At 73.8% G+C, this 115067-nt stretch carries 103 protein-coding genes, 1 pseudogene and 1 riboswitch (2 of these 105 cut by a window edge); of the genes and pseudogenes, 46 read left to right on the top strand and 58 right to left on the bottom strand.

The window, feature by feature from the left end:
- The 3 genes from rsmG to BGO37_RS08250 all read left to right on the top strand — a co-directional run.
- Positions 1-222 carry the 3' portion of a 16S rRNA (guanine(527)-N(7))-methyltransferase RsmG gene (rsmG, locus tag BGO37_RS08260; protein ID WP_291753852.1) on the top strand. 477 nt of this gene lie to the left of the window's left edge, so the window shows 222 of its 699 coding nt (coding positions 478-699); the start codon falls outside the window, past its left edge; its stop codon occupies positions 220-222.
- Between the two features lie 511 nt (positions 223-733).
- Positions 734-1894, top strand: a complete 1161-nt coding sequence (locus tag BGO37_RS08255) for a ParA family protein (RefSeq protein ID WP_291754559.1) — start codon at positions 734-736, stop codon at positions 1892-1894.
- Positions 1891-3192: a ParB/RepB/Spo0J family partition protein gene (locus BGO37_RS08250; protein ID WP_291753850.1), complete on the top strand. Its 1302-nt coding sequence runs from the start codon at positions 1891-1893 to the stop codon at positions 3190-3192. The genes BGO37_RS08255 and BGO37_RS08250 overlap by 4 nt, the downstream gene beginning before the upstream one ends.
- 355 nt (positions 3193-3547) lie before the next feature.
- On the opposite strand, the gene BGO37_RS08245 is transcribed toward BGO37_RS08250, so the two are convergent.
- The 7 genes from BGO37_RS08245 to BGO37_RS08215 form a co-directional block, all read right to left on the bottom strand.
- A complete protein-coding gene (locus BGO37_RS08245; protein WP_291753848.1) occupies positions 3548-4501 on the bottom strand; it encodes a D-alanine--D-alanine ligase in 954 nt (317 codons plus the stop codon).
- A 133-nt stretch (positions 4502-4634) separates the two neighbouring features.
- Positions 4635-5975, bottom strand: coding sequence for a PLP-dependent aminotransferase family protein (locus tag BGO37_RS08240; protein ID WP_291753846.1), 1341 nt, complete (start codon positions 5973-5975; stop codon positions 4635-4637).
- 162 nt (positions 5976-6137) lie between these two features.
- Positions 6138-6461, bottom strand: a complete 324-nt coding sequence (gene trxA, locus BGO37_RS08235) for a thioredoxin (protein WP_367188093.1) — start codon at positions 6459-6461, stop codon at positions 6138-6140.
- A 2-nt stretch (positions 6462-6463) separates the two neighbouring features.
- Entirely contained in the window at positions 6464-7501 is a 1038-nt protein-coding gene (gene trxB, locus BGO37_RS08230) for a thioredoxin-disulfide reductase (RefSeq protein WP_291753844.1), read from the bottom strand.
- 95 nt (positions 7502-7596) lie between these two features.
- Positions 7597-9798 carry a hypothetical protein gene (locus BGO37_RS08225; protein WP_291753841.1) on the bottom strand — a complete coding sequence of 734 codons (2202 nt, stop codon included), beginning with the start codon at positions 9796-9798 and terminating at the stop codon, positions 7597-7599.
- Positions 9799-9891: 93 nt separating this feature from the next.
- The gene (locus BGO37_RS08220; RefSeq protein WP_291753838.1) at positions 9892-12189 is read right to left on the bottom strand and encodes a DUF6049 family protein; all 2298 of its coding nucleotides are present in this window, start codon (positions 12187-12189) and stop codon (positions 9892-9894) included.
- Entirely contained in the window at positions 12186-12728 is a 543-nt protein-coding gene (locus tag BGO37_RS08215) for an NUDIX hydrolase (RefSeq protein ID WP_291753836.1), read from the bottom strand. Before BGO37_RS08215 ends, BGO37_RS08220 begins: the two co-directional genes overlap by 4 nt.
- Before the next feature lie 63 nt (positions 12729-12791).
- On the opposite strand from BGO37_RS08215, the gene BGO37_RS08210 reads away from it, so the two are divergent.
- Positions 12792-14285 carry a CCA tRNA nucleotidyltransferase gene (locus BGO37_RS08210; protein WP_291753834.1) on the top strand — a complete coding sequence of 498 codons (1494 nt, stop codon included), beginning with the start codon at positions 12792-12794 and terminating at the stop codon, positions 14283-14285.
- Here BGO37_RS08210 and BGO37_RS08205 read toward each other — a convergent pair.
- Both BGO37_RS08205 and BGO37_RS08200 read right to left on the bottom strand, forming a co-directional pair.
- On the bottom strand, positions 14204-15532 hold the full coding sequence (locus BGO37_RS08205; RefSeq protein WP_291753833.1) for an MFS transporter: 1329 nt from the start codon (positions 15530-15532) through the stop codon (positions 14204-14206). The genes BGO37_RS08210 and BGO37_RS08205 overlap by 82 nt on opposite strands.
- A gap of 34 nt (positions 15533-15566) precedes the next feature.
- The gene (locus tag BGO37_RS08200) at positions 15567-16043 is read right to left on the bottom strand and encodes a YbaK/EbsC family protein (RefSeq protein WP_291753832.1); all 477 of its coding nucleotides are present in this window, start codon (positions 16041-16043) and stop codon (positions 15567-15569) included.
- A 101-nt stretch (positions 16044-16144) separates the two neighbouring features.
- On the opposite strand from BGO37_RS08200, the gene BGO37_RS08195 reads away from it, so the two are divergent.
- The gene (locus tag BGO37_RS08195; RefSeq protein WP_291753829.1) at positions 16145-16684 is read left to right on the top strand and encodes a sigma factor-like helix-turn-helix DNA-binding protein; all 540 of its coding nucleotides are present in this window, start codon (positions 16145-16147) and stop codon (positions 16682-16684) included.
- A complete protein-coding gene (locus tag BGO37_RS08190) occupies positions 16674-18113 on the top strand; it encodes a hypothetical protein (protein ID WP_291753828.1) in 1440 nt (479 codons plus the stop codon). The genes BGO37_RS08195 and BGO37_RS08190 overlap by 11 nt, the downstream gene beginning before the upstream one ends.
- A gap of 343 nt (positions 18114-18456) precedes the next feature.
- Here the strand turns inward: BGO37_RS08190 and BGO37_RS08185 are convergent, their stop codons facing one another.
- The 3 genes and pseudogenes from BGO37_RS08185 to BGO37_RS08175 all read right to left on the bottom strand — a co-directional run bounded on the left by BGO37_RS08185 (position 18457) and on the right by BGO37_RS08175 (position 21555).
- Positions 18457-19431, bottom strand: coding sequence for a hypothetical protein (locus BGO37_RS08185; protein ID WP_291753825.1), 975 nt, complete (start codon positions 19429-19431; stop codon positions 18457-18459).
- Positions 19432-19875: 444 nt separating this feature from the next.
- Positions 19876-20908, bottom strand: a pseudogene (locus tag BGO37_RS08180) (inositol-3-phosphate synthase).
- Positions 20905-21555: a PadR family transcriptional regulator gene (locus BGO37_RS08175; protein ID WP_291753824.1), complete on the bottom strand. Its 651-nt coding sequence runs from the start codon at positions 21553-21555 to the stop codon at positions 20905-20907. The pseudogene BGO37_RS08180 and the gene BGO37_RS08175 overlap by 4 nt, the downstream one beginning before the upstream one ends.
- A gap of 332 nt (positions 21556-21887) precedes the next feature.
- Here BGO37_RS08175 and BGO37_RS08170 point away from each other — a divergent pair, with 332 nt between their 5' ends.
- From BGO37_RS08170 to rplI, 5 genes are all read left to right on the top strand, one after another.
- The gene (locus BGO37_RS08170) at positions 21888-24389 is read left to right on the top strand and encodes a transglycosylase domain-containing protein (RefSeq protein ID WP_291753821.1); all 2502 of its coding nucleotides are present in this window, start codon (positions 21888-21890) and stop codon (positions 24387-24389) included.
- Between the two features lie 165 nt (positions 24390-24554).
- On the top strand, positions 24555-24848 hold the full coding sequence (gene rpsF, locus BGO37_RS08165) for a 30S ribosomal protein S6 (protein WP_291753819.1): 294 nt from the start codon (positions 24555-24557) through the stop codon (positions 24846-24848).
- Between the two features lie 58 nt (positions 24849-24906).
- Positions 24907-25416 (top strand): single-stranded DNA-binding protein, encoded by a 510-nt coding sequence (locus BGO37_RS08160; protein ID WP_291753817.1) that lies wholly within the window; start codon positions 24907-24909, stop codon positions 25414-25416.
- A gap of 66 nt (positions 25417-25482) precedes the next feature.
- Positions 25483-25719 carry a 30S ribosomal protein S18 gene (rpsR, locus tag BGO37_RS08155; RefSeq protein ID WP_291753814.1) on the top strand — a complete coding sequence of 79 codons (237 nt, stop codon included), beginning with the start codon at positions 25483-25485 and terminating at the stop codon, positions 25717-25719.
- A gap of 14 nt (positions 25720-25733) precedes the next feature.
- The gene (gene rplI, locus BGO37_RS08150; protein WP_291753812.1) at positions 25734-26183 is read left to right on the top strand and encodes a 50S ribosomal protein L9; all 450 of its coding nucleotides are present in this window, start codon (positions 25734-25736) and stop codon (positions 26181-26183) included.
- A gap of 138 nt (positions 26184-26321) precedes the next feature.
- Here the strand turns inward: rplI and BGO37_RS08145 are convergent, their stop codons facing one another.
- The 6 genes from BGO37_RS08145 to BGO37_RS08120 all read right to left on the bottom strand — a co-directional run bounded on the left by BGO37_RS08145 (position 26322) and on the right by BGO37_RS08120 (position 33089).
- Positions 26322-27041, bottom strand: coding sequence for an ABC transporter ATP-binding protein (locus tag BGO37_RS08145; protein WP_291753809.1), 720 nt, complete (start codon positions 27039-27041; stop codon positions 26322-26324).
- The gene (locus BGO37_RS08140; protein ID WP_291753808.1) at positions 27028-28026 is read right to left on the bottom strand and encodes an ABC transporter ATP-binding protein; all 999 of its coding nucleotides are present in this window, start codon (positions 28024-28026) and stop codon (positions 27028-27030) included. Before BGO37_RS08140 ends, BGO37_RS08145 begins: the two co-directional genes overlap by 14 nt.
- Positions 28023-29270, bottom strand: a complete 1248-nt coding sequence (locus BGO37_RS08135; protein ID WP_291753805.1) for a branched-chain amino acid ABC transporter permease — start codon at positions 29268-29270, stop codon at positions 28023-28025. Before BGO37_RS08135 ends, BGO37_RS08140 begins: the two co-directional genes overlap by 4 nt.
- Positions 29267-30265, bottom strand: coding sequence for a branched-chain amino acid ABC transporter permease (locus BGO37_RS08130; protein ID WP_291753802.1), 999 nt, complete (start codon positions 30263-30265; stop codon positions 29267-29269). The genes BGO37_RS08135 and BGO37_RS08130 overlap by 4 nt, the downstream gene beginning before the upstream one ends.
- 85 nt (positions 30266-30350) lie before the next feature.
- Complete coding sequence (locus BGO37_RS08125; protein WP_291753800.1) at positions 30351-31568, bottom strand: branched-chain amino acid ABC transporter substrate-binding protein; 1218 nt, start codon at positions 31566-31568, stop codon at positions 30351-30353.
- Between the two features lie 168 nt (positions 31569-31736).
- Positions 31737-33089, bottom strand: coding sequence for an MATE family efflux transporter (locus BGO37_RS08120; RefSeq protein ID WP_291754557.1), 1353 nt, complete (start codon positions 33087-33089; stop codon positions 31737-31739).
- 284 nt (positions 33090-33373) lie between these two features.
- Here BGO37_RS08120 and dnaB point away from each other — a divergent pair, with 284 nt between their 5' ends.
- From dnaB to BGO37_RS08105, 3 genes are all read left to right on the top strand, one after another.
- The gene (dnaB, locus tag BGO37_RS08115; RefSeq protein ID WP_291754555.1) at positions 33374-34738 is read left to right on the top strand and encodes a replicative DNA helicase; all 1365 of its coding nucleotides are present in this window, start codon (positions 33374-33376) and stop codon (positions 34736-34738) included.
- Between the two features lie 92 nt (positions 34739-34830).
- Positions 34831-36579 (top strand): lipase family protein, encoded by a 1749-nt coding sequence (locus tag BGO37_RS08110; protein WP_291753798.1) that lies wholly within the window; start codon positions 34831-34833, stop codon positions 36577-36579.
- Between the two features lie 109 nt (positions 36580-36688).
- The gene (locus tag BGO37_RS08105) at positions 36689-37459 is read left to right on the top strand and encodes a DNA alkylation repair protein (RefSeq protein ID WP_291753795.1); all 771 of its coding nucleotides are present in this window, start codon (positions 36689-36691) and stop codon (positions 37457-37459) included.
- Here BGO37_RS08105 and BGO37_RS08100 read toward each other — a convergent pair.
- Positions 37450-38733: an ArsB/NhaD family transporter gene (locus BGO37_RS08100; RefSeq protein WP_291753793.1), complete on the bottom strand. Its 1284-nt coding sequence runs from the start codon at positions 38731-38733 to the stop codon at positions 37450-37452. The genes BGO37_RS08105 and BGO37_RS08100 overlap by 10 nt on opposite strands.
- Positions 38730-39203 carry a CBS domain-containing protein gene (locus BGO37_RS08095; protein ID WP_291753791.1) on the bottom strand — a complete coding sequence of 158 codons (474 nt, stop codon included), beginning with the start codon at positions 39201-39203 and terminating at the stop codon, positions 38730-38732. The genes BGO37_RS08100 and BGO37_RS08095 overlap by 4 nt, the downstream gene beginning before the upstream one ends.
- 227 nt (positions 39204-39430) lie before the next feature.
- On the opposite strand from BGO37_RS08095, the gene nhaA reads away from it, so the two are divergent.
- A complete protein-coding gene (nhaA, locus tag BGO37_RS08090) occupies positions 39431-40693 on the top strand; it encodes a Na+/H+ antiporter NhaA (RefSeq protein WP_291753788.1) in 1263 nt (420 codons plus the stop codon).
- A gap of 24 nt (positions 40694-40717) precedes the next feature.
- Here nhaA and BGO37_RS08085 read toward each other — a convergent pair whose 3' ends face one another.
- Both BGO37_RS08085 and BGO37_RS08080 read right to left on the bottom strand, forming a co-directional pair.
- Positions 40718-41854, bottom strand: coding sequence for a 6-phosphofructokinase (locus BGO37_RS08085; protein ID WP_291753785.1), 1137 nt, complete (start codon positions 41852-41854; stop codon positions 40718-40720).
- A 36-nt stretch (positions 41855-41890) separates the two neighbouring features.
- On the bottom strand, positions 41891-43696 hold the full coding sequence (locus BGO37_RS08080; protein ID WP_291753782.1) for a cation:proton antiporter: 1806 nt from the start codon (positions 43694-43696) through the stop codon (positions 41891-41893).
- 103 nt (positions 43697-43799) lie between these two features.
- On the opposite strand from BGO37_RS08080, the gene BGO37_RS08075 reads away from it, so the two are divergent.
- Positions 43800-44228, top strand: coding sequence for an ATP-binding protein (locus tag BGO37_RS08075; protein ID WP_291753780.1), 429 nt, complete (start codon positions 43800-43802; stop codon positions 44226-44228).
- Between the two features lie 3 nt (positions 44229-44231).
- On the opposite strand, the gene BGO37_RS08070 is transcribed toward BGO37_RS08075, so the two are convergent.
- The 3 genes from BGO37_RS08070 to BGO37_RS08060 all read right to left on the bottom strand — a co-directional run bounded on the left by BGO37_RS08070 (position 44232) and on the right by BGO37_RS08060 (position 46019).
- Complete coding sequence (locus BGO37_RS08070) at positions 44232-44447, bottom strand: helix-turn-helix domain-containing protein (RefSeq protein WP_291753779.1); 216 nt, start codon at positions 44445-44447, stop codon at positions 44232-44234.
- Between the two features lie 2 nt (positions 44448-44449).
- Positions 44450-45103: a hypothetical protein gene (locus BGO37_RS08065; RefSeq protein ID WP_291753778.1), complete on the bottom strand. Its 654-nt coding sequence runs from the start codon at positions 45101-45103 to the stop codon at positions 44450-44452.
- A 130-nt stretch (positions 45104-45233) separates the two neighbouring features.
- The gene (locus BGO37_RS08060; RefSeq protein WP_291753776.1) at positions 45234-46019 is read right to left on the bottom strand and encodes a hypothetical protein; all 786 of its coding nucleotides are present in this window, start codon (positions 46017-46019) and stop codon (positions 45234-45236) included.
- Positions 46020-46231: 212 nt separating this feature from the next.
- On the opposite strand from BGO37_RS08060, the gene BGO37_RS08055 reads away from it, so the two are divergent.
- A complete protein-coding gene (locus tag BGO37_RS08055) occupies positions 46232-47071 on the top strand; it encodes an SDR family NAD(P)-dependent oxidoreductase (protein WP_291753775.1) in 840 nt (279 codons plus the stop codon).
- Between the two features lie 70 nt (positions 47072-47141).
- Here the strand turns inward: BGO37_RS08055 and BGO37_RS08050 are convergent, their stop codons facing one another.
- Positions 47142-48047, bottom strand: coding sequence for an NAD(P)-dependent oxidoreductase (locus BGO37_RS08050; protein WP_291753774.1), 906 nt, complete (start codon positions 48045-48047; stop codon positions 47142-47144).
- A 153-nt stretch (positions 48048-48200) separates the two neighbouring features.
- Between BGO37_RS08050 and BGO37_RS08045 the strand changes: the two genes are divergently transcribed.
- Entirely contained in the window at positions 48201-49217 is a 1017-nt protein-coding gene (locus BGO37_RS08045; protein WP_291753773.1) for a LacI family DNA-binding transcriptional regulator, read from the top strand.
- Between the two features lie 71 nt (positions 49218-49288).
- Here BGO37_RS08045 and BGO37_RS08040 read toward each other — a convergent pair whose 3' ends face one another.
- Positions 49289-50242: a hypothetical protein gene (locus tag BGO37_RS08040; protein ID WP_291753771.1), complete on the bottom strand. Its 954-nt coding sequence runs from the start codon at positions 50240-50242 to the stop codon at positions 49289-49291.
- Between the two features lie 393 nt (positions 50243-50635).
- Here BGO37_RS08040 and BGO37_RS08035 point away from each other — a divergent pair, with 393 nt between their 5' ends.
- The 9 genes from BGO37_RS08035 to BGO37_RS07995 all read left to right on the top strand — a co-directional run bounded on the left by BGO37_RS08035 (position 50636) and on the right by BGO37_RS07995 (position 60916).
- A complete protein-coding gene (locus BGO37_RS08035) occupies positions 50636-51043 on the top strand; it encodes an RbsD/FucU domain-containing protein (RefSeq protein WP_291753769.1) in 408 nt (135 codons plus the stop codon).
- Entirely contained in the window at positions 51040-51660 is a 621-nt protein-coding gene (locus BGO37_RS08030; RefSeq protein ID WP_291753768.1) for an SIS domain-containing protein, read from the top strand. Before BGO37_RS08035 ends, BGO37_RS08030 begins: the two co-directional genes overlap by 4 nt.
- The gene (locus BGO37_RS08025; RefSeq protein WP_291753766.1) at positions 51657-52592 is read left to right on the top strand and encodes a ribokinase; all 936 of its coding nucleotides are present in this window, start codon (positions 51657-51659) and stop codon (positions 52590-52592) included. The genes BGO37_RS08030 and BGO37_RS08025 overlap by 4 nt, the downstream gene beginning before the upstream one ends.
- A gap of 36 nt (positions 52593-52628) precedes the next feature.
- Positions 52629-53789, top strand: coding sequence for a DUF4185 domain-containing protein (locus BGO37_RS08020; RefSeq protein WP_291753765.1), 1161 nt, complete (start codon positions 52629-52631; stop codon positions 53787-53789).
- A gap of 51 nt (positions 53790-53840) precedes the next feature.
- Positions 53841-55220, top strand: coding sequence for an ABC transporter substrate-binding protein (locus tag BGO37_RS08015; protein WP_291753763.1), 1380 nt, complete (start codon positions 53841-53843; stop codon positions 55218-55220).
- Positions 55221-55462: 242 nt separating this feature from the next.
- The gene (locus BGO37_RS08010) at positions 55463-56308 is read left to right on the top strand and encodes a carbohydrate ABC transporter permease (protein WP_291753762.1); all 846 of its coding nucleotides are present in this window, start codon (positions 55463-55465) and stop codon (positions 56306-56308) included.
- Position 56309: 1 nt separating this feature from the next.
- Positions 56310-57131, top strand: a complete 822-nt coding sequence (locus BGO37_RS08005; protein ID WP_291753761.1) for a carbohydrate ABC transporter permease — start codon at positions 56310-56312, stop codon at positions 57129-57131.
- 21 nt (positions 57132-57152) lie between these two features.
- Positions 57153-58268, top strand: a complete 1116-nt coding sequence (locus tag BGO37_RS08000; RefSeq protein WP_291753759.1) for a glycoside hydrolase family 172 protein — start codon at positions 57153-57155, stop codon at positions 58266-58268.
- A complete protein-coding gene (locus BGO37_RS07995) occupies positions 58265-60916 on the top strand; it encodes a GH116 family glycosyl-hydrolase (RefSeq protein WP_291753758.1) in 2652 nt (883 codons plus the stop codon). The genes BGO37_RS08000 and BGO37_RS07995 overlap by 4 nt, the downstream gene beginning before the upstream one ends.
- 36 nt (positions 60917-60952) lie before the next feature.
- Here the strand turns inward: BGO37_RS07995 and BGO37_RS07990 are convergent, their stop codons facing one another.
- Entirely contained in the window at positions 60953-61597 is a 645-nt protein-coding gene (locus BGO37_RS07990) for a GNAT family N-acetyltransferase (protein ID WP_291753756.1), read from the bottom strand.
- Between the two features lie 175 nt (positions 61598-61772).
- On the opposite strand from BGO37_RS07990, the gene BGO37_RS07985 reads away from it, so the two are divergent.
- The 3 genes from BGO37_RS07985 (at position 61773) to BGO37_RS07975 (ending at position 65133) form a co-directional block, all read left to right on the top strand.
- The gene (locus BGO37_RS07985; RefSeq protein WP_291753754.1) at positions 61773-63704 is read left to right on the top strand and encodes a penicillin-binding transpeptidase domain-containing protein; all 1932 of its coding nucleotides are present in this window, start codon (positions 61773-61775) and stop codon (positions 63702-63704) included.
- Positions 63705-63712: 8 nt separating this feature from the next.
- Positions 63713-64693 carry an aldo/keto reductase gene (locus tag BGO37_RS07980; RefSeq protein WP_291753753.1) on the top strand — a complete coding sequence of 327 codons (981 nt, stop codon included), beginning with the start codon at positions 63713-63715 and terminating at the stop codon, positions 64691-64693.
- Between the two features lie 199 nt (positions 64694-64892).
- Positions 64893-64968, top strand: a riboswitch (cyclic di-GMP riboswitch).
- A 15-nt stretch (positions 64969-64983) separates the two neighbouring features.
- Entirely contained in the window at positions 64984-65133 is a 150-nt protein-coding gene (locus BGO37_RS07975; protein ID WP_291753751.1) for a hypothetical protein, read from the top strand.
- A gap of 4 nt (positions 65134-65137) precedes the next feature.
- Here BGO37_RS07975 and BGO37_RS07970 read toward each other — a convergent pair whose 3' ends face one another.
- From BGO37_RS07970 to purB, 9 genes are all read right to left on the bottom strand, one after another.
- Positions 65138-67648 carry a lysylphosphatidylglycerol synthase transmembrane domain-containing protein gene (locus tag BGO37_RS07970; protein WP_291753749.1) on the bottom strand — a complete coding sequence of 837 codons (2511 nt, stop codon included), beginning with the start codon at positions 67646-67648 and terminating at the stop codon, positions 65138-65140.
- Positions 67649-67709: 61 nt separating this feature from the next.
- Positions 67710-68534 carry a CPBP family intramembrane glutamic endopeptidase gene (locus BGO37_RS07965; protein WP_291753748.1) on the bottom strand — a complete coding sequence of 275 codons (825 nt, stop codon included), beginning with the start codon at positions 68532-68534 and terminating at the stop codon, positions 67710-67712.
- A 107-nt stretch (positions 68535-68641) separates the two neighbouring features.
- Positions 68642-68869, bottom strand: coding sequence for a hypothetical protein (locus tag BGO37_RS07960; protein WP_291753745.1), 228 nt, complete (start codon positions 68867-68869; stop codon positions 68642-68644).
- Complete coding sequence (locus BGO37_RS07955; RefSeq protein WP_291753743.1) at positions 68866-69801, bottom strand: SPFH domain-containing protein; 936 nt, start codon at positions 69799-69801, stop codon at positions 68866-68868. Before BGO37_RS07955 ends, BGO37_RS07960 begins: the two co-directional genes overlap by 4 nt.
- Before the next feature lie 176 nt (positions 69802-69977).
- On the bottom strand, positions 69978-72527 hold the full coding sequence (locus BGO37_RS07950; protein WP_291753740.1) for a cation-translocating P-type ATPase: 2550 nt from the start codon (positions 72525-72527) through the stop codon (positions 69978-69980).
- Between the two features lie 93 nt (positions 72528-72620).
- A complete protein-coding gene (locus BGO37_RS07945; RefSeq protein ID WP_291753737.1) occupies positions 72621-72851 on the bottom strand; it encodes a heavy-metal-associated domain-containing protein in 231 nt (76 codons plus the stop codon).
- Positions 72852-72867: 16 nt separating this feature from the next.
- Positions 72868-73149, bottom strand: a complete 282-nt coding sequence (locus BGO37_RS07940; protein ID WP_291753734.1) for a metal-sensitive transcriptional regulator — start codon at positions 73147-73149, stop codon at positions 72868-72870.
- 158 nt (positions 73150-73307) lie between these two features.
- Positions 73308-74186 carry a hypothetical protein gene (locus BGO37_RS07935; RefSeq protein WP_291754554.1) on the bottom strand — a complete coding sequence of 293 codons (879 nt, stop codon included), beginning with the start codon at positions 74184-74186 and terminating at the stop codon, positions 73308-73310.
- 370 nt (positions 74187-74556) lie between these two features.
- Positions 74557-75969, bottom strand: coding sequence for an adenylosuccinate lyase (gene purB, locus BGO37_RS07930; protein ID WP_291753731.1), 1413 nt, complete (start codon positions 75967-75969; stop codon positions 74557-74559).
- Positions 75970-76067: 98 nt separating this feature from the next.
- Between purB and BGO37_RS07925 the strand changes: the two genes are divergently transcribed.
- Positions 76068-76559, top strand: coding sequence for a hypothetical protein (locus tag BGO37_RS07925; RefSeq protein ID WP_291753729.1), 492 nt, complete (start codon positions 76068-76070; stop codon positions 76557-76559).
- Between the two features lie 219 nt (positions 76560-76778).
- Positions 76779-78572 carry a hypothetical protein gene (locus BGO37_RS07920; protein WP_291753727.1) on the top strand — a complete coding sequence of 598 codons (1794 nt, stop codon included), beginning with the start codon at positions 76779-76781 and terminating at the stop codon, positions 78570-78572.
- Positions 78573-78575: 3 nt separating this feature from the next.
- On the opposite strand, the gene BGO37_RS07915 is transcribed toward BGO37_RS07920, so the two are convergent.
- Positions 78576-78977, bottom strand: a complete 402-nt coding sequence (locus BGO37_RS07915; RefSeq protein ID WP_291753725.1) for a phage holin family protein — start codon at positions 78975-78977, stop codon at positions 78576-78578.
- A 130-nt stretch (positions 78978-79107) separates the two neighbouring features.
- On the opposite strand from BGO37_RS07915, the gene hisC reads away from it, so the two are divergent.
- A complete protein-coding gene (hisC, locus tag BGO37_RS07910) occupies positions 79108-80184 on the top strand; it encodes a histidinol-phosphate transaminase (protein WP_291753723.1) in 1077 nt (358 codons plus the stop codon).
- Positions 80185-80196: 12 nt separating this feature from the next.
- On the opposite strand, the gene BGO37_RS07905 is transcribed toward hisC, so the two are convergent.
- Positions 80197-81024, bottom strand: coding sequence for a GyrI-like domain-containing protein (locus BGO37_RS07905; protein ID WP_291753720.1), 828 nt, complete (start codon positions 81022-81024; stop codon positions 80197-80199).
- A 222-nt stretch (positions 81025-81246) separates the two neighbouring features.
- On the opposite strand from BGO37_RS07905, the gene pdhA reads away from it, so the two are divergent.
- The 3 genes from pdhA to BGO37_RS07890 are packed head-to-tail and all read left to right on the top strand — an operon-like array spanning position 81247 to position 84926.
- Positions 81247-82377, top strand: a complete 1131-nt coding sequence (gene pdhA / locus BGO37_RS07900) for a pyruvate dehydrogenase (acetyl-transferring) E1 component subunit alpha (protein ID WP_291753718.1) — start codon at positions 81247-81249, stop codon at positions 82375-82377.
- Entirely contained in the window at positions 82374-83423 is a 1050-nt protein-coding gene (locus tag BGO37_RS07895) for an alpha-ketoacid dehydrogenase subunit beta (protein ID WP_291753716.1), read from the top strand. The genes pdhA and BGO37_RS07895 overlap by 4 nt, the downstream gene beginning before the upstream one ends.
- Before the next feature lie 3 nt (positions 83424-83426).
- A complete protein-coding gene (locus BGO37_RS07890) occupies positions 83427-84926 on the top strand; it encodes a dihydrolipoamide acetyltransferase family protein (protein ID WP_291753713.1) in 1500 nt (499 codons plus the stop codon).
- On the opposite strand, the gene BGO37_RS07885 is transcribed toward BGO37_RS07890, so the two are convergent.
- From BGO37_RS07885 to BGO37_RS07870, 4 genes are read right to left on the bottom strand one after another with little or no spacing between them, the layout of a single operon-like run.
- The gene (locus BGO37_RS07885; protein WP_291753711.1) at positions 84923-85984 is read right to left on the bottom strand and encodes a hypothetical protein; all 1062 of its coding nucleotides are present in this window, start codon (positions 85982-85984) and stop codon (positions 84923-84925) included. The genes BGO37_RS07890 and BGO37_RS07885 overlap by 4 nt on opposite strands.
- The gene (locus BGO37_RS07880; protein WP_291753709.1) at positions 85981-87165 is read right to left on the bottom strand and encodes a hypothetical protein; all 1185 of its coding nucleotides are present in this window, start codon (positions 87163-87165) and stop codon (positions 85981-85983) included. The genes BGO37_RS07885 and BGO37_RS07880 overlap by 4 nt, the downstream gene beginning before the upstream one ends.
- Before the next feature lie 51 nt (positions 87166-87216).
- The gene (locus tag BGO37_RS07875; protein WP_291753708.1) at positions 87217-87612 is read right to left on the bottom strand and encodes a hypothetical protein; all 396 of its coding nucleotides are present in this window, start codon (positions 87610-87612) and stop codon (positions 87217-87219) included.
- 3 nt (positions 87613-87615) lie between these two features.
- A complete protein-coding gene (locus BGO37_RS07870) occupies positions 87616-88032 on the bottom strand; it encodes a Rieske (2Fe-2S) protein (protein WP_291753707.1) in 417 nt (138 codons plus the stop codon).
- Between the two features lie 119 nt (positions 88033-88151).
- Between BGO37_RS07870 and BGO37_RS07865 the strand changes: the two genes are divergently transcribed.
- Together BGO37_RS07865 and BGO37_RS07860 are read left to right on the top strand one after the other, a co-directional pair.
- On the top strand, positions 88152-88811 hold the full coding sequence (locus BGO37_RS07865; RefSeq protein WP_291753706.1) for a copper resistance CopC family protein: 660 nt from the start codon (positions 88152-88154) through the stop codon (positions 88809-88811).
- Positions 88812-88820: 9 nt separating this feature from the next.
- Complete coding sequence (locus BGO37_RS07860) at positions 88821-90869, top strand: bifunctional copper resistance protein CopD/cytochrome c oxidase assembly protein (protein WP_291753704.1); 2049 nt, start codon at positions 88821-88823, stop codon at positions 90867-90869.
- Between the two features lie 33 nt (positions 90870-90902).
- Here the strand turns inward: BGO37_RS07860 and BGO37_RS07855 are convergent, their stop codons facing one another.
- Both BGO37_RS07855 and BGO37_RS07850 read right to left on the bottom strand, forming a co-directional pair.
- Positions 90903-91334, bottom strand: a complete 432-nt coding sequence (locus BGO37_RS07855; RefSeq protein WP_291753703.1) for a glyoxalase — start codon at positions 91332-91334, stop codon at positions 90903-90905.
- Between the two features lie 11 nt (positions 91335-91345).
- Complete coding sequence (locus tag BGO37_RS07850) at positions 91346-91720, bottom strand: DUF2200 domain-containing protein (protein WP_291753701.1); 375 nt, start codon at positions 91718-91720, stop codon at positions 91346-91348.
- Between the two features lie 41 nt (positions 91721-91761).
- On the opposite strand from BGO37_RS07850, the gene BGO37_RS07845 reads away from it, so the two are divergent.
- Positions 91762-93801 carry an alpha/beta fold hydrolase gene (locus BGO37_RS07845; protein WP_291753700.1) on the top strand — a complete coding sequence of 680 codons (2040 nt, stop codon included), beginning with the start codon at positions 91762-91764 and terminating at the stop codon, positions 93799-93801.
- Positions 93802-93864: 63 nt separating this feature from the next.
- Positions 93865-95247 carry a diguanylate cyclase gene (locus BGO37_RS07840; protein WP_291753699.1) on the top strand — a complete coding sequence of 461 codons (1383 nt, stop codon included), beginning with the start codon at positions 93865-93867 and terminating at the stop codon, positions 95245-95247.
- Positions 95248-95424: 177 nt separating this feature from the next.
- On the opposite strand, the gene BGO37_RS07835 is transcribed toward BGO37_RS07840, so the two are convergent.
- The 4 genes from BGO37_RS07835 to BGO37_RS07820 form a co-directional block, all read right to left on the bottom strand.
- On the bottom strand, positions 95425-97752 hold the full coding sequence (locus BGO37_RS07835; protein ID WP_291753698.1) for a redoxin domain-containing protein: 2328 nt from the start codon (positions 97750-97752) through the stop codon (positions 95425-95427).
- Positions 97753-97946: 194 nt separating this feature from the next.
- Positions 97947-98999: a DUF4190 domain-containing protein gene (locus tag BGO37_RS07830; RefSeq protein WP_291753695.1), complete on the bottom strand. Its 1053-nt coding sequence runs from the start codon at positions 98997-98999 to the stop codon at positions 97947-97949.
- Positions 99000-99116: 117 nt separating this feature from the next.
- Positions 99117-100397, bottom strand: a complete 1281-nt coding sequence (locus BGO37_RS07825; RefSeq protein ID WP_291753694.1) for an RNA methyltransferase — start codon at positions 100395-100397, stop codon at positions 99117-99119.
- Between the two features lie 385 nt (positions 100398-100782).
- Positions 100783-101385, bottom strand: coding sequence for a TetR/AcrR family transcriptional regulator (locus tag BGO37_RS07820; protein WP_291753691.1), 603 nt, complete (start codon positions 101383-101385; stop codon positions 100783-100785).
- Positions 101386-101468: 83 nt separating this feature from the next.
- On the opposite strand from BGO37_RS07820, the gene BGO37_RS07815 reads away from it, so the two are divergent.
- Positions 101469-102341: a hypothetical protein gene (locus BGO37_RS07815; protein WP_291753690.1), complete on the top strand. Its 873-nt coding sequence runs from the start codon at positions 101469-101471 to the stop codon at positions 102339-102341.
- Positions 102338-102871 carry a DinB family protein gene (locus BGO37_RS07810; RefSeq protein WP_291753688.1) on the top strand — a complete coding sequence of 178 codons (534 nt, stop codon included), beginning with the start codon at positions 102338-102340 and terminating at the stop codon, positions 102869-102871. The genes BGO37_RS07815 and BGO37_RS07810 overlap by 4 nt, the downstream gene beginning before the upstream one ends.
- On the opposite strand, the gene BGO37_RS07805 is transcribed toward BGO37_RS07810, so the two are convergent.
- The 4 genes from BGO37_RS07805 to BGO37_RS07790 all read right to left on the bottom strand — a co-directional run bounded on the left by BGO37_RS07805 (position 102872) and on the right by BGO37_RS07790 (position 106048).
- Positions 102872-103285, bottom strand: a complete 414-nt coding sequence (locus BGO37_RS07805) for a hypothetical protein (RefSeq protein ID WP_291753686.1) — start codon at positions 103283-103285, stop codon at positions 102872-102874.
- A gap of 83 nt (positions 103286-103368) precedes the next feature.
- Positions 103369-104256: an aminotransferase class IV gene (locus tag BGO37_RS07800; RefSeq protein WP_291753684.1), complete on the bottom strand. Its 888-nt coding sequence runs from the start codon at positions 104254-104256 to the stop codon at positions 103369-103371.
- 208 nt (positions 104257-104464) lie between these two features.
- Positions 104465-105583, bottom strand: a complete 1119-nt coding sequence (locus tag BGO37_RS07795; RefSeq protein WP_291753683.1) for an NADH:flavin oxidoreductase/NADH oxidase — start codon at positions 105581-105583, stop codon at positions 104465-104467.
- A gap of 42 nt (positions 105584-105625) precedes the next feature.
- Positions 105626-106048 carry a VOC family protein gene (locus BGO37_RS07790; RefSeq protein ID WP_291753681.1) on the bottom strand — a complete coding sequence of 141 codons (423 nt, stop codon included), beginning with the start codon at positions 106046-106048 and terminating at the stop codon, positions 105626-105628.
- A gap of 378 nt (positions 106049-106426) precedes the next feature.
- Here BGO37_RS07790 and BGO37_RS07785 point away from each other — a divergent pair, with 378 nt between their 5' ends.
- Positions 106427-107152, top strand: a complete 726-nt coding sequence (locus tag BGO37_RS07785) for an HAD family phosphatase (RefSeq protein WP_291753680.1) — start codon at positions 106427-106429, stop codon at positions 107150-107152.
- 93 nt (positions 107153-107245) lie between these two features.
- Here BGO37_RS07785 and BGO37_RS07780 read toward each other — a convergent pair whose 3' ends face one another.
- The 4 genes from BGO37_RS07780 to BGO37_RS07765 all read right to left on the bottom strand — a co-directional run bounded on the left by BGO37_RS07780 (position 107246) and on the right by BGO37_RS07765 (position 111648).
- Positions 107246-107731 (bottom strand): TIGR00725 family protein, encoded by a 486-nt coding sequence (locus tag BGO37_RS07780; RefSeq protein WP_291753679.1) that lies wholly within the window; start codon positions 107729-107731, stop codon positions 107246-107248.
- The gene (locus BGO37_RS07775) at positions 107728-108348 is read right to left on the bottom strand and encodes an L-threonylcarbamoyladenylate synthase (protein WP_291753676.1); all 621 of its coding nucleotides are present in this window, start codon (positions 108346-108348) and stop codon (positions 107728-107730) included. Before BGO37_RS07775 ends, BGO37_RS07780 begins: the two co-directional genes overlap by 4 nt.
- A gap of 82 nt (positions 108349-108430) precedes the next feature.
- Positions 108431-110491, bottom strand: a complete 2061-nt coding sequence (locus tag BGO37_RS07770) for an elongation factor G (RefSeq protein ID WP_291753674.1) — start codon at positions 110489-110491, stop codon at positions 108431-108433.
- Between the two features lie 164 nt (positions 110492-110655).
- On the bottom strand, positions 110656-111648 hold the full coding sequence (locus BGO37_RS07765; protein ID WP_291753673.1) for an FKBP-type peptidyl-prolyl cis-trans isomerase: 993 nt from the start codon (positions 111646-111648) through the stop codon (positions 110656-110658).
- Between the two features lie 175 nt (positions 111649-111823).
- Between BGO37_RS07765 and BGO37_RS07760 the strand changes: the two genes are divergently transcribed.
- Positions 111824-112897 carry a Gfo/Idh/MocA family oxidoreductase gene (locus tag BGO37_RS07760; RefSeq protein WP_291753672.1) on the top strand — a complete coding sequence of 358 codons (1074 nt, stop codon included), beginning with the start codon at positions 111824-111826 and terminating at the stop codon, positions 112895-112897.
- Positions 112898-112946: 49 nt separating this feature from the next.
- Positions 112947-113444, top strand: coding sequence for a flavodoxin domain-containing protein (locus tag BGO37_RS07755; RefSeq protein WP_291753670.1), 498 nt, complete (start codon positions 112947-112949; stop codon positions 113442-113444).
- A gap of 111 nt (positions 113445-113555) precedes the next feature.
- Here BGO37_RS07755 and BGO37_RS07750 read toward each other — a convergent pair whose 3' ends face one another.
- Complete coding sequence (locus tag BGO37_RS07750) at positions 113556-114710, bottom strand: VIT1/CCC1 family protein (protein WP_291753668.1); 1155 nt, start codon at positions 114708-114710, stop codon at positions 113556-113558.
- 149 nt (positions 114711-114859) lie between these two features.
- Between BGO37_RS07750 and BGO37_RS07745 the strand changes: the two genes are divergently transcribed.
- On the top strand, positions 114860-115067 hold the 5' portion of the coding sequence (locus tag BGO37_RS07745) for an MFS transporter (RefSeq protein ID WP_291753666.1). It continues 1070 nt past the right edge of the window; only the first 208 of its 1278 coding nucleotides appear in the window; it begins with the start codon at positions 114860-114862; its stop codon lies beyond the right edge, outside the window.

Here is a 115067-nt window from a genome sequence, read left to right as displayed (position 1 = left end):
GACAACCTGTATCGGTGGGCGGTGCCCCTCGTGCACCCCGGGGGAGGCCTGTTCGCGATCAAGGGCGCTCGGGCGAGCGACGAGGTGGCGGCAGCGGCGTCCGCGGCTCGACGCCGCGGGTGGGTCGACGTCGAGGTCAGGGAGATCCAGACCGTCGCAGGCGTCGAGCCGACACGGGTCGTGCGTGCGGTGCGGGTCGGGGGTGCGGCCGGTGTTCGGTAGAGGGAAGCGACGTGCGGCTCCGGTGCCCGCGGCCGTGTCGACGCTCAGCGTCACGGTCCCGAGCGACAGGGCGCCCGTGGAGGCGACCACCACGATCCCGACGCAGCTCGGCGAAGGCTCCGGCCAGGCGACCGACGTCCGGATCGAGGTGGGTGACGGCGAGCACCTTCGCGAGGGGGGCGTCGCGGTGCCGGCTCTGGGCAACCGCGACGTTTCACGTGAAACGTCGCCCGCGGTCCACGTCGCGGGAACCTCCCACACCGCAGCGCCCCGCCGCGGAGAAGAGATCCCGGCCGCTTCGGACGACAGCGACACTGACGGTCAAAGGGTGACAAATCGCCCGGCGCGGCTTACCGCAGCCGGCGTTTCACGTGAAACGCTTGCGCCGTCGATCGGAGACCCGGTCGACGTCACGTCAGCACCCGCGGCAGGGCCGGATGAGCCCGCCGCCAGCCGTCAGGCCGAAGGCGCCGGGCCGGACGTGGGACGAGCAGAGGGAACGGAAGCCGGCATGGGCATGGACGACACCGCCGTGGAACAGTCCGCGGGGTCGCCGAGCTGGGCGCGCGTCGACGCACCCGGCGATCCCGAGGAGCGGCGCCGCGCGGCGCTCGTGCAGAGCCTGCCGTCGGCGTCGGATGACACGCCCGTCCTGGCTGAGCTCCATCAGGATGCTCGCCGCCGCATCGAGCTCCGCGGTCGACGCTTTCCCAGGCCCGAGGTCACCAGGATCATCACCGTCGCGAACCAGAAGGGTGGCGTCGGCAAGACCACCACGACGGTCAACCTTGCGGCGGCACTCGCTCAGTCGGGTCTGACGGTGCTGGTGGTCGACAGCGACCCGCAGGGTAACGCGTCGACCGCGCTCGGCGTCGAGCATCGCGCGGGGACTCCCTCGATCTACGAGGTCCTCGTGGACAGCACGCCGCTGCACGGCGCGGTCCAGCAGAGCCCCGATGTGCCCGGCCTCTTCTGCGTACCCGCGACGATCGACCTGTCGGGCGCCGAGATCGAGCTCGTCTCGATGGTGGCGCGCGAGACACGCCTTCGCCACGCCCTCGAGCAGTACATGACATGGCGGTCGGAGCACGGGCTCGAACGCATCGACTACGTCCTCGTCGACTGCCCACCCAGCCTCGGCCTGCTCACCGTCAACGCGTTCGCCGCGGGGCGGGAGGTCTTCATCCCGATCCAGTGCGAGTACTACGCGCTTGAGGGGCTCAGCCAGCTCCTCAAGACGATCGAGCTGATCCAGGCCCACCTCAACCCCGGGCTTCACGTCTCCACGATCCTGCTGACGATGTACGACGGCCGGACGAACCTCGCGCAACAGGTGGCCGACGAGGTGCGCACCCACTTCCCGGACACCACCCTGCGCACCACGGTCCCACGGTCCGTGCGGATCTCGGAGGCACCGAGCTACGGGCAGACGGTCATGACGTACGACCCCGGCTCGTCCGGGGCGTTGGCCTACCTCGAGGCGGCACGCGAGCTCGCCGAGCGCGGCGCACGCCGTGCCGGCGGTGCGATCGACGGTGGAGCGACCGACCGGATGGCGTCCGGCCGCATGAACGGCGCGTCCACGCACGACGGGCGGCCGCCGATGCACAGCGAGGGCAACAGGCCGTCGACGATGGAGACCTGGCGTACTGCCGGCAAGGAGGAGCAGTGAGCGAGAAGCGGCGTGGACTCGGGCGCGGCCTCGGTGCGCTCATCCCGACGAGCGCGGACTCGACGCGAGAGCGGCCGGTGGACGTCTTCTTCCCCAGCACCCGCGGCGGCGACCAGGCCGCTACGGCCTTGGCCGTCGCCGAGCGCGACGGGCATGCCGACGCTCTGGCGGCCGACGGACAGGGCACGGTGGGCTTGAGCCCCGACGGCGCCGGCGTGGCCGGTCGTGACGCCCACACCAACGGCGTGGCGACCGACGGTCATGACGCGGCGGGCGCCGACGCCCGCACCAACGGGGGGGCGACCGACGCCCGCGGTGCGACCAGTCACGACGGGCACGCTGACGGCGTGGCGACCGATGACCTCGCGGCCGCGCTCAGCCCGACCATCGCCGCCTCCGCACCGGTCGACCACGGCACCGACCACGGAGGCGCGGCGTCGATCGACGGGGTCTTCGCCGACTCGTCGGACGACCTGCTGCCGGTTCCGGGGGCGTCCTTCGCCGAGATCCCGGTCGCCTCGATCCACCCGAACGCTCGGCAGCCACGGACCGTCTTCGACGAAGAGGCGCTCGACGAGCTGGTCGACTCGATCCGCGAGGTCGGCGTGCTCCAGCCGGTCGTGGTACGCCCCGCGGACGACGGCTACGAGCTGATCATGGGCGAGCGGCGGTGGCGGGCGACGCAGGCCGCAGGGCTCGAGACGATCCCGGCGATCATCCGGCAGACCGACGACGGCGACATGCTGCGCGACGCCCTCCTGGAGAACCTGCACCGCGCGCAGCTGAACCCGCTGGAGGAGGCGGCCGCGTACCAGCAGCTCCTCGACGACTTCGGCTGCACGCAGGAGGAGCTCGCTGGTCGCATCCACCGGTCCCGACCGCAGATCTCCAACACGCTCCGGCTCCTCAAGCTGCCGCCGTTGGTGCAGCGGCGGGTGGCCGCCGGCGTCCTCTCGGCGGGCCATGCCAGGGCGCTCCTCGGGCTCCCGGACGCGGCGGCGATGGAGCGCCTCGCCCAGCGCATCGTGGCCGAGGGTCTCTCCGTGCGCGCCGTCGAGGAGATCGTGACGCTCGGCGACGACTCCAAACCGGTACGGCGAGCGGTCCCGCGCGCGGGCGACCGGAACGAGGCGCTCGACGACCTGGCCTCCCGGCTGTCCGACAGGTTCGAGACCCGCGTCAAGGTGGCGCTCGGCAAGTCGAAGGGCCGGCTCACCGTCGAGTTCGCATCGGTGCAGGACCTCAACCGGATCCTCGGAGCCCTGGCCCCCGGCGACCCAGGCCTGTTCCACCGCTGACGTACACCCTGCTCGCTGTCGGACGTACATCCAGGACGTCGCCGCAGTTCAGGGGCCCGGTTGTGCCCGGACGACCGTCGGAGCGGCGCTCGCCGACGAGTAGTCCGCGCGGGCATCGCCAGGGAGACGACCACTGCTCCCACGGGTCCGCGCCCGCTGGGCGACGGCGCCGTGCGGAACGCAGCCGACCGGCGTGGCCACGTGCGGGGCACAACGGATGCACCACCCCGCGGGCCCGCCAATCCGGAGCGGACACAGGCCGGTGCGGACACAGGCCGGTGCGGACACAGGCCGGTGCGGAGACAGGCCGGTGCGGGCGGAAGCTGGTGCGGGCGGACGCTCGGCTGACGGGCTCTCAGGCGTCGAGCTCGGCGTCGACGAGCGCCCGGTACAGCGCGCCCAGGTCGTAGCCGGCGGCCTCCGCCGCCTGCGGCAGGAGCGAGGTCTCGGTCATCCCGGGCGCCACGTTGACCTCGAGGAACCAGGGTGTGCCGTCGGCATCGACGATGAGGTCGGTGCGCGAGAGGCGGGCGAGGCCCAGCGCGGCGTGGGCAGCCAGCGCGGCCCCCGCGACCCGGCCCGCGACCTCGTCGGACAGCCGTGCCGGCACGAAGTACTCGGTACGGCCGGGGTTGTAGCGGGCGTCGTAGTCGTACGGCCCGTCGGTGACGATCTCGACGGCCGGCAACGCGAACGGCCCAGAACCGGTGTCGAGCACCGAGACCGCCACCTCGGTCCCGGTGACGGCCCGCTCGACCAGCGCCACGTCGGAGTAGGCGAAGCACTCGACCATCGCGGCGGGAAGATCCTCGGGCGCGGTGACGAGGGTGACGCCGAGCGCGGAGCCGCCGCTGGACGGCTTGACGACGAGCGGCAGGCCGAGGTGCGCAACCATCGCGTCGAGGATCCGGTGCGCGCCGAGCTCACGGAACAGCGTCTGCGGCAGCGCCACGAACTCGGGGGTGGCGAGGCCGGCGCGCGCGACGACGGTCTTGGCGATCGGCTTGTCCCACGCGATGCGGCTCTGGCGCGCTCCCGTGCCGAGGACGCGGATGCCGAGGAGCGAGAGCACGTCGCGCACCGACCCGTCCTCGCCGGTGGCACCGTGGAGCAGCGGCCAGACGAGGTCCGGCCCCAGCTCCCGCAGCGAGGCGGCGAGGTCGGCGTCGACATCGTGGAGGACCACCTCGGCGCCCGTGGAGCGCAGTGCCTCGGCCACGCGGCGGCCGGACCGCAGCGAGACGTCGCGCTCGTGCGACAAGCCTCCGGCCAGGACGACGACGCGGGGTGCGGGGGTGGCGGCGGTCACGGGGCATCCTCCGAGGTAGGGTAGGACGAGGACGTCACGAGGCTACCGGCGCGCGGGGTGACGTTGGCGCACGGACGCCGTGGCTCACCCGCGACGCAGGGCGCCGGAGGGACGCCCGGCGTCGTCGCGTCGGTCAGGCCAGGTCGGGGCTGGGCGCCTGGACCTGCTCGGTGTCGGGATGGCCGGCGGTGCCGAACAGCTCGACGAGCTCGGCCTCGCCGGACACCACCGTGGCGAGCCGTCGCACACCTTCGCGGATCCGCTCGGGCGTCGGGTAGCAGAACGACAGCCGCATGTGATCGGCACCCTGACCGTCGAAGTAGAACGCCGTGCCGGGCACGTAGGCGACCCGGGCGGTCACCGCACGCGGCAGCATCTCCTTGGCGTCGAGGCCCTCGGGCAGCCGGACCCACGTGTAGAAGCCGCCGTCCGGGACGGTCCAGCTGCAGTCGGGCAGGTGCTCGGACAGGGCGCCCACCATGGCGTCGCGCCGCTCGCGGTACATCTCGCGGTACTGCTTGATCTGGCCGCGCCAGTCGCACGTGGCGAGGTAGGTCGAGATGGCGATCTGCGCGGCGTTCGAGGGGCAGAGGATGGCGGACTCGCTGGCGAGCACCAGCTTCTCGCGCACGGCGTGCGGCGCGACGACCCAGCCGACGCGGTAGCCGGGCGCGAACGTCTTGGAGAACGTGCCGAGGTAGAGCACCCCTTCGTCGTCCATCGAGCGCATGGCGGGCGTCGGGTCGCCGTCGAAGCCGAGCAGCCCGTAGGCGTTGTCCTCGACGACGAGCACGCCGTAGCGCCGGCAGATCTCGAGGATGCGCGGGCGGCGCTCGACCGAGAGGCTGACGCCCGCGGGGTTGTGGAAGTTGGGGATCGTGTACAGGAACTTGACGCGCCGACCGTCGGCCTTGAGGCGGGCGAGCGTCTGCTCCAGCGCCTCGGGGATGAGCCCCGACGCGTCGATCGGGACGTGGACCACGTCGGCCTGGTAGGCGCGGAAGACACCCAAGGCGCCGACGTAGGACGGCGCCTCGGCGACGACCACGTCACCGGGGTCGCAGAAGATGCGCGTGACGTAGTCGAGCGCCTGCTGAGAACCGGTGGTGACGACGACGTCGTCCGGGTGCGCACTGATCGCCTCGAGGGCCATCACGTCGAGGATCTGCTCCCGCAGCGTCTCGTCGCCCTGCCCCGAGCCGTACTGCAGCGCCTGCAGCCCGCGCTTGGCCACGACGTCCGCCGCGAGGCGGGAGAGGGTGTCCAAGGGGAGCCCGTCGAGGAAGGGCATCCCACCGGCGAGCGAGACGACCTCGGGCCGGTTGGCCACCGCGAAGAGCGCGCGGATCTCGGAGGCCTTCATGCCGTGGGTGCGCTCGGCGTAGGAGCCGAGCCACGGGTCGAGCCGGGTGCCTGCGGCGGCGGACGGGGGCTGGCCCACCGTCACGCGGTCGGGCCCGGGCTGGGGAGTCATGACGTCAGTGTTTCACGCCCGAAGGACCGATCGATCCAACGCGGATTCCGCGGCAGTTCGGCGAAGAACCGGCGCGCAGGACGGCGCGAGTCCGACGAATCTTCGAACCACTCGTCGCGATCGCCCGCAGGGTGAGACGGGCGACCTCGAACGGCGCTCCGGTCAGGCGACCAGCATCGCCTCGACGCGCTCGACCAGCATCGACTTCGGGCGCGCGCCGTACAGCACCTCCGACAGCTCGCCGCCCGCGTAGAACTGCAGCGTCGGCAGCGACACGATGCCGAACCGCTCGACGAGCCCCGGGTTCTCGTCGGCGTTCACGGCGACGAAGGCCACCCGGCCGGCATAGGTGCCGGCGAGCTCGTCCAGCACGGGGTTGAGGACACGGCACGGGCCGCACCACGGGGCCCAGAAGTCGACGACGACCGGCACGGGCGAGGCGAGCACCTCGGCGTCGAAGGTCGCGTCGCTGACCTCGCGGGACACGGTCAGGCGCCCGCCTCGACCGAGAGCGCCGCGACGTCGGCCGCCACGGCGGCCGCGGACGACACGTGCGCCACCGCGGCCTCGTCGTCCACGAGCGGGGGCAGGGCCGCCAGGAAGTGCTGCGCGTCGAGCGCGGCCGAGCAGCCGGAACCGGCCGCCGTGACGGCCTGCCGGTAGACGTGGTCGACGGCGTCGCCGCAGGCGAACACGCCCGGCAGGTTGGTGGCCGTGGTACGGCCCTGGACGACGATGTAGCCCGCGTCGTCGAGGTCGACCTGGCCCCTGACCAGCTCGGTGCGCGGCTCGTGCCCGATCGCGACGAAGAGGCCGCCCGCGGGCAGCTCCCGCGTCTCGCCGGTGACGGTGTCGCGCAGCGTGACGCCGGTGACCTTGGTGTCACCGGAGATGCCGACGACCTCGGAGTTCCACGCGAAGCGGATCTTGGGGTCGTTCATCGCGCGGTCCGCCATGATCTTCGAGGCCCGCAGCTGGTCGCGGCGGTGCACCATCGTCACGGTGCGGCCGAACCGCGTGAGGAAGGTGGCCTCCTCGACGGCGGAGTCGCCGCCGCCGACCACGACGATGTCCTGGTCGCGGAAGAAGAAGCCGTCGCACGTCGCGCACCACGAGACGCCGCGACCCGACAGGCGCTTCTCGTCGGGCAGCCCGAGCTCGCGGTAGGCGGAGCCGGTGGCGAGGATGACGGCGCGCGCGCGGTAGGTCTCGCCACCGCCGGTGACGATCGTCTTGACCGGGCCCGCGAGGTCGAGCTGCGTGGCGTCGTCCCAGACCACCTCGGCGCCGAACCGCTCGGCCTGCTTCTGCATCTGCTCCATGAGCTCGGGGCCGAGGATGCCCTCGGGGAAGCCCGGGAAGTTCTCGACGTCGGTGGTGTTCATCAGCGCACCGCCGGCCGTGACGGAGCCCGCGAGCACCACGGGCTGCAGGCCCGCGCGCGCCGCGTAGATCGCGGCGGTGTACCCGGCGGGACCGGAACCGACGACGACGACGTCACGGACGGGGCTGACGTTCTCGGTCACAACAAGTCCTCACAGGGTTCGGGAAAGTGCTCTGCGTGCAACCGATCGTAGGTGGGGTTCTGTTCCCCGCGGACGTTCGAGCCGACCGTGCGGCCTCAGCCGAGCTGGATCTCGGTGAGCTCGATGCGGAAGGACCCGTCGGCCGTGGTGGGCAGCTGCGTGAACCAGATGACGAGCGACGACGTGGTCTGCACCGGGTCCAGCGTGAACACGGCGTCGGGGGACATCGGGCCCGAGGCCAGCTTGGTGCCGCCGGTGGGCTGGGTCGCGTCCCCGGTGCGGATCTCCACGTTGCCACCCGTGCCGTTGACGTGCAGCGTCACCGTGCGGACCGTCGCGGGCCGGGCGAGCTGCAGCTGCAGGCCGAGGGCCGGCTTGAACCCGGCGAAGTCGTTGCGCTTGTACGTGAACGACATCCAGTAGGTCGACGGGTCGCCGTCGAAGGCGCGGCCGACGAGTTCCTGGTGGTCGCCGGCACCACCGGTCGGGTCGATCGACGTGATGCTGGCGATGACGCCGGGTGCGGTCGACGTCGTGGTGGTGGCGGTCGGCGTGGCCGAGGGCTGCGGGCTCGTCGGCCCGCCGCTGGGGCTCTGCTGGCCGGTGTGCGTGGCGGCGCCCGGGGCGAGCGCCACGTCGTGCCCGGCGAACAAGGCCTTCGCCGCGAACGCGATCGCGACGACGACCAGCACCGCGACGATCGCGATGGCGATGCCCATGCCGGTGCGGCGCGGCGGACCGTCGTCCAGCTGACCGAAGTCGAACGGTGTGGGGCCCTGCGGTGGCGTCTGCGACGGGCCCGTCGGGGGGAGCGCCGGGGGACCGCCGTGTGCCGCGGGCCCCGGCCCGGGCGCACCCGCGGGGCCCGCGGGCGCGGCGCTCGCGAACGCGCTGCCGGTGGCACGGCCCGAGGACGGCATCGGGCCGGACGACGTCACCGGCGGGGCGGCGGCGGGGCCGGGCGGTACCGGGGCGACCCCACCGGGAGCGCCCTGCGGCGACGACGAACCGACGGAGGTCGCCGGCAGGGACACGGTGCGCATCGCTCCCGTCGGCCGACGCACCGGTACGGAAGGGGTCGACGACGCGGCGTGATCGGCCTGCGACGTCGGGCCGCCGGTCGCGGGTGAGGCGGGCGCAGGCGTGCCGGTGGCCGGTGAGGCGGGTCCAGACCCCTCCGTCACCGCCGGGCCGGCCGGGGACACCGGCGCAGGTGCGGTTGCGTCGTCCACCGCAGCGCCGGCCGGGGATGCCGGCGTCCCCGCGGGGCTCGGCGCGGACCAGTCGTACGGTGCGGCGTCGCCGGGACCCGGCGCGTCGCCGGCCGCAGCGGCGAACGCGAAGGGCACGCCCATCGGCGGCGTGATGGCATCCCGGCTGGAGGGTGCCGGCGACGGCGTCCCGGGCGGGGGGGTCGACGGCGGGGGGAACGCCGTGCGCACGGACTGGCGCACCACCTGGCCGGGCACCGTCGTGGGCTCGACCGGGTCGGCCACGACGGGCGGGAAGAAGGGCCTCGGCTTCGGCTGGACGCGGATCTCGCCCCACGGCTCCAGCTCGCGGACGAGGTCGGCGGGACTGAGGGGACCGTCGTCGTCCCGGCCCAACGTCACGGTGCACAGCGTGTTGAGGTCGCCCGGCACGCCCGCCACGAGGTCGCCCGGCGGGACCGGTGCACCCTCCACGGCCGGCGCCGTGGGCAGGCCGTCGGCCGTCTCGCCCGGCCCCGGCCAGTGCCCGGTCAGCGCGGTGTAGACGAGACGCACGAGGTCGGTGGCGTCGGTGCGGCTCGTGGTGCGCGCGTCCCCGCCGGGCCGGCCCAGCAGCACGGCATCGAGCGCCGTCCCGGTGACGAGCACGCGACCGTCGTCGGACACCGCGACGGCGGACGGCCGCAGCGCGAGGTGGTGGACGCCCCGCCGGCGGGCCACCTCGAGGGCGGCGGCCGCCTCGCCGACGATCGCGCGCGCCTGGTCGGGCGAGAGCGGCTCGCGCCCGACGAGCAGCGCGAGGGTGGGGCCCGGGACGAGCTCGGTGATGACGTAGCCGGCGCCTTCGTCGGACCCGACGTCCAGCACGCGGACGAGCCGCGGGTCGGTGACCAGCGCCGCACGCCGCGCCGCGTCGAGCGCCGGACCGGCGCCGGCGACAGGGAACGCCCGCACGACGACGGGCCGGCCGAGGATCTGGTCGGTCGCCCGCCACTCCGTGGTGCCGGGCAGGTCGCAGGGGCGCGGATCGGTCAGCTCGTAGCGTCCCGAGAGCACCGTGCCGCGGCCGATGACGCCGTCCACCATGCCTCCTCGTCCGAGCGGACCCACCTGACCGGACATGCTAGCGACGCGCCCTGGGCCGGTCGGCCGGGCGGGACCGGCTGCGTCAGTCTGCCGTCAGGCGCCGGCGTCCGGCTCGGGCGCCGCTTCGACGGCTCGATCAGCCACGGGCTCGTCGCGCGCCGTGTCGTGCGGTTCGACCGCGGGCTCGCCGTGAGCGGCGCCGGCAGCGTCTGCGGTGTCTTCGTGCACGTCGCCGGGCGGGTGGGACGCCGCGTCGTCGTGCCCCGTGCCGTCGGGTGCGGCGGAGGCTTCGTCGTGCGCCTCGTCGTCCGGGTCCGCCTCGGGCGACAGGCGGTTGCCCCGGCGGCTGGACTGGCCGCGCCGCGCCGTGCGGATGATGCCGAGCACCAGGCCGATGGCCAGCAGCACCCCGACGACGACCGTGAAGACGTTCTCGATGGTCGGGGCGACACGGGCGGCGAAGCCGATGGCGCCGCTGACCGCGGTGCCATCGTTGCCGACGAGCGTCGCGTCGACCGTCACGTCGCAGTTGGCGATGGCCTCGAGGTCCACGACGACCGCCGTGTCCGTCCCGGCCGGCGCGGTGACGGGGTCGCTGCGCACCGAGCGCAGGCACGCCTTGTGGGGATCGACCGCCACCGACACGGTGGCGGGCACGCTCAGGGAGTTGTGCACGACGAACCGCACGGGCGCGCTCGCGCTGATGATGCTGAGGCTCGGCGGGCCCGTGAGGGACAGACCGGTGCGGGTGGCCGTGGTCCCCGCGAGCGCCTTCTTGACGAGGACGTCGCGTCCCGCGGTGTCCGCACGCCACGCGACGCCGAGAGGGGCCAGCACCGTCTGGTCCAAGCCGGCGGTCAGCGGGCCGCCGTCGCCGATCGCGTGCGCGAACGCGGTCGTGGCCGAGCGGGCGTCGGCCAGCGCGCGGACGTCGCCCGGCGACAGCTCGGACGGGTCGACGGCGCTCGCCGGCAGGGTCGCGCGCGCGGTGCCCTGGTCCTCGGCGCCGAGGAGCGCGCTCACGGGAACGAGCCGGCTCCAGGGCGAGGTGTGCAGGGCGTCAAGCAGAGCGGTTGCGAGCGTCGCGTCGGGAGTCCAGCCGCGGCCGGGGGCGATGAGCACGTCGTGGGGTCGGGCGCTGCCGTCGTGGGCGAGGACGGCCAGCTCGGCGAGCAGGCGCTGCACGGTGGTCGCGGTGGTGGCGCCCGGTTGGACGTCGTCCGGCGCGGCAAGCAGGTCGGTGAGGAGGCCGTCCGGGACCAGGGCCGCCAGCGTCCCGTGGCCGGCGTCGAGGGTGGTCAGCGCCGTGGCGGCGCCGGTGGTGGGCTGCAGCGTCGTCGTGCCGACGACGATCGCCCGCGCGCCCGCGGCGGCGACCATGTCCACCGTCTGCTTGTCGAGCGTCCCGTCCGGCGCCCAGACCACGTCCGTCCGGGCGTTGACCCCGGCGAGCGGAGACGACGCCGCCAGCGACATCGCCGCCGTGAGGAGCCCGGGCCGGCCGGCGTGGGCCACCGCACCCAGGTCGGTGTCCCCCCACGGCAGCGCGAGCGCGTCGCGCCGCGCCAGGGCCGCGGTGAGCCGCTGCGACCAGGCCGTGGCGTTCGGCCCGCCGGTGGAGGCGGCCGTCAGGAGGGCGGGGTCGACCGCCATCTCGACGTCGGGCTCGGCGGTCGCCAGGGCGGCGAGCGCGTCGAGCCGGCCGCCCTGCGCGGTGGCCTGCTCGAGCGCGGCGGCCCCGCTCGACGTGGCGGTCACCGGTGCCAGGACGGCGACCTGCACCTGCGGCACCACCTGGTTGAGCATCCACAGGACGAACGTGCGCTGGATGCCCAGCTGGGTGCCGCCCGACGAGAGCGCCTCGACCGCCAGCCCTCGGGGACCCCAGTTGCCCGCGAGGGTGGACAGCCGCACGAGCGCGGCCGGCAGCGTCAGCTGGACGGTCACCTGCCCGCCGGCGGGGATCGACACAGGGTCGGCGTTGAGGACGCGCGTGCCGACGGCGCCGCTGGAGCCGGTGGCCCAGCCGTCGAGCTCGTTGCGCGACAACGGGCGGAAGCGGTTGAGGCGTAGGTCGGCGACGACGTTGGTGAGGTCGGCCGACGTGCGGTTGACGAGCGTGGCGGTCACCGTGAGGTCCTGGCCCGGCTGCAGCACGGTCGGCGTGACGGAGGTGATCTGGACCGTCACCGCCGAAGGGGCCGCCACCGCGGTCGGGGCCAGCACCGCGGTCGGGGTGGCGGCCGGCGCCCCGGCCGCGCGCGGCGAGGCGGCCGCAGCGCTCGTCGGGCCGCCCGGTGCGCCCACCGGCAGCACCGCCGCGAGCAGGGGTGTGGCCACCGTGGCCACCGCCAGCACAGCCGCGGCCAGCCGGCGCCGCAGCGCGGTCACGGGGACTCGGTCAGCGCCGCGTGAGCCGTCTCGGCGAGGCGTCGCTCGTTGGGGTACGCCAACCGCTCCGGCAGCGCGAGCACCGGCACCCACTCGACGTCCTCCACCTCACCGTCCGGGTCCCCGGCGACGGAGAGCTCCCCGTCCACGGCGCCGAGCAGGAAGTGGTGCACCACCTTGTGCACGCGGCGGTCCTCGCCGCTGAACCAGTAGTCGATGACGCCGAGCCGGCGCAGCACCCGTCCCCGGATCCCGGTCTCCTCGGCGATCTCGCGGACCGCGGCCTGCTCCGGCGTCTCGTCGCCCTCGAGGTGCCCCTTGGGCAGGCACCACTCGAGGCGGCCGGCCCGGTTGCGGCGGGCGATGACGGCGGCGACGTGGACCCCGCCCTGCAGGGTGACGACGAGCCCGCCGGCCGACGTCTCGTCGACGATCGGAAGGGTGGTGGTGGGGATCGGCGGCTCGGCCGGGGCGATCCGCAGGCGGTGTCCGCCGGGCGGCGCGGGTACCCGCTCCGGGCCGTTGTCACCGCTGGGCATGCCGACACTGTAACGAGTCGCATGACTCGCTCCGGACCCCCGCGTGTCTGGCAGGCTGTTCCGGTGCCACCCACCGACGCCACCGACGTGCTGCGCCGCCGCGCCGTGTCCACCCTCGCGCGGCTGGCCCCGGACGCCCTCGAGCTGGGGCGCCGGTTCACCGCGGCGGGGCACGAGCTGGCGCTCGTCGGCGGCCCGGTCCGTGACGCGTTCCTGGGCCGGCGCAGCGCCGACCTGGACTTCGCGACGTCGGCGACGCCCGACGAGACGCAGGCGCTGCTGGCCGGCTGGGGCAGCGCGCACTGGGACGTCGGCAAGCGCTTCGGCACGCTCGGCGCGCGGCGTTTCGGCAAGGGTGGCGAGCCGGACGTCGTCGTCGAGGTCACCACCTACCGCACCGACGCGTACGACCCGGGCTCGCGCAAGCCGGAGGTCGTCTACGGCGACACCCTCGAGGGCGACCTGTCGCGCCGTGACTTCACGGTCAACGCGATGGCGGTCCGGATGCCGACCCTGGAGTTCGTCGACCCCTTCGACGGGCTGGCCGACCTCGCCCGTCGGGTGCTGCGCACGCCCGTGGCGGCGACGCAGTCGTTCGACGACGACCCGCTGCGGATGCTGCGCGCGGCGCGGTTCGCCGCTCAGCTGGGGTTCGAGGTGGAGCCCGAGACGTTCGCGGCGATCGGTGCCCTCAAGGAGCGGATCGCGATCGTCTCCGCCGAGCGGGTGCGCGACGAGCTGACCAAGCTCCTGCTGGCCGACCGGCCGCGTCCGGGCCTGCAGGTGCTCGTCGACAGCGGCTTGGCGGACCTCGTCGTGCCCGAGCTGCCGGCGCTGCGCCTGGAGATCGACGAGCACCACCGCCACAAGGACGTCTACGAGCACACGCTCACCGTGCTGGACCAGGCGATCGCGCTGGAGACCGGGCCGTCCGGACCGGTCCCGGGCCCCGACCTCGTGCTGCGCCTGGCCGCGCTGCTGCACGACATCGGCAAGCCGCGCACCCGGCGCTTCGAGTCGGGCGGCGGGGTCTCGTTCCACCACCACGAGGTGGTCGGCGCGAAGCTGACCGCCAAGCGGCTCGCGGAGCTGCGCTTCGACAAGGTGACCATCCACGACGTCGCCCGCCTCGTCGAGCTGCACCTGCGGTTCCACGGCTACGGGGAGACCGGCTGGACCGACTCGGCGGTGCGCCGCTACGTCACGGACGCCGGCCCGCTGCTCGAGCGCCTCCACCGGCTGACCCGCTCGGACTGCACCACCCGGAACCGTGCGAAGGCGGCCCGCCTGGCGGCGGCGTACGACGACCTCGAGGAGCGCATCGCGCGGCTGCGCGAGCAGGAGGAGCTGGCGGCCATCCGGCCCGACCTCGACGGCACGCAGATCATGGCGATCCTGCAGATCCCGCCGGGGCGCGAGGTCGGCGAGGCGTACCGGCACCTGCTGGAGCTGCGGATGGACCGCGGCCCGCTCGGTCAGGACGTGGCGGCTTCGGAGCTGCGCTCCTGGTGGGCGTCCCGGTCCACGTCCGCGGGCGAGGACGGCGCGCGCCAGTAGAGCACCGCCCCGGCCAGGTACGCCGCGGCGAGCGCCGCGAAGGTGCCGCGGGACCAGCCGGTGTCGGGCAGCGCGACGGCGCCGAACGCGGCCGCGCCGACGAACGCGGCGTTGTAGAGGACGTCGTACAGGGCGAAGGCCCGGCCGCGGTACGCGTCGGCGGTGTCCCGCTGCACGATCGTGTCGACGGCGATCTTCGCGGCCTGCGCGGCGAAGCCGAGCACCACGGCGCCCGCGATCACCTCGGGCAGCCGCACGTTGATGACCAGCAGCACCTGGGACAGCGTCGCGACGAGCAGGCAGACGACGATCCAGCGGTGCGGGCCGCCGAGCCGCGGCGACACCACCGGGGTGACGACGACCGCGACGAAGAAGCCGGCACCGGTGGCGGCGACGATCGTCGCGAACGTCGCGATGCCCTTGCTCAGGTCGGCGGGGTCGTTGAGCAGGTTGCGCGAGATGAGGATGCTCGCCATGAGCACGACGCCGTACAGCAGGCGGTGCCACGCCATGATCGCCAGCGCCTGCGCGGGCGTGCGGCGCGCGACGAGGTAGCGGGCGCCGTCGGCCAGGCCGTGCCCGACGACACCGAGGGCCTTGCTCACCGGGGCGGCGCTGGGCTCGTCGGGCCCTAGCTGGTCCCGGCCGAGGCGCAGCGCCAGGGTGGCCGCGGTCGCCTGGAGCGCGGCCGCGACGACCAGGGCGACGGCGTCGCGGCCGCGTCCCTCGGCCATGACGAGGCTGAGCCCGGCGCCGACACCGCCGCCGACGAAGCTGGCGACCGAGCCCAAGGTCGGCGAGACCGAGTTCGCGGTGAGCAGCAGCTCGGCCGGGACGACCTTCGGCTGGGACGCCGACAGCGCGGCGAGGAGGAAGCGGTTGACGCTGAGCGTTGCCAGGGCCAGGACGTACACGGCTGGGCCGACGCCGACGGTGATCATGAGCAGCGCCACGACCAGGGTCAGCACCACGCGGACGAGGTTGCCGACGACGAGCACCTGACGGCGCCGCCACCGGTCGAGGAAGACGCCGGCCCAGGGCCCGACGATCGTGAACGGCAGCAGCAGCACGGCGAACGCGGCGGCGACCTTGCCCGCCGTGGTGGCGTTCTCCGGCGAGAAGAAGAACAGCGTCGCCAGGCCGACGGTGAACATGCCGTCGGCGCACTGGCTGACGAGCCGCACGGTCAGCAGCCGGCGGAACCCGACGAGCGGCCAGAGCGCCTTGAGGTCGCCGATCACCTGCACCTGCACAGGCTAGGGGTTCGGCGGCGCTGGCCCTCTACGACGGGATCGTCGTGACGGCCACCCAGCCGTGGGCGCGGCCCAGGACGCGCAGCTCCTCGCACGTCAGCTCGATCGCCGAGGCGGCGCTCCCGCACGCCGGGAACACGGTGTCGAACCGCTGCAGCGACGTGTCCAGGTACACGGTGGCGGCCGGTGGGTTGCCGAACGGGCATACCCCGCCGGGCTCGTGCCCGGTCAGGCGGAGGACCTCGTCGGCCACGAGCATGCGCGCCTTGAGGCCGAAGGCTGCCTTGAACGCCGCGTTGTCCACACGGGCGTCCCCGGCCGTGATCACGAGGATCGCCGTCTCCGGCGACGCGCCGCGGAAGCTCAGCGTCTTGGCGATCCGCCGCGGTTCGACCCCGAGCGCGGCCGCCGCGAGCTCCACCGTGGCCGACGAGCGAGCCGTCTCGATGACGTCGTCGGCCCGGCCGTAGCTGGCGAGGTGGGCGCGCGCCGTCTCCAGGGACATGCGGTGATGGTAGGTCCCGGGCCGGCGGCGGCCCGGGTTGGGAGACTGGGGACAACCCTGCGCAGGGTGCCGGGCGTTCTTCCGATGAAGGGAGGCGCGAGGTGGCCGGATGGGAACCCATGCTCGAGGTGGTGGCGCGCGAGCGCTACCCGCAGCTGGTGGCCCGCGCGATGCTGCTGACGCGCTCGCGCGCGGACGCCGAGGACCTGGTGCAGGACGCGCTCGTGGCGACCTTCGGTGGACGTGCGCGGTTCGATACGGCGGCGCAGGCCGAGCAGTACGTGCGCCGGGCGATCGTCAGCCGGTTCGTCGACCGGACGCGCAAGGGCGCTCGCGAGCGGGTGGCGCTCGGCCGGGTGGCCTACGACGCGCCGGCGCTGTCCGACGAGGGCGGCCTGCCCGGGTCGGTCGAGTGTGCCCTGGCGCTGCTCTCGCCCCGGCAGCGCGCCTGCGTGGTGCTGCGGCACCTCGAGGACCTCTCCGTCCACGAGACGGCGCGGGTGCTCGGCCTGTCGGAGGGTTCGGTGAAGCGGTACGTCGCCGACGGGATGGCGACGCTGACGCGTGTCCTGGGAGCGGCCGTGCCGCCGGAGCGCACCCCCGTGGTGCTGGTGAAGGAGGACGATCGCCGTGACTCGTGACATCGCCGACCTGCTCGCGGACGCCGTCGACGACCGCGCCCGAACGCTGAGCGGCCTGCTGCCGACCCCCGCGGCCTTCGCCCTGACCAGGGCGCGCATCCGGCGGCGGCGCATCGTGCGGCACTCCGTGGAGACCGGCGTCGGCATCGCCGCGTCCGGCGCGGTCGCGGCGGGCGCCTGGCTCGGCGCGCACGTGGACCGCACCCCGGCTCCTCCCGCCCAGTCGCCCTCGACGTCGGTCACCCCGACGCCGGCCCCGACGCCGGCCCCGACCCCGACGAGCGGTCCGACGACGAGCGCCGGGCCGGCCGTGACCCCGACCGCCTCGCCGGGCCTCCCGACGACCCTGGCGGCACCCGACGGCCTGCTCGCCACGACCGGTCCCGGCTGGGTGCTGGCGGCCTACCGCTCGGCGCCCGCCGACCCAGCGAGCTCCGCGGCTGTGGTGCACACGGTGGTCGCCATCGCACCGGACGGCACCCGCTACCGGCTCGTCGACCTGTCGGCCGACCAGTCCGTCGAGCTGCTCGACTGGCGGGCCGGCGACACGCGTGCCCGCGTCAGCTACGGGCCGTGGGGCGTCGACGGCAGCCTCACCGGCTGGCTCGACCTGCGCACGGGCGCGCTGACGCACGACGACCTCGGCCTGCCTGCGGGCAGCGCCTACGAGGGGCGGCTCGACGACGGCACCACCCTGTGGACGGCCAACCTCGACCCCGGCCCGGTCCAGCTGTGGGCCGTGCCTCAGGGCGGGTCAGCGCGCCTCGTCGGGCAGCTGGGGGACCACTGGACGAAGCCGCGGGTCAGCCCGTCCCAGACCCGGGTGGCCGCGCTGGCTCCGACCGCGGACTCGGTCGTCGTGCTCGACCTGGCGACAGGTGCGCGGAGCACGGTCGACCTGGCGGTGCCCGGCGGGGAGTGCGCCCTGCTCGGATGGCTCGACGATCGATCGGTCCTGGTCTCGTGCTTCGACCACGCCGGCCCGGACCCGATCGTGCAGCGCAACCCGCGGCTGGTGCAGGTCGATGTCGACACCTCGGCGCGCACGACGCTCACGACGCTCGGCGTCGGGCAGCCGTTCGCGCTCAACGGCGTCGTCGGCGTCACCGTGCGGCCCGGCGCGATCGCGTTCCCGGCGTACACGCTCGACGCCGTGATCCCGATGGGCGACGTGTGCCCCAACAGCGTGTGGGAGTGGTCGGGCGCAGCGCTGCAGCAGGTACCGGTGCCACCGGGGTCCGACACGTTCCAGCTCGCCGCGGCCGGCGGGAACCTCGACGTCGCCGCCTCGGCCGGGTGCGCCGCGCGGATCACGCCACCGTCGCTGACCCGGCTTGCGCCGGACCTCTCGCCGACGGTGCTCGCGCCGGCGCCCGACCCCTTGGGTGTCACCACGCAGACGACCCTGTCCTGGCTGATCGCCCGCTGAGCCGACGCGCCCCTCGCTGGGGAAAGGGCTCGGCCCGCCGGCCAGACCCCTCGCGCTGCGCCGAACGACCGGCCTGCTCAGCGCCCCACGTAGCCCCCGACCGCGAGGCAGACCGCCTGATGACAAGGCGGACATGCCCGACGACGAGGCGGACACCCCGGTCCGCGTCAGGCAGAGGCTCGGTCCACTCACGAGCACCCGAGCGGGCGGTCGGGCTGACCGCTCGGGCTGACCGCTCGGGCACCGCCGGAGGCGGCTTCGTCTGGCGAATACCTGCATGAACGGGTGGACCTACAGGCGCCACTCGCCTGGAAGTCCACCCGCTGGGGGGACTCGGAACGGGTCAGCTGGCCGAGCAGCGGGCGCCGCACGGGCGCGGCGTCCCGCGCCAACCGCCGGCGCGCAGGGCGACGGTCACCTGCCGCGCGACCTCGCACGGCGTCACGGCGACATGCCGCCAGCGGTACCGCAGCGTGATGTCCCCGCTGGTCAGGAGAGCACCGTTGTCGCGCCAGACGTCGTTGTCAGTGGCTCCGAACGGGTGCGCCAGCTGGCCGTCCAGCTCCACGCGGACACCGAACCCGTCGTAGACACGGTCCGCGCGGATCCACCGCCCGTCGACTTGCTCGCGCCTCTGCGCCACCGCGCGCGGCAGACCGTGTGCCCCCTCGACGTCCCGTCGGTAGCGGTGCTCGAGCGGCGACTCGATGCCTTCCGCGACCGCGCCCACCACCGCCGCGAGCAGCGCACGATGACGAAGCCACGGACGTCTCTCCATGCGCAGCGCCAGAACGTCCGGGCGCGCTCCACCTCGCACGGCGTCGCAGACGAGTCCGACGAGCTCGTCCTCCGTAGCGGCTCCGGACACGAGGCCCAGCACGGCCTCCTCCTCGTCGACCGCCCGAAGGACACCGCCCGCCCATGGCATGTGCCGGGTGCGATGCACGACGAGCCCCGGCTGCCGGGACACGGTCCGTGCGTGCGGCACGGTGACGTGGATCTCGGGACCGGGCGTGGGGAGGACGTCGCGGACGAACGCCGCCGATCGATGGGACAGCGCGGCATCCCTCCCCGCGTACAGCAGCGCGGCGCGCGCCTGCTGCCGCCAGGAGGAAGCCCCGGACTGCAGCACGAACACGCCTCGGAAGACGCGCTGCCATTCGCCATCGCGCGCTCGCCGCGAGGCGAGCTCCTGCGTGAGGCCCCACGACTCCAGCTGGGCGGTCGTTGCGACGGCATCCTGGCGAAGGGCGATGTCGAGGGCGGTGCCGCTCAGGGCGCGGAGGGCCGGTAGGGAGGCGAGCGGCGAGGATGCCATGGCGTGAACGGTGCCGGAACGCGAAGCCGGCCGCGCCGCGCCATCAACAGCCCGCCGGGCGCACGGCCGTGTCCGATGCTGGCGGGTGGACTTGCAGGCGTATGTCGCATGGAAGTCCACCCGGCAGGAGGGATACGAGCCACCTGGGCCTGCGTGCTGACGTCCTCGACATGGTCCACCGCCGCGACACCGCGGGCCCGCCGGCGCGGGCCCGCCGCCCCGCTGACGCCGCAGCGCGGCCCGCGACCGCGGGCCTGCCGGCGGGGGCCCCGCTGACGCCGCAGCGCGGCCCGCCGAGGGGGTTGGGTGGATGTGCAGATGCGGGATGCATGGGAGTCCACCCGACGTCGCCGCCAGTCGGCACACGGCAGAGGGGCCCGGCGACCGAAGTCGTCGGGCCCCTCGTGGTGCGTACCGCCGCCGCGGGCGGGTGGGGTCAGCGCGTCAGCGCTCGACCTCGCCGCGGATGAAGGACTCGAGCCGAGCGCGCCCGGCCGTGTCCTCCATCTGCACCGGCGGGGACTTGAACAGGTAGGTCGAGGGCGACAGGATCGCGCCGCCGATGCCCCGGTCCTTGGCGATCTTCACCGCGCGGATGGCGTCGATGATGATGCCGGCCGAGTTCCTCGAGGCGGACGTACGCCCACTTGCGGTCGTCGAGCCACGCGACGTAGTCGGACGGGCCGATGTGGACGTTGCGGTCGGCCTTCTTGCCGGACAGCGGGCCGTCGGTGAGGTTGGACGTGACCGACTGGGTCTTCGAGAGCTTCTTGGACTCCAGGCGCTCGCGCTCGAGCATGTTCTTGAAGTCCATGTTGCCGCCGACGTTCAGCTGGTAGGTCCGGTCGAGGATGACGCCGCGGTCCTCGAAGAGGCGGGCGAGCACGCGGTGCGTGATCGTCGCGCCGACCTGCGACTTGATGTCGTCGCCGACGATCGGCACACCGGCCGCCTCGAACTTCGCCGCCCACTCGGGGTCGGACGCGATGAACACCGGAAGGGCGTTGACCATCGCGACGCCGGCGTCGATGCAGCACTGCGCGTAGTACTTGTCGGCGACCTCGGAGCCCACCGGCAGGTACGACACGAGGACGTCGACCTTGAGGTCCTTGAGCGTCTGGACGACGTCGACCGGCTCGGCGTCGGACTCCTCGATCGTCTCCTTGTAGTACTTGCCCAGGCCGTCGTTGGTCACGCCGCGCTGGACGATGACGCCGGTCGGCGCCACGTCGGCGATCTTGATGGTGTTGTTCTCCGAGGCGTTGATGGCCTCGGCGAGGTCGAACCCGACCTTCTTCGCGTCGACGTCGAATGCGGCGACGAACTCGACGTCACGGACGTGGTACGGGCCGAACTGCACGTGCATGAGGCCAGGCACCTTGCTGTCGGCCTCGGCGTCCTTGTAGTACTGAACGCCCTGGACCAGCGACGAGGCACAGTTGCCCACGCCGACGATGGCCACGCGGATGGCGGTCATCCTCGCTCCTTCTCCGGTGATGTTCCCGCCGGGGTCGTGTCCTCGGCGTGGGGGGTCGCACCGGCCGGGTGGCCGGCGCTGCGGTTCCGAGCGCTGGCGACGCCGCGCTCGTTGTCGATGAGACCGTCGAGCCAGAGCACCTCACGCTCGACCTGCTCCAGGCCGTGCCGCTGCAGCTCGAGGGTGTACTCGTCCATGCGCTCGCGGGTGCGGGTGAAGGACTGCCGGATGTTCTCCAGCCGTTCCGTCAGCCGGGTGCGCCGTCCCTCGAGGATGCGCAGCCGCGTCTCGGCGTCGGTCTGCGCGAAGAGCGCGAACCGCACGTCGAAGTTCTCGTCCTCCCAGGCGGCGGGGCCCGACGAGGCCAGCACCTCGGCGAGGTGCTCCTTGCCGTCCGCCGTCAGCTGGTACACGATCTTTGCGCGGTGGCTGGCCAGCGCCCGGTCGGCGGTGGTCGGCGACTCCGCCCCGGTGATCCAGCCGCGCTCGACGAGCCCGCGCAGGCACGGGTACAACGAGCCGTACGACAACGCGCGGAACGACCCCAGCATGAGGTTGAGCCGCTTGCGCAGCTCGTACCCGTGCATGGGCGATCCGGCGAGCAGGCCGAGGATGGCCGGCTCGAGGACGTCGGAACGACCGCGCACGGCACCTCCCCTTTTCGTCGGACGATGTATCAGATCGATACATCAAGGGAGTATGTCCGGCCGATGTGTCGAGCACAAGTTCCTGCGTGAGCCCGCCGTTCAGCGGCGCGCCCGCCGCGGAGCCGACAGGCGATGCCGCAGGCCGCTGCCCCGCCGCCGACCTGTGGTCGCTCCGCCACCGACCGGCGGCGGAGCAGTAGCGATCATGTGAAGGTGCGAAGGGGCCCGGCGTCGCTCGCGGGCCCGCCCAGATCGCTCGGCCATACTGATCTGCGCGGCGCGCACGCCCGTCGGTCGGCGCGCCCTCCCCCATCCGCAGGAGGTCTCTTCGCGTGTCAGGCAGCAGCGGGCATCCCACGCCGCCGCGGCGGGCCTCGTCGTCCGCCGGCCGCGGCCAGGCCGGTGCGGGACGTCCGGTCCCGACCCGCGCCGCCGCCGGCACGCGTGGCACCCCCGCGCCGCGGTCGTCGCGGCCGCGCACGACGAAGGGGCGCGCGACGAACGGACGCGGCCCGGGCGGCAAGCGCCGCCTCATCGACTACCCGCGCCAGGGCTACACGGGCCCGCGCCGGTGGCTGCCGTCGTGGCGGTTCCTCCTCGGCGGGATGCTCGGGATCGCCTTCCTCGCGCTCGGCGCCCTGTTCGGCATGTACTGGTTCCTCAAGGTGCCGCCCCCGAACGCCGCGGTGCAGTACCAGACGTCGACCGTGTACTTCGCGGACCAGGCGAGCGGCGCTCGCGGCACGCAGATGGGCCAGTTCGCGCAGATGAAGCGCGAGATCGTCCCCAAGGGCACCATCCCGAAGTCCATGGGCGAGGGCCTGGTGGCCATGGAGGACCACACCTTCTACGAGAACTCCGGCATCGACCTCAAGGGCATGGCCCGGGCGCTGCTCAACAACGTGACGGGCGGGTCCCAGCAGGGGGCGTCGACCCTGACGCAGCAGTACGTGAAGAACTACCTCATCGGCCGGACGACGACGAACTACGTGGGCAAGCTCCGCGAGGCGATGCTGGCGCTGAAGATCTCCAAGACCGTGTCGAAGGACGAGATCCTCGACCGCTACCTCAACACCATCTACCTGGGCCGTGACTCCTACGGCGCGCAGGCCGCCGCGCAGGCGTACTTCGGCGTCGACGCGAAGGACATGACGGTCGCGCAGACCGCGCTGCTCGTGGGGATCACGCCGTCGCCGAACTCGTGGGACCCGGCCACGGCGCCGGACAAGGCGCAGGCGCGCTGGAACCTCGTGCTCGACGCGATGGTCAAGTACGGCTACCTCGACCAGGCCACCCGCGCCACGCTGACGTTCCCGGCGACGATCCCCTACACGCCGAGCAACACGTTCCAGGGCACCAACGGCTACCTGCTGCAGATGGTGACCGACGAGCTCCAGGCGGACGCGGGCCTGTCGCGGGACGACATCAACCGCGGCGGCTACACCATCGTCACGACGGTCGACGAGGCGGTGCAGAAGGAGGCCGTGCGCGCGGTCGACGACCTGACCAGCGGGAAGCTCGCCGGCGCCAAGCCGAGCCCCCTGCTGCGCGTGGGCGTCACCTCGATCGACCCCGCGACCGGGGGGATCGTCTCCCTCTACGGCGGTCCGGACTACCTCAAGGACGCCCGCAACACGGTGACCTTCGAGAAGATCCAGCCCGGGTCGACGTTCAAGCCGTACACGCTCATCGCCGCCCTCGAGCAGGGCATCGGGCTGAAGACGACGTTCAACGGCCGCAGCCCGCAGACGCTCCCGGGCTGGGACTCGACGAACAAGGCGGTGACGAACTTCGGCAACGAGCAGTTCGGCAACATCGACCTGCCGACCGCGACCGCCGGTTCCGTCAACACGGTGTACGCGCAGCTCAACCTCAAGGTCGGCCCGGACAAGGCCAAGGACGTCGCGGCGCGCGCGGGGGTCACCATCCCGCAGCCGGCGGTCCCGTCCAACGTGCTGGGTACCGGCGAGGTCCACGTCCTCGACCAGGCCTCCGGCTACGCGACGATCGCCTCCGGCGGCCTGTACGTGGCGCCGCACATCGTCGCCAAGGTGCTCAACCCCGACGGGAGCGTGGCGTACAGCGCGAAGCCCAGCCCCAAGAGGGTGTTCGCCGCCGACGTCATCGCCGACACCACCTACGCGATGCAGCAGCCGGTGCAGATGTCGATCGGCACGGCGCACGCGTACATCAAGCCGCTCGGCGTGCCGATCGCCGGCAAGACCGGCACGTCGGAGGACAACAAGAGCGCGTGGTTCGTCGGCTTCACGCCGAAGATCGTCACCGCGGTCGCGATGTTCCAGAACGGTGCCGACGGCACCTCCCTCGACAGCATCACGCCGTTCGGCACGAAGTCCCAGGTCACCGGTGGCACCTGGCCGGCCAAGCTCTGGGCCGATTACATGAAGCCGGTCCTGGCGATGCCGGCGTGGCAGGCCACGACGTCCTTCCCGCCCCCGGCGTGGATCGGCAGCCCGCCGACGCCGACCGCCACCGCCACCGCCGCGCCGACGGACACGGCGACGCCGACCGCGACGCCGACCCAGGCGCCGACCCAGGTCGCGGTGCCGATCATCCCGCCCGGCACGCTCGAGGACGACGCCAAGGCCACGCTGATCGGGGCCGGCCTGCAGCCGGCGGTGACGAACCAGCCGTCCGCCACCGTGCCGACGGGCCGCGTCATCAGCGTCGACCCGGTGCCGGGCACGCTGGTGGCGCCGGGCTCGACCGTGACCCTCGTCGTCTCGTCCGGGCCACCCCCGACGCAGACGCCGAGCCCGCCACCCACGCAGCCCCCCGCGACGCAGACGCCGACGCCCTCGCCGACGAAGTAAGGCGAAGCAAGGCGAAGCAAGGACCCGGATTGGGAGGCGGTCCGCCGGGCCGCTATCCTGAGCCGTTGCCGTGTGCGCTCGTCGGACGACGAGGCCTGCGCGGCAGACGCACACAACCCTCCTGTCACGGACCGACCGTGACCGCGAAGACCAGAGGAGGTGGGTATGAGCCTGCGTCAGTACGAGATCATGATCATCCTCGACCCCGAGATCGAGGAGCGGACGGTCGCCCCGTCCCTCGACAAGTACCTCACCGTCGTGAAGAGCGACGGCGGGTCTGTCGACAAGGTCGACATCTGGGGTCGTCGGCGCCTGGCCTACGACATCAAGAAGAAGGCCGAGGGCATCTACGCCGTGGTCAACTTCACCGCCGAGCCGGCCACCGCCAAGGAGCTCGACCGTCAGCTCGGCCTCAACGAGGTCGTCCTGCGGACCAAGGTGCTACGCACCGACTCCTGAGTGTGGGCGCACGCCGCTAGCGTGCGCGACCTACGTCGACGAACTGTGAGGAGCTGGCATGGCTGGTGAGACCCAGATCACGGTGATCGGGAACCTGACGGCGGACCCGGAGCTGCGCTTCACCCCGTCCGGGGCGGCCGTGGCGAACTTCACCGTCGCGTCGACCCCGCGCACCTTCGACCGCCAGAGCAACGAGTGGAAGGACGGGGAGACCCTGTTCCTCCGCTGCTCGATCTGGCGGGAGGCGGCCGAGTCGGTCGCCGAGTCGCTCACCAAGGGCACCCGCGTCATCGTCACCGGCCGCCTGGTCTCCCGGTCCTACCAGGACCGCGAGGGCCAGAACCGCACGGTGTTCGAGGTACAGGTCGACGAGGTCGGCCCGTCGCTGCGCTACGCCACGGCCAAGGTCACCCGGACCCAGCGGTCGGGCGGTGGCGGCGGCGGCTTCGGCGGCGGCGGCTTCGGCGGCGGCTCCGGCTCGTCTGCCTCCTCGGGCCCGGTCGACGACCCGTGGGCCACGCCCTCCGGCGGCTCGTCGGGCGGCTACTCCGACGAACCGCCGTTCTGACAGATCCCTTTTCCAGTCCCATCCCCGGGTGACCCCCGGGGCTCCTAGATCCTGAGGAGCACCACGATGGCCAAGCCCGTCGTTCGCAAGCCGAAGAAGAAGAGCAACCCGCTCAAGACGTCGAAGATCGACGTCATCGACTACAAGGACACCGCGCTGCTGCGCAAGTTCATCTCGGACCGCGGCAAGATCCGCGCGCGCCGGGTGACCGGGGTGTCCGTCCAGGAGCAGCGGGCGATCGCCCGCGCCGTGAAGAACGCCCGCGAGATGGCCCTGCTGCCGTACTCGTCGTCGGCGCGCTGAGGAAGGACACCGACATGGCGAAGATCATCCTGACCCACGAGGTGACCGGTCTGGGCGCCGCGGGTGACGTGGTCGAGGTCAAGGACGGGTACGCCCGCAACTACCTCCTGCCGCGCAACCTGGCGATGCCGTGGACCAAGGGCGCCGAGAAGGACGTCACCGCGATCCGCAAGGCCCGCAAGGCGCGCGAGATCGCCACGCTGGACGAGGCCAAGGCGACGCGTGACGCGCTGCAGGCCAAGACGGTGGTCGTGTCGGCGAAGGCCGGCGCCTCGGGCCGCCTGTTCGGCGCGGTGACCAGCACCGAGATCGCCGCGGCCGTCGCCGCGGCCGGCGCCCCGACGATCGACAAGCGTCGCATCGAGGTCGCCCAGGCGATCAAGGCGGTCGGCGACTACACCGTCCAGGTGCGGCTGCACCCGGAGGTGTCCGCGAAGGTGACCGTCAAGGTCGTCGCGGCCTGACACCGCTGGACGAGAGGGGCCCGAGCCACCCGGCTCGGGCCCCTCTCTCACGTCCACCCCCTTGTTCACTTTCCTGAAGGATCGGTCGCGAATCGCGACTCGATCTTCAGGAAAGTGAAGGGTGGGGTGCGACGGGGGTCAGGCGACACCCAGGTAGGCCTGCTTGACCGCGGGATCAGCCAGCAGCTCCTTGCCCGGACCCGTCGACACCACCTCGCCGGTCTCGAGGATGTAGGCGCGGTCGGAGCGGGACAGGGCCTGCTGGGCGTTCTGCTCGACGAGCAAGATCGTGGTACCGGTCGAGTTGATCTCGGTGACGGTGCGGAAGATCGTCTGGATCATCATCGGCGCCAGGCCCATCGAGGGCTCGTCGAGCAGGAGCAGCCGGGGCCGGGCCATGAGGGCCCGGCCGATGGCGAGCATCTGCTGCTCGCCGCCGGACAGGGTGCCGCCCACCTGGGTGCGGCGCTCCTGCAGGCGCGGGAACAGCGCGTACACGGCGGCAAGCGTCTCGTCGTGCTCGGCCCTCGTCTTGAAGGTCCGCGCGTACGCGCCCATCTCGAGGTTCTCCAGGACGGTCATCCCGGGGAACACGCCGCGCCCCTCGGGCGCCTGGACGATGCCGGCGAGCACACGCTCGTGCGCCTTCATGCGGGAGATGTCGCGGCCGTCGAACCACACCGAGCCGCGGGACAGCGGCCGGATCCCGGAGATCGCGCGCATCGTCGTCGTCTTGCCCGCGCCGTTGGCGCCGATGAGCGTGACGAGCTCGCCCTCCTCCACGGTGAGCGAGATGCCGCGCACGGCCTCGATGCGCCCGTACGAGACCGTGAGGTCCTTGAGCTCAAGCAGTGGCATCGTCGGGCACCCCCAGGTAGGCGGCGATGACGGCCGGGTCGGAGGAGACCTCGGCCGGCACGCCGTCGGCGATCTTGCGGCCGAACTCGAGGACGACCACCCGGTCCGTCACGCCCATGACCAGGCGCATGTCGTGCTCGATGAGCAGCACGGTGTACCCGTCGTCGCGGATCTTGCGGATGAGGTCCTGCAGCTCGGCCTTCTCCGTCGGGTTGAAGCCGGCGGCGGGCTCGTCGAGGCAGAGCAGCTTCGGCTCGGTGGCCAGGGCCCGGGCGATCTCCAGGCGGCGCTGGTCGCCGTAGGGCAGGTTGCGCGCCTTCTGGGTGGCCCGGCGGCCGATGCCGACGAACTCCAGCAGGGCCATGCCGCGCTCGAGGGCGTCCTGCTCCTCGGTCCGGTGCCGGCGGCTGCGGAACAGGGCGCCCGGCACCGAGGTGCGGTGCCGCGCGTCGGTGCCGACGACGACGTTCTCCAGGGCGGTCATGTCGGAGAACAGCCGGATGTTCTGGAACGTGCGGGCGATGCCCAGGCGCGTGATCTGGTTCCGCTTGATCGCGCCGAGGGGCCGGCCGTCGAAGACCACCTGACCGCTCGTCGGCCGGTAGACGCCGGTCATCGCGTTGAAGCACGTCGTCTTGCCCGCGCCGTTGGGTCCGATGAGGCCGAGGATCTCACCGCGGCGGATCTCGAACGACACCCCGTCCAGGGCGACGAGGCCGCCGAACCGCATGGTGACGGCCTCCATCCGGAGCAGCGCCGCGCCGACCTCCGTGCGGATCCGCCGGTCCGGGGCGACGAGCTGGGCCACCGCCTCCGGGTCGGCCAGCACGGGATCGACGTCCGCCAGGTCGACGGCGACCTGCGCGACGCCGCCGTCGGGGAGGAACTCCTCCTCGACGGAGTCCTGCGTGAGGTACTCCTCGGCGCCGAGGTGCTGGTCGGTGTGCTCGGCGCCGGCCTGCGGGTCGTTCGGTCCGATGCTCATCGGGCACCGTCCTCGTCGGCCGCGGGCAGGCGGCCGGCAGCCGCCAGGGCAGCCCTGCGTGCCACGACGTAGACCTCGCGGCCGTAGCTCAGCAGCTTCTGGCGCGCCGGGAACAGGCCCTGCGGCCGGAAGATCATCAGCGTCATGAGGGCCAGGCCGAAGAACAGGTACTTGTAGTCGGCGATCGCGTTGCCGTCGATGGGGATGCCGAACAGGTCGGAGCGGCCGAGGAAGAAGTTCGGCAGGTACACGATGATGAACGCCCCGAGGATGACGCCGAGCTTGTTCCCCTGCCCGCCGACGATGACGGCGCACAGGAAGAGCATCGAGTTGATGACGTTGAACGTCGGCGGGCTGACGAACTGCACCTGACCGGCGTAGAGGACGCCGGACAGGCCGCCGATCGAGGCGCCGATGAGGAATGCCCACAGCTTGAACTTGAAGGTGGGCACGCCCATGATCTCGGCGGCGTCCTCGTCCTCGCGGATCGCGACCCAGGCACGGCCCACGCGGGACCGCTCGAGGTTCCCGACGAAGAGCAGCACGACGATGATCAGCGCCAGCGACACCCAGTACCACCAGGTGCCGAAGTTCAGCGGCAGGTGGGTGTTGCCGGCGGAGAAGACGCCCTTGGTGCGGGTGGGGGTCTGGCCGACCAGCGGGAACGCGATGCCCGAGAGCCCGCGGCCGCCGCCGGTGATGTTCTGCAGGTTGTCGGCCAGCAGCCGGACGATCTCGCCGAACCCCAGGGTCACGATCGCGAGGTAGTCGCCACGCAGCCGCAGGGTCGGCGTGCCGAGGATCAACCCCGACACCGCGGTGACCGCGATGGCGATCGGGAGGGCGAACACCCACGCCCAGTGCCGCGACAGCCAGGTGTCGGTCTGGTTCCACGGGCTGTCGGGGCTGGTCAGCAGGCCGACGGTGTACGCGCCGATGGCGTAGAACCCGACGTACCCCAGGTCCAGCAGGCCGGCCTGGCCGACGACGACGTTGAGGCCGATGGCCAGCAGCGCGTACATGCCGAACTGGGCGAGGACGCCGCCGAAGTCGGTGCCCTGGGTGGTGAGGATCGGCGGCCGCAGGATCGGCAGGGCGGCCAGCAGCGCGATGAAGGGGACGCCGATGCCCCACTGGTACGGCCGCGGCAGAGCCGACCACCACAGCCGCAGGCGGTCGCCGGCGCCCAGGTGGGGGGCCGGGGGCGCGGTCGGGGCCGTCTCGGCGATGCGTGTCGTCGTCATGCGCGGGCCCTCCCCAGCGACTCGCCCAGGATGCCGGTCGGCCGGAACATGAGCACCAGCACGAGGACCACGAACGCCACGACGTCGCGCCACTCGTTGCCGAACACCGTCTGGCCGTACATCTCCATGACGCCGAGCAGGAGGCCGCCGAGCAGGGCGCCGCGCAGGTTCCCGATGCCGCCGAGCACGGCCGCGCAGAACGCCTTGATGCCGAGGATGAAGCCGCCGTTGTAGATGATCCCGTTGGGCACCCGCAGCGTGTAGAGCAGGGCCGCGGCGCCGGCCAGGACGCCGCCGATGAGGAACGTCAGCATGATGACCCGCTCGCGCGAGACGCCCATGAGGGTCGCGGTGACCGGGTCCTGGGCGACGGAGCGGATGCCGCGCCCGAACTTGGTGCCGTTGATGAAGCGGTCGGTCGCGAAGGCGAGGGCGAGCGCGGAGACGACGATGGCGATGTCGACGTTCGTCACGGTGGCGCCGAAGATCGTGAACTGGGTCGACGGTGACACCAGGCGGATCGGCTGCTGCGCGTTGAGGCCGCCGAGCGTGTTGTTCGTCAGCTTCGGCAGGACGAAGTGCACGAACTCCTGCAGGACGAAGGACGCGCCGATGGCGGTGATGAGGAAGACGAGCGCGGGGGCGCCACGCCGGCGCAGCGGACGGTAGGCGACCCGCTCCAGGCCGACGGCGGCGGCGCCGGAGACGACCATGCCGCCGATCATCGCCAGCCCGAGGTACATGAGGGTCTGCGCGACGCCCATGTCGTACGCGTCCCCCTGGGGGGCGAAGCCGAACATCATGAGGGCCGCGTACTGGCCGAACATGCCGAGCATGAAGATCTCGGAGTGCGCGAAGTTGATGAGGCGCAGCACGCCATAGACGAGCGTGTAGCCGACCGCGACGAGCGCGTAGATCGAGCCGTAGGTCAGTCCGCTGATGGTCAAGGCCCAGAAGCTGTGGCCCAGGGCGCCGATGTCGAAGCTGGCGAGCAAGGAGGGTTCCTCCCACGGGAGACGAGATCAGGGACGAGCGACGGCGGCCCGGGCCCCCTGGAGGAGGCCCGGGCCGCCGTGGACCTCACTTCACCTGGTAGATCCAGATGAGGGCCGAGGAGAGCTCGCCGGTCGAGTCCCACTGGTAGTGACGGGCCAGACCGTCACCGGAGTACCCCTTGACGAAGTTCACGACCGAGGCGCGGTCCTTCGCGCCGCCGTCGATCGCCTTGAGCACGATCGTCGCCAGGTCGTACGCCTCGACGGAGTAGACACCGGAGGAGACGTTGAACGCCGCCTCGTAGGCCTTCTCGAAGTCGGCCGGGGCCGGGCCGCAGGGGCAGGAGAGGAGGGCGCCCTTGGAGGCGGAGCCGGCCTGCTTGACGAACTGCGGGTCGTTGGTGCCGTCGGCGGAGACGAACGTGGCGGTCACGCCGCCGGTGCGCAGCTGAGCGACGAACGGGGCCGCCTCGGCGTAGTAACCGGAGTAGAAGATCGCGTCCGGGGCGGCGCTCTTGATCGACTGCACGGCCGACGAGAAGTCCTTGTCGCCGGTCTTCACCGACAGGGCGCAGCTGGCGTCCGCCGCCGAGCCGAGCCCGGTCGTGATCTGCTGGGCCAGGCCGACGCCGTAGTCGGAGTCGTCCTTGACGACGCAGACCTTCTTGAAGCCCGCGGTGTTGACCATGTACGCCGCCACGGAGGGGCCCTGGACGGCGTCGTTCGCGAGGCCGCGGAAGAAGTTGTTCCAGCCGTTGGTCGTCAGGGCGGGGTTCGTCGCCGACGCGGTGAGGGACAGCAGCCCGGCGTCGTGGAACGCGGCACCGGTCGCCTTCGTCTCGCCCGAGAACGCCGGGCCGATGAGGCCGATGACGTTGGCGTCGTTGATGATCTGGGTCGCCACGGCGGGCGCCTTGGCCGGGTCGCCCTCGGTGTCGAAGCCCTTGAACTGGACCTGGCAGTCCTTGTTCGCGTCGTTGTGCTGCTTGATCGCGAGCTTGACGCCGTTGGCGATGTTGATGCCGAGGGCGGCGTTGGCACCCGTGAGGGCACCGGCCATGGCGATCGTGGTCGTCGAGGCGCAGGTCGCCTTGCCGTCGCCGGCCGGGTTCGCGGCGGTCCCGCCCGCCTGGGACTTGACCTCCTTGCCGGCCTTGTCGATCTGGACGAGCGGCTGGATCGTCAGCGCGCCACTGGTTCCCGTGGACGACGCGCTCGGAGCCTTCGAGGAACACCCGACGAGCACGAGCCCGGCAATCGTGACGAGCGCCACGCCTGCAAGGCGCGGTGTCGAACTGCGCATGTGCTACCTCCGTGGTTGTGGGCACGCGGGGCGCCCGGATCCTCGACCCGTCAGCGTCGAGTAGGGCGTCAACGTAGGCCCGTAGCGTTTCGGTTGCGTTACCTCAGCACAACGACGGATCACGATTCAAGAACCCGTCGCTGCAGCGAGATCAGCACGTCGGGGACGTCAGCGTCGATCCGATCCCGGTACTGTCCACCCAGAACCCCGGGCGCGCCACCCCGTGGTCAGGGCGCGGGACGCGAGGAAGACGCCCGCGAAGGCCGCCCACAGCCACGCCAGCCCGGCCGGCCCGCCCGGGGCCCAGGCGCGGACGGCCAGCACGGCGGGCAGGTAGACGACGAGGGTGACGAGGCCCGCCCTGGCGAGGAAGACGCCGTCCCCGGCGCCGATGAGCACGCCGTCGAGCACGAAGACCCACCCGGCCATCGGCAGGCACGCCGCCGCGACGAGGAGGGCGGCCGTGGCGGCGCGGCGCACCTCGTCGTCCGCGGAGAACGCCCGGACGAGCCACGGCCAGGCGGCGCCGACGACGACGGCGAGCGCGGCGCCCAGGGCGACTCCCCACGTCAGGGTGCGGCGCAGGAGCGCCCGGGCGAGCACCACGTCGCCGGCGCCGAGGGCGTGCCCGACGAGCGCCTGCGCGGCGATCGCGAGCGCGTCGAGGGCGAACGCCGTCAGGCCCCACACCGCGTTGACCACCTGGTGCCCGGCGAGCACGGCGGTGCCGAGGCCGGCGGCCACCCAGGTGGTGAGGACGATGGCGGCGCGCAGGGTCGCGGTGCGCACCAGCAGCGGAGCGCCCGCCCGCGCCGAGCCGCGCAGGCCCCCGGCCGTCGGGGTGACGCGCACCCCACGTCGTCGGGCACCGCGTACGACGAGCGTGCCGAGCCACGCCGCCATGGCCAGCTGCGTGGCGGCCGTGCCCAGCCCGGACCCGGCGATGCCGATGCGGGCGCCGAGCACGAGGAGCGCGTTGAGGCCGGCGTTGACGGCGGCGCCGGTGGCCGCGACGAGCAGCGGGGTGCGCGTGTCCTGCAGGCCGCGCAGCACGCCGGTCGCGGCCAGCACCGCGAGCATCCCGGGCAGGCCGGGCGCGGAGGCGCGCAGGTACGCCACGGCCTGGCGCGCGACCTCGTCGTGCGCCCCGAGCAGCGCCGCCAGCCAGGGTGCGCCGAGCACGACGGCGGCCCCCAGCGCGATCCCCAGGCCCACCGCCAGCCACAGGCCGTCGATGCCCGAGCGGAGCGCGCCCGGCTCGTCGTCCGCGCCGAGCCGGCGCGCCACGGCCGCCGTCGTCGCGTAGGCGAGGAACACGCAGAGCCCGACGACGGTGGTCAGCACGGTGGACGCGAGGGCGAGGCCGGCGAGCGGCGCGGGGCCGAGCCGGCCCACGATGGCGGAGTCGACGAGGACGAAGAGGGGCTCCGCGACGAGCGCCCCGAGGGCCGGGACGGCGAGCGCCAGGACCTGGCGGTCGATCGTGGACGAAGTGTGTCCACTAGGTGAAATCCTGGCCAACTCGCCCCATGTGGTCCGGTTCCACAGGCCGTGCACAGTGACGGTGCAGGTCGCTGAGCCGCAGGAATGCGGTGCGCGACCAGTATCCACAGTCCTTTCCACGACCTGTGCACAGCGGCCCCGCACCCGTCCCCAACCGGTCCACAACCGCTGTGGACGACGCTGTTGTGCCCCCCGGTGCGGCCCCCTAGCCTCGGGTGGTCATCGGTCCCGGAGGACCGGTTGTCAGTGCCCTCTGAGAACGTGTGTTCGAGGCTGCGCGGAACGATTCGGGGTGGGTGCTGGTGACGATCGAGGATCTCGAGTACGGCCTGTCGGCCGGACCGGGCGGGCCCGATCGGACGCCTCCGCAGGACGTCGACGCGGAGCGCTCGGTCCTCGGCGGCATGATGATCAGCAAGGACGCGATCGCCGACGTCGTCGAGGTGCTGCGCGGCAACGACTTCTACCGGCCCGCGCACGAGCTGGTCTACGAGGCGATCCTCGACCTGTACGGACGCGGCGAGCCGGCGGACGCGATCACGGTGGCCGACGAGCTGACCAAGCGCGGCGAGCTCGGGCGCATCGGGGGCGCGCCCTACCTCCACACCCTCATCGCCACGGTCCCCACCGCCGCCAACGCCGGCTACTACGCGCGGATCGTGCGCGAGCGGGCCATCCTGCGCCGGCTCGTCGAGGCCGGCACGCGCATCACGCAGCTGGGGTACGGCTCGGACGGCGGCGACGTCGACGAGCTGGTCAACACCGCCCAGGCCGAGGTGTACGCGGTCACCGAGCGGCGCGCGAGCGAGGACTACGTCCCGCTGTCGGAGATCATCGGCGCCACGGTCGACGAGATCGAGGCGGCCGGCCACCACGGCGACGGCATGAAGGGCGTCCCGACCGGGTTCGCCGACCTCGACAAATTGACCAACGGGTTGCACCCGGGACAAATGATTGTTATTGCCGCCAGGCCTGCCATTGGAAAATCGACCCTAGGTATCGACATAGCGCGTTCGGCAGCAATTAAACACCATTTGACGTCGGTCGTCTTCTCGCTCGAGATGAGCCGCAACGAGATCACCATGCGCCTGCTGTCTGCCGAGGCGCGCGTCCACCTGCAGAAGCTCCGCACCGGCCAGATGGGCGAGGAGGACTGGACCAAGGTCGCGTCCACCATGGGCAAGATCTCGGACGCCCCCCTGTTCATCGACGACTCGCCGAACATGTCGCTCATGGAGATCCGCGCCAAGTGCCGGCGGTTGAAGCAGCGGCACGACCTCAAGCTGGTCGTCATCGACTACCTGCAGCTCATGTCCTCCGGCAAGCGGGTCGAGTCGCGCCAGCAGGAGGTCTCGGAGTTCTCGCGGGCGCTGAAGCTTCTCGCGAAGGAGCTCGAGGTCCCTGTCATTGCGATCTCGCAGCTCAACCGAGGCCCTGAGCAGCGGCAGGACAAGAAACCAATGTTGAGCGACCTTCGCGAAAGTGGCAGCATCGAACAAGATAGCGATGTCGTCATATTGCTGCATCGCGAAGATGCATACGAAAAAGAATCGCCACGCGCCGGCGAGGCTGATCTGATCGTCGCAAAGCACAGAAATGGCCCCACCGACACCATCACGGTGGCATTTCAGGGACACTTCTCGCGCTTCGTCGACATGCAGATGTAGCCGCGCGGCGGCGTCCGGTCCGCCGAGCTCCGCCGCACGCCGTCGTCGTGCCCGTGCGGGTCCGTGCGGGCGCGCGCACGTAGCGTGTGCCTGTGACCTCGACGGAAGGATCCCGCCGTGGGCCCCGGGTGCCGGGGTGGCTCGTCGCGGTGGCCGGGGTGGTCGCGGCCGTGCTCGGGGTGCTTCTGCTGCTCGACCCGTTCCGGTCGCTGGCCGTCCTCGTGGCGGCCGTAGTGCTCGCGCTGGTGCTGCTCGGGGTCGGCGACCTCGCGGCCGCCGCCCGCGCGGACGGGTCGCGGCTCCGATGGCTCACGGGCGCCGTGTGGCTGGCGGCCGCGCTCGCGGTGCTGGTCTGGCCGGGGATCACCATCCGGGTGCTGGCCGCCGTCGCCGGCCTCGCCGCGGTGCTGGCCGGCGCCCGCCGCCTGGCGGCGGGCATCCGCGGCACCGACGAGCAGCGGGTCACGGCGGTGCTCCTCGGGGCGGCTGGGGTCGCCGCGGGCGGGGTGCTGCTCGCGTGGCCCGACATCACGGTGTTCGTCGTCGCGGTGGCCTGCGGGGTGACGCTCGTCGTCCAGGGTGCGACCCACGCCTGGAACGCGGGCCAGCCGCGCACCAGGCCGGCGACCAGGACGCGCGCCCGCCGCTTCGCACGCACCGGGGGCGCGGTCGCCGCCGTCCTGGTCGTCGCGTTGCTCGTCTCGCTCAGCGTGGTGCTGCACCGCGCGCGCCCGTCGCCCGACGCCTTCTACACCCCGCCCGCCGCCGTCCCGGGCGCGCCAGGGCAGCTGCTGCGCAGCGAACCGTTCACCCGCGGCATGCCGGCGGACGCCCACGCGTGGCGCATCCTCTACACGACGACCCGCGACGATGGTGTCTCCGCGGTGGCCAGCGGGCTCGTGCTCGTCGGGAAGGACGCGCCGGCCGGGCCGCGGCCGGTCATCGCCTGGGCGCACGGCACCACCGGGTACGCCGAGCAGTGCGCCCCCACGGTGCTCGACGACCCGCTGGGCGCGGGCGCGATGCCGGCGCTCGGGGACGTCGTCGTGCAGGGCTGGGTGCTCGTCGCCACGGACTACGTGGGCCTCGGCACGGCGGGTCCGCACCCGTACCTCGTCGGGCAGGCGGAGGGCCGGTCGGTGCTCGACGCCGTGCGCGCCGCGCGGCAGCTGGGCGGCGTCTCGCTGTCCGACCAGACGGTGGTGTGGGGTCACTCGCAGGGCGGGCACGCCGCGCTGTGGACCGGGATCATCCAGCCGACGTACGCCCCGGACGTGCCGCTGCTCGGGGTGGCGGCGCTGGCGCCGGCGACCGACCTGCCCGCGCTCGTCGGGCACCTCGACAGCCTGTCGATCGGCAGCCTGTTCGCGGCCTACGTGGTGCAGGCGTACTCCCAGGTCTACCCGGACGTGCGGTTCGACGACGTGGTGCGGCCCGGCGCGCGCGTGCAGGTGCGCGAGATGGCCGACCGGTGCCTGTCGGAGCCGAAGGTCGTGGTCTCCGTGCTCCAGGCGCTGATGTTCCGGCAGACGATCCTCGCGCGGGGCGTGTTGCAGGGGCCGTTCGCGCAGCGGCTCGCGCAGAACGTGCCGACCGGGCCCATCTCGGAGCCCGTGCTCATCGGCCAGGGCGAGGCCGACCCGCTCATCCTGCCGGCGATGCAGCAGGCGTACGTCGCCGCGCGGTGTGCCGACGGCTGGCCGATCGACTACCGCACCTACCCCGGCCGGGACCACGGCGGCGTGGTCGCGGACGGGTCGCCGCTGGTCCCGGAGCTGGTGCGGTGGACCGAGGACCGGTTCGCGGCCAGGCCGGCGGCGTCGACCTGCGCCGCCCGGTAGCGCCGGCCACCCGCCCGCTGCGACGCCGCGACCCGGTAGCGACGGCCACTGCCCCGGTCGCGACGGCCGCGACCCGGTGGAGAAGGCGACCGCCCGCTACGGTCGGGACGTGCCGATCGACGAGGCCGCCGGGCTGGCCGACGAGCTGCTCGCCCGGCTCCGTGCGCTGGCGAACCCGGAGAACGCCGCGGGCATGGCGCGGTTCGGCATCAGCCCGGCCGGCACCCTCGGGGTGTCGATGGGCCCGCTGCGAGCGATCGTCGCCGAGCTGCGGCCGCTGCGTCGCAGCGATACCGCGCTGCTCCACGAGGCCGCCGGGCGGCTGTGGGCCTCCGGTGTCCACGAGGCGCGGATCCTCGCGGGCCTGCTCGACGTCCCGGCCCTGGTCACGCGGGCGCAGGCCGACGCCTGGGTCGCGGACCTCGACTCCTGGGACACGTGCGACCAGCTGATGCACCTGGTCGCGGCCACCGCCTTCGCCTACGACGCGGTTCCCGCGTGGGTCGCGCGCGAGGAGACGTTCGTCCGGCGCGCCGGGCTGGTGCTGCTCTGCACCCTCGCGGTCCACGACAAGCGCGCGCCCGACGAGCGCCTCGTCGGCCTCCTCCCGCTCGTCGAGTCCGTGGCCGACGACGAGCGTCAGTCCGTCTCCAAGGCCGTGAGCTGGGCGCTGCGGCAGGTGGGGAAGCGATCGCCGGCGTGCCACGCCGCCGCGATCGCCTGCGCGGAACGCATCGTCGAGGCTCACGCCGGTCGCGGACACGGTTCAGCCACGGGCACCGCCGGCGACCGTGCGGCACGCTGGGCGGCCCGCGACGCGCTCCGTGAGCTGCGCAGCGGGGCGGTGCGCCGGCGCCTGGGAGCGGACGATCAGAAGTAGCGCAGCAGGAGGTACGGGATGGTCAACGCGATGGTCGTCCCGGTGACCAGCAGGCCGTAGCGGGTGAACGTCCAGAAGGAGATCGGGTGCCCGTAGCGGCGCGCGATCCCGAGGACCACCACGTTCGCGCTGGCGCCGACGGCGGTCGCGTTGCCCCCGAGGTCCGCGCCGAGCGTCAGCGCCCACCACAGCGGCTGGGCCGCGTGACCGCCCGCCTCCACGAGCCCCTGCACGAGCGGCGCCATGGTCGCGACGTAGGGGATGTTGTCGATGACGCCGGAGATCACGGCCGAACCGACGAGGAGGCCCACCGCCGCGGCCGGGTAGTTGCCGCCCACGGCCCCGGCCACGGATCGACCGATCCGGTCGATGATGCCGAGGTTCACCAGGCCCCCCACCATGACGAAGAGCCCGGCGAAGAAGAGCAGGGTCTCCCACTCGACGTCGGCGAAGATCGTCCGCGGTTCGAGGCGGGTGAGGATCACCAGGAGGCCGGCGCCCAGCAGCGCGACCTCGGCCGGCTCGAGGTGGATCCTCGACTGGAGCACGAACCCGGCCAGGACGAGGGCGATGACACCGAGCGACTTCGCCAGCAACGGGATGTCGCGGATCGCCTCCCGCTCGTTCAGCGCCATCACCCGGCGCGCGCGGTCGGCGTCGTAGACCAGCTCTTTGCGGAACAGCAGCCACGCCATGCCGACGAAGACGACGAGCAGGACCGCCACGATCGGCAGGACGTTGACGACGAAGTCCGTGAAGGTCAGGCCGGCGCGGCTGGCGATGATGATGTTCGGCGGGTCTCCGATGAGGGTGGCGGTCCCGCCGATGTTGGACGCCATCACCTCGACGATGAGGAACGGCGCCGGCGGTACCGCCAGGCGGCTGCAGATGAGGAGCGTCACCGGTGCGACCAGGAGCACCGTGGTGACGTTGTCGAGCAGGGCGGAGATCACGGCCGTGATGAGGATGAGCATCACCATGACGACGAACGGCCGACCGCGGGCGCGCTTGGCCGCCCAGATCGCGACGAACTCGAACGCGCCGCTCTGCCGCAGGATGCCGACGATCATCATCATGCCGAGCAGCAGGAAGATGACGTTCCAGTCGATGCCGGTGGACTCGGAGAAGAAGATCCCGTGGTCGTCGGTGGCGCCGATGAGCAGCATCGCCGCCGCCGCGCCGAGGGCGACCGTGGCGCGAGGGACCTTCTCGGTGGCGATGAGGACGTAGGCACCGACGAACACCGCCAGCGCGAGGGCGATCTGGAGCGTCATGCGTCGTCGCCCGACGAGCGGTCGCTGAGTCGCAGGATCGCGTCCGTCAGCGCCGGCAGGGTGACGAACCGGGGAGGGCCTCCCGTGACGAGGGCGACCGAGGCGCGCGCCGCCGCCATGAGGGTGGCCACCTCGACCAGCGTGGCATCCGGCTCCACGGTGAGGAGGTCGTGGACGTCGACGCCCTCGTCGTCGAGGAGCTCGCCCACGGTGTGGCCACGGGCTTCCGCCCACACCTCGTCGGAGCCGTTCTCGTCGAGCACGCCTGACAGGGAGGTGTCGTCGCGCAGGTAGGACGGGATCAGCAGACCCAGGACGTCGACGGCCGAGATCACCGCGGCGGGCCGCCCCTTGTCGTCGGTGATCACCAGGACGGGGAGACGCTCACCGGCGATCATCCGCGCGGCGTCGAGGACCGGTGTGCCGCGGTCGACCAGCGGAAGGGTGGTCTCCAGATCGGATGCGTGCACGGGCCCTCCTCGTGTGACGACGCTCTTGCGTCTGCCGACCAGGCTTCCCGGCGCACCGGCGCCCAGCGTAGTGGGTCACCCCGCGCACGCCGAGACGTCCTCGCTGACGGTGGCCGCGCCGCTGGCCGACCCACCGGTTACGATCGCAGTGGCGGGCGTGACCCGCCGGGTGTGCCGGGAAGCCTGGTCGGCGTCAGTTCGTGCTGAGCCGACCCTGAGGAGCTCCCGTGACCGTCGTACCCGCTGCCCGCCGCCGCCCGTCGCCGGACCTCGTCGGCGGCGTGCTTCTCGTCGCCGCGGCGCTCGCCGGCCTGACGTGGGCGAACTCCCCGTGGCGGGACACCTACCGCGCGCTCGCGCAGACCGTGGTGGGGCCGGCCGCGTGGCACCTCGACCTGTCGCTGGAGGCCTGGGCGGCGGACGGGCTGCTAGCGGTGTTCTTCCTCGTCGTGGGCCTGGAGCTCAAGCGGGAGCTGGTGTCGGGGACGCTGCGCGACCGCCGGCACGCGGCCGTGCCGGCGCTGGCCGCCGTCGGCGGGATGGTGGTGCCGGCGGTGGTCTACGTGCTCGTCGTCGGCCTCGGCGGCGCGAGCGCGGGACTGCGCGGGTGGGCGGTGCCCACCGCGACCGACATCGCGTTCGCGCTTGCCGTCCTCGCCCTGGTCGGGCGGGGGCTGCCGGGCGTGGCGCGCGTGTTCCTGCTGACGCTCGCGGTGGTCGACGACCTGCTGGCGATCGTCGTCATCGCGGTGTTCTACGCCGCCGAGATCCGCGTGACGTGGCTGGTCGCGGCCGCAGCTGCCGTCGTGGCGTTCACGCTGGCGGCGCGGCTGCTGGCGCCGTCCGGAGGGGCCCGGCGGGTGGTCGCGGCGTCAGCCACGGGGCGGGCGCTGCTCGTCGTTCTGCTCGTCGCGCTCGGGCTGACCGCCTGGGTGACGCTGCACGCCTCCGGTATCCACGCGACCATCGCGGGCGTCGCGTGCGGCCTGGCGATGCCCGCCACACCCCGGCCGGGTGGTCGGTCGCCGGCGGGCCACCTGGAGCACCACGTGCGGCCCTGGTCGGCGGCGGTCGCGGCGCCGGTGTTCGCCTTCTTCGCGGCGGGCGTGCCGCTCGCGGGCCGTGGCGGCCTGGCGACCGAGCCGGTCGTGTGGGGCGTCCTGCTCGGCCTCGTCGTCGGCAAGCCGGTGGGCGTGCTGGGCACCGCGGCGCTGCTCGAACGCTTCACCCGGCTGCGCGCGCCGGGCGGCCTGCGGCCGCGCGACCTGGCCGGCGTCGGGCTGCTCGCCGGCGTCGGGTTCACGGTGTCGCTGCTGGTGGCGTCGCTGGCGTTCGACGACGCCCGGCTGCGCGACGACGCGACGCTCGCCGTCTTCGCGGGATCGCTGGTCTCCGCGGTCGCGGCCGCCCTCGTGCTGCGGCGCGGGCGTGGCGCCCGCGCGCTGCCCGTCGTGCCCGACGACGAGCTCGAGGTCGACCCAGCGGACTGACCTGCGCGAGTCCCCGCCGGGGCGTCACTCGCCCAGGCCGACCCCCACCTGCCGCGCGGCCGTCACCCAGTGGTGGTCCGGCGGCACGAGCTTGACCTTGCCGGCGACCTCGGACAGCGGCACCGCCTCGGTGCCCTCGCCCCGGGCGGCGACCATGACGCCGAACTCGCCGCGGGCGACGAGGTCGGCCGCCGCCGCGCCGAGCCGGGTGGCGAGCAGGCGGTCGGCCGCGCAGGGCGTCCCGCCGCGCTGCACGTAGCCGAGGATCGTCACCCGCGTCTCCAGGCCGGTCGCCGCCTCCAGGTCGCGGGCCAGCTTGAACGTGTGCTCGCGCTGCAGGTCCTCGACGTGGGCCAGGTGCGCGCGCGCGGCCCGCTGGGCCTCCGGCGTCTTGGCGGAGCCGGCCAGCAGCTCGGCGGCCGCGTAGTCGGCGGCGTCGTCGACGTCGCGCGCGCCCTCGGCGACGGCGACCACGGAGAAGTTCGACCCCCGCTGCAGCCGCGTCTTGATGGTGGCCGCCACCGAGTCGACGGTGTACGGGATCTCCGGGATGAGGATGATGTCCGCGCCGCCGGCCAGGCCGGCACCGAGCGTCAGCCAGCCCGCCCGGTGCCCCATGATCTCGGTGAGGATGATCCGGTGGTGGCTGTGCGCCGTCGAGTGCACGCGGTCGATCGCATCGGTGGCGATCTCCATGGCGGTGGCGAACCCGAACGACGTGTCCGTGCCGGCGATGTCGTTGTCGATCGTCTTCGGCAGGTGGACCACGTTGAGGCCCGCCGCGACCAGGCGCATCGCGTTCTTCGCCGTGCCGCCGCCGCCCAGCATGATGAGGGCGTCGAGCCCCTCGCGCCGGTAGTTCTCGACCACGGTCGGCACCATGTCGCGCGGCTCGCCGTCCACCGCGTACTTGTGCACCTTGTCCCGGCTGGTGCCGAGGATGGTGCCGCCCACCGTGAGGATGCCGGACAGGGCCTTGCCGTCGAGGGGCTCCCAGCGGTCCTCGACGAGCCCGGTGATGCCGTCGCGGAACCCGATGAGCTCCATGCCGTAGTGGCCGATCGCGGTCTTGCCGAAGCCGCGGATCGCCGCGTTGAGCCCCGGGCTGTCGCCGCCGGCGGTGAGGATCCCGACCTTCTTGACCTTGGTCTTGGCCACCATGGCCGTCCACCTCCCTGTTCGACGCGCCCAGTCTCGTCAGTCCTGGTCGCGGGGGCCAACTGCGCGCAGCTGGAGGCCCAGCTGCTCGGCGTCGAGGATGCGCAGCTCCTCGGCCAGGGCCTGCGACCCGAAGGTGCCCTCGGAACGCAGCCGCAGCAGCGCGGCGCGCTGGGCGTCGATGAGGTCGAGGCGCAGCGCCTCCTCCTCCGCGCGGTCCGCAAGCGCCGCGGCGCGCTCCTCGCCGGCCTCCGGCTCCGCACGCTTGAGCACCACGGTGCTGATCCGGCGCACCCGCGTCAGCACGGCCTCGGAGTACGGGCGGCCGTCCGGGCGCCGCAGCGCGGGATCCGCGAGGCGGGCTGCGGCCGCCCTCGCCAGCTCGGCCTGCACCGCCTCGAGGTCGGTGCGCTCGTCGGGATCCTCCTGCCGTCCCAGCCCCAGGACCCGGATCAGCCCGGGCAGCGTGCCGCCCTGCACCACCAGCGTGCCGCCGGCGACGACGAACGCGACGAGCACGAGCGTGGAGCGGTGGGGCGTGGTGGCCGGCAGCGACTGCGCCGCCGCCAGCGTGATGGCCCCCCGCATGCCCGCCCACACCAGGAGGGCGCCCTCCTTCCAGCCGAACGACTCGGCGGCGAGGTAGTCGATGTCGGCGATGCGCCGGCGGACCATCGACAGCACGGCCGGCCTGCGGCGGTCGATGTGCCGCACGTCGGCGGGCCCGCCACCGCGCACGCCGGCTCGTCGGGCGCCCTCCTCGAGGCCCTTCCGGCCGCCCAGCGGCGCGGGATTGTCCGGGTCGAGCCGCTCCTCGAAGGCGGCGAGCCGGTCCCGGCGCTCGGCCTGCCGCACGGTCCGCCGGTGCAGGAGCACCAGCGAGGGCGCGACGAACACCGCCCGGACCGCGATGACGAGCGCGCCTGTGAGGACGCCGAGGCCGAGCGCCGTCGTCAGGTCGCCGCGTGAGCCGCGCAGGTCCTCGAGCAGCCCGAACAGCTCGAGCCCCATGATGAGGAAGACCGCGCTCTCGAGCAGCAGCTCGAGCGTGCGCCACACCGCCTGCTCGGTCATGCGGTCCTCGGCGCGCAGGCGGCGCGGCGCGCCCGTGCCCGTGACCAGGCCCGCCGCCACGGCCGCGACCAGCCCGGAGCCCCCGAGGTGCTCGGTCGGCAGGTAGGCGACGTAGGGCACGACGAGCGACACGGCGACCCCCGCGGTCGCCGGCCGGAGGTGCGCGCGCGCCCAGAGCGCGGCCTTCCCGACGGCCCAGCCGACGACGACCGCGACGACGACCGCCCTGACGAAGTCGCCCGCCACGTGGCCGGCCGACACCGTGGCCGTGATCGCGACGACGGCGCTGCGCAGCAGCACCAGGGCGGACGCGTCGTTGAGGAGGCTCTCGCCCTCGAGCACCGTGACGATGCGCGGGGACACCTTCTGGCTCCGGACGATCCGCGTCGCCACGGCGTCGGTCGGGGACACGACGGCACCCAGCGCGATGCCCCCCGCCAGCCCGAGGCCCGGCAGCAGCGCGGACACGACGAGCCCGACGACGACCGCCGAGACCAGCACCAGGCCGACCGACAGCGCCGAGATCGTCGTCAGGTCCCGCCGGAAGTCCATCGCCGGCAGGCTGACGGCCGCCGAGTAGAGCAGCGGCGGCAGGATGACGGCGAGGATGAGCTCCGGCCGCACCCAGAACGCCGGCACGGCGGGCAGCAGGCTCACGCCGACGCCGATGACGACCAGCAGCAGCGGCGGCGCGACGCCGACGCGGTGAGCCAGGCTCGTCACGGCGACGACGACGAGCACCCCGATCACCAGCCACCCGACGGGTTCCATCGGCGCACCTCCCGCTGGTCAGGGCCTGGGTGCTCTCATGGTGCCCGACGAGCGGCCCGGCGCTAGCGTCAGCCAACGGTGCGCGACGAGGGGAGACGCCGGGATGCCGTGGCGGGCGGGGACGACGGCGGCGCTGCAGCCGCTGCCGCAGGCCGCCGCACCGCGTTCCCGTGAGCCCGTCACCGCGTGGACGCTCCGGTCGACCGCGGACCTACGGCTGCTGCGCCGGGCGCTCCACGACGCCCTCCACACCTCCCGCCACGTCACCGGTCCGGTGGTGCTCGCCGCGTCCGAGCTGGCGACGAACGCGCTGCGCCACGGGGTGCCGCCGGTCGTCGTCGCGCTCGCGCGGGTCGAGGGCGGGTACCTGCTCGACGTCGCCGACGGCTCGATGGACGTCCCGACGTACTCCACGTACCGGCCCGCCGGCGAGGGTGGCTTCGGCCTCTACCTCGTCGGGCGGCTGGCCGACGAGGTCGGCTGGTACGCCGCCGACGGCCGCAAGCACGTGTGGGCCGTGCTGCGGCACTGACCGCTAGGCGACCGTCAGCAGCTCGCCCGGCGTGCACCGCAGGGCGTCGCAGATCGCGGTGAGGGTGCTGAAGCGGATCGCGCGGGCGTGCCCGTTCTTGAGGATCGAGAGGTTCACCGCCGTCACGCCGGCACGCACCGAGAGCTCGACGAGCGTCATGCCCCGCGCGGCCAGCAGCTCGTCGAGGTGGCAGACGACGCGGTCCTCCTCGCCGGGCACCGCTACACCAGCCCCCGCACGTCGTCGGCCATCCGCGCCCCCGCCCGGAACGCGGCCGCGACCGCGAGGATCAGCGCGCCGACGAGCAGGGGGGTGAGCTCGACCGACGGGGTCGCCATGAACGCCGGCCCGGCGAGCCCGGTGCGATCGAGGACGAGGAACCCCGCGATCTGCGGCAGCAACGGAGCCAGCACCCCGGCCACGGCGACGGTCACGGCGAGCACGACGAGGCGGCGGGCGGTGCCCGGGGCGAAGGGGTAGCCGTCGGCGATGGCGCCGAGGAGCGGTGCGAGCGCGAGCGCGCCCACGAGCACGCCGAGGCCGCCGACGAGCCATCGGCCGCGGGCCAGCAGCTGCTCCACCCGGGTCGAGCCCCACGCCGCGAGCGTGAGCTCGGAGTCCGCGGAGGGCTGCCCGGCGACGTAGAAGCGCGTGCCGCTCGGGGGCGGGCCGGTGAGCCAGCCGTCGGGCACCGAGATCCCGTCGACGTGCGCCTCGACGGGGCCGGCGCGGTCCGGAGCCGCGGCGAGCGTCACCGGGACCCGCACCCAGGCGGGGGCCTGGGTGGCGCCGTTGATGGCGTAGGCGACGCCGAGCACACCGGCCGCCCAGCCGAGCACGACGATGAGGACCCGCAGGTAGCGCAGCCACGCCATGCGGTGAACATATCGATCATCGTTGTGCCGCGTGGGGTTTCCGGGGTCGGGGGAAGATCCGGCTCGGCCGGCGGCCCGAACCTTCCTCGTTGTTGTGCCCGGCATGGTCCGCCCGGCGCTCGTCGCCGCCTCAGCGAGGGACGACGACCGCCCAGGGGACGGTCCACCCGGCGATGACGAAGCCGTCGCTGACGTACTGGTCCCGCGGAAGGGTCACCATGTCGCCGGATGCGGGTTCGTAGAGGTGCAACGCATCGTCGTCGTGCCCCACCGCGAGCACCACGTGCCGGGGCGACGCGCCGTCCCCGACGAACATCGGCGCCGTGCGACCGGCGGCGACGGTCCGCTCGACGGCGTCGTACCCCGCCGCGCGGGCGGTCGGTGAGTCGGGGCCGACGTACCGTGCGCGATACCTCAGGCCGGTGATCCGCGTCATCTCGTGGGCGGCGCCCCACGGCGGCGTGCCCAGCGCCTGCGGCCATGGCACCTGGAGCCCGGTCGGGCCGACGAGGCCATTCGTCCGGCGCATGACCGCCCGCTCCGCCGAGCCGAACCGGGTCGCGAGGTCGTCGGCGTGGTCGGTCGTGCTGCCATGGTCGGGCTCTCCTGCGCCGCGCTGGGCATCGGCCGCGAACCGGGCGGCGACGGCTCCCAGACCGCCGGCCGCCGGCGCCGTTCCGTCGTCGGGGCGCCCGAGCAGGAGCTGCGCAGCGGACGCGGGGTCGGCGAGCGCGCGCGCCACCAGGAGCGATGCCGAGCCGCACGTCGTCGAGCTGCGCTGGCGCAGGTGGTGCCGCAGGGGGTCGAGACGCTCGTCGGCCGGGTGCCCGACGAGCGGGGCCGGCGCCGCCGGCCACGCACCCTGAGCCCGGCCGATCGCCCCCCACGCTCGTCGCACCCACGACCAGCCGTCCACCTGCGGCACGCTAGCGGCGAGGGCGGGCCTCCGCGCGCCCGCTGTGCCCCGACCGACCGCGTGCGGCCGGCGTTCGCGGACCGGCCCTGGTGTGCGCCGACCGACCGCGTGCGCCCGGCGTGCGCCCGCCGCGGCGCTCGCCTCACCAGCCGTGCCCCGAACCGCGCGCGCCGGTGCACCGGTCCCAGGCTCACGCGCTATGAATGGGGGCCGTGACCTCGCACCTGACCTCGCACAAGACCATCGTCATCACCGGCGCGAGCGACGGCATCGGCGCGGCGGCGGCCCGGGCGCTCGCGGCCGACGGGCACGAGGTCGTCGTCGTCGGGCGCGACCCGGGCAAGACCGCGGCCGTGGCGGACGAGCTCGGCGTCGAACGCCACGTCGCCGACTACGCCCGGCTGGACGACGTCCGAGCCCTCGCTGCCGCGCTCGCGGAGGCCCACCCGCGGATCGACGTGCTGGCGAACAACGCCGGCGGCATCCGGGGTGCGCGCCAGCTGACCGCCGACGGCCACGAGATGACCTTCCAGGTGAACCACCTGGCGCCGTTCCTCCTGACGAACCTGCTGCTGGACACGCTGCTGGCGTCGTCGGCCGCGGTGATCACCACGAGCAGCATGGCCTCGCGCAACGCTCGCGTGGACCTCGGCGACCTCGACATGGCCGTCGGCTACGCGCCCTTCCGGGCGTACGGCGCGAGCAAGCTGGCGAACATCCTGTTCACGCGCGAGCTGCACCACCGCTTCCATGGTCGCGGGCTGTCGTCGGCCGCGTTCCACCCCGGGGTCGTCGCGACGAGCTTCGGGGTCACCGACGGACCGGCGGTGACCCGGTTCTACGGGAGCTGGCTGGCGCGAGCGGTGTTCGCCTCTCCGGCGCAGGGCGGCAGCCGGCTGGTGCGGCTCGCCGAAGGGACGCCGGGCGTCGACTGGGCATCGGGCCAGTACTGGGTGGGCGGGCGGATCGGCCGGACCAGCCCGCAGGCCGACGACGCCGACGCCGCCCACCGGCTCTGGGAGGCCAGTGCCGAGATGGTGGGGCTGGCCTGACGCCGGATCGCCTCCAGCGGCGACGAGAAGCCTGCGGGAGCGGCCGTCTGCGCGGCGGGCTCGCTTCGCCTCAGCTGGCCGGCGCCGGCTCCTCGGGCCACTCGGATCGGCCGGGGCGGAACGCGTCGACGACGGCGGCGATGTCGCGCGGCGTGGCGGTCGCGCCGGCCGCGGCCTTGTACGCCTGGGCCAGCACGTCGACCAGGTCGGTCGGCACGCCGGCCGTGCGGGCGTCCGCCGCGATGAGCGCGAGGTCCTTGCGGAGGCCGGCCAGCTCGAACTGCGGGTCGAAGTCGCCGGACAGCATCGCGGCGCCCTTGATGTGGGCGTAGGGGCTGTCGGGCTGGCCGCCGTCGATCGCGTCGAGGAACAGCTGCGGGTCGATGCCCCACGCTTGCGCGAGTGCGATCGACTGGCCGACCCCCGCCGTGAGGATGGCGATCCACGCGTTGGTGACCAGCTTGAGCCGCGATGCGGCTCCGGGCTCCTCGGCGACCCAGACCGTGCGCGTGCCGATCGCGTCGAGCACGGGCTTGACCAGCGGGCGAAGCTCGGCCGGTGCGGCGGCGAGGACGACGAGCATGCCGGCGAGCGCCGGCTTGCGGGTGCCGAGCACCGGGGCGTCGACGAAGGCCACACCGTGCTCGTCGGCCAGCGCTGCCAGGCGGGCGGTGCCGACGGCCCCCACGGTCGACGACTGCACCCAGACCGCCCCCGGCGCCATCGCGGGGAGCGCCGTGGCCATCACCGCGGCGTCCGCGTCCGCGTCGAACAGCGCGGTCACCACGACGTCGGCCCCCTTCACCGCCTCCGTCGGGTCGTCGGCCACGGTGGCGCCGAGGTCGGCCAGCGGCTCGGCCTTGGCTCGTGTGCGGTTCCACGCGGTGGTGTCCAGACCGGCGCGCAGCAGGGAGACGACCATGCCGTAGCCGATGGCACCGGTCCCGAGCACGGTGACGCGAGGGGTTTCGTCCATGTGCCTAGCGTCGCGCCGTCGGGGCGTCGGCGCCATCCGCGGCGCGTCGTCGGCCGCGCGACGCGGCGAGCGGGTGCGTCTCTCCAGGCGACAGGTGCGGGCAAACGATTCCCAGGACGTGCAACGATGCTCCCCGTGGCCGAAGGACGCGCCGTGACGATCCAGGATGTGGCGCGTGTCGCCGGCGTGTCCGCCGCGACCGTGTCCCGGGTCCTCAACGGGCGCAGCTCGGTGGACGCCGACATGGCGTCGCGGGTGCGCCAGGCGGTCGCCGACACCCGCTACGTCCCGAACAGCAACGGCCGGGCGCTGCGGCGGCAGGTGTCGGACGTGTGGGCCGCGATCGTCTCGGACGTGCAGAACCCCTTCTTCACGGGGATGGTGGCCTCGCTCGAGGCGGTGGCCGCCCAGCGCGGGCTCTCGGTGATGCTGTGCAACACGGACGAGCACGTCAGCCGCGAGCGCGTCTACATCCAGACGGCGATCGCCCAGCGGATGGCGGGCGTGGTGATCGCGGCGGCGTCTGCGAAGCAGTCGAACCTCACGCCGCTGATCGCGGCCGGCATCCCGGTGGTCGTCGTCGACCGCCGGGTCGACAGCTACGCGGGTGACACCGTCTTCGTCGACAACTACCTCGCGGGCCGCCTGGCCGCGGAGCACCTGATGCAGATGGGGTACCACCGCATCGCCTGCATCGCCGGCCCGTCCGAGGTCAGCACCACCGAGGAGCGCCTCGCAGGTTTCCGCGACGCGCTGGCCAAGGGGAAGAACCCGGTCAGCTCGTCGATGGTGCGGCGGGCCAACCTGCGGCCCGAGGGCGGCGAGGTGGCGATGCGCGGCCTGCTCGCGTCCGCGCACCGTCCCGACGCGGTGTTCGCGACGAACGGGCCGCTCACGGTGGGTGCCTACCGGGCGATCCAAGCCGAGGGCCTGGCCATGCCGCACGACATCGCCCTCGTCGGCACGGACGACGACCAGTGGACGCGCATGGTGGTGCCCGGAGTGAGCGTGATCCGGCAGCCGGTCGCGGAGATGGGAGCGCTCGCAGCCGAGCTGCTGCTGTCCCGCGGGTCCACGTCGCACTCGGCGCCGCAGCACATCGTGCTCGACCCGGAGCTGCTCGTCAGGGCCTCGTCGGCGGCACAGCCCGGCGCCGCCGCCGCCCGCTGACTGCGGTCCGGTCGCCACGCGCCGACGGCGCCTTCGCCGTCGTAGCCCAGGCGGTCGCCCGTCCGCCGCGCCTAGGTGGTGGCCCCGTGCCGGGCGACCACGGCGTCGAGATCGGCGTCGCCGTCGAGCGGCTCGCACCAGAAGACGAACTCTTCCCCGTCCCGGTAGGAGTCGACGAGCTCGACGTTCTCGAAGGCGGGGCCGCCGGGGATGGGCGACGTGCTCGCCCAGTAGGCCCATCGAGCGTTGACCTGGACGGCCACCGCCGCGCTCGGACCCTCCACGCGCCAGCCCTGGACGGCACGTGCCCCCTCGTACCTCCAGTGCGCCGCCGTACCGGGGGCGTAGACCGCCGACCACGGGTCCGCCTCGTCGGGGGTGGCCCACACCAGGGCCGCGGCGCCGTCCCGGCGCAGGTGCTCGAGCCCGAAGCGGGCATGCTCGGTGAAGGCAAGCCCGACGAAGCCGGGCCACAGCTCGCCGGGCGTGGCGACGCGGTCGCGCAGGTGGAGCCGCCGGAGCCGGGCGTAGTTGCCCATGGTCGCCGTCAGGACGCACGCCGACAGCCCCACGCTGCCGGGCCGCCGGAAGGCGGCCAGCGAGACCTCCCGCGGCCGGTCGGCGCGGAACTGCACGCGCACGGCGACCTCCGCGCCGTTCTCGAACCGCTCGCACTGGACGTGCACCGTCAGACGCTCGACACCGCCCTCGACCGTGACGACGCCGGGCTCCGGGTCCGTCGTCGGGCGAGGCACGTCGTCCGCGACACCACTCGACGACCAGAGGCGCTTGCCCGGCGCACCGTCCAGCGCGCTCGGCTCCAGCTCGGAGAAGCCCCGCGCGGTGGCGTCGAGGGGGATCGGCTCGACCGCGACGAAGTTCAGCAGGCGATCGCTGCCGAGGTAGGGCGCGAACATCCGCAGGAGTCCCCGGGGACCGAGGCCCGGCTCGATCCCGACCTGGAGGCCGTCGGCGTGGCCCCAGCGCGGCGCGTGGCCGTTCGACGGACCTGGTTGCAGCCACATGGTGCGCTCCACTCGCTCGGACGGGGCGACGATGCCTCGGCGGCCGGGCCGTCCGACGGTGGGCGCGGCGCGTGAAACCCCAGGCCAACGGAGCCCACCGTAGGCTTCCTGAGCAATCCATTTCAAGAGAACGCCCGCCGTGGGGATGCGTGCGATGGTGGTGACAGCGGGGCCCCGCACCGGGCACGCCACCTGCGTGCGCCGCAGCTGGAGGGCTGGACAGCGACCTGACCTGCGGTGTCGCTGGGAGCGCGGCCGGCCGGCAACCGCGTCCGGCAGGTCGCGCAGGGTCACGGTCTGGCGACGAGTGTTGACGACTCGGGTGCGGCGGTGTAGACATCGGGAAATCGATTACTGATCGACGCTCGACGACGACGACGACGGAACGGAGCGATGGTGCTCGCTGGCATCCACCCGCTGCTGACGGGGACCCTCCTGCATCACCTGGATGCGATGGGCCATGGCGACTGCGTGCTGGTCTCCGACGCGCACTTCCCGGCCGAGCGGCTCGCGCAGGTCGTCGTCGACATGCCCGGGGTGGACGCGGACGTCATCGCCGGCGCGATCTGCACCGTCCTGCCGCTGGACACGCTGACCGCCGCAGTCCTCATGGACCCCGAGGGTGCCGAGGCGCCCGCGGTGGCGGCGCTGCGGCGGGCCTGCCCGGCGCCGACCGATGCCATCGGGATGCTGCCGCGCCAGGCCTTCTACGACACGGCGCGGCGGGCGCGGGTCGCGGTGCGCTCCGGCGACCGGCGCACGTTCGGCAACGTGCTGCTGTTCAAGGGCGTCGTGGCGTGAGCGGCGTCCCGCTGGAGCAGGCGCTGGTCGCGGCCGACCGGGCGATGGCGGTCGAGTCCGAGGCGATCGCCGCGACCCGCCGGGCCGTCCGGCCGGCGTTGGCCGAGGCCCTGCGGCTGCTGAGCGGTACGCGCGGCCGTGTCGTGGTGTCCGGCCTCGGCAAGTCGGGCCACATCGGGTCGAAGATCGCCGCGACGCTCGCGAGCACCGGCACACCGGCGTTCTTCGTGCACTCGGCTGAGGCGCTGCACGGCGACTCCGGCATGGTCACGCCGGACGACGTCACCATCCTCATCTCCTACTCGGGCGAGACCGCGGAGGTGTGCCACTTCGCACGGATGGTCCTGGCCCGCGGGGTGCCGGTCATCGCGATGACCGGCCGGCCGGAGTCGACGCTGGCGACGCTGGCGCAGGTGCACCTGTCGATCCACGTGGAGCGGGAGGCGGACCCGCTGGGGCTGGCGCCGACCGCGTCGACTGCCAGCACGCTGGCCCTGGGCGACGCCCTGGCCGCCGGGCTCATGACCCTGAGCGGTTTCGGGTCCGACGAGTTCGCCACCTTCCACCCGGGCGGTTCGCTCGGACGCCAGCTGCTCGGCGACGGGAGCCTGGCATGAGCGCCTCGGTGTGCGTGGTCGGCTCGTTCATGATGGACCTGGTCGCGTACGCGCCCCGGCGTCCGAACCCCGGCGAGACGTTGATCGGGACCGACTTCTCCTTCGCCCCCGGCGGCAAGGGGTTCAACCAGGCGGTCGCGTCGGCACGGGCGGGGGCGTCGACCGCGATGGTCGGTTGCGTCGGCGACGACGACATGGGCGCGCAGTTCCGCTCGATGCTCCTCGCCGAGGGCATCGACGCGACGGCCGTCCAGGTGCGCCCCGGCGCGGGAACCGGCGTGGGCCTGCCCCTCGTGGAGCCGAGCGGGCAGAACTCGATCGTCGTCGTGCCCCGGGCGAACCGGGTGGTCGACGCCGTGCAGATCATCGAGGCGGCCCCGGTGATCACCGCCGCCACCGTGCTCGTCCTGCAGCTCGAGCTCGCCGTCGAGGCCGCGCTGGCGGCCGCCCGGATCGCCCACGAGCGTGGCGTCACCGTCATCCTCAACCCCGCACCGGTCTGCCCGTTGCCGGCCGAGCTGCTCGAGCACGTCGACGTCCTCGTCCCCAACGAGGGCGAGCTGGCGGCGCTCACCGGCCGGGCCGACCTCGGTCCGAGCGAGGCGGCCGCGCTCCTGCGCGACCGATGGGGACTGGACGTCGTGGTGACGCTCGGGGAGCGCGGCGCGCTCGTGGTGGCTTCGGGCGGGGAGGTGAGCCACGTGCCGGCCCGTCCGGTGCGGGCGGTGGACACCGTCGGCGCCGGCGACGTGTTCTGCGGGTACCTCGCCGCCGGGCTGGCCCAGGGCCTGCGCCTCGCCCGGGCGGCCGAGGCGGCGAACGTGGCGGCGGCCATCTCCGTCACCCGGACGGGCTCCGCGGCGTCGGCCCCGACGGCCGACGAGGTACGCGCGTTCACCGAGGCGCCGTCCACCGTCGCCAGCGGGCAGTGACCCGCCCCACACGCTGATCGTCGATCGAGGAGGATCGTGGCTCGTCGGAAGGTCATCCGAAGCACCGCCGTCGCGGCGGCGGGCACGAGCCTGCTCGTGCTCGCGGCGTGCGCGGGGGGTGGTGCGGCGGCGCCGACGCCTGTCTCCGCCGCACCGACCGCGTTCGCCCTGGCCAGCACGACGCCGTTCGTCCTCAAGGGCGTCCGGGACGTCACGCAGGTGGGCCAGATCACCGGGGCAGGAGCGCCGGGCAGCACGGTGCGGTGGGGCATGGGCTACGCCGACCTCGGCTCGATGTTCGAGGCGAACGGCAAGGTGTACTTCACGTTCGGCGACAACTTCGCGAGCCGCCCGGAGGGCGCCGTCGGCGGCGGGGGCACCGGGTGGCGCTCGAACGCCATGGCGTGGACCACGGACACGAACCCGTCGGACGGCATCACGCTCGGCGGGATGATCACCGACGACCTCGGGCTGGCCAAGGAGCTGCTGCCGTCCAAGAAGGTGGACGACGTCGAGATGACCGTGATCCCCACGTACGGCTTCGAGGCCGGCGGGGCGATGTACCTCCACTGGATGTCGGTGCGGCACTGGGGTGCGCCCGGCGAGTGGGAGGTCAACGACGCGGGCCTGGCGAAGTCCACCGACCAGGGCCAGGACTGGACGGTGCTCGACTCCCCGCGCTGGAGCGGCACCTCCGGGTTCGTCCAGGTGGCGACCTACCACGTCACCGAGGACGGCGTCGACACGCTCTACGTCTGGGGCATCACGCACGGGCGGTTCGGCGGGGTGTCGCTGGCGAAGGTGGCCGCGGCGAAGGTGGACGACGCGTCCGCCTGGCGCTACCTCACCGGCGTGGACGGCGCCGGGCACCCGACCTGGGGTGGCGACCCAGCGGCGGCGAGAACGGTTCTCGACGACACCGTCGGCGAATTGTCGGTGGTGTGGAACGCCTATCTCGGCCGCTGGATCATGACGTACCTCAAAGAAGGCACGGGAATCGTCATCCGCGAAGGGCTCTCGCCGTGGGGCCCGTGGGGCGTCCCGGTCACGCTCGTCGGTGCCGACCAGGTGGCCGGCCCGTACGCGCCGTACATGCTCGACCGCTACACGGCAAATGGCGGCAAGACCATCTATTTCACGCTGTCCATCTGGGATCCGTACGAAGTGTTCTGGTACCGCGCCGACCTGCAGAAGTAGGGACGGCGGACTGTTGGCGCAGCGAGGCGCCCAGACAAGAGGAGGAAGAGAATGAGGCGAGGCAAGGGGCTGATCGCCCTCACGCTGGCCGCCGCCAGCGCAGTGTCGCTCGCTGCCTGCGGCAGCGGTTCAGCCGGCGGGACGGGCACGCCCGCCGCGTCCGGCACGCCTGGTGCTGTGGAGACGGGCTGCTCGAGCGCGACCACGGTCACCTTCTGGCAGCAGAAGTTCGAGGACTACCAGCAGGCCTGGTACAAGAAGTACGTCGCTCAGTTCAACGCATCGCAGAACTGCGTGAACGTCGTCTACCAGGTGGTCCCGGGCGACACGTGGACGCAGAAGCTGCAGGCCGCGCAGGCCGCCGGCACGCAGCCCGACGTGGTGACCACCAACTACGGCAACATCAAGCCGGGCGTGGCCCAGGGCCAGTTCTCGGCGCTCGACGACTACCTGCCCGCGTCGGCGTTCGCCGACATCAAGTCGAACGTCGCACCGTTCGTGACTCAGAACGGCAAGCACTGGGGCTACCCGATGCTCGTCGAACCGTCGACCGTGCTGTACATCAACACGGACCTGGCGAAGGCTGCCGGGCTCGACCCTGCGAGCCCGCCGAAGACGTGGAACGACCTCATCGACTGGGCGACGAAGCTGACCTCGGGCAACGTCAAGGGCATCACCATCGCCTCCGTCGCCGCCGACCTTGGATGGTCCAGCTGGGGGTTGCAGTACAACTCGTGCGGCCACTTCCCGATCACCGACGACTGGAGCGCGGGGCGGGCGACCGAGTCGTGCTTCGCGGACCTCGTCGGCCTCTACAAGACGCTCTACCAGAACAAGCTGATGCCGCAGAACCCCAAGACGGGGTATGCGGATGCCACGCCGTACATGAACGGCGAGGTCGCGATGATGGTGGACGGCTCGTGGGCGCTGGGCGCGATCAAGCAGACCAAGCCCGACCTGCTCCCCAAGACGGTCGCCGTGCCCTTCCCGACGAAGGACGGCGGCACCGGTGAGACGACCGCGACGCTCGGCGGCTGGACGTTGACCCTCGACGCGAAGTCGAAGCACCCGAAGGAGGCCGCGGCCTTCATCTCCTACCTGGCCGCCGGCGACCCGAACATCATGGCCGACTTCTTCAAGCAGGCCGGCTACTCCAAGTACACGACCCGCACCTCGGTGGACCAGGCGATCGCCACCAACGATCCGTCGACGAAGCAGGACGCCAACATGAAGACGATCTCGGAGGACATCGTCGCTCACGGCATCGCCGAGCCCCAGTACCCGTGGGACATCTCGCTGGCGATGGGCACTGCGATCGAGGCGGGCATGAAGGGCACGGCGTCGGTGGACGCCGCGTTGAAGACCGCGAACGACTCGATCAACAGCACCATCCAGAAGCAGCAGCTCAAGGGAACGGCGCCGCAGTCCTGACGCCTGAGCACGGTCCGGTGTCCCGGGGACTGCGCGAGCCGCCCCTGGGACACCGGGCCTGCCGGACGAGGGCCACGGTGACCCCCGAACCCATGAAGGGGAGTGACATGAAGGCGCCCGCCACAGAGGCAGCGACGCATCGAGAGCGGCAGGGCAGCGTTACCGCGAAGCTCGGTGAGACGGCACCACCGGCGCGAGAGAAGCGCGCCGGGAGCCGCGAGGAGAGGCGGACGGCGTACCTCATGCTCGCCCCGATGATGGTGCTGCTCGCCATCTTCGTGATCTGGCCGCTGATCTTCGCCTTCCGCCAGAGCATGTACCAGGGCAACTTCTACAAGCCACCCGTGTTCGTCGGGCTCGACTTCTACAAGTACGTGCTGACGGACCCGGGCTTCTACCAGTCGCTCAAGGTGGGCGCGTACTACGCGGTGATCGTGGTCCCGGGCGGCATGCTCATCGCCCTGCTCATCGCCAGCTTCATCAAGACGCTCGGCAGCAGGATGGCCTCGTTCATGAAGACGACCGTCTACCTGCCCACGGTGGTGTCAGCCGTCATCGCGTCGGTGCTCTTCAAGATCATCTACGCCGACCAGGGTCTGGCGAACTGGGTGCTGAGCCTCATCAACGTGGCGCCGAAGAACTTCCTCGGCAGCCCCACCATGGTGATCCCCGCCGTCGCCGTGCCCGGCATCTGGCTGGGCCTCGGCATCACCACGCTCATCATGCTGGCGGGCCTGCTCGACATCCCCGACAGCTACATTGAGTCCGCCCAGCTCGACGGTGCCGGCTTCCTGAAGCGGACGTGGTACATCACGCTCCCCCTGCTGAGGAACGTCCTGCTGTACCTGTTCGTCACCGGCATCGTCGCCGCGTTCCAGGAGTTCCTGCTGCCCCTGCTCATCGCCAACGGCGGCCCCGTCAATGCGTCGACCACGCCGAACCTCTACATCTTCAACCAGTTCCGCGCCGCGACGCCCTACGCGATGACGTTCTCCATCACGGCGTCGCTCCTCCTGTTCATCGTCCTCGGCACGGTCTCGGCGCTCGTGTTCCGGCTCATCAGGTCCGAGAAGGCGGTGGATGCCTGAGATGACCAGGTCCCGACGCACCCTGGTCGTCAAGTGGGTGCTCCTCGTCCTCATCGCGTTCAGCCTCGTGCTGCCGCTCGCGTGGATGGCGCTGTCCGGCTTCAAGCGCGACAGCGACGTCCTGAAGTCGCCGTTCTCGCTGCTGCCCGAGGTTTGGCAGTGGCAGAACTACACCGCGATGTTCCACGACTCGCCGTACATGACGGCAGTGGGGCTAACGATGCTCGGCGCCCTGATCTTCACCGGGCTGAGCCTCGTCGTGAACTCGATGGCGGCCTACGTCTTCGCGCGGCTGGACTTCGGGCTCAAGCGGTATTTCTGGGTGTTCTGCATCATGCCGATGTTCGTGCCGGGGATGTCGATCCTCATCACGTCGTTCGTGGTCGTGTCGAAGCTCCACATGCTCAACACGCTCGCGGTACTCATCGTCCCGGGCGTGGCCGCCGCAGGGCAGATGTTCTTCATGCGCCAGTTCTTCCTGGCCATGCCGATCGCGGTCGAGGATGCGGCGCGGATCGACGGCTGCTCGCGCTGGACGATCTTCCTGCGCATCTTCGTCCCGAACTCGACGGCGGTGTTCGTCGTCGTCGGGATCACGTCGTACATGGCGTACTGGAATGCGTATGTGTGGCCGATCCTGACGATCAGCAACCCGACGCTGCAGCAGATCATGCCCGTGCTCGCGAACTTCGTCGACGACCGCGGGCCGCAGTACGGACAGCTCATGGCGGCCTCGACACTGGCGGCTCTGCCGACGATCGTCCTGCTGCTCGTCTTCCAGCGGTACATCGTCGCCGGCGTCCGTCTCTCCGGCATCAAGTAGGCACGAGGCAAGGTGGTGGGGATGGACATCGGCGGCATCAGCGCGCTCAGCGATCGTCAGACACGCTCGATCTGCCCGGAGAACTTCGACGGGTCGGTCGGCGGTGGCGGGCGCGCGACGACCGGCACGGGCGCGTGGAACGCCCGCGACCTCGGCCCGGGCTGGAAGGTGTCGCCGAGCGTGGACGTCGCCGCCGGCGCGACGTTCGAGCTGGCGAGCATCGAGGGCTCCGGCCGGATCACGCACATCTGGATCACGACGCACAAGGACAACTGGCGCACGCTCGTGCTGCGCGCCTACTGGGACGGTGCGACCGAACCCGCGGTCGAGGTCCCGTACGGCGACTTCTTCTGCCACGGCTGGGGCGTCTTCGCCCAGGTGAGCTCGCAGGTGATCGCGGCCAACCCGAACGGCGGCTTCAACTCCTACTGGCCGATGCCGTTCCGCTCCGGCGCACGGCTGACGCTGGAGAACACCTCGGACGTCGAGGTGCGCGTGTACTACCAGGTCACCTACGAGGTGGGCGGCGACCACTCGGCGGACGGCTACTTCCACGCCCAGTGGCGGCGCTCGAACCCGCTGCCCGACAAGGTGCCGCACACGCTCGTCGAGGGCGTCGAGGGATCGGGCCAGTACGTCGGCACCTATCTGGCCTGGGGCGTCAACTCCAGCGGCTGGTGGGGCGAGGGCGAGATGAAGTTCTACCTCGACTCCGACGAGGAGTACCCGACGATCTGCGGCACGGGCACGGAGGACTACTTCGGCGGCGCCTGGAACTTCGACGTCCCCGGCCAGGGGTACACGCCGTACAGCACGCCCTACCTCGGCCTGCCGCAGGTGATCCGGCCCGACGGCCTGTACGCCTCCCAGCAGCGGTTCGGCATGTACCGGTGGCACGTCCCGGACCCGATCCGCTTCCGGGAACGGCTGCGCGTGACGGTCCAGGCGCTGGGCTGGCGGTCGGGCTGGCGCTACCTGCCGCTGCACGACGACATCGCCTCGACCGCGATCTTCTACCTCGACCGCCCGGTCGCCCACCGGCCCGCCGCCCCGACGGCAGACGACATGGAGGTCCACCTAGGCGCCGAGGCCGTGCCGGACCTCGGGAGCACGCCGCCGCGGGCGCCCCGCGGATGACCACCCTGGGCAGCGACTCCGCCCGGGCGGCGGCCATGCCACTGGGCGGGATCGGCACCGGCAACCTGGCGATCGGCGCGGACGGCGCCCTGCGCCAGTGGCAGCTCCACAACATCGGCAACCACCTCGGGGAGCTGCCGAACACGTTCCTCGCGCTGCGGTACAGCGGGATCCAGCCGCCGATCGACGGGCTGCGCGTGCTGCAGGCCCGGTCCGAGGCGAGCGACCCGGTGCCGATGGTGAACGACGCGGCGGTCCCGTCGTGGCACGAGGGCCTGTTCTCGGCCTTCCCGCCGGTGGCCGCGACGCGGTTCCGCGGATTCTACCCGTTCGCCGAGGTCGAGGTCGTCGACCCTGACCTGCCGCTGGGCGTGACGATCGAGGCTTTCAACCCCCTGGTGCCGCTCGACGAGGAGGCCAGCGGGATCCCTGCCGCCCTCTTCACGGTGCGTCTCGTCAACCGGTCCGCGGACCACCTGCACGGCTGGCTCGCCGGCGCGCTGCAGAACGACGTCGGCGCCGACGGCGTCGTCAACCCGCGCGGCGCCGGCCACCCGGGCTACGGCGGCAACACGAACCGGCTCGAACGTGCCGGCGGCTGGACGTCGCTCGTCTGCGAGAACCCCGCGATCCCGGACGTCGACCCGCGAGCCGGCCAGATGGTGCTGGCGCTGGAGGGGCACGGCTCGGTCGCCGACCTCAGCTGGTCGCAGCCGCAGGACTTCGCCGAGTTCCTGCGCGGGCTCGTCGTGCCGGGCCTCCCGGAGCACGGGGAAGCCGGCGCCTTTCCCGGCGGAAGGGACGTGCGGACGGGCAGCGGCTGGCGGGGACCGAGCGCCGCGGGGAGCACGTGGGCGGGCGGCCTCGCGGTGCCCTGGCACCTGGCGCCGGGTGACTCCCTCGCGCTCCGCGCCGTGGTCGCGTGGTCCTTCCCCCACCGGTTCGTCAACTACGACGACTTCGGGCCGCGGCACCCCGAGCGCGGGCTGTCGACGTTCTGGCTCGGCAACTGGTACGCACGGCGCTACCCGCGCGCCACCGACGTCGTCGCCGACGTCACCGCGCGGTGGGAGGAGCTGCACGCGGCCTCCGACGACTGGCGGCGGGTGCTGCGGGACTCGTCGCTGCCGCCGGACGTCGCCGAGCGGCTCGCCGGCCAGGCGGTCCCGCTGCGCACCCCCACGGTGTTCCGCGCCGGCACCGGGGAGGTCTTCGGGTTCGAGGGTGTCAACGGCGCGTCGACGATGCACCACGCCGGGGCGGTCGGCGGTTCGTGCCCCCTGAACTGCACACATGTGTGGAACTACGAGCACGCGCTCGCGGCGCTCTTCCCGTCGCTCGAGCTGTCGATGCGCGACACGGAGTTCGACGTGGCACAGGCGCCGTCGGGCTACGTGCCGCACCGCGTGATCGCACCGACGTACCTGCCGCAGCTGTGGGACGTGCCGATCGGCGGCCCCGACGAGCCGGCGCTGGACGGGATGCTCGGGACGGTCCTCAAGACGTATCGCGAGGTCCGCGCCGGCGCGGGCGACGAGTGGCTGGCGCGCCGGTGGCCGAAGGTCCGGCTGCTGCTGGACCACGTAGCGGCCACCTGGGACCCCGACGCCACGGGTGTGCTGTCCGGGATCCAGCCGAGCACGCACGACATCGACCTGCGGGGCACCAACCCGTTCATGGGGACGCTGTGGCTGGCGGCGCTGCGCGCCGCGGAGGAGCTGGCGCTGCGGCAGGAGGACGAGCCCCGCGCGCGCTGGTGCCGGGCGCGCTTCGAGGCGGGGTCGGCCGAGTACGACCGGCGGCTGTGGAACGGCGACTACTTCGTCCAGGTCCTCGCGCCCGGCGAGCCCGACGAGTTCCAGTGGGGACCGGGCTGCCTCTCCGACCAGCTGATCGGCCAGTGGTGGGCCCACGTCCTCGGCCTCGGGTACCTGCTGCCGCGGGAGCACGTCGTCGCGGCCTTGCGCGGGGTGGTCCGGCACAACCTCCGGACGTCGTTCCGCGACGTCGTCCACCAGGACCGCGTCTATGCCGACGGCGATGACACCGGCCTGGTCATGTGCTCGTGGCCGACTGGTGGTCGGCCGGCCGTCCCCACCCGGTACGCGGACGAGGTGTGGACGGGCTCGGAGTACGAGGTCGCGGCGCACTGCCTCTACGAGGGGCTCGTCGAAGAGGGGATGGCGATCCTGCGCGGCCTGCGGGCGCGTCATGACGGCTCCCGGCGCAACCCGTACAACGAGGTCGAGTGCGGCGACCACTACGCCCGCTCGATGGCGGGCTGGACGGTGCTGGGCGCCATCACGGGTCAGCAGCACGACGCCTCCGCCGGGTCGCTGTCGTTCTCACCGATCGCGGCGCTGACGGCGCGCGACGACGCCGGCACGGTGCGGCTGCCGTTCGTCACCGGACAGGCGTGGGGCACGTGCGTGCTGCGCGTCGACGGCGCCGATCTCGAGGTCGCCCACGGCACGCTCCCGCTGCGGGAGCTGGTGCTGCCGGGCGTGCCGCGCGGCGCATCGGTCCGGCTCGCGGGCGAGGCGGTCGACGCGCGGGTCGAGCAGGCCGACCGCGGTTCGCGCGTGGTCGTCGGCCCGCCCGGTGTCGTCGTCGCCGCCGGGCAGCGCCTGACGATCGCGCGCGCCTGACCGCGGCACCGACCCCGTGGCCAGGAGCCTTGCCGCTCAGCTCCTCCGCGCCGCCCGCAGCATCGGGAAGATCGACGGCCCGCCCGGCGAGAGCGGCACGGGCTCGCGGATCGAGGCGTACCCGAACCGCTCGTAGTAGGCGACGTTCGCCGGCTTCGTCGTCTCCAGGTACGACTCCTCGCCGGCCTCGTCGACCAGCGCCAGCGCGGCCTCGATGAGGGCCGTCCCGCGGCCGGCGAGCTGGAGGTCGGGCCGCACGCCGGCCGCCTCCACGTACCACGAGTGGGTGGGCACGCCGGGCGCCGTCAGCTGCCCGAACCGGATGAGGCCGGGGCTGTGCTCGCGGGCCAGCGCCGCCAGGCGCACCACGCGCCCACCCGCGCGCGCCCAGCGCGCCAGCGGCATGGGGTACGTCCCGGGTGGGTAGATCGCCAGGGCGCCGGTGACCACGGTGCCGAGCGTGGTGACGAAGCCGAGGCCGTGGTCGACGGTGTCGGCGAGCGTCATCCGGTACAGCGCGGTCAGCTCGCCGACGCGGCGGCCGGGGTCGGGCATGAGGTGGCTGTAGCCGGGGTCGTCGGCCAGGGCGGTGGCGATGACGCGCGCGGCCTGCGGCACGTGGTGCTTGGCGAGCCGCTCCACGGCGTCCGGCGGGGCCACGCGTCGTCGCTCGGCAGCCATGGCGGCATCCTGACCTGGAAAGTTGTCCAGGAGCAACTCCAGCAGCCGGGCCGGCGGGCCGGCCGGGCCGCCGTTCGGCGCCCACGACCGTCCCGGCGGTGGCAGGCTCGTGCGGGCGGTGGTGGCCGACGAGGGGAGCATCGTGAGGGCAGCAGGGGCGCGCAGGATCCGGACGATGACGGCGGCGCTGGCCGCCGTCGCCGTGCTCGCGGGGGGCCTCGCGGCGTGCTCGCCGAAGCGCCCGACCCCCGACGCGGCGGCCGGTGCGCTCGCGGCCGCGCTCGCCTCGGGCGACTTCTCGCGCGTCGCGCTGACCTCCGGTGCGCCGGACGCCGGCCGGCTCGCCACCGACCGGAAGGCGGTCTTCGAGGGCCTGGGCGGGGCGACCCCGACCGTCACGCTCGCCTCGGTGGCGGTGGACCCGAAGGATGGCACCCTCGCCACCGCGGCCCTGCACTGGTCGTGGGACCTCGGCACGTCCCGGCCCTGGACCTACGACGTGACGGCCCGGCTCCGGCTGGCGACGGTGGACGCCGGGCAGGCGTGGCAGGCGGAGTGGCGCACGTCGCTGCTGGCACCCGACCTCGTCGATGGCGAGAAGCTCGCCGTGCAGCGGCAGGCCGCGCCGCGGGGCACCGTGCTGGCCGGCGACGGCCAGGTGATCGTCGAGCCGCGGCCGGTGTGGCGGATCGGGATCGACAAGACGCACGTCGACGCGGCCGGCCAGGACGCGTCCGCGCGCGCGTTGGCCACCGCCCTGCACCTGGACCCCGCGGCGTTCGCCGCGCAGGTGGCGGCCGCCGGTCCCCAGGCGTTCGTCGAGGCGATCACCGTGCGGCAGAACGACCCCGGCTACGACGTCCCCGCACTGAAGAAGATCGCCGGCGTCAACGCGGTGGCCGACCAGCTGCCGCTCGCGCCGACGCGCCTGTTCGCCAGGCCGATCCTCGGGCAGGTGGGGCAGGCGACGAAGGAGATCGTCGACGCCTCGGGCGGCGCGATCGTCGCGGGCGACCTGACCGGCACGTCCGGCCTCCAGCGGCAGTACGACGCCCAGCTGCGCGGCACGCCCGGGCTGACGGTCGTCGCCGCCAACGGCCCGGTGACCCGCCAGCTGTTCCACGTCGACGCGGTCGCCGGGGTGCCCCTGCAGACGACCTTCGACATCGCCCTCCAGGAGAAGGCCGAGCAGATCCTGGCGCCCGTCCCGGGCAACGCGGCACTCGTCGCGATCCGCCCTTCGACGGGCGAGGTGCTCGTCGCGGCCAACGGCCCGAACGGCGACGGCCTGTCGACGGCGACCGTCGGCCAGTACGCGCCCGGGTCGACGTTCAAGGTCGCCTCCGCGCTGGCGCTGCTGCGCACCGGCATGACCCCGACCAGCACCTTGTCCTGCCCGACGAGCGTGGTGGTCGACGGCTACACCTTCACCAACGTGCCGGGGTACCCGACCCGGGCGCTCGGCACCATCCCGCTCACGACGGCGTTCGCGCACTCCTGCAACACCGCGTTCGTCGGCCAGGCCGGGAGGGTGTCGCAGCCGGCGCTCGTCGCCGCCGCCCGGTCGCTCGGGCTGGACCCCGCGCCCTCGCTCGGCTTCCCGGCGTTCCTCGCCTCCCTCCCCGCCGACTCCACGGGGACCGACCACGCCGCATCCCTCATCGGGCAGGGCCGCGTCATCGCGTCGCCGCTCGGCATGGCGGTCGTCGCCGCCTCCGTCGCCGCGGGCCGCACGGTGACGCCGGTGCTGGTCAAGCCCGCTTCCTCGTCGGGCACCGCGGCGGCCGACGAGACCCCGACGCCCGTCGCCACGGCCACCGAGCCGACGACGCCGGCCGCGCCCCTGACCCAGGCCGAGGCGGACACCCTGCACCAGCTGATGCGTGGCGTCGTCACGGACGGCACGGCCACGGTGCTCCAGGCCGTGCCGGACGTCGCCGCGAAGACCGGCACCGCGGAGTTCCAGACGACGAACGGCCTGGCCAACCACGCGTGGCTCATCGCCATCCACGGCGACCTCGCCGTGGCGGCCTTCGTCGAGACGGGCGACTTCGGCGCGACGACCGCGGGACCGCTCGTGCGCGCGTTTCTCACCGCGGCCGGCTGAGCGGCAGGATGTCCCCGCACGACGACGAGGAGGTCTCGATGTCCTGGATGCGGCCGCTGGGTGCGACCGGCCTCGAGGTCTCCGCGCTCTGCCTGGGTGGCGGGCCGCTCGGGAGCATGCCGCGGCTGTTCGGCCAGGAGACGCCGGCCGAGCGCGGCATCCGGACCGTGCTCGCCGCGCTCGACAGCCCCATCCGGTTCATCGACACGTCGAACGGCTACTCGGACGGCGAGAGCGAGCGGCGCATCGGCGAAGCGCTGCGCCGGGTCGGGGGCGTGCCGGCGGGCGTCGTCGTCGAGACGAAGACGGACCCGAAGGACGGCGACTACTCGGGCGACCGCGTGCGCCGCAGTGTCGAGGAGTCGATGGAGCGGCTCCGTCTCGACCGCCTGCCGCTGGTGCACCTGCACGACCCGGAGTTCCACGAGTTCGACGACATCGCCGGGCCGGGCGGCGCGGTGGACGCGCTCGTCGCGCTGCGCGAGTCCGGCGTCGTCGGCGCGATCGGCCTGGCCGGTGGCGACGTGCGGGTCATGGCGCGCTACCTCGCCCTCGAGGTCTTCGACGTGCTGCTGGTCCACAACCGCTGGACGCTCGTCGACCGGTCCGCCGGCCGGCTCGTCGCCGAGGCGCGTCGGCAGGGGATGGGCGTGCTCAACGCCGCGGTCTACGGCGGCGGCATCCTCGCCCACCAGGACGACGCGGGCAGCCCGACGACGTACGGCTACCGCCCGGCGCCCCCGGCCGTGCTCGCCGCGGTGTCCGCGATGCGCGCCGTCTGCGCCCGCTACGGCACGGACCTGCCGACCGCGGCGCTGCAGTTCTCCGTCCGGGACGAGACGTTCGCGTCGACGATCGTCGGGATGTCCCGGCCCGAGCGGATCGCGCCCACCGTGGCCGCCGCGCAGGCCTCGTTGCCGCCTGATCTCTTCGCCGAGCTGGAACAGGTGCTGCCGTCGGAGGATCACTGGCTCGACGCCCCGCTATGACTCTGGCAGGTCAGGCCATGTGTCCCACAATGACTGGCGCGGCCGCCCGCGTGAAATCGGTTCCTCGCGCGCTCAGTTGAACGCTCACTAATGGTCTGACCTGCGCGGACGCCTGCGCCGGGTGAAATCGCTCCTCCGCCCGTTTTGGTCGTTCTGACGGACTTCCACCGGCCCGTTGTCATCGTCTACTGTCTCGTCTGTCAGCGAAAGGCAAACCCGCCGTAAGGCGGGGACGCAAAGCCACGGGACCCAGCCGGGTCAGCCGGGCTACCAGAAGACAGGACAGGCAGATGGAACAGCGCGGGCAGGCCGCAGGGCCGTACAGCTCCCCCACTCCGCAAGCCGAGATCCCGAACGCGCGCCTGCAGGTGTGGGCCCGCCGGGCCGCGGAGATCGGAGCGCTGACGGTGCTCCCGACGCAGGAGAGCGCCGCCGCCTGACGGCCTAGAGCTCTCCCACCCGCTGCAGGTGGCGCATCGCCACCCAGCCCAGCGGGATCCGTAGCCAGTAGGTGAGCACGCGGAACAGCACGGCCACCGAGAAGGCGACACCAGCGTTGATCCCGGCAACGGTGCCGAGGCCGGCCGCCAGAGCGGCTTCCGTCGTGCCCACCCCGCCCGGTGTCGGCACCATCGCGCCGAGCGTCGTGCCGGCCAGGTAGACGATCGCCACCTGGACCAGGCTGGCCCGCTGGCCGAGCCCCTGCATCGCCGCGTCGAACGCCAGCACGTACCCCAGCGTCGTCACGAGGTTTCCGCCGAGGCCCAGCAGCAGGCGCCCGGGCTGCCCGACGACCTCGACGAGCCTCGGCCACGTCTGCCGCAGCGTCGGCATGACGCGCTTGCCGACCCACGCCCGCACCTGGGGGATGAGCAGCGTCGCGGCGAGGGCGACGACGACGATCCCGATGACCGCGAGCACGGGCGGCGACAGCGGCACCGGCGACTGCTGCTGCGTCCCGGACGTCAGGGTGAGGACGACGAGCAGCAGCACCGTGACCACCATCTGCGACACCTGGATCAGCGCGACGGTGGCGGTGGCGAGAGTGGTGGAGACGCCGCGCCGGGTCAGGGCGCGCAGGTTGAGCGCCGCCGGTCCGATGCCCGCCGGCGCCGCGAGCGCGACGAACGAGGCGGCGGCCTGCACGATCATCGAGCGCCAGAGGCTGAGCCGCACCGGCGAGAAGGCGACGAGGCTGAGCGCCGCGCCGACCAGCGTCACCATGCCCAGGAGGAACGCGAGCAGGGAGAACCGCGGGTCGCTGCTGCGCAGCGCGTCGCCGATCTGGTGGACGTTGATCGTCGTGAGGATGACGAAGGCGGCGACGAAGGTCACGACGATCGTCAGCACGGTCCTGGCCCCGAACCGCACCAGCCGGTAGGGCTCGATGCTCGCCTCCGGCAGGCGGGCGACGATCTGCTGGCGCAGCTCGGCCAGCACCTCCTTGTGGTCGCGCATGAGGTCGCGCGTCTGGCGCGGCAGCGTGATGGTCTGCAGCATCGGGCCGATCGCCGCGACGTCGTCGTCGGCCAGCGCGTCCGCGACGGAGCGCACGGCCCGCGCCGCCCCGACGCGCAGCGCGAGCACGGCCAGCATCTGCGTGATGTCGATGCGCCGCGCCAGGTCGGAGGAGGCGACGTCGCCGGAGTCCCAGCCCGTGAGCCACACGCCGTGGTGGCTCGCCCCGGGTCCGACGAGCACGGTGTCGCCGGTGATCGCACGGTGGGCGATGCCGGCGTGGTGCGCCGCGCGCAGCTGGCCCCAGACCTCCGCGAGCAGGTCGTCGGTCAGCTCGTCATCGGGCACGAGCGTCAGCGGGACGGCGCCGGACGGGTGCTCCTGCAGCAGCATCATCGAGTCGGCGTTCTCGCTGAGGCGCAGCAGCCGTGGCGTGTGCACACCGGCCGCCGTGGCCGCGTAGGCCAGCAGCGCCGCGCGCTCGGACGCCTGGCGCAAGGAGACGATGTTGCGCCCCTCGATGCCCCGCAGCCGCAGGCTGCGCCACGTGCGCGCCAGCACGCCGAGCACCTGGCGGTCGCCGTCGAGCACGCGCAGGTCGAGGACCTCGTCGTACGCCGTGCGCACCTGGTAGACCCGGGCGTCCGACGAGCGGACGAGCGCGGCCGAGGCCTCGTCCGGCGTGGGCAGGTTGTGCTCGCGGTGCAGCTGCTCGGCTGCGACCCGCGTGTCGGCGTCCGGCACCCGGACCAGCGACACCGGCGTGTAGCCGGCCCGGCGGATGCCCGCGACGAGCGCGTCGCCGTAGGCCCGCTCCGGGGAGACGCCGGCGAGGTAACGGACCCCGAGGCCCGCGAGCCGGCCGAGCGCGAGCGCCAGGGCCACGCCTGGCAGCGAGACCTGCGCGGTGATGAGGGTGACGCCGATCGCCGTCCACAGGGCGTTCCAGCTCCAGCGCACCGAGCTGCGGTGGGCGCGCGGGCCGGCCAGCGTCAGCAGCGCTGCCAGCATCGCGACGTAGCCCGGCAGCGTCAGCACCTCGACGTTGGCCCCGCTGTCGGTCTGGACAACGGACATCGTGGCGACGAGCTCATGGCTGCCGAAGGTGGTCAGCGCCCAGTGCCCGAAGGTGGTCAGCGCGAGGCCCGCCGCGCCGGCGGCCGACGTCTCGAGCAGCAGGCGGCCCTGCCGGCGCACCGCGAGGTCGATGAGCACGGCCAGCGGCACGAGCACCGTCACCAGGGAGACCAGCGCCGCGACGGGCACGAAGAGGATGCGGCGCAGCAGCGTGGCGAAGCCTTGCACGTCCTCCGCGATGCCGCCGGTGGTGTTGTGCGCGTACGCGGCGAGGACGATGACGAGCACCGCGCCGAGCGCGGCGAGCACGACCCCCAGCAGGTCCGACGGGTGGTGCACGCGGGCCGCGGGGATGTCGACGATCTCGACCGGCCCGTCGACGGTCCGGTCGGTCGCGGCTCCCTCCTGCGCCGTGCTCACCTGGGCGAGTCTAGGCAGCGACGCGCCGCCGGACGGGGCTTCCGGGGGCATGGCCGCCGCCTCAGGTCAGCCCCAGCGAGGCGAGCCACCCGTGCGGGATGAGGTCGTAGCCGACGAACACCACCATGTCCATGAGGAAGTGCGCGACGACGAGCGGGGCGACGCGGCGCGTGCGCCGGTAGTACTCGGCGAAGACGAGGCCCATGATCGCGTTGCCGAAGAACGGGCCCCAGCCCTGGTAGAGGTGATAGGAGCCGCGCAGCAGGGCCGAGGCGACGACGATCGCCGGCCCGCGCCAGCGCAGCTCCTTGAGCCGCTCCGAGAGGTACCCGACCGCCACGACCTCCTCGAGCAGGCCGTTCTGCGCCGCCGCGAGGACGAGCACGGGGATGGTCCACCAGTGGGCGTTGAGAGCGCTGGCCTGCACCTGGACCGTGATGCCGATGGCCCGCCCCAGGGCGTAGAAGCCCAGCCCCGGGATGCCGATCGCGGCGGCGAGGCCGGCGCCCCAGCCGAGGTCACGCCACGGCCGCTCACCGGTGAGGCCGATGCGGCGCAGCGCCGAGCGCCCCGGTTCGCTCAGCAGGTACAGCGCCAGCGCCACGGGCAGAGCGGCGAAGAGGATGCCCGTCAGCTGGTAGGTGAGGTCGAGCAGCGGCCGGGGGGACACGCTGACGTTGAGCGCCGTCGACTGCGACTTCAGCGGGGGGCCGGCGGTGAGCTTGGCGACGAGGCTGATCACCGCGTAGACGGCCGACTGGCCCAAGGACATGCCGAGCACGATCCAGATCTCGCCGACGCGGCGTCGCCGGTGGGCGGTGCTCGCGTCGGCCACGTCCACGGCGGGTGCGGGCGTGACCGGCGTCGGGGTCTCCGGCACGGCCATGGCGTCGGAGCCTACGGCGCCGGCCTGGGAGTTCGCTGACGATCGGCGATGAGGGGTGCGGCCCGTCCGGCCGCGACCTTCCGTGAACCGTGGCTCGTCGGGCGCGGTCACGTCGTCGACGGGCGGCCGGGCCGGCGCGGTGGCGTCAGGCCCTGGGGCGCGCGGCCGGACCGGGCCAGGGCCTCCCGCAGCAGGAGGTCGATCTGCGCGTTGACGCTGCGCAGCTCGTCGGACGCCCAGCGCGCCAGGGCATCGTGGACGGCAGGGTCGAGCCGCAGCAGCACCGCCTTGCGCTCACGCGCGGCGGGCCGCTGCGGCTCTTCCTGCTCCGTCACTGGTAGAGCGTCCCCGTGTTGACGACGGGAGTGGCCCGCGCCTCGCCGCAGAGCACGACGAGGAGGTTCGAGACCATGGCGGCCTTGCGCTCGTCGTCCAGCGCGACGACGGAGTCGGCCTCGAGCCGGCTCAGCGCGTCCTTGACCATGCTGACGGCGCCCTCGACGATCCGGCTGCGGGCGGCGATGATCGCGCCGGCCTGCTGCCGCTGGAGCATCGCCCCGGCGATCTCGGGCGCGTACGCGAGGTTGGAGATGCGCGCCTCGATCACCTCGACGCCGGCGATCGCCACGCGCGCGGCCACCTCGTCGGCGATCTCGCCGGAGACGACGTCGGTGGCTCCGCGCAGCGAGCTCTCGCGGGCGTCGGCGTGGTCGTACGGGTGGGACATCGCCACGTGCCGCAGCGCGGACTCGGACTGCACGCGCACGAAGTCGCCGTAGTCCTGGACCGCGAACACCGCCTTGGCGGTGTCGGCCACCTGCCACACGACGATCGCGGCGATGTTGACCGGGTTGCCCTCCTGGTCGTTGACCTTGAGCTCGTTCGTCTCGAAGTTGCGGACCCGCACCGAGACGCTGCGGCGGGTCGCGAACGGCACGGTGAGCACCAGGCCGGTGCGGCGCACGGTGCCGACGTAGCGGCCGAAGAACAGCACCACCCGAGTGCTGCCGGGGCTGACGATCGTCAGGCCCGTGAAGATCGCGACCCCGACCAGGACGAGGGCGATGCCCACGAAGGCCGGTGCGTCCGTGCCGGACGAGTCGGCCTTCGCGAAGAGCACGACGGCACCGGCGAGCGCGGCGACCGCGACGAGCGCGGCGAGGAACGCCGCGCCGCCGCCGAGCGACCAGGCGGGCCGCTCCGTGACGTCCACCCGCGCGCCGGGACGGACCCCCACCGGCCCCTGCGCGGTGGCGATGTCAGACATGTGGACTCCTTGCGAGTGCGCGCCGGGCGTTCCGGCGTCGCGATAGCAAAGTGATATCACATATACGCCTCGTCGGGAACCGGCGCACGCCGAGCGCCGCCGTCGTGCGCCGAGCGCCGCAGAAAGGAGTGCGGCGCTCGGCGGACGAGTGCGGCGTTCGGCGCTGGGCGAAGCGGCTAGGCGAACCGGCGCAGGCGCAGCGAGTTGGTCACGACGAGCACCGAGCTGAAGGCCATCGCCGCGCCGGCGATCATCGGGTTGAGCAGCCCGAACGCGGCCAGCGGGATCGCCGCCACGTTGTAGCCGAACGCCCAGAACAGGTTCTGCTTGATGATCCGCAGCGTGGTGCGGGAGAGGCGGATCGCCTGGGGCGCCGAGCGCAGGTCGCCGCGCACGAGCGTCAGGTCGGCGGCCTGCATCGCGACGTCGGTGCCGGTGCCCATCGCCAGGCCGAGGTCGGCGGTGGCCAGGGCGGCGGCGTCGTTGACGCCGTCGCCCACCATCGCGACGGTCCTGCCCTGGGCCTGGAGCCGCGCCACGGCGGCCACCTTGTCCTCGGGCAGCACCTGGGCGACGACGTCCTCATCCGCGATGCCGGCCTCCCGTGCGGCCGCCCGGGCGGCGCCCGGGTTGTCGCCGGTGAGAAGCACCGGGCGCAGGCCGAGCGCCCGCAGCTCGGCGACCGCCTGGGCGCTCGTCGGCTTGAGCGGGTCGCGCAGCACCAGCACGCCGCGTGCGGCGCCGTCCCACCCGGCCATGACGGCCGTCCCGCCGTCGGCCTCCGCCGCCTCCAGTGCACCGTCGAGCGCCGAGGTGTCGACGCCCCCGTCGCGCAGGTAGGCGGGGCTGCCGACGAGCACGTGCCGCGCCTCGCCGCCGCGCCGTACGTCGCCGGCGACGCCGCGTCCCGGCACCGTGACGAAGCCGCTCACCGCGTCCGCCGACGTGGTCGTCGGCGCCACGTGCGCCCGGGTCGTATCCGCGCTGGAGTCCGCGAGCGCGATCGTCGGCACGGCAGCCCGTGCGGACGCGGCGTTCGTGCCGTCGGCGGCATCCAGGGTCGTCGTGGTGAGCGTGCCGGCGCCGCCGGTGGCCGCGGCGATCGCCGCCGCGACGGGGTGCTCCGAGAGGCGCTCGACCGCGGCGGCCCACGCCAGGACGTCGTCGCGGGACTCGCCCGGCGCCGGCACCACGTCCACGAGGGCCATCCGGCCCTGCGTCAGCGTGCCGGTCTTGTCGAGCACGACCGTGTCGGCTGTCCGCGTGCGCTCGAGCACCTCGGGCCCGGAGATGAGGATGCCGAGCTGGGCGCCACGGCCGGTACCCACCAGGAGCGCGGTCGGCGTGGCCAGGCCCAGCGCGCAGGGGCACGCGATGATGAGCACCGCCACGGCGGCGGTGAACGACTCCTGCACGCCGTGCCCGGTCGACAGCCACACCGCCAGCGTGAGCAGCGCCAGCGTGATGACCGCGGGGACGAACACCGCGGAGATCCGGTCCGCCAGCCGCTGCACCGGGGCCTTGCCGGTCTGCGCGGCCGAGACCAGTCGTCCGATCTGCGCCAGCCGGGTCTGCTCGCCGACGCGCGAGGCGCGCACGACGAGGTGGCCCGACGTGCTGACGGTGGCGCCCGTCACCTCGTCGCCCGGGCCGACGTCCACCGGCACCGGCTCGCCGGTGAGCAGCGACGTGTCGACGGCCGCCTGGCCGGACTCCACGACGCCGTCGGTGGCGATCTTCTCGCCGGCACGCACGGCGAACAGGTCGCCGACCTGCAGGTGCGCGACCGGGACGCGGCGCTCGACGCCGTTGACCAGGAGTGCGACGTCCTTGGCGCCGAGGTCGAGCAGCGTGCGCAGGGCGTCGCCCGCCCGCCGGCGGGCGCGGTGCTCGGAGTAGCGCCCCGCGAGCAGGAAGGCCGTGACGACGGCTGCGGCCTCGAAGTACAGCTCAGGGTGGGACATCGCGCCGGTGCGAGCCGGGACGAGCGTGGCCGACATGCGCAGCCCGAGCTGTCCCGTGCCGCCCAGCAGCAGCGCCCACAGCGACCAGCCGGTCGCAGCGATGACCCCGATCGACACCAGCGTGTCCATGGTGGACGAGCCGTGCCGGGCGGCCCGGGCCGCCGCCTTGTGGAACGGCCATGCCGCCCAGGTCACCACGGGCATCGCCAGCACGGCGACCACCCACTGCCAGCCGCGGAACTGCAGCGGCGGCACCATCGACAGAAGCACCACCGGCACCGCGAGCACGGCCGCCACCCGCAGCCGGCGGCGCAGGTCGTCGCCCCGGGTGTCCGTGGGCGCCGACGTGTCGGCTGCTTCGTCGTGCTCCATGCCCGGATGCGACATGCCGGACAGCGCCATGTCGTCGGTGGCCCGGTCCGCGTCGTCGTCTCCGGCCCGCTCCTCGGTCGCGATCGACCCGTCGGACGTGACGTCGTGCGTCGCGTCGACCACGGCGGCCGCGGCCGCCCGGGCGAAGGCGGGTTGCACCAGGTGCGCGTCGTAACCCGCCGCGCGCACGGCGGCGACCAGGGCGTCGAGGTCCGCCGGCGCGGAGCCGTCGGTCGGGGGCGCGACGACCACGTGCGCCGACTCCAGCGCGAGGTTGACGGTCGCCTGGACGCCCGGCACGCGGTTGAGCTTCTTCTCCACCCGTGCCACGCAGGACGAGCAGGTCATGCCCTCGACGGCGAGATCGATCTCCAGCGCGTCGGTACTCATCGGGTCTTCTCTCGGGGTTCGTCACGTCTCGTCGCACCCGACGACCCCGGCCGGCCTCTCGGGGCCGGGGCGTGGGGCGCGACGTCGGAAGGGCTAGAGCAGCGAGCGGCCGGGCGTCAGGGCGTAGCCCGCCTCGACGACGGCGGCCTCGACGGCCGCGGGGTCCAGGGGGGCCTCGGACGTCACGGTGACGGACGACGAGCCGCCGACGACGAGGTCGATCTGCACGTCGTTCACGCCGGGAAGCGCGGTGATCTCGGACGTCACGTGGTGCACGCAGTGCGCGCAGGTCATGCCGTCGACGGAGTAGGTGGCGGTGGTCATGGTGCTCCTTCGGGGTTCAGCTCTTGACGAGTCGAGCAATGGCGTCGCTGGCCTCGCGGACCTTGGCGGCGCCCTCGGCGGGGTCACGGCGCGCGGCGTCGACGACGCAGTGGCCGAGGTGGTCCTCCATGAGGCCGATGCTCACGGCCTGCAGTGCCTTGGTCACCGCGGAGATCTGGGTGAGGACGTCGATGCAGTAGACGTCCTCGTCCACCATGCGCGCGATGCCGCGCACCTGGCCCTCGATGCGCTTGAGACGCTTGAGGTAGGCGTCCTTGTCGGCGGTGTACCCGTGCATGCCACCACTATACCCCTAGGGGGTACGGTATGGCGCGCCGCGCACGGGCAGCGTCACCCACGGCAAGAGGTCGGTGCAGGCCCGCGCAGGGCCGCACGCGACCGTACCGGTGCGGCCGCACGCAGGGCAGCGCCCAGGGCGACACGTCGGCGCGAGGGTTACGCCTGCACCCAGCGGTCGGTGAGGGCGTGCGTGCCCCGGCCCGGCGTCGCTGCCGGGCCGGGAGACCATGTCGCCGGCACCACCTGGTTGGTCGTGAGGTCCGTCAGCTCCGCGGCGTAGACCTCGGTCTCGTACAGCCCCGCCTCGATGCGGAACAGACCGAGCCGCTCGGCACGCTGCAGGTCGTCGCCCAGGTGCGAGATGCGGGCGACGACGTACCGCTGCGCGTCCTGCCACTGGTCGACGACGCGCACCGCCAACCCGTTCCAGCGCGCGGTCAGGTCGAGCTCGAACAGCTCGCTGACGGCCTCGCGCGGCACGCGCCGGAACCACCGGCCGGACGGCGCCTGCTCGAAGCCCGTCTCGGCGAGCGGCGGGTTGGCCAGCGCCAGGACGACGGTGCGGCCCTCGTCGACCACGTCCGCCTCGAGGTACGCGCCGTGCCACTTCGCGACCGGGCCGACGCAGCGGGACAGCGACGCCATCGGCGGGCGCAGGCCCTCGTGCCCGGCGAGGGTCCAGCCGGTGCCGATGTCGCCGTAGCGCGCGAGCAGGGTGCTGGTCCCGTCCCGGTGGATGCGGACCAGCTCGGCCTGCGGGGGGATCCGCGAGTGACGCAGCCACCACAGCGGCACGATGTAGCCCGGCACGTCCCGGTACTGCAGCTGCGGCGCCGACCAGAAGCGCAGCACGTCGATGTGCTCGTCCCAGCGATGGAACGGCGAGCCCGGGTAACCGAGGCCGTGGACCTCGTAGAGCTGCGCGGGCGTGGTGGCGAACGCGACGTCCGAGGCCCGGACCACGTAGCCGCCGAGCCGGTCGTACCCCTGCGTCAGGTGGGCCGCCGACAGGTCCGGCGTCACCGCCTTCTGCATGAGGATCACAGCGCCGCCTCGCGGGGAATCGGAGGAATCGGAGGTTCCGGAGGAACCGGACGCAACGGCCTCGATCCTGCCCCGGGTGAAGCGGGCGTGTCCAGGGCTCGGTGCCGCTCCGGGACCGATCACCCGTTCGGCCTAGCAGGTGGCCGCGTCAACCTCCCGCGACTCCCGCGGCGGGCCCCGCAGCGCCGCGGAGGCCCACCCCGCGCGCTGCGACGTCGATAGCTCCGTGCACCGTCGATAGCCGCAGCCATCGACCTCGCGTGCGGCTGTCGACCTCGCGGCGGGGGGCGGCCGGCCGCGAGCCGGCGGGTGGAGGACGGTCGCGATGCGGGGGCGTCGCCGCGCTGGCGGAGGCGGGCGGTCAGTCCCGCAGGTGGTCGACGAGGTCGGCGGCGAGGCCCGTGTACGTCGCCGGGGTCAGCGCCGACAGCCGCGCGGCCAGCTCCTCGGGCAGCCCGAGCGAGGCGATGAAGCCGCGCATGTCCTCGGCCGTCAGGCGGCGGCCCCGGGTGAGCTCCTTGAGCCGCTCGTAGGGGTTCTCCATCCCGGAGACGCCGGCGACCGCGGCGGCCCGCATGGCCGACTGCACCGGTTCGGCGAGCACCTCCCAGTTGTCGTCGAGCTCGCGCGCGAGGAGCGGGGCGTCGACGTGCAGGGCTGCCAGCCCCCGGCGCAGGTTGTCGATCGCGAGCAGCGAGTGCCCGAAGGCCGGGCCGATGTTCCGCTGCGTCGTGGAGTCGGTGAGGTCGCGCTGCAGCCGGCTGGTCACCAGGGTCGACGACAGGGCGTCGAACAGGGCGGAGGAGATCTCGAGGTTCGCCTCGGCGTTCTCGAACCGGATGGGGTTGACCTTGTGCGGCATGGTCGACGAGCCCGTGGCGCCCGCCACCGGCACCTGCACGAACACGCCGCGCGAGATGTACGTCCACATGTCCGTGGCGAGGTTGTGCGCCACCCGGTTGAACCGGGCGACGTCTGCGTAGAGCTCGGCCTGCCAGTCGTGCGACTCGATCTGCGTGGTCAGCGGGTTCCACACCAGGCCCAGGTGCTCGACGAAGCCGCGCGACACCTGCTGCCAGTCCGCGCCGGGCACGGCCGCCAGGTGCGCGCCGAACGTGCCGGTCGCGCCGTTGAGCTTGCCGAGCACCTCGTCGGCCGCGATGCGGCGCAGCTGGCGGCGCAGGCGGTGGGCGAGGACCGCCAGCTCCTTGCCGAGCGTGGTCGGGGTCGCCGGCTGGCCGTGGGTCAGCGCGACCATCGGCAGGGCCCGGTGCTCGTCGGCCATCGCCGCGAGCTGGTCGGCGAGCGCGGTCGCGGCCGGCAGCCACACCCCCTGCACCGCGCCGCGGACCATGAGCGCGTAGCAGAGGTTGTTGACGTCCTCGCTGGTCAGCGCGAAGTGGACGAGCTCACCCACGTTCGGCAGCGCGGTCGCGGCCGGCGCGGCCGCCAGCCGGCGCTTGACGAAGTACTCCACCGCCTTGACGTCGTGGACGGTGGTCCGCTCGATCTCCGCCAGCTCGGCGATCTCGTCGGCGCCGAACGCCTCGGGCACGGCGCGCAGGTAGGCCTCGTCGGCGGCGGTGAGGCGCGGGGCGCCGGGGACGACGTCGTGGCCGGTGAGGTAGATGACCCACTCGACCTCCACCGCGATGCGCGTGCGGTTGAGGGCCGCCTCGGACAGGTGGTCGACGAGCGGTGCGACGGTGGCGCGGTAGCGCCCGTCGAGCGGGCCGAGCGCGATGGGCGGGACGACGTCGGCGAGGCGGACCATGCCCCCAGTCTCCCAGAGGGGCGGCGGCCGGCGGCGGTGTCCGGACAGTGGACCTCCGGCCCATGCGGGCGGCGGCCGGCCCGTGCTCCCCTGGCGTCGTGGCTGAGCGGAAGGCCCGTCCGTCCCCCGCCTCGCGCCGCGCCGGGAACATCGTCTCGGTCGTCATCGACGCGGTGCTGCTGTGGGGCGCCCACCGCGTGCTCGGCTGGGGCTGGTTCCCCTGGCTCACCCAGGCCTGGGAGCAGGTGCTGCCGATCCTCACCGCCTCGCTGGTGGTGGCGATCGTCGTCAGCGTGCTCTACCTCGGCTACGACGGCGTCTGGCTGAAGGCGCCCGGCGACATCGTCATGGCCGCGTTCGGCATCGCCGTGGGGATGCGGATGTGGCGGGTGTTCCCGTTCGACTTCTCCGCCTACGCCTTCCCGTGGACCACCGTCGTGCGCGTGCTCATCGTGCTGTCGATCGTCGGCAGCACGATCGCCATCGTCGTCGAGGTGGGGCGGCTCTTCCGGGCGGCGCTCGGCGGTCCGGCCCCCAGCCCGGGCACGCGCGAAGCGCGGCACGACGAGACGGCACCGCCCGCCGTCTGACCGCCGCCCGCCGGCCGGCGCGTCCCATCCGCGAGCCGTCCCGAGGCCGTCAGGCCCATCACGCTCGGGGGCCGTGGCCGTCCCGTCTCGCTCGAGAGCCGGGCCCTGGCCGGCACGTCCCGCGTCCGAGCCGTCCCCAGCCCGCGCGGCCGCCGCGTCTGCTCGTGGCCGTCGCCGGCCCCGCCTGACGCGCCGCGCGCGCCTCCTAGCGTCCGGCCGGTGTCCTGGCCCGACCCCACCGACCCGGCCGCCGCCGGGCGCGCCCGCGTCGTCACGGCGCGCGACGACGTCGCGCTCGCGCGCGCAGGCGTGGTGACGGCCGAGCGGGTGCCGTGGACCGGCTCGGCGGCGGACCGCTATCGCTCCGCAGTGGGCGACGAGCACGGGCGCCTCGATCGCCTGCTCGCCGCCCTGGAGACGCTGCTCGCCGAGCTCGGCCTGCCGGGACCGTGGCCGGCGACGAAGGGCGAGGTCGTCGCCGGCGCCACCTGCTGGGGCGCGACCGGCCGGTCGGTGCGCCTGGGCGCCGGAACGTTCGTCTCGGTGGACCCGGAGGCGCTCGCGGACGCCGCCCGGAGGCTGGGGCTGGCCGCCGGCGCCCTCGACCGCGCCGCCGCGGACCTGGCGGTTGCGGTGTGGCCCGCCGCGGTGCAGGTCGGCGCGCTTGGCCCCCGGAGCGGGCTCGTCGTCGGGCTGCCCAGGTCGTCGGCCGGCGCGCTGATCGGCGTGCCCGGACGAGGCATCCCGGCCGGCGACCCACGTGAGGGCGACCCGTGGCCGGGCACGCTCGGGGTCGGCGGGGTGGCCGAGCGGGTCGCCACCCTGCGGGCCGGGCCGCTGGCGCCGGGGCCGGCGGCGATGCGGCTGCGTGAGCTCAGCGGCTCGGTACGGGCGGCCGCCCGCCTGCACGGTGACGGCGAGACCGCCACCCACCGACGCCTCCGCGGGCTGGCGGCCAACCAGGGGCACTTCCCCCTGGCGGGCGCGGCCGAGGTGCTGCCCGCGGCCGTGACGGCGCTCTGGCGAGCGGAGCTGCACGCGGGCCGCACGCTGCTGACCAGCGACGATCCGGTCGCCGCGCTGCGGCTCGACGCGGAGGAGGCATGGTCGGACGCGATGGCCGCCGGCGGCGCGGAGGTGGTGGTGCAGGGCCTCGGCGGCCTGCTGACCGCGGTGGTGCCCACCGTGCTGCCGGACCCGGTGACCGTGTCCTCGGGGGCGCTGGCGCTGCTGGCGCGCGGCGGCGCCGACGTGGTGCTGGTGCCGCGGGTCGACCCGCCGCGGCTGGCGCCGCCGCGCGGGCTGGCGGGGATCCTCGACGTCGTCGCGGCGACCTACGACGAGGGTCAGCCGACCGGCCTGCCCGGCACGCCCACCGCGACGGTCACGGTGGAGCGGCTCGACCACCCGGACGGCTCCCGGTCGTGGCTGGTGGCGGTGCCCGGGACGCAGTCGTGGGCGTTCGACGACGACGTCGCGACCGACATGGGCACCAACCTGCAGCTCGTCGGCGGCCTGGCCGACCCGATGACGGCGGGCGTCCTGGCGGCGATGGAGGCCGCGGGCGTCGCGCCCGACGAGCCGGTGGTGCTCGCCGGCCACAGCCAGGGCGGCATGGTGGCGCTGGCCGCAGCGGCCGCGGCGGCCGGGACCTACCGGGTCGGCGGCGTCGTGACGGCGGGCTCGCCCAGCGTGCCGGGGCGCACGCCGGCGGGGGTGCCGGTGGTGCGGATCGAGCACGACGAGGACGTCGTGCCGCAGGCCGACGGGGAGCCGACGGTCGCCGGCGGGGACGTCACGCGCGTCACACGCTCGCTGGCGGACGACCACCCGGTGCTGGTCAGCCAGGCGCACGCGGTGACGGGCTACGTCGAGACGGCACGCCTCGTCGACGCTCAGGTGGCGGCCGCACCGGGGTCGGCGCCGGGCGTGTCGGCGGTCACCGGTCTGCTGGGCGGCGAGGGCACCACCGCGACGACCTTCCAGTACCGCGTGAAGCGGGCCGGGCGGTAGCCGTCAGGCGTGGTGGCGGCGGTCCCGGCGGCCGATGATGACGGACAGGATGAACGAGAGCACCGAGATGATGAGCGCCGCCACGACGGCGATGCCGAAGCTCTCGATGTGCAGGCCCCAGTGCGTGAACCGCGTCAGCCAGCCCGTCAGCAGCAGCATGAGGGCGTTGACGACGAGCGTGAACAGCCCGAGCGTCAGGATGTAGAGGGGCAGCGACAGCAGCCGGACGATCGGCTTCACGATCGCGTTGACCAGCCCGAAGACCAGCCCGATGACGAGGAACGCCACCACGCGCTTCCACGTGGTGCTCGGGTCCGCGAGCACCACGTCGAACCGGGGTCGCAGGACGAGCGTGGTCACCCAGATGGCGACGCCGTTGATGATCACCCGCAGCACGAAGGCCATGCGCCGATCCTGGCAGAGGGCCTCGTCGTCGGCCACGGCTTGCGGATCAGGGTTCGCCCTGGTCGGACCCCGAATTCGTGGGGCACCGGACGCCCGGACCCGGCCGCCGGGCCGGTGGCATGCTGTGCGCGTGACGCGCGTCCCCACCCGCAAGGCCCTCGAGACCCTCCCGCCGTACGTCCCCGGGGCCCGGGTCCCGGTCGGGGCGGCCGCGTTCAAGCTGTCGAGCAACGAGAACCCGTTCCCGCCGCTGCCGTCCGTCATGGCGGCGATCGCCGACGCGGCCGTGGACGTCAACCGCTACCCCGACATGTACGCCACCGAGCTGGTGGAGGCCGTCGCCGCCCACCTGGCGGTGCAGCCCGACGAGGTCGTCATGGGCGGCGGCTCGGTCGCCGTCCTCGGCCACGTCCTGGCGACGGTGTGCGAGCCCGGCGCCGAGGTCGTCATGCCGTGGCGCTCGTTCGAGGCCTACCCCATCTACGTCACCGTCGCCGGCGCGACCGGCGTCCGCGTACCGATGACGGACGACGGCCGCCTCGACCTGCCCGCGATGGCAGCAGCCGTGACGAAGCGCACGCGCGTGGTGCTCGTCTGCACCCCGAACAACCCCACCGGCCCGGCGGTGCGGGCCGACGAGCTCGAGTCCTTCCTGTCCGCCCTGCCCGGTGACGTGCTCGTGGTGCTCGACGAGGCGTACGTCGAGTTCGTGGCCGACCCCGCCGCCGCCGACGGCCTGGCCACCTTCGCGAACCACCCCAACGTCGTGCTGCTGCGGACCTTCTCCAAGGCGTACGGGCTGGCGGGGCTGCGGGTCGGCTACGCGGTCGCGCGGCCGCGGCTCGCCGCGGCAATCCGCGCGGTGTCCACGCCGTTCGGCGTCTCGAACGTCGCACAGCTCGCCGCGGTCGCCTCGCTGCGGGCGCAGCGGGAGATGGCCGAGCGCGTGGCACGGCTGGTGGACGAGCGCGGCCGGATGCTCGACGGGCTGCGGTCGCAGGGGTGGGCCGTGCCCGACTCCCAGGCCAACTTCGTCTGGCTCGGCATCGGCGAGAACGCGACGAAGCTCGCGGAGCGGTGCACCCGGGCCGGGGTGCTGGTCCGGCCCTTCGCTGGCGACGGCGTCCGTGTCTCCGTCGGCGAGCGCGAGGCCACCGACCTCCTCCTCGAGGTGACGGCGGAGTCGCTGGACCTCGCTGCTCGCTGACCGGGGACGGCCCTACGCGGGCACCGCGATCGGGAACTGGATCTCCGTCAGGTACTGCGACGGGTCGGTGACCTCGCCCGGCGAGTTGAGGTACACCTCGCGCGGCGGGCCGGCGTGGACGTGGCCGTGCTCCTGCACCCAGGCCTCGACCGCGCGGTAGGCCGGCCCCTCCTCGTCGTACGGCCCGCGGTGGACCGTCGCCGCGACGAGGCCGCCGGGCAGCTCGGCACCGGTGACGCCCTCCTCGCCGGTGGTGGGGAACGGCGTGGCGACCGGGAAGCCGAGCTCGATCTCGCCGGGCATCTCGTCGTCCACCAGCTCGGTCATGACGAGGTACGGCGGACCGGCGATGGCGATGCCGGCGCGGGCGACGGCCGTGGCGATGGCCTCGTAGCCGCTGCCGACGTCCTGGCTGATGGTCTGTGCGCTGGTGCGGCGCCGCAGCACGGCCGCGTGCTGGGCCGGGACCTCCTTGACGGTGACGTCGTACGTCATGGGACTGCCCTCCTGGTCGATGAGACGGAGGAGGAAGGTGAGCATCCTCGTGCGCCGGTCGACCTCGTCCTGCAGCCGTGCGCGGTGCCGGTCGAGGAGCTTGGCGACGACCTCGCGGTCGTCGGTGGCCAGCGCCTCGCGGACCTCGTCGAGCGGCATGTCGAGCGAGCGCAGCACGCGGATCACCTCGGCCGCCGTGACCTGGGCGTACGTGTAGTAGCGGTAGCCCGACGAAGGGTCGACCCAGGCCGGAGCCAGCAGGCCGGACTCGTCGTAGTGCCGCAGCGCCTTGATCGACAGCCGGGTGACGCGCGAGAAGCGTCCGATCGGGATGAGGTTGCTCATCGGTTCCTCCACGACCACCGTCGGCTCTCCCCTGGAGGGAGAGTCAACCGGTTCCGTGAAGTTCTCGTTGTGGATCACGACCGGGACGTCAGGAAAGTGATCAGTGGGGTGTCGACAAACCGCGGCGGACCGGTTTGTCGGCGGCCCCTGTGGAGAAACCTACGGGACCGTAGCCTACGCTGGCGTAGGTTCGGCGCCCCGGTCGGCCGGAAGGAGCACCACGTGACCGACTCCCCGCTCGGCCCCCTCTCCGAGGACGGCCTGGTCCGCCTGCTCACCCCCGCAGGCGAGCGGATCGCATCTCCCGCGTACGACGAGCACGCGGCGTCGCTCACCCCGCAGACGCTGCGTGGCATGTACCGCGACATGGTGCTGGCCCGCCGGTTCGACGTCGAGGCCACCGCCCTGCAGCGGCAGGGCGAGCTGGCGCTGTTCGCGCAGGCGCTGGGCCAGGAGGCCGCGCAGATCGGCTCGGCGTATGCGCTGGCCCCGCAGGACCACGTGTTCCCCTCCTACCGCGAGCACGGTGTGGCGCTGGTGCGCGGCGTGGACCTCGTCGACGTGCTGCGGCTGTTCCGCGGCGTCGAGCACGGCGGCTGGGACCCCGTGGCGCACGGGTTCCACCTGTACACGCTGGTGGTCGGCGCGCACCCGCTGCACGCGACGGGCTACGCGATGGGCGTGCAGCGCGACGGGCTCGTCGGCACCGGCGACGCCTCCCGGGACACGGCGGTCCTCACCTACTTCGGCGACGGCTCGACGAGCCAGGGCGACGTCAACGAGGCGATGGTCTTCGCGGCGGTCAACCAGGCGCCGCTCGTCCTCTTCTGCCAGAACAACCAGTGGGCCATCAGCGAGCCGACGACGAGCCAGGCGATCGCCCCGATCGCCAACCGGGCCCCCGGCTTCGGCATCCCGTCGGTGCGGGTGGACGGCAACGACGTCGTCGCCGTGTACGCGGTCACGGCGGCCGCGCTCGAGCGGGCGCGCACGGGCGGCGGGCCGACGTTCGTCGAGGCGCTGACCTACCGGATGGGTGCGCACACCACGTCCGACGACCCCAGCCGCTACCGCACCTCCGAGCAGGAGCAGCACTGGCGGCAGCGCGACCCGATCGACCGGCTGCGGGCCTACCTCGAGCGGCTCGGCGAGCTGCCCGAGGTGTTCCGGGCCGAGCTCGCCGGCGAGGCCGAGGCCCTCGGTGAGCGGCTGCGCACCCAGGTGCGCGCGATGGGCCGCCCGGCGGCCGACCGGATGTTCGAGCACGTGTACGCGACCCCGCACGCGGTGGTCGAGACCGAGCGTGAGTGGTTCGAGGCCTACGAGGCCTCGTTCGAGGGGAGCGGGCGATGACGACGACCGAGATCCGGCCGGCGGTCCCCGCCCCCGCCGGCGGCGTGCAGCGACTGACGTTCGCCAAGGCGATCACCGCCGGCCTGCGCCGAGCCATGGCCGACGACCCGTCCGTGATGATCATGGGCGAGGACGTCGGCCGGCTCGGCGGGGTCTTCCGGGTCACCGACGGGTTGCACGCCGAGTTCGGCTCGACCCGCGTCGTGGACACGCCGCTGGCGGAGTCCGGGATCGTCGGCACGGCCATCGGGCTCGCCCTGCGCGGCTACCGGCCGGTGGTGGAGATCCAGTTCGACGGGTTCGTCTTCCCCGCGTTCGACCAGATCACCACGCAGCTGGCGAAGATGCACTACCGCTCGCGCGGCCAGCTGACGGTGCCGGTCGTCATCCGCATCCCTTACGCGGGCGGCATCGGCGCGGTCGAGCACCACAGCGAGTCCCCCGAGGTGCTGTTCGCGCACACGGCGGGACTGCGGGTCGTCTCGCCGTCGTCGCCGGCCGAGGCCTACACGATGATCCGCGCGGCCATCGCGTCGCCGGACCCGGTGCTGTTCTTCGAACCCAAGGTCCGCTACTGGGACAAGGGCGAGGTCGACCTGGGGCCGTCGGGCACGGCGCATGGCGCCGGCGCCGACCTGTCGATCCTCGACACCGCCCGCGTCGTGCGCGCCGGTACCGACCTGACGCTCGTCGCCTACGGGCCGACGGTCGCGACCGCGCTGGGGGCGGCCGAGTCCGCCGCCGCATCGGGGACGTCCATCGAGGTCGTCGACCTGCGGGCGCTGTCGCCGCTCGACCTGCCGACGGTGGCGGCGTCGGTCCGCAAGACGCGCCGCTGCGTCGTCGTGCACGAGGCGCCGGTGCTGTACGGCGCCGGTGCGGAGGTCGCGGCGCGCGTCACCGAGGAGTGCTTCTACCACCTGGAGGCGCCCGTGCTGCGGGTCGGTGGGTTCCACATGCCGTACCCGGTGGCGAAGGTCGAGCACGACTACCTGCCGAGCCTCGACCGGGTGCTCGACGCGGTCGACCGGGCGATGGGGTTCTGAGAGATGCCGGTGATGCAGCAGTTCCTCCTGCCCGACGCGGGCGAGGGCCTGACGGAGGCCGAGATCGTCGAGTGGCACGTCGCCCCCGGCGACACCGTCACCGTCAACCAGGTGCTGGTGGAGATCGAGACGGCGAAGTCGCTGGTCGAGCTGCCCTCGCCGTGGGCGGGCGTGGTGACGCAGCTGCTCGCCACCCCCGGCGACACGGTCCTGGTCGGCACGCCCATCGTGGAGATCGACACCGACCCCACGGGGTCCGCCCCGGCTCCCACGCCGGAGGCCGCCCCGGCCGCGGCGGCGGACGACGAGGCCGGCGCGGAGCCGGCGTCCGCGGGCGGTGGCGCGGTGCTCGTCGGGTACGGGACCGCCGGTGCGGCCACCTCACGACGCGCGCGCGTCGCGGTGGCGCCCGCCGGTGGCTCGACGGCCGTGATCACGGGCAGCACCGTCACGTTCGGCGACGGCAGCGTGGGGGCGGTCCCGCCGGCCGGGGTCGGTGCGGGTTCGTCGACCGACCGCTCGGGCGCGGGACGGTCAGGCAGCGTGCCCTCGTCGGGCACCGTGCCTTCGTCGGGCACCGTGGTGGAGAACGGCCCTGGGCACGCGCTCGCCAAGCCGCCGGTCCGCAAGCTCGCCCGCGACCTCGGCCTGGAGCTGGACTCCGTGGCCGCCACCGGGCCGGGCGGAATCGTCACGCGCGAGGACGTGCTCGAGTACGCGGCGCGGGCGCAGGCCAAGGAGCTCGCCACCTACGCCGAGGACGACCGGCCGTGGCTGGCCAGCGGCACCGTCTCCGCGGACGGCCGCCAGACGCGGGTGCCGGTCCGCTCGGTGCGCAAGCGCACCGCCGAGGCGATGGTGACCAGCGCCTTCACCGCGCCGCACGTCACGGTGTTCCACACCGTCGACGTCACCGAGACGATGAAGCTCGTCGAGCGGCTGCGCGCCGACCGTGAGTTCGCGGACGTGCGCGTCACGCCGCTGCTCATCACGGCGAAGGCGCTGCTGCTGGCCGTGCACCGCCACCCGGAGGTCAACGCGACCTGGGACGACGACTCCCAGGAGATCGTCTACAAGCACTACGTGAACCTCGGGATCGCGGCCGCGACGCCGCGCGGGCTCGTGGTGCCCAACGTCAAGGACGCCCACCGGCTGTCGCTGCTCGGCCTGGCCCGCGGCATCGCCGAGCTGACGGCCCACGCGCGCTCGGGCAAGGCGAGCCCGGCGGAGATGGCCGACGGGACGATCACCATCACCAACGTCGGGGTGTTCGGCATCGACACAGGGACGCCGATCCTCAACCCGGGTGAGGCGGCGATCCTCGCGTTCGGCGCCATCCGGCAGCAGCCGTGGGTGCACAAGGGCAAGGTCAAGCCGCGCTACGTCACGCAGCTGGCGCTGTCGTTCGACCACCGCCTGGTCGACGGCGAGCTCGGCTCGCGCGTGCTCGCCGACGTCGCCGCCGTGCTCCAGGACCCGGCCCGCGGGCTGGTCTGGGGCTAGTCGAGCGTCTCGGGTTCGCCGGACTCGTCGAGCACCACGCCGTTCGGCGTCGGCCGCAACCGCCGGCGCACGACGAAGGCGCCGGCCGCGGCCAGCACGGACGCGCCGGCCACACCTCCGGCGACGCCGATACCTGTCGTGGTGCCCCAACCGTGCTGCCCGTGGGTCGCCGGGGTCGCCGTCGGGCTGGGCGAGGGGCTCGCGGCCGTCGGTGCTGGGCTCGGGGCAGGTGTCGCGGTCGCCGTCGCGGTGGTGCCGGCCGCTTCTATGGACGGTGTCGTCGGAGCCGATGTCGCGACCGAGGACGCAGCGACGTCGCCCCGCGGCGCGGTCGAGCGTTGTGCAGCCGGCTGGGGGTCGTACGGCCCCGGAGCCATGTGGCCGCAGCCGGCTGGCGGACGGAGCAGGTCGTACCCGTCGATGTGCACGGTCTGCACCTGGTTCGAGGGCACGTTGTCCGGTGGGATCCATCCCACGTGAGGAGGTCCGAGCGACCCTTCGGCCCACGTCCAGCCCCGCTCGGCCGTGGCGTACCACGCGGTGGCGTCGTGCCAGTACGTGATGTGGCGCGTCATCGGGAAGTGGACGTCGTCGAGCGTCGCGCCGCAGATGGCGTTCACGGTCGGCCTGGCCGGCGTGAGGTAGCCCTTGATGTAGGGAGGGCTGGGGCAGGGGGTCGTCGTACCGGACGCCGTCCACTGGCCACCGCCCATGTCCCAGACGTCCACGGTCCAGTTCCATGACCAGGCCGCATTGGCGAAGTCGTACTGGCCCGAGAAGTTGACCATCGGCTCCGGCAGCAGCGACTGGTCGTTGGCCGGCCAGGGCGGTCCTGCCTCGGGATCGGTCGGCGTGGACGAGATGCGGACCCGACTCGCGCTGCCCGCCTCGAAGACGGTCACGTTCGCGCAGCTGACCCGCACGATCGGTGTCTCGAACGGCGGCGTCGACGCGGCCAGGTCGGGCGGTGGGGTCTCGTCGGCGACCGCGGCGCCGGCGACGCCGGCGCAGAGGAGGCCAGCGAGGAGGATGGCCCCGCAGCCCACGACGGCCCTCACCGGCCCTCCTCGCCATCCGATTCGTCGCTCGCCCGCCCAGGGCGACGCAGGCGCACGAAGAAGGCGCCCGCCGCGGCCACCACGCACGCCCCGGTCAGGCCGCCGGCAACACCGAGTCCGGTCGCGGTGGCGACCCTCGCGGCCGCCTGCACGCTCGCGGTCGCGGACGGTGAGGGCCGAGGCGACGGTGTCGTGACCGCTGTCGCGGTGGCGACCGCCCGCGGGGGCGCGGGAGGCGCGGGAGTCGTGATGGCGACGGGCGGCGCTGTCGCCGTCGGCGGATACGGCATCGTCGTGGTGTCCGAGCCCGGCGTGCTCGGGCCGTTGTGCACGGGTGTCGGGCAGGGCTTCGGGTTCGCGAGGCCGGACCAGCACGGGCTGTCCATGCGCGAGGTCTCGGGGGGCGTCACGTTGGCGCCGCAGCTGCCGGTCGGGTTGAGGATCAGCTGGCGCGGCAGCCAGACGACCGTCGCCTCGACGCTGCTGGTACCGCCCGGCAACCACCACCCCGTGATCGCGTTGAAGTTCGCGTTCACCCACTCCCACCCCGGGAGCAGGCGCGCGTACCCGTTCCACTGGTCGTGCGAGTACACGACGCCGGGGGTGGAGGGCCACGCCACGTCGTCGAGCGTCGAGCCGCACGGGGGCTTCGGGGGCTTCACCAGCTCGGCGTGGCGCGGGAGCGGGGGTGCCGGGCACGGCGTCGTGGTGCCGCGCTCGTCCCAGGCGATCGTCCCGTCGGCGCGCCAGACGACGATCCGCCAGCTCATCGCCGTGTCGACGTAGAGGTAGTTGGGCTCGTACATCACGCCGACGCTGACGTCCATCGGCCCGGCCATGTGGGTGATCGCCGGCTCACCCGTCCCCACCGGCGTCCAGCCCAGGCCCAGCCTCCCGCCGGTGGCGTAGAGGTCCTTGACGATCGCCCCGAGCACGGAGCAGGTGGCGGTGATCTCCGGGGCGGAGGGGGTGAGCACGTCGGCCGGGCCGGGCGGGGGCGGTGGGGTGGTGGGTGGCGTGCTCACCACCGGGTCGGGTGAGGTCACCGCCTGGGTCTGTCCCGGGTCAGGCGGCGCCGTGGGGTCTGCCGCGGCCGCGGGGACCGCGGTCAGGCCGAGCGCGGCGGAGCACAGCAGCGCGGCGACAGCGCCGGCGACGGCGCCGGCGACGAGCGTCTTCACTCGGAACCCCCTGTGAGCGGCCTGAGCCGGACCGCTGGGGGTATCGAAGCACTACGCGCGCGCGGCCGTGGCCCGTTCGCGCTCGACGACGAGGGCGACCGCGCCGAGCACGATGGCGATGGCCTCCGTGACGGCGCACGTCCACTCCGCGGTGCCCTGCCAGCGGGAGTGCACGCCGAACAGCCCGAGGGGGCTCGTCGCGACGATGAACGCGCCGAGCGTCGCGGCGCCGAAGCCGAACGCCAGGAACAGCGGGACCCAGTGCCGCCAGACCAGCAGCAGCACGCCGATCACCACACCGGCGACGGCGTTGACGAGGAACGCCGGGCCGACGATGTCGACGTACCGCATGCCCGTGCGCCACCGCGCGTAGTGCACGACACCGGACACGACGACGCACACCGCGAGGATGACGCGCAGCCCCCACGCCGTCCGGGTGCGCGTCACGGCTCAGCCCGCCCCACCGAGCACCTCGCCGCCGACGACGTGCACCGCCACCGGCGGGAGCGGCGCCGGTGCCGGCCCGCTGACGTTCGAGCCGTCGAGCGCGTAGATCGAGCCGTGGCACGGGCACAGCAGCTGGCCGCCGCGGGGGAGCACCGTGCAGCCCTGGTGGGTGCAGATCGCCGAGAGCCCGACGATCGTGCCGGCCTTCGCCTGCGTCAGCAGGATCGGCTGGCCGTCGAGCGTCGCGGCGACCGCGCCGCCGACCGGGATGTTCGCCACCGCCGCCAGCGGCCCGGTGCTCTGGCCGCCGGGTCCCCGGCCGCCGCCCGACGAGCCCACGCCGCAGGCCGCCAGCACCCCCGCCCCCGCCAGCAGGCCGGCGCCGGCCAGCACCTCGCGTCTCGTCGGGCCTGTCCCCATGCGGCCACCTCCACGCTCGCCTGGACCGGACGCTAACCCGGCCGTGTGACGGCGGCGAGGCGAGCGACCTGTGCGTTCGCTGGGAGTGGCGCCGCCGAGCCGCGCACTACGGTGAGGACATGGCGACCCCGGGAGGACATGTGCGGCGCGTGCTGGTGGCGCTCGCCGCGGCCGCTGTCGTCGTGCTGGGCGCGAGCCCGGCGGCGGCGCACGACGAGATCGTCGGCACGGCGCCGGCGGACGGCGCCACCGTCGACGTCGCCCCCGACCGGGTGGTGCTGACGTTCGCCGAGCCGGCCATCGCCCTGGGCACGCAGATCGTCGTCACCGGCCCGGACGGCGCGGTGGTCTCGCAGGGCGACGTCACGCTGGAGGCCACGACGGTGCAGCAGGCGCTCGCTGCGTCGCGGCCGGCCGGGACGTACCACGTCGACTGGCGGGTGACGTCGGTCGACGGGCACCCGGTGACGGGCACGTTCACGTTCACGGCGACGAACCCGACGACCTCGGCCCCGCCGCAGTCGGTGACCACGCAGCCGGCGACCGCCGCGCCGACGACCGCTGCGCCGGCGCCGTCACCATCGGCCACGGTGCCGGCCGGAAGCCCGGTCGGCGCGGACACGGTCGCGGCATCGGGAACCAACACGCGCGTCGGGATCGGCATCCTCGTGCTCGTCGTCCTCGCACTCGTCGCCGTGCGCCTCGGCCGTGCGCGGAGCCTGCGCCGCCTGGCGGCGAAGGACGGTGTCGACCACTCGGGTACGGCCGGCGGGGCGTAGGTCGCGGGCATGACGGCGACCGCCACCCCGACGCCGCCGACGGCGACGCCTCCCGACCGCGCCGTGCCCGCCCGGGCCCGTGACCTGCTCGCCGCGTCGCCGGCGCTCCTCGTCGCGTTCGCCGTCGCGGCCGCGCTCGTGGGGGTGGCCTTCAGCGGCGCCGCCGCCGCCGTCCTCCTGGGCGACCCCGGTGGCGTCGTGCGCTGGGGCCTGCCGGTCGTCTCGTCCCTGACCCGGCTCGCCGCCGCGATGACCACCGGCGGGCTCGTCCTGGTCGTCGCGGTGCTGCCGCGCCCGAGCGGCGGCGCGTCGTGGCCCGCGGGGATGCGGCTGGTCGCGTTCGCGGCCGCCACGTGGACCGTGCTGGCCGTCGCCGAGCTCGTGTTCACCTACGGCTCCGTCGCGGGGCGCCCGCTCAGCTCGTCGCAGTTCGGCTCCGAGCTGTCGCTGTTCGCCACCCAGGTGGGCGTCGGCCGGGCGCTCCTCGGGATCGTCGTCGCCGTCGCGGTGCTGGCCGCCGTCGCCCTCGTCGTCCGCACCCCGACGGGCGCCGCGTGGACCAGCCTCCTGGCCGTCGCCGCGCTGTGGCTCGAGGCCGGTACCGGTCACGCCGCCGGCGCCGCCAACCACGAGCTGGCCACCGGCTCGCTCATGGTGCACCTGGTGGGTGCCGCGGTCTGGGTCGGGGGGCTCGGTGGGCTGGCGGTGCTGAACGGCCGGCTGGGGGACGGGCTCGGGCCGGCCGTCCGCCGCTACTCGGTGATCGCCGGGTGGTGCCTCGTCGGCGTCGGGCTCTCCGGCGTCGTCAACGGGATCGTCCGCCTGGGCGGCTGGAGCGGCCTCGGCACGCGGTACGGCGTGCTCATCCTGACGAAGGCGGCCCTCCTGGGCACCCTCGGCCTCCTCGGCCTGGCCCACCGGCGCGTGACGATCCCGCGCATCGGGAGCGGCGGTGGATGGCCGTTCTGGCGGCTGGTGCTCGTCGAGCTCGTCGTCATGGGCGCGGTGTCGGGCGTCGCGGTCGCGCTCGCGGGCTCGGCGCCGCCGCTGGCCGCGGTGGCGCCGGCCGACCCCACCCCGGCCTACCTCCTCACGGGCCACCAGCTGCCGCCCGCGCTGGTCGGCGCCACCTGGTTCACGCAGTGGCGCGTCGAGCCGATCACGCTGACGGCGACGCTGGCGGGGCTCGTCGTCTACCTGCGGTGGGCGCACCGGCTGCGCGCTCGCGGCGATGCCTGGCCGTGGGCGCGCACGGCCTCCTGGGTCGTCGGGCTGGTCGTCTTCGGGTGGACGACGAACGGCGGCCCCAACGTCTACGGCCACGTCCTGTTCAGCGCGCACATGGTGCAGCACATGGTGCTGGTCATGGTGGTGCCGGTGCTCATCGTGCTCGCCGCGCCGGTGACGCTTGCCCTGCGGGCGCTGCCCGCCCGTGCCGCGACCGCGCCGGGCGACGACTCGCGCGGCCCGCGTGAGTGGCTGCTGGCGCTGGTGCACAGCCGGGTGGCGGGCGTCATGTCGAACCCGGTGGTCGCCGCCGTCAACTTCGCCGGCTCGATGATCGTCTTCTACTACTCGGACGTGTTCGGCTGGGCGCTGCGCACCCCCGAGGGGCACCTGTTCATGGTGGTGCACTTCAGCCTGGCGGGGTACCTGTTCGCGAACGCGCTCATCGGCATCGACCCCGGACCGAGGCGGCCGCCCTACGCCCAGCGGCTGCTGCTGCTGTTCGCGACGATGGCGTTCCACGCCTTCTTCGGCGTGACGCTCATGAGCGGCAACGAGCTGCTCGTCGCGGAGTGGTTCGGGCTCATGGGGCGCACGTGGGGTCCGAGCGCCCTGGCCGACCAGCGCCTCGGCGGGTCGATAGCGTGGGGCATCGGCGAGCTGCCGACGCTGGCGCTGGCGGTCGGCGTCGCCATGGCCTGGGCACGGGATGACGAGCGGGTGGCACGCCGCCGCGACCGCCGCGTGGAGCGTGAGGGCGACGTCGAGCTCGACGAGTACAACGCGATGCTCACGCGGCTCGCCGACCACGACACGAAGCCCGACGCCTAGCACCGGCCCTGGGCGCGGCCGCCGGTGCGCGGCTCAGGCCGTCGGCTCCGAGGCGTGCATCCAGGGGGTGTAGGTCACGCCGACCAGCAGACCCTCGGGGCTGAGCAGGCGTGCCGTCGTCTGGCCCCAGGGCTCGTCGTGCGCCGCGGTGAGCACCCGCTGCCCTTGAGCTTCCAGCTCGCTCACCGCATCGGCGACGGCCTCCCGGGAGGCGACGTCGAGCTCGACCCACGCCTGCGGCTCGGGCAGGTCCGCCGGCCAGCCGTCCGCGCCGAAGACCGCCTGTGCCGCGTGCGCGAGCGGCCAGAGGGCGAACGCCTTGGCACCGGGCAGCCGGTCCTCGTCGGCGCCCCAGTAGCCCGGCGCGATCTCCGCGAGCGGCAGCCCGAGCATCCCGCCCCAGAAGTCCCGCGCGCCGTCCCCGCGGGTGATGGGACCGAACCCTGCGATGAACGAGATCTCCATGCCCGGCGACGCTAGACCCGGCCGCCCACACCCGCGCCCCGCAGGATCGAGGCCATCTCCTTGCCGCGCGCCAGCTCGTCGACGAGCTTGTCCATCCAGCGGATCCGCTGCATGAGGGGGTCGGCGATCTCCTCCACCCGATAGCCGCAGATCATCCCGGTGATGAGGGAGGCGTCGGGGTTGAGGCCGGGCGCCCGGGCGAAGAACGTCTCCAGGTCCACCCCGTCGTCGATGGCGCGCTGGAGGCCGGCCTCGTCGTACCCCGTCAGCCAGGTGATCACCTGGTCCACCTCGGCCCTGGTCCGGCCCTTCCGCTCGGCCTTCTGCACGTACAGCGGGTGGATGCTGGCGAAGGTCATGGCGAAGATGCGGGGGCGCGCGTCCATGCGGTCACGGTAGGCCGAGGCGGTCGTGATAGACAGGCCGGGTGACGGCCTTCGACGACCTCGACTCCTACCTCGCCATCCCCCGCCTCTCGGGTCTGGCGCTGTCCCCGGACGGCTCGCGCCTGGTGACCTCGGTGCAGACGCTCGACCCCAAGTCCACCAAGTACGTGACCGCGCTGTGGGAGATCGACCCGACGGGGGCCGCACCCGCGCGGCGGCTGACGCGCAGCGCGAAGGGCGAGGGCGGCGCGGCCTTCACCCCCGCCGGCGACCTGCTCTTCACGTCCGGCCGCCCCGACCCGGACGCCAAGGACGCGGACGACGAGGTCACGGACCTGTGGCTGCTGCCGGCCCGTGGCGGGGAGGCGCGCGTCGTCGCGCACCGCAAGGCCGGGCTCGGCGACCTCGGCGTCGCGAAGGGCGCACCCGCGCTCGTCGTCGGCTCCGGGGTGCTGCCCCACGCGGCGGACGACGAGCAGGACGAGCAGCTGCGCAAGGACCGCAAGGACAAGAAGGTCGCCGCGATCCTGCACACCGGCTACCCCGTGCGGTACTGGGACCACGACCTCGGCCCCGACGAGCCGCACTGGTTCGTCGGCACGCTGTCCACCGAGCCGGAGGCCGCCGGGACGGTCGGGCCACGGGTGGCGCTCACCGACGTCACGCCCGGTGCCGGGCGGGCGCTCGACGAGCAGAACGCCGCCCTCAGCCCGGACGGCACGACGCTGGTCACCGGCTGGACCGGGTTCCGGGCCGCCGCCGACCAGCGCAGCTCGCTCGTCGCGATCGACGTCGCCACCCACGAGCGCCGCACGCTGGTGGCCGACGAGGCGTACGACGTCTTCGGTCCGTCGATCTCGCCGGACGGCCGGTGGGTCGTCTTCCACCGGGAGTTCGTCTCGACGCCGCAGCGCGCGCCGCGCATCGACCTGGCCCTGGTGCCGCTCGAGGGTGGGCCGGTGCGGCCGTTGACGGCGGACTGGGACCGCTGGCCGGACGCGGTCGAGTGGCTGCCGGACTCGTCGGGCCTGCTGGTCGTCGCGGACGACGACGGCCGCGCGCCGGTGTTCCGGGCCACCCTCGACGGCTCGGTGACCCGCGTGACCGGCGACGACGCGGCGTTCCACAACGTGCAGGTGTCGCCGGACGGCGCCACGGCGTACGCGCTGCGCTCGTCGTACCTGGCGCCGGCGCACCCGGTGCGGATCGACCTCGCGACCGGTGCGACCGAGCCGCTGCCCGCCCCCGCGCCCCTGCCGGAGCTGCCCGGCCGGCTCGAGGAGATCGAGACCGTCGGCGTGGACGGCACCCGCGTGCGCGCCTGGCTCGCCCTCCCGCACGGCGCGTCGGCCGACCACCAGGCGCCGCTGCTGCTGTGGATCCACGGCGGCCCGCTCGGCTCGTGGAACGACTGGTCGTGGCGCTGGTGCCCGTGGCTGCTCGTCGCTCGCGGGTACGCGGTGCTGCTGCCGGACCCGGCGCTGTCGCTCGGGTACGGGCAGGATTTCGTGCAGCGCGGCTGGGGGCAGTGGGGCGGCAACCCGTTCACCGACCTCATGGCGGCGACGGATGCCGCCCTGACCAGGGACGACGTGGACCCGTCCCGGACCGCCGCGATGGGTGGGTCGTTCGGCGGGTACATGGCGAACTGGGTCGCCGGCCACACCGACCGGTTCCGCGCCATCGTCACGCACGCGTCGTTGTGGGCGCTCGACCAGTTCGGGCCGACGACGGACGCGGCGTTCTACTGGCGGCGCGAGATGACGCCGGAGATGGCGCTGGAGAACTCGCCGCACCGTCACGTCGGCGAGATCACGACGCCGATGCTCGTCGTCCACGGGGACCACGACTACCGCGTGCCGATCGGCGAGGGCCTGCGGCTCTGGTACGAGCTGCTGGCGCACTCGCGGCTCGCGGCGGACGACGAGGGCCGCACCCCCCACCGGTTCCTCTACTTCCCCGACGAGAACCACTGGGTGCTGTCACCGCAGCACGCGGCGATCTGGTACGGCACGGTGTTCGCGTTCCTGGCGGAGAACGTGCTGGGGGAGGCGGCGGAGTATCCCCGGCTGCTCGGCTGATCTCACCCGACCCACCGCTGCAGACCGCACCGCGCCGTGCCGTCATCGGGGATGATGTCCGGGATGTCCGCCCGAGACACGGAGGGACGCGTGGTGGACCCGCTCGTCGCGCCCGTCGCCGGGGTCGTGGAGCTTGCCGCGGCCGGCCACCGGCTGGAGATGGCGCGCGAGGTCGACGACGTCGCGGTGATCGCCGCCGAGTCCGCGCTGGAGATCCTCGGGGCCTCGAGCGCCGCGCTGTGCCGGATCGCCCAGGACACCTGCCGCACGATCGCGGCCGCGCCGCCTTCGCGCGACGTGCGCGAGGTGCTGTTCACGCAGGGCTCGCTGCGCGCCGAGCAGCGGCCGGCGCTCCGCGCGCTCATCAGCGACCGCGCCTCCTGGCGGGCCGACGTGACCGACCCGCTGTCCGACGCGGTGGAGGTGGGCACGCTCCGCGACGTGGGCGGGACCTCGGCGCTCGGCGTCCCCGTGGTGGTCAACGGCGCCGTCTGGGGGCAGGTCACCGCGACGCGGCGCGCCGAGGGGCGCCCGTTCGGCGAGCGGGACGTCGCGGCGGCGGAGGTGCTCGCCGGACTGGTCGCGGGCGCCATCGCGCGCGTGGACCTCGAGGGGCAGGTGCGCCACCTCGTCGCCGACGACCCGCTGACCGGCCTCGGCAACCGCCGCATCGCCGACTCCGCCGCGGACCACGCGCTGGCCAGCGGCCAGGAGACGTGCATCGTCATGTGCGACGTCGACGGCCTCAAGCGCGTGAACGACGAGCTGGGCCACGACGTCGGCGACGACCTGCTGCGCTCGGTGGGCGACGTGCTGCGCCGCATCACCGAGGAGCTGCCAGGCTCGACCGCCGGCCGCATCGGCGGGGACGAGTTCTGCGTCGTGACGATGGGGCACCACCGCGCGGACGTGCAGGAGGTCGTCAGCCGGATCGTCGCGGAGTTCCCGCTGCCGCACGGGGCGGCGATCTCCTACGGGCTGGCGTCGACCGCCGTCACGGGCGCCGTGCCGGCGCGGACGCTGTTCCGGCGGGCGGACGCCGCGCAGTACCGGGCGAAGCGGGCGCGGGCGAGGCTGCGCCAGCTGTCCCTGCCGCCGCAGGCCGATCCGGCGGTGACGGCCGAGCGGATGCTCGTCTACGGGACGGCTGCGCTGGGCCGCGCGTCGGCGGGTGTCGTGGCGCGCCTGTGCGCGGTGGCAGCAGGCGCCGCCGACGTGCTCGGCGGCGGGGAGTGGTCCGTGCTCGGGCGGCTGGACGGGGGCGAGCCCGCGGTCGTCGCGCGCGGCGGCAGCCCTGCCGACCTGGGCAGCGACGCGGTGCTCGTCGAGGGCGCGTACGGGACCTGGTCGGTGGGCGTCGGCGCGTCGTCGACCGCGGCCACCGGCGACGCGGTCACCACGGCGCTGCAGGCGCTGGTGGCGGTGGCCGTCCTCGGCGCCGCCTGAGCCCCCACCCCCATGTCGGCCTGACCACCCACGTGCGTGACCGCCTGACCGCCCCACGTGCGTGACCGCCCGACCGCCCCACGTGCGTGACCGCCTGACCACCCTCACCTTCATTTTCCTGAAGTACCGGTCGCGAATCGCGCCCACTTCTTCAGGAAAATGAAGATCCCGGGGGGGTCAGGAGCCCAGCAGCGGGAGCGTCAGCGTCGACGGGGCCCCGGAGACGAGCCGGATGGGCACGCCCCAGTCCTGCTGCGCGAGGTGGCAGGCCGGGTACTCGACGGCGGGGTCCGCGTCGCAGCTGGCGGCCCGTGCCGAGACGTGCAGCACCCCCTCCGCGACGTCGGGGTTGAGGCGCACCGTCCTGGTCAGCGGGGTGTCGTCGCCGGCGCCGGCGAGCAGCAGCTCCGGCGGGGACGACGAGATCGACAGCTGTGTCGAGGGGCCGTAGCGGTCGTCGACCTTGTGGCCCGGAGCCGGCGTGAAGGGCACGACGAGCTCGAGGTCCCCCGGTGCCAGCTCCGTGACCGGCCGCTGGGTCCGGTGCGCGCCGTGGTCCACCGCGATGGCGCCCGACGAGGCCAGCCGGGTGATCCGGTGCGCCGCCGACTCGACGACGAGCACCCCGTCCGCCGTCACGACGAGGCCCGACGGCTCCGCGAGCCCCTCCGCCACCGTGGAGACGGTGCCGCCGGCCGTCGTCGCAGCGCCAACGTCGGTCGTCGGGCGGCCGTCGGCACCGGGTTGGGTGGACTTGCAGTCGTCGGACGCCTGGAGTTCCACCCGGTCTCCGGTGCCCAGGGCCGCGTCGGCCGCCACCGTGGTGGTTTCGCCGCCTCGAGCGGCCTGGGCGGACTTCCAGTCGCCGGGTGCCTGGAAGTCCACCCGCGCCGCGATGGGCAGGGTCGCCTCGGGCGAGCCGACCCGCTCAGACCGGGGAACATCTGGACCGCTGGGTGAGCCGGATGTTCCCCGTTCCGGGGTCCAGCGGCGGACGGCGCCGTTGTAGGTGTCGGCGACGAGCACGGAGCCGTCGTGGTCGATGGCCACGCCGAGCGGGTGCTGCAGCCGGGCCTCGTCGGCCGCGCCGTCGCGGTGGCCGAAGTCGAACAGCCCCGCGCCGATCACCGTGTCGACCTGCGCCGCTCCCAGCGACCCCGTGACCAGGCGCAACGCGGAGGTCTCTGAGTCCGCGACCCACAAGCGGGCCTCGTCGTCCACCGCCAGGCCGGACGGCTGCGCGAACCACGCCTCGCCGGCCGGCCCGTCGACGAGGCCCTCGTTCATGGTCCCGGCGACGCGCTGGATCGACCCCTCCTTGGGGTCGAACGCCCAGAGCGTGTGGTTTCCCGCCATCGCGACGACGAACGCCGCCCACGGCTCGAACCACACGACGTCCCACGGCGACGACAACCGCGCCCGCCGCGGTGCGGGCAGCACGGCCGCGGGGACGTGCGGCGTCGAGGAGACGCGGAGCGCGGAGGAGAACGCGGCCTTGGATGCCAGCGCGTCAGGGTCGAGGTCGACGACGGGCGAAGGCCCCGGCTCGACGCCGGCCTCGTCGGGCCGATCGCCGGCCACATCGCCATCGTCGAGCCCGTTGCCGGCCCGGTGGTCGTCCTCGAGCCGGATCACGTTGTCGGGACCGCCGACGACGTACTGCTCGCCCGTGCCGGCCAGCGTGACCACCGCGCCGTCCGCGAGCCGGACGCCGCGCAGCAGGTGGTTGGCCGTGTCCGCGACCACGACGTCGTAGTCCACCCAGGGCGACAGCTCCGACGGGACGAGGCAGAGGCCGTTCGGCTCGGCGAACCGGGCCTCGTCGGGCCCCCCGTCGACCCAGCCGCGCTCGCCGGAGCCGATGCGCCGGACGAGCGTCTGCCCGTCCGGCTCGAGCTCGGCGAGCGAGTGGTGCCCGGCGTCGGCGACGAGGAGGCGGCCGTTCGGCAGTGCCACCGCCTTCGCGGGGAAGCGGAGCGTCCTGGGCGTCGGCTCCGGCGCCACGTAGGGTCCGTCGCCCCGGCGCAGCGTGCCCTTCGCATCGTGCTCGTCGACCTGCACCTCGACGAGCGCGGCCAGCGCCGGGCCGTGACCCTCCCCGGCCAGGTGCGCGACGACGTAGCCCTCCGGGTCGATGACGACGAGCGTCGGCCAGGCCCGCGCCGCATACGCCTGCCAGGTGAGGAGCGTGGGGTCGTCGAGCACGGGGTGGTGCACCTCGTAGCGCTCCACGGCCGCCGCGAGCGCGTCGGGGTCCGCCTCGTGGACGAACTTCGGCGAGTGCACGCCCACGACGACGAGCACGTCCGCGAACCGCGCCTCGAGCTCCCGTAGCTCGTCGAGCACGTGCAGGCAGTTGATGCAGCAGAACGTCCAGAAGTCGAGCACGACGACCTTGCCCCGCAGGTCGGCGAGGCTCACCGACGCCCCGCCGGTGTTCAGCCACCCGCGCCCGACGAGCTCGGACGCGCGGACGCGAGGCAGCGGAGTCGAGGTGGTGGCCATGGACGACAGGTTATGGCGCCTCGCACGAGGTCCATGACGGCCCCGGCTCGTCGGAGCATCCTCCGCCCGGTGACGGGACCGAGGCGGGCCGAGGCCGACCTGGCGCGCGGGGACGCGCGCAAGGCGCGGCGGCCTCACGAGCGACCTCGGTCTCGTCCTACCGAGCGGACTGTGGGGGTCTCCGCACGTCCCGATCAGGTCGAGGAGTTCTGGCCGAGCAGGACGACGCACTCGGCGCTGCCGTCGGTGCGCCCGCCGCAGGTCATGCCGTACTCCGCGTAGTCGGAGCCGGGCGGCGCGGATGTGTAGAGCTCGTCGCAGGACGCGCCGTCGCCGGCGGCGCAAGCGTCCCACAGCCGGTCGAGGTGCGTGTTGTCCCCGTAGGAGACCGCGCCGATCGACGTGCACTCGTACCCGCCCTGCGTGCGGCCGCCGCACGTGTCGCCGAAGGCGTGCTCCGCGGACCCGTCGCGGGTGGTGTTGTAGAGGGTGTCGCACGCGGACATGTTCCCGTTGGCGCACTCGTCGTGCAGCGCCTGGTGCCGCTGGTTGAGGAACACCGGGATGGCGATGGCGAGGAGGATCCCGCCGACGATCCACGCCGCGCCGAGCCAGATCCCCGCGAGCGCCATGCCTCGGCCGCGAGCACCGGACTTCTTGATCCGGCTGAGGGCGATGGGCCCGAAGACGAGCGACAGCCAGCCGCCGAGGATGCCGAAGACGAGCGCCGCGATGGCGAAGCCGTCCGTGCTGGGGTTGTACGGCGCGTATGTGGCGTAGGGCGAGCTGCCGTAGGGCTGACCGGGCGGCGGGTAGCCCGGTCCCGTGATGATCGGACCGGGGTAGGCCGACGGCGCGCCGCCGAATCCTGGGGCTACCGGCGGATATCCCGTCGGGCTCGTCGTGCCGTAGGGCGCTTGGCCAAAGGGCGCGGGACCGCCGTAGGCAGCCGACGGCACCGGAGCGCCGTACGGCGAGGCGGCCGCAGGCGGCGGGTACGACGACGCCGGGTACCCGGCCGGCTGGCCCGGGTAGCCCTGCCGCGGAGCTCCTGGGTAGGCCGGCTGCGGTAGGCCCGCGTGGCCGGGGTCCGCGGAGCCTCCGTCGCCGGGGGGCGCGGCGTACGACGAACCCGGGTCGGCGTGCGACGCGCCCGCGCCGGGTGCCGGCGGCTGGTTCCAGGGCGGCCCCGCGGGAGTGACCGGCTCCGGCACCTCGCCGGGGGTCCAGGCGGGCTGCTCGTCCATGCGCGTCTCCTCGCTGGTGCACGCTCGTGCCCGGCTCATCCAACCGCAGCGCGGCACCGCCCGGACCTGAACCGCCGGGAATCACCCGGGCGCTCGCGGGCGTCGCTCGGCCGTCGGTCAGGCTCGGCGTAGCACCCAGATGCGGGGGTGGTGACCCTTGGCGAAGACGCGCACCGGTGGGCCGAGGGGGGTCCAGAGGGCGGCGGCGTCGGCGACCGCGCGTTCCATGATCCGTACCTCGTGGGTCAGCACGGCGAGCCGCCCGCCGGGGGCCGTGACGGCGTGCGCCGCGGCGAGCAGGCCGGCATGGACGGCGGCGCCCGTCGCGTGCGAACCGTGCAACGCGCCCCAGGGCGGGTCGGCCAGAACCAGGTCGAACGGCTCGTCGTCCAACGCGGCGGTCAGGGCGGACGACGAGGTGGCGTCGGCCTGGACCAGGCGAACCATCGCCGGCCCGGCCGCGGAGGCGCCGTGCGATGCGACGGTCGGGGGGCCGGTGCGGGAAGGGGTCGCCTGCCGGTCGGCACCGGCCGGGCCGGCGCCGCGCGTCGCCACTCCGGCGCGGTCGCCGTGGGCCGGCCCGGCGCCCAGCGGCGAGACTCGGCCGCCCTCATTCCCGGCCGGGCCGGCGGCCGGGTCGGCGAGCACCGGCAGCGCCGCGACCCGCAGGTCCGCCGCACGCAGGTTGACGGCCGCCGACTCGAGCGCCGCGGGGTCGTCGTCCACCCCGACCGCGGCCGCCGCCGGGCCCGCGAGCAGGCGCTCGACGAGGAGCGTGCCCGAGCCGCACATGAGGTTGAGCACGCGCTCGTGCGGGCCGATCCCCGCCAGCCGGCTCATCGCCGCGGCGATCGTCGCGTTGGCGGCGCCGGGGAAGTCGACCTCGCGCCACCGCCGGGCCGACAGCGGCCGCGCGCCGAGCCGCACGAGCACGTCCCAGCCGGGGTCGGCGTCGGGCCGGGAGGTGTGCCCGCGAGCGACGCGCACGACGAGCTCGCCGTGCTCCGGGTCGTAGGCCAGGCCGGTCGCCTCGTGGAGCAGCTGCGCCAGCCGCGCGAACACGGCGGAGTCCGAGCCGGCGGCCTCGAAGCGGAAGGACGCCGAGCCGCCGACCCGCAGCGACGCGTACATCGCGTCGACGATGCGTGCCAGGTGGTCGCCGCTGGTCAGGGAGCGCGGCCGGGGCACGTCGAAGTGGCGCACGACGAAGGCGGCGACGGCCGTCCGCAGCCCGAGGACCTCCGCGAGCGGGCCGTCGACGTCCACGCGGAGGGCGTCGTCCCGGCCGGGGGCCGGGCGAGGCGGCCGCTCGAAGGAGAGGCGCTCGACGATCTCGTCGGCGACGACGTCGCCGAGGCCGGGCAGGAACGTGACCTCGACGGTGGTGCCGCGCGACACGCCGGCCGTGCCGGTGCGCCCGGCAGGCCGCCCGGCGGCCTGGCTCGGTCGGCGCTCGGCACCGCCCCTGCCCGCCGCCCCGCCCTGGCCGGCACCGGGGCCCGTGGCACCGCCGGCTCGTCGGCCGCTGGCGTCTCGCTCGCGGGGCCGGTCGGCTCGCCCGTCCGCTCGTCGGCCGCCCTTCTCCTGCTCGCTCGGGGCGCCGGCTCGTCGTCGGCCGCCCGCGCCTCCATCGCCCGGCTCGTCGGCTCCCCGCCGATTCGTCGGTGCGGACCGACGAGGTGGCGTCGAACCGTCGAGGCGGCCGTCCCGCGGCGGCCGTGCCGGCCGGCCAGGGCGCCCGGACGCGTCGTCGTGCCCGGGGCGGTGGGGACGAGCCACGGGCTCAGGCCGACTCGGCGGCGACGGCGCCGACCGCGCGGAGCACGAACTGCTCGGTCTGCCGGACGATGCGCTCGCGGGCCGCGGAGTCGCCGGCCGGGCCGTGCGCGGACAGGCACGCGTTGACCAGCGGGACGGTCGTGTCGAGGTCCTGGTCGGGGAACAGCCCGGCCTCGATGCCGCGGCTGAGCACGCTGCGCAGCACGGACTCGAAGGCGACGACGTGCTCGCGCAACCGGGCCGCGGTCTGGCGGGACACCATGGTCCGCAGGTCGGCGCCGGGGAACTGCTGGTCGTGCCCGAGCCGCACCTGCGCCCGCACGTAGTGCCGCAGCTTCTCGACCGGGTCGTCGATCTCGTCGAGGCGCCGCTGCAGCAGCGCCGCGTAGCGGTCGGTCTCGTCGGCGATGAACGCGACGAGGAGCGCCTCCTTGTCCTCGAAGTGGTTGTACACGGCGGTGCGCCCGACCCCGGCGGTGGTGGCGATGTCCGCGAGGGTGATCGTGTCGAACCCGTGGTCCGCCATGAGTGCCGAGAGGGCGTCGAAGAGCCGGCGGCGCGTCTGCTCGCGATGCTCGCGCAGCGATCCGCCGATGATCTTTGGCATGCTGACATGCTTCCACACCGTGTCAGGTAACCGTGACCGGGACCCACGGACCGGATTCGGCGCTCGTGTGTACGGTGGAGCACGTGCCCGCCCCGGTCCTGCCGACTGACCTGGACGATTGCCACGTCCTGGCGCTGCCGTCCGGCACCGACGTGCGGGTGCTCGCCGTGGCATGGTTCGTCGGCGCCACCTGGGACTCCTTCCCCCTGGCGGCCGAGCCCGTCACCTTCGCGGCCCCTCCGGAGCGTCGGTTCCGCTCCGCGCAGGAGGCGCGCCCGCGGCCCGGTCGCCTGCGGCTCACGTCGCACGCGGGCCTCGTCGGGCCGTGGCCGTGGTCCACGCGGCAGGCACGGGGCCAGGGCCTTCCCGACCGTGCCCTCGACCTCTACGCGCTCGACCGGCAGGTATCGGACCCGTTGGTGCTCGGCTGGATGACCGCGGCCGCCCGGCGCAGCGGTGGCGCCGTCATCTCCGCCGACCGCCGGCAGGTGATCGTCCCCGACGCCGGTGCCCCGGTCGACCTGACGCTGTGGACCGGCACGGTCATGGCGTCCGCCGACCTCGTCGCGACGGTGCGGCCGCTGCTCGCCGGCTCGCGGCTCGGGCAGGTGGAACCGCTGCCCGACGGCGGCTACGCGGTGACGTCCCGCTTTGAGTTCGACGGCGCCCTCACGGTGACGGCGCAGGGGCGGAACGCGGTGCCGGTGGCCGTGGCAGGGCTCCAGTGGGGCGACTACGGGCCTTGGACGTACACGGTGGCGTGGGTGCCGCCGGACCCGGCCGAGCTCACCGTGGAGCAGCCGTCGCGCACGCACGTCATCGCCCGCACGCGGGTGTCGCCGATCGTCGCGCGCGCGGCGCGCGCCGTGCTCGGCGCGGCGGGAGGGGTCGTGGTCGACGACGGCGGCTTCCCGGTGTCCGAGGACGAGCTGATCCAGAGGGGGACCACCCTGTGAGCGAGACGCCGGCGCCGATCGAGCCCGACGACAAGGACTGGACGTGGGTGCTGCGGCGCCCGTGCCCGGAGTGCGGCTTCGACCCGTCCGGCGTGGACGCGTCGGCGGTCGGCGCCACCGTGCGGGCGACCGTGCCGCGCTGGGCGAGCGCCCTGGCCCGGCCGGACGTGGCGCAGCGCCCCGCGCCCGCGGTGTGGTCACCGCTGGAGTACGGCGCGCACGTCCGCGACGTGTTCCGGCTGTTCGACGAGCGGCTGCGGCTCATGCTCGACGAGGAAGACCCGCTGTTCGCCAACTGGGACCAGGACGCCACCGCCGTCGCCGACCGCTACGACCTGCAGGACCCCGCCGTCGTCTCCGACGAGCTGGCGTCGGCCGCGACTACGATCGCGGCCGACTACGACGCGGTGCCCGACGACGCGTGGGAGCGCCCCGGCCGACGGTCCAACGGCTCGGTGTTCACGGTGCGCACGCTGGGGGTGTACCTGCTGCACGACGTGCTGCACCACCTGCACGACGTCGGCGCCTGATCAGTTCCCCTGGACGTACTGCGGGGCGCTGCGGAACGGCAGGCAGGGGTCCCCGGCGAGGTACGGCGGCTCGACCGGGTAGCGCGCGGCGTAGCCCGCCATGTAGGCGTCCCGCTCGGCGGTCGTGTCGAAGTACGCCTCGACGCCCTGGCAGACGAGCTCCCGGGTGACCGCCGGGGCGGTGGCCAGGCCGTGCGCCTGCAGCAGGGCGATCTCGCTCGGGCTGACGTACTGGTCGTGGTACGCGGGACGCAGGGCCATGGTGCGCAGGGTCGACGGCCCGGTGGCGCCGTGGGCCTGCGTGCCGGCACCGGAGAGGAGGACGACGAGAGCGGCGACGCTCGCCAGCACCCAGCCCCGCCGGTGGCGGGCAGGCACGGGCTCGTCGCCCCAGGAGACACCGTCGTCGTCCACGAGCCACTCCCTCGTCAAGCCCCCTGCGAGGCCAACGATACCTTCACGATTCCGCCAAGCAACGACCTCGGTGGGGGAAAACGTCAGTCGGTCCGCGCGACGAGGTACGCGTTGACGGCGGCCGTGAGGGCGTCGTCGACGCGATGCGGCACGCCGTCGACCGCGGTGATCGGGACGGCAAGCCGGACCGAGCTGGTCAGCCACAGCGCGTCCGCCGCCGCGAGCTCGTCGACCCGGATGTCGCGGAGCTGCGTGGACAGGCCGATGCCCTCGGCATAGGCGAACATCCCCTGCTGCGTCGTGCCGGGGAGCACGCCGGCCTCGGCCGGGGTGGTGACGAGTGTGCTGCCGAAGCGGGCGACGAGCGAGCTCGTCGGGCCCTCGAGAACGTAGCCGTCGGTCGTCGTGAAGAGGACGTCGTCCGCGCCGCGCCGGGCGGCCTCGCGCAGCGCGGCCCGGTTGACGGCGTAGCTGAGGGTCTTGGCGCCCTGGAGCAGCCACGGCGCGGTCTCCGTGACGTCGAGCGCGTACCCGCGGTTCAGCAGCACCACCGCGAGGCCGTCGCGCCGAGCGGCGGTGAAGTCCTCGGACACGTGGACGTGCGCCCAGCCGATGGGGCCGACGGTCGGGTCCTCCTCGTCGCCCCTGGTCAGCACGTACTTCACCGCGGCGTCGGAGGCGTCCTCGAGCATGGCGATGCCACGCTCGATCGCCCTGGTGTAGACGTCCGGGTCGGGCTCGGGGAGGTCGAGCATCGCGGCAGAGCGGGCGAAGCGCGCCAGGTGGGCACCGGCCGCCTGGACCTTGCCGTCCCGGATCGCCGCCGTCTCGAAGATGCCGTCGCCGCGGGTCGCGGCCAGCACGGTGGCGCGCAGGGCCGTCTCGTCGGCCGGGAGGACCCGGAAGGGCTCGCCGGGGCCGGTCTGACCGAGGGTCGGCCGGTCGATCATCACGAGGATCCCGGTGCTCATGTGCGTCCTTCGTCGTCGTCCGCCCGGGCCGGGTGCGGTTCACGGGCCGACGACGAGGATAGGTCGCCGGCGGTGCGGGCGGGCGGCCGACGGGGTCCGGGGCACTGCCGCACCCACCTACCTGCCACAGGCCTCGCACGCCACGAAGGGGCGATGTGCGCCTGCTCCGCCCGGCCGGGAGGAGACCCGGCGCGCTGCGTCGGCCGCATCAGTTCCAGGAGCCGCGTTCGTACTGCACCGGCCAGCCCGTGGACTCGCCGGGCCGCACCCGTGCGTCCGCCCCGACGAAGGCCAGCGCCGGGGTCGCGACCCCGAGCTCGTGGGCCGCACGCAGCGGCCAGGAGGGATCGAACAGCGCGGCGCGGCCGACGAGGACGGCGTCCGCCGAGCCCTCGGCGAGGATCGCCTCCGCCTGGGCGCCGCTGGTGATGAGCCCGACCGCCGACACCGGCAGGCCCGACACCTCGCGGACGCGCCGGGCGGCGGGGACCTGGTAGCCGGGGGCGGCGGGCACCGGCACCGGCAGGTTCCCGCCCGTCGAGACGTCGACGAGGTCCACCCCGTGTCCGCGGAGCACCGCCGCCACCGCCGCCACGTCGTCGACCGTGAGGCCACCCTCGGTCCAGTCGGTCGCGGAGAGCCGGACGAGCAGCGGCTTGTCGTCTGGCCACACGGCCCGCACGGCGTCGGTCGTCTCGACGAGGAGCCGCGCGCGGTTCTCGGGGCTGCCGCCCCAGCGGTCGGTGCGCACGTTCGACAGCGGTGACAGGAACTGGTGCAGCAGGTAGCCGTGCGCGGCGTGCAGCTCGACGGTGTCGAAGCCGGCGTCGAGCGCGCGCCGGGCGGCGGCGGCGAAGGCGTGCGGGATGGCCGCCACCTCGTCGTCGGACAGTGCGACCGGCGTGGCGAGTCCCGGGAACGAGACGGCGGACGGCGCCACCGTGGTCCAGCCGCCCTGCTCAGCGGGCACGGAGCCGTTGCCCTCGTGGAACGGCCGGAACGTCGACGCCTTCCGCCCGGCGTGCTGCAGCTGCACGCCGACGAGCGCCCCGCGGGCGTGCACCACGTCGACGATGCGCGCCCAGGCCTGGGCCTGCTCGTCGTTCCAGAGCCCGGCGTCCTGCGGCGTGATGCGACCCTCCGGGACCACCGAGGTGGCCTCGGCGATCACCAGCCCGAACCCGCCGACCGCCCGTGCGCCGAGGTGGACCAGGTGCCAGTCGTTCGGGACGCCGTCGACCGCCGAGTACTGGCACATCGGGGGGAGCCAGACACGGTTGCGGATGGTGGTGCCGCGCAGGGTGAGGGGTTCGAAGAGGAGGGCCACCTCGCGAGCGTACGTCCGCCGCGAGGGGGCCCCCGACGGGCGTCAGCCCTGCCGCGCCCCGATGCTCACCATCCAGCCGACGCCGAAGCGGTCGGTGAGCATGCCGAAGGTGTCGCCCCACGGCGCCGTGTCGAGCGGCACGCTGACGGCGCCGCCCGCGGCCAGGCCGTCCCAGTAGCCGCGGAGCGTCGCCTCGTCGTCCGGGCCGCCGGACAGGGACAGGCTGATCGCCGAGCCCTCGCGGCGCTCCATGCCCGGCGGGGTGTCGCTCGCCATGAGCGTCATGCCGGACGCCGTCACCAGCTGCGAGTGCATCACGCCGTCGGCGTCCCCCGGGACGCTCGGCGTCTCGAAGGCGCCGAACGGCGTGATGTCGAGCTGGCCGCCGAAGACGGACCGGTAGAACTCCATGGCCTCGCGGGCCTCGTGGCCGAAGCTGAGGTAGGGGTTGAGCGTGGTGGCCATCGTGTGCTCCTTCGTCGGGATGGGCTCCATGACATCGTCCGGCGGCCCACTGACATCGGCCACCGCGCCGCGGGTTAGCCGCACGTTACGGGCGCGCTCTCCCGTGTGACGGACTCCGGCCGGGGGTTACGTGCCGGTGAAATCTCGGTCCGTCGTCTGGCCGTCCGAGTGGCTGCCGGAGACGATGAAAGCCGTCCGGCAGACGCCGGGCGGGCAGAGGACGAAGGCCGCGCGCCGACGCCGGGCTCGGAGGCGACGACGGGCGTCCGGCCGAGGCCGAGCGCCGGAGATGACGAAGGGCCCCCTGGCCGACGCCGGGTGGCGACACAAGGCGCCGAAGGTCCGTGCGGCGCCCGGGCGGTGGGCCGAGGGGGAACCGTGACCGACCTGTTGAGGCGGCCGACGCCGGTGGCCCGTGGCCTCGAGCCGTGGGAGCCCGTGCCCGACGACCCGCGGCCCGACGCCGTCCTCTTCGACATGGACGGGCCCCTGTTCGACACCGGGACCATCTGGGCGGGAGTCGTCGGCGCGATGGTCCGGGGCCACGGCGGGGTCTGGCTGCCCGACGACGACGACGCGGTGCTCGGCTGGTCCGTGCCGGCGCTGTGCGCCGAGATCGCGCGCCGCGGCGTCCCGCTGCCGTCCGACGAGGTCGCCGAGCGCCTGCACGCCGGCGTGGCCGCCGTGCTGCGGCGCGGCCTGCCCTGGCGCCCCGGTGCCCAGACGCTGCTCGTCGCGCTGCGACGCGTGGGCGTGCCGTGCGCGCTCGTCACGGCGACGCACGCGTCGATCGTCGACGGCGTCGTCGCGCAGCTTCCGGAGGGCGTGTTCGGTGCCGTCGTGACCGGGGACGGCCCGTCCCGGCCCAAGCCGGAGCCGGACGCGTACCTGCTCGCGGCCGACGAGCTGCGCGTCGACCCCCGGCGCTGCGCCGCGGTCGAGGACCTGCCGGCGGGTGTGCGCGCCGCCCTGCGCGCGGGGGCGCTGACGTATGCCGTCGACCCGACGGTCGGTCTGCCGCCCGACCTCCGCGCGGACCCGCGCCTGCGGCGCGTCGACGGGCTGGCTGCCGTGGGCCGGGCGGTGCTGGCGCCGTCCTGGTAGCCGCGGGCGCACGACGGTGTCGGGGGCGGGCCGGCAGCCGGCCTCGCGGCCAGCGTCACCCCCGCCGCGCGGGTGTGCCCGGGCAGCGTCGGGTCAGGCGTCCGCGAGCACCCGGTCGACGGCGGCCAGGGCCGCGTCCAGGTCCGGCGCCTGGCGGATGGCGGGGCCGCCGGCCGCGGCCTCGTCGGGCAGGTTCCAGAAACCGAGCGCGACGACGGGGACGCCCGTGCGCACGGCCAGCGCCACCTCGCTCAGCGTCCCCCACGAGCCGCCGACCGCGACGACCACGTCCGCCGCGCGCACGACGAGCCAGTTGCGCAGCTCCCCGAGCCCGGTCGGGATCGCCACGGTGAGGTGCGGGTTCCCCTCGGTCCGGTCGAGGCCCGGCAGCAGCCCGACGACGAGCCCGCCGGCCCCCGCCGAGCCACGCGAGACCGCCGCCATGACGCCCCCGCCACCGCCGCACACGACGACGTGGCCCCGGCGGGCGAGCTCGCCGCCGAGCCGCTCGGCGGTCTCGTCCTGCTCCGCCGTGGACGACGAGGGCCCGACGACCGCGACGTACCGCCGTGCGCTCACGCGAACCGGTCCGGGTCGCCCGCCCCGACGCGCACGACCTCCGGCTCGCCGCTCGTCCAGTCGACGACCGTCGACGGCTCCATGCCGCAGTCGCCGCCGTCGAGGATCGCGTCGAGCTCGTCGTCCAGCTCCTCCTTGATCTGCCAGCCCTCGGTGAGGGGCCACTCGGCGCCGGGCATGAGCAGGGACGACGACAGCAGCGGCTCGCCGAGCTCGCGCAGCAGCGCCTGGGCGACCGCGTTGTCGGGGATCCGCACGCCGACGCTGCGCTTGCGCGGGTGGGCCAGCCGCCGCGGTACCTCGGAGGTCGCCGGGAGGATGAACGTGTACGGCCCCGGCGTCGCCGCCTTGATGGCCCGGAACGCGTTGTTGGACAGGATGACGAGCTGCCCGAGCTGCGCGAAGTCGGCGCACACGAGGGTGAGGTGGTGGGCGGCGTCGAGGTGGCGGATCCGCCGGATGCGCTCGGCGCCGTCGAGGTCGTCGATGCGCGTCCCGAGCGCGTACATCGAGTCCGTCGGGTAGGCGATCACCGCCCCCCGCCGCAGCAGCTCCGCCACCTGGGCGATCGCGTGCGGCTGCGGGCTGGTGGGGTGCACCTCGACGTACCGGGCCACGGGCACCATCCTGCCCCGCCGCCCCGGGACGACGAAGGGGCGCCCCGCACCGGCGGGACGCCCCTTCGCGGTCGGACGACGATCAGGCCGGCACGAGGTGGCTCGGCAGGATGTCGTAGTGGTCGGGCTCCATGGTCAGCTCGGCGCGGCCGCCCGTGATCGACCGCAGGTCGAGGACGTAGCGCGCGAGCTCCGACTCCGGCACGAGCGCCTCGATCCGCACGTTGCCGCCCTCGAGCGACTCCGTGTCGGCGATGCGACCGCGGCGCGTCGACAGGTCGCCCATGACGTCGCCCTGCACGGACGTCGGCACGGTGACGGAGATCCGCGACACCGGCTCCAGCACCACGGAGCCGGCGGCGACGAGCGCCTCCTTCACCCCGAGGGCGGCGGCGGTGCGGAACGCCATGTCCGACGAGTCGACGGGGTGCGACTTGCCGTCGTAGACCTCGACCCGGATGTCGACGATCGGGTGCCCGTGCGGACCGCCCTGCGCCATGCCCTCCTGGATGCCCTTCTGCACGGCCGCCATGTAGTTGCGGGGGATCGAGCCGCCGACGACGGAGTCGACGAACTCGTACCCGGCGCCGTGCGGCAGGGGCGACACCTTCATGTTCACCACGGCGTACTGGCCGTGGCCGCCGGACTGCTTCTTGACCTTGCCCTCGGCCTCCGCGGTGCCGGCGATCGTCTCGAGGTAGCCGACGGGCACGGGGGAGGTGGTGACGTGCACGGAGAAGACGCGGGCCAGCCGCTCGAGGGCCACCGCGAGGTGGGTGTCGCCCAGGCCCCGCAGCACCGTCTTGTCGGCGACGCGGTCGACCTCGAGCGTCGGGTCCTCCGCCACGAGCCGCGCGAGCGCCCCGGACAGCCGGTCGTCGTCCGACTGCGTGACCGGCTCGAGCGCCAGGCCGTACACCGGCTGCCTCGCCTTGCCGGGCCTGGCCCGCAGCGACGTCCCACCGGGCGCACCCTTGCCGGCGAGCAGGGAGCCCGACGGCGTGTTGGCGAGCTTCGGCGCGGCGGCGACCTCACCCGCGACGGCTTCGTCGACCGGTAGGTGCTCCTTGCCGCGCATCCGGAACAGCCCGGGGAGCCGCTCCTCGGTGCCGGTGGTCGTGTTCACGAGCTTGTCGCCGGCGTGGATGGTGCCGGACAGCACGCGGAACAGCGTGACCTGGCCGACGAACGGGTCGGCGACGGTCCGGAACGCGTGCACCAGCACGGGCCCCGCCGGGTCGGGCGCGACCTCGATCGCGGTGTCGCCCGCGTACACGGTGGCGACGGACTCGGTCGGGACGGGCGAGAGCTCGCACACGAGGTCGGCCAGCCGGTCGATCCCGACTCCCGTGAGGCCGGAGGCGATGAGCACGGGGAACGCCTCGCCGTTGCGGACCTCCGCCGCGAGCGTCTTCTCCAGCTCGGCGATCGACGGCACCTCGCCGCCGAGGTAGGCCTCGAGCTGCTCGTCGTCGTGCGAGACGATCTCCTCGGTCACCTCGTCGTGCAGCCGGTGCTCCTCCTCGGTGAGCTGCTGCGGCACCGGCTGGCTGTGGTGGCGGCCGTCCGGGTCGTACGCGTAGGCCTCCTCGGCGAGGACGTCGGCGATGCCCTCGAACGCGGACTCCTCGCCGGTGGGCAGCTCGAGCGGGACGAGCCCCTCGCCGAACGCCTCCCGCAGCTCGTCGAGCACGCGGTGGAAGTCGGCGCGCGGCTTGTCCTCCTTGGTGATGACGAACATCCGCGGGACGCCGAGGTCGGCGGCGGCCTTCCAGGCGAGGTGGGTGCCGGCCTGCACGCCCTCGACGGCCGACACGACGACGAGCGCGACGTCGGCCGCGGCCACCGCGGCGTCGACGGACGAGGCGAAGTCGAGGAAGCCGGGCGCGTCCAGCAGCGTGAGGTCGTAGGTGTGGCCGTCGTCCGCCTCCCAGGTGAACGGCGCCGCGGCCAGCGACAGGGAGATGTGCCGCGCGATCTCCTCGGGCTCGTGGTCGGAGACGGTGGTGCCGTCCTCGACCTTCCCGGGCCGGGTCAGCACGCCGGCGCGATGGAGCAGCGCCTCGGCGAGCGTGGTCTTGCCGGCACCGCTGGCGCCGAGCAGCGCCACGGTGCGGACTCTGGGCTTCGTTGCCTGGTCCATGTCGTCTCCTCAGGGAGTTCCGTCTGGCCAGGCTAGCCACAGCGGGCCGAGCACGACAGGACAACGGTCCCTCGCGCCGCCGGCGGTGTCCCGGTGAGGGGAGGCCGCCGCGCGCGGGGGACCGTCGCGGTGCCGGGCCGGGCCCGGCCGGTGTCAACCGGGCGTCAGGCGGCGGCGAGGATGTCGACGACGAAGACGAGCGTCGAGTTCGCCGGGATGCTGCCCTGGGCGTTGGCGCCGTAGCCGAGGCTGGGCGGCACGACGAGCAGCACCTGCGAGCCGACGGTCTGCCCGACGAGGCCCTGGTTCCAGCCGTCGATCACCTGGGCCTGCCCGATGTTCTGGACGGGGAACGTGGCGCCGCGGTCCCACGACGAGTCGAACTTGGTGCCGTCCCAGAGGTAGCCGGCGTAGTTGACGACGACGGTCTGGCCGCTGGCCACCTTGGCCCCGGTGCCCTGGATGAGGGGCTGGACCACGAGGCTGGTCGGGGCGGCGCCCGTCGCGGCGGTCAGGGACGGCTTGCCGTTCGCGTCCAGCGTGACGGTCGGCAGGCCGGCGGCGGGGGCGACCGCCGTGCCGGTGGCGCGCGTCGGGACCGCCTGGGTCTTGCTGACCTCGAGCAGGTCCACCACGGTCAGCGGGTTGCCGGAGCTGTCCTGCGTCGGGGCGGCGAGCAGGATCCGCGAGCCGACGTGGGCCGCGACGAGCTGCTGGTACAGCTCGGCGAAGAACGACGAGGAGTCCACGGTCGTGACGACCGGCGAGCCGCCCGACCACGTGTCCCCGCGCTCGCTGCCGTCGGCGCCCGAGACCTCGAGGACGTGCAGCGTGACGAGGTCGCCCTGCGCGACCGCGTCGCCGGTGCCCTGGTCGATGGTGCGCGCGACCTGCGAGGTGACGGTGAACGGCTTGGAGGGCAGCGCGAGGGTGGGCTTCGCGCCGGCCGCCCCGGTGACGGTGACGGCCTTGAGCGCGGCCTCGTCGGCCGCGGTGTCGACGGTCGGGGTCGCCGAGGGTGCGGCGGACGAGGTGGCGCTGCCCGAGGGCACCGGCGGCGTGCTGCCACCGCCCGAGCAGGCGGCCAGGCCGCCGAGCCCGAGCACCAGGATCACGGCAGCAGCGATGCCACCTCGGACGGTCGTCGAGCGGCGCACGCTGGTCCTCCCAGGGTTCACGGGGGTTGTGCCGGCGCGTCGGCCGACGCGACGACGGTACGCGACGAACCTGTGTGACCGGCAATCGCGCAGGTGGGGGACCTGGGGAGATCCTGCACGCTACCCTGCGCAGCGGCGCCCGCCCGTGGAGGGCGGGCCATGCCCGGGAGGTGCGATGTCCCCGTTCCGATTCGCCGTCGTCGGCTCCGGCTGGCGCTCCGAGTTCTTCGTCCGGATGGCCCGGCTGCTGCCGGAGCGCTTCACGTGCGCCGGGGTCGTCACGCGCGAGGCGGAGCGCGGCACCTGGGTCGAGCGGCAGTGGGGCGTGCCGACCGTCCGCACCGTCGCCGAGCTGCCGCCGCTGGCGCCCGAGATGGTCGTCACCGGCACGCCCTGGCCGGTCACGCCGCACGCCGTCACCGAGCTCGTCGGCCTCGGGCTGCCGGTGCTGGCGGAGACGCCGCCGGCGCCCGACGCCGACGGCCTGCGCGCGCTGTGGGCGGCCGTCGGCTCGTCGGGCCTGGTGCAGGTCGCCGAGCACTCCCCCGCGATGCCCGTCCACCAGGCCCGGATCGCCGCGGTGGAGTCCGGGCTGATCGGGCGTCCGACGAGCGTCCAGGTCTCCTCGACCCACCTGTACCACGCGGTCGGGCTGGTCCGGCGGCTGCTCGGGGTGGGCCGCGGCCCGGTCGTCGTGCGGTCGTCGCGGTTCACCGCGCCGCTCGTCGACCCCATGACCCGCGACGGCTGGACCGGCCGGGCCGAGCCGATCGACCGCTCGACGATCCTCGCGACGCTCGACTTCGGCGACGGTCGGAGCGCGCTCTACGACTTCACGGACAACCAGTGGCACAACCCGCTGCGGACCAACCGGATCGTCGTCCGGGGCACGCACGGCGAGCTCGTCGACGACACCGTGACGCGCTGGGTGGACGAGCGCACGGTCACGAGCTCGACGTTCCACCGCTGGCAGACCGGCATCGAGCAGAACCTCGACGGCTGGGACACGCAGCACATCTCGCTCGACGGACGGGTGCTGTGGCGCAACCCGTTCGAGGGCGCGCGCCTGGCGGACGACGACGTCGCGGTCGCCACCCTGCTGGCGCGGTGCGCCGCCTGGGTGCGCGGCGAGGGACCCGCGCCCTACCCCCTCGCCGACGGCTGCCAGGACCACCTCGTCGGGCTGGCGATCGAGGAGTCGGCCCGCACCGGCGCGCCGGTGACCGCGGGTCCCGAGGCATGGGCGTGACCCGACCGGGTCTTGGCACGGCCGTCCTGGTCAGAGGATTCTGAGGGCCATGACCACGCTCGTCGTCTACGAGACGATGTACGGCCGCACGCGTGACGTGGCGCAGGCGGTCGCCGACGGGTGCGGCGGCGGTGGCGACGTCCGCCTCGTCGAGGTGGGCGAGCTCGCGGCGGGGCTGCCGGACGACGTCGCGCTGCTGGTGGTCGGCGGCCCGACCCACGCGTTCTCCATGACGCGGCCGGGCACGCGCCGGGACGCCGGCAAGTACGGCCGGACCATCTCGCAGACCGGCGTCCGCGAGTGGCTGGCGGCGCTGACGGTTCCTGCGGGGCTGCCCGTCGCGGCGTTCTGCACCAAGCTCGACAGCCCCCTGTCGGGGTCGGCGGCGCGCGCGATCGCGCAGCGGCTGCGCAAGCTCGGCGGGCGGCTCGTGGTGCCCGCCAAGGACTTCTACGTCAAGGGCACGCAGCCGGAGCTGCTGGCAGGGGAGCTGGACCGCGCCCGCGCGTGGGGGGCCACCCTCATCGCGGCGTCGGCGTCCCGCTGACGCCTCCCGGCGCATCCCTCCCGGGTGGCAGGCCGCGCTCCGCGGTGCGTCGCCGTCCGCGACGCGACCTGTGCCGAACGCCCTGAGTGCCCGGTCGCCCTCGGCGCGACCTCAGCCGACGGTCGTCTGGAACAGCAGGCCGAGGCCATAGGTCACGGCGGCGGCGCCGTAACCGATCGCCAGCTGGCGCAGCGCCCGCCGCGCGGGTGAGGCGCCCGAGAGGACGCCGACCACGGCGCCGGTGCCGACCAGCGCGAGGCCGACGAGCCCGGCCGCCCACGCCACGGCCGTCCACCCGGTGGCGCCGAGCAGGTAGGGCAGCACCGGGATCAGCGCACCCGAGCCGAAGAAGCAGAAGCTGGTCCAGGCGGCACCCCAGGCCGTGCCGATCGCCTCGTGCTCGTCGGCCGGAGCCGCCGCCTCGGGTGCGGCCTCGCCCGGCAGCGGCGTCGAGCTGCGCAGCAGCGAGGGCCCCACCGCGTGCGCGGCCTGGTACCGCTCGAGCGAGGACAGGACCGTGTCGGCGCGCGCCTGGGCCGCCTCCGCGTCGAGCCCACGGGCTCGGTAGACGAGTGCGAGCTCGTTGGCGTCGACGTCGAGGTCGGGCAGCACGGAGCCGGCTCGCGGGTCGGGGCGTCCGGCCTCCAGCAGCTCGCGCTGCGAGCGCACGGACACGTACTCGCCGGCGCCCATCGACATGGCCCCCGCCAGCAGCCCGGCGAGCCCGGACAGCAGCACGGTGTGCGTCGGCACGCCCGAGGCACCGATGCCGAGCACCAGGGCCAGGTTGCTGACGAGGCCGTCGTTGGCGCCGAACACCCCGGCGCGGAACCGGCCGGAGATGCGGTTGCGACCGCGCCGCGCCAGGCCGCGGACGACCTCCTCGTGGATGCGCTCGTCGGCCGCCATCCGGGCGGTGGCGTCTTCGTCGAGGGCGTACGACGAGCGGGACTCGGCGCGCTGCGCGAGCGCGAGCGTGAACACCGAGCCGAACCGACGGGCGAGCAGACCCAGCACCCGGCTGCGCCGGTCGCCCGGCCGGGGCGGGCCCACCTGGTCGCCGAGCAGCTCGAGCCAGTGGGCCTCGTGCCTCCTCTCGGCGTCGGCCAGCGCCAGCAGGATCTCGCGCTCCTCGCCCGTGCGGCGCGACGCGAGGTCGCGGTAGACGGCGGCCTCGGCCCGCTCGTCGGCCAGGTTGCGGCGCCACCGCCGCACCTGAGCGGACGTAGGGGCCGGGCGCGCCGCGGGGGGAGGTGAGGTAAGCATCGCCTTCCATGGTGACAGACGCGTTTGCCCTGGTCACGCCACCGCGGAGATTCGCATGCCTGAACACTCCCGCTCGCCGGCCCGCGCGTCGGGCCCACCGGCCGGTCCGTCCGCACGCCCACGGCGCGGCCGACCGTAGGCTCCCGGGCGTGCCCTCCCTGCTCGTCGACACCGAACCGCTGCGGGTCAGCCCGGCGTTCCGGCGGCTGTGGTCGGGCCTGGCCGTGTCCAACATCGGGGCGCAGCTGACGGTCGTCGCGGTCGGCCTGCAGGTCTACGGCATCACGCACGCGACGTTCCAGGTCGGCATCCTCGGGATCGTCGCCCTCGTGCCGCTCGTCGTCTTCGGCCTCTACG

Source organism: Cellulomonas sp. 73-92 (assembly GCF_001898175.1).
Lineage (GTDB): Bacteria > Actinomycetota > Actinomycetes > Actinomycetales > Cellulomonadaceae > Cellulomonas.
This window is presented reverse-complemented; position numbering and strand designations above follow the sequence as displayed.

What these genes read in the sequence shown, in the direction of transcription:
- BGO37_RS08240 (WP_291753846.1), bottom strand. Translation starts at nt 5,975, where the DNA reads ATGACTCCCCAGCCCGGGCCCGACCGCGTGACGGTGGGCCAGCCCCCG.
- rpsF (WP_291753819.1), top strand. Translation starts at nt 24,555, where the DNA reads ATGAGCCTGCGTCAGTACGAGATCATGATCATCCTCGACCCCGAGATC.
- BGO37_RS08035 (WP_291753769.1), top strand. Translation starts at nt 50,636, where the DNA reads ATGGTGCTCGCTGGCATCCACCCGCTGCTGACGGGGACCCTCCTGCAT.
- BGO37_RS08000 (WP_291753759.1), top strand. Translation starts at nt 57,153, where the DNA reads ATGGACATCGGCGGCATCAGCGCGCTCAGCGATCGTCAGACACGCTCG.
- BGO37_RS07860 (WP_291753704.1), top strand. Translation starts at nt 88,821, where the DNA reads ATGACGGCGACCGCCACCCCGACGCCGCCGACGGCGACGCCTCCCGAC.
- BGO37_RS07905 (WP_291753720.1), bottom strand. Translation starts at nt 81,024, where the DNA reads ATGAGCAACCTCATCCCGATCGGACGCTTCTCGCGCGTCACCCGGCTG.
- BGO37_RS07850 (WP_291753701.1), bottom strand. Translation starts at nt 91,720, where the DNA reads ATGGACGCGCGCCCCCGCATCTTCGCCATGACCTTCGCCAGCATCCAC.
- BGO37_RS08005 (WP_291753761.1), top strand. Translation starts at nt 56,310, where the DNA reads ATGACCAGGTCCCGACGCACCCTGGTCGTCAAGTGGGTGCTCCTCGTC.
- BGO37_RS08065 (WP_291753778.1), bottom strand. Translation starts at nt 45,103, where the DNA reads ATGGCGTGGCTGCGCTACCTGCGGGTCCTCATCGTCGTGCTCGGCTGG.
- BGO37_RS07855 (WP_291753703.1), bottom strand. Translation starts at nt 91,334, where the DNA reads ATGGAGATCTCGTTCATCGCAGGGTTCGGTCCCATCACCCGCGGGGAC.
- BGO37_RS08200 (WP_291753832.1), bottom strand. Translation starts at nt 16,043, where the DNA reads ATGTCCCTGGAGACGGCGCGCGCCCACCTCGCCAGCTACGGCCGGGCC.
- BGO37_RS08085 (WP_291753785.1), bottom strand. Translation starts at nt 41,854, where the DNA reads ATGGTGGCCAAGACCAAGGTCAAGAAGGTCGGGATCCTCACCGCCGGC.
- rpsR (WP_291753814.1), top strand. Translation starts at nt 25,483, where the DNA reads ATGGCCAAGCCCGTCGTTCGCAAGCCGAAGAAGAAGAGCAACCCGCTC.
- BGO37_RS07835 (WP_291753698.1), bottom strand. Translation starts at nt 97,752, where the DNA reads ATGGCCACCACCTCGACTCCGCTGCCTCGCGTCCGCGCGTCCGAGCTC.
- BGO37_RS07800 (WP_291753684.1), bottom strand. Translation starts at nt 104,256, where the DNA reads ATGAGCACCGGGATCCTCGTGATGATCGACCGGCCGACCCTCGGTCAG.
- BGO37_RS07975 (WP_291753751.1), top strand. Translation starts at nt 64,984, where the DNA reads ATGGAACAGCGCGGGCAGGCCGCAGGGCCGTACAGCTCCCCCACTCCG.
- BGO37_RS08160 (WP_291753817.1), top strand. Translation starts at nt 24,907, where the DNA reads ATGGCTGGTGAGACCCAGATCACGGTGATCGGGAACCTGACGGCGGAC.
- BGO37_RS07895 (WP_291753716.1), top strand. Translation starts at nt 82,374, where the DNA reads ATGACGACGACCGAGATCCGGCCGGCGGTCCCCGCCCCCGCCGGCGGC.
- BGO37_RS08215 (WP_291753836.1), bottom strand. Translation starts at nt 12,728, where the DNA reads ATGCCCAGCGGTGACAACGGCCCGGAGCGGGTACCCGCGCCGCCCGGC.
- BGO37_RS07790 (WP_291753681.1), bottom strand. Translation starts at nt 106,048, where the DNA reads ATGGCCACCACGCTCAACCCCTACCTCAGCTTCGGCCACGAGGCCCGC.
- BGO37_RS07950 (WP_291753740.1), bottom strand. Translation starts at nt 72,527, where the DNA reads ATGAGTACCGACGCGCTGGAGATCGATCTCGCCGTCGAGGGCATGACC.
- BGO37_RS07995 (WP_291753758.1), top strand. Translation starts at nt 58,265, where the DNA reads ATGACCACCCTGGGCAGCGACTCCGCCCGGGCGGCGGCCATGCCACTG.
- BGO37_RS07820 (WP_291753691.1), bottom strand. Translation starts at nt 101,385, where the DNA reads ATGCCAAAGATCATCGGCGGATCGCTGCGCGAGCATCGCGAGCAGACG.
- BGO37_RS07945 (WP_291753737.1), bottom strand. Translation starts at nt 72,851, where the DNA reads ATGACCACCGCCACCTACTCCGTCGACGGCATGACCTGCGCGCACTGC.
- BGO37_RS07965 (WP_291753748.1), bottom strand. Translation starts at nt 68,534, where the DNA reads ATGGCCGTGCCGGAGACCCCGACGCCGGTCACGCCCGCACCCGCCGTG.
- BGO37_RS07915 (WP_291753725.1), bottom strand. Translation starts at nt 78,977, where the DNA reads ATGGCCTTCGTGCTGCGGGTGATCATCAACGGCGTCGCCATCTGGGTG.
- purB (WP_291753731.1), bottom strand. Translation starts at nt 75,969, where the DNA reads ATGGTCCGCCTCGCCGACGTCGTCCCGCCCATCGCGCTCGGCCCGCTC.
- BGO37_RS08015 (WP_291753763.1), top strand. Translation starts at nt 53,841, where the DNA reads ATGAGGCGAGGCAAGGGGCTGATCGCCCTCACGCTGGCCGCCGCCAGC.
- BGO37_RS08025 (WP_291753766.1), top strand. Translation starts at nt 51,657, where the DNA reads ATGAGCGCCTCGGTGTGCGTGGTCGGCTCGTTCATGATGGACCTGGTC.
- BGO37_RS07890 (WP_291753713.1), top strand. Translation starts at nt 83,427, where the DNA reads ATGCCGGTGATGCAGCAGTTCCTCCTGCCCGACGCGGGCGAGGGCCTG.
- BGO37_RS08010 (WP_291753762.1), top strand. Translation starts at nt 55,463, where the DNA reads ATGCTCGCCCCGATGATGGTGCTGCTCGCCATCTTCGTGATCTGGCCG.
- BGO37_RS08040 (WP_291753771.1), bottom strand. Translation starts at nt 50,242, where the DNA reads ATGTGGCTGCAACCAGGTCCGTCGAACGGCCACGCGCCGCGCTGGGGC.
- BGO37_RS07935 (WP_291754554.1), bottom strand. Translation starts at nt 74,186, where the DNA reads ATGCAGAAGGCGGTGACGCCGGACCTGTCGGCGGCCCACCTGACGCAG.
- BGO37_RS07750 (WP_291753668.1), bottom strand. Translation starts at nt 114,710, where the DNA reads ATGCTTACCTCACCTCCCCCCGCGGCGCGCCCGGCCCCTACGTCCGCT.
- BGO37_RS08140 (WP_291753808.1), bottom strand. Translation starts at nt 28,026, where the DNA reads ATGAGCATCGGACCGAACGACCCGCAGGCCGGCGCCGAGCACACCGAC.
- BGO37_RS07755 (WP_291753670.1), top strand. Translation starts at nt 112,947, where the DNA reads ATGACCACGCTCGTCGTCTACGAGACGATGTACGGCCGCACGCGTGAC.
- BGO37_RS08225 (WP_291753841.1), bottom strand. Translation starts at nt 9,798, where the DNA reads ATGGTGGACGGCGTCATCGGCCGCGGCACGGTGCTCTCGGGACGCTAC.
- BGO37_RS08080 (WP_291753782.1), bottom strand. Translation starts at nt 43,696, where the DNA reads ATGGAACCCGTCGGGTGGCTGGTGATCGGGGTGCTCGTCGTCGTCGCC.
- BGO37_RS08135 (WP_291753805.1), bottom strand. Translation starts at nt 29,270, where the DNA reads ATGACGACGACACGCATCGCCGAGACGGCCCCGACCGCGCCCCCGGCC.
- BGO37_RS08125 (WP_291753800.1), bottom strand. Translation starts at nt 31,568, where the DNA reads ATGCGCAGTTCGACACCGCGCCTTGCAGGCGTGGCGCTCGTCACGATT.
- BGO37_RS08075 (WP_291753780.1), top strand. Translation starts at nt 43,800, where the DNA reads ATGCCGTGGCGGGCGGGGACGACGGCGGCGCTGCAGCCGCTGCCGCAG.
- BGO37_RS07985 (WP_291753754.1), top strand. Translation starts at nt 61,773, where the DNA reads ATGACGGCGGCGCTGGCCGCCGTCGCCGTGCTCGCGGGGGGCCTCGCG.
- BGO37_RS07770 (WP_291753674.1), bottom strand. Translation starts at nt 110,491, where the DNA reads ATGGACCAGGCAACGAAGCCCAGAGTCCGCACCGTGGCGCTGCTCGGC.
- BGO37_RS07940 (WP_291753734.1), bottom strand. Translation starts at nt 73,149, where the DNA reads ATGCACGGGTACACCGCCGACAAGGACGCCTACCTCAAGCGTCTCAAG.
- BGO37_RS08145 (WP_291753809.1), bottom strand. Translation starts at nt 27,041, where the DNA reads ATGCCACTGCTTGAGCTCAAGGACCTCACGGTCTCGTACGGGCGCATC.
- BGO37_RS07955 (WP_291753743.1), bottom strand. Translation starts at nt 69,801, where the DNA reads ATGTCTGACATCGCCACCGCGCAGGGGCCGGTGGGGGTCCGTCCCGGC.
- BGO37_RS07760 (WP_291753672.1), top strand. Translation starts at nt 111,824, where the DNA reads ATGTCCCCGTTCCGATTCGCCGTCGTCGGCTCCGGCTGGCGCTCCGAG.
- BGO37_RS07870 (WP_291753707.1), bottom strand. Translation starts at nt 88,032, where the DNA reads ATGGGGACAGGCCCGACGAGACGCGAGGTGCTGGCCGGCGCCGGCCTG.
- BGO37_RS07980 (WP_291753753.1), top strand. Translation starts at nt 63,713, where the DNA reads ATGTCCCCGCACGACGACGAGGAGGTCTCGATGTCCTGGATGCGGCCG.
- rplI (WP_291753812.1), top strand. Translation starts at nt 25,734, where the DNA reads ATGGCGAAGATCATCCTGACCCACGAGGTGACCGGTCTGGGCGCCGCG.
- BGO37_RS07840 (WP_291753699.1), top strand. Translation starts at nt 93,865, where the DNA reads ATGTCCGCCCGAGACACGGAGGGACGCGTGGTGGACCCGCTCGTCGCG.
- BGO37_RS08100 (WP_291753793.1), bottom strand. Translation starts at nt 38,733, where the DNA reads ATGACGCTCCAGATCGCCCTCGCGCTGGCGGTGTTCGTCGGTGCCTAC.
- BGO37_RS08255 (WP_291754559.1), top strand. Translation starts at nt 734, where the DNA reads ATGGGCATGGACGACACCGCCGTGGAACAGTCCGCGGGGTCGCCGAGC.
- BGO37_RS08050 (WP_291753774.1), bottom strand. Translation starts at nt 48,047, where the DNA reads ATGGACGAAACCCCTCGCGTCACCGTGCTCGGGACCGGTGCCATCGGC.
- BGO37_RS07865 (WP_291753706.1), top strand. Translation starts at nt 88,152, where the DNA reads ATGGCGACCCCGGGAGGACATGTGCGGCGCGTGCTGGTGGCGCTCGCC.
- BGO37_RS07990 (WP_291753756.1), bottom strand. Translation starts at nt 61,597, where the DNA reads ATGGCTGCCGAGCGACGACGCGTGGCCCCGCCGGACGCCGTGGAGCGG.
- BGO37_RS07830 (WP_291753695.1), bottom strand. Translation starts at nt 98,999, where the DNA reads ATGGACGAGCAGCCCGCCTGGACCCCCGGCGAGGTGCCGGAGCCGGTC.
- BGO37_RS08185 (WP_291753825.1), bottom strand. Translation starts at nt 19,431, where the DNA reads ATGGCATCCTCGCCGCTCGCCTCCCTACCGGCCCTCCGCGCCCTGAGC.